General features: G+C 60.5%; 82 protein-coding genes and 1 pseudogene (1 of these 83 only partly in view). 50 read left to right on the forward strand and 33 right to left on the reverse strand.

Translation table 11 applies throughout. The features are described 5' to 3' along the window. Positions 1 to 294 precede the first annotated feature (294 nt). Positions 295 to 1,371 (reverse strand): DUF748 domain-containing protein, encoded by a 1,077-nt coding sequence (locus J3P92_RS07575; protein WP_434610153.1) that lies wholly within the window; start codon positions 1,369 to 1,371, stop codon positions 295 to 297. 126 nt (positions 1,372 to 1,497) lie between these two features. Between J3P92_RS07575 and cysK the strand changes: the two genes are divergently transcribed. The 3 genes from cysK to J3P92_RS07590 all read left to right on the forward strand — a co-directional run bounded on the left by cysK (position 1,498) and on the right by J3P92_RS07590 (position 4,963). Further along, a complete protein-coding gene (gene cysK / locus J3P92_RS07580; RefSeq protein ID WP_434610156.1) occupies positions 1,498 to 2,472 on the forward strand; it encodes a cysteine synthase A in 975 nt (324 codons plus the stop codon). Between the two features lie 354 nt (positions 2,473 to 2,826). After that, on the forward strand, positions 2,827 to 3,765 hold the full coding sequence (locus J3P92_RS07585; RefSeq protein WP_434650237.1) for an aspartyl/asparaginyl beta-hydroxylase domain-containing protein: 939 nt from the start codon (positions 2,827 to 2,829) through the stop codon (positions 3,763 to 3,765). A gap of 334 nt (positions 3,766 to 4,099) precedes the next feature. After that, positions 4,100 to 4,963 (forward strand): DMT family transporter, encoded by an 864-nt coding sequence (locus J3P92_RS07590; RefSeq protein ID WP_434650238.1) that lies wholly within the window; start codon positions 4,100 to 4,102, stop codon positions 4,961 to 4,963. 114 nt (positions 4,964 to 5,077) lie between these two features. Here J3P92_RS07590 and J3P92_RS07595 read toward each other — a convergent pair whose 3' ends face one another. Then, positions 5,078 to 5,986: a DMT family transporter gene (locus J3P92_RS07595; protein ID WP_434650240.1), complete on the reverse strand. Its 909-nt coding sequence runs from the start codon at positions 5,984 to 5,986 to the stop codon at positions 5,078 to 5,080. Between the two features lie 130 nt (positions 5,987 to 6,116). Here J3P92_RS07595 and aceK point away from each other — a divergent pair, with 130 nt between their 5' ends. The 5 genes from aceK (at position 6,117) to J3P92_RS07620 (ending at position 16,271) form a co-directional block, all read left to right on the forward strand. Then, entirely contained in the window at positions 6,117 to 7,838 is a 1,722-nt protein-coding gene (gene aceK, locus J3P92_RS07600) for a bifunctional isocitrate dehydrogenase kinase/phosphatase (protein WP_434650242.1), read from the forward strand. Positions 7,839 to 8,047: 209 nt separating this feature from the next. After that, a complete protein-coding gene (gene hrpA / locus J3P92_RS07605) occupies positions 8,048 to 11,959 on the forward strand; it encodes an ATP-dependent RNA helicase HrpA (protein ID WP_434610162.1) in 3,912 nt (1,303 codons plus the stop codon). A 240-nt stretch (positions 11,960 to 12,199) separates the two neighbouring features. Beyond that, the gene (locus J3P92_RS07610; RefSeq protein WP_434650244.1) at positions 12,200 to 13,321 is read left to right on the forward strand and encodes a beta-ketoacyl-ACP synthase III; all 1,122 of its coding nucleotides are present in this window, start codon (positions 12,200 to 12,202) and stop codon (positions 13,319 to 13,321) included. A 374-nt stretch (positions 13,322 to 13,695) separates the two neighbouring features. Continuing rightward, positions 13,696 to 15,006, forward strand: coding sequence for an OprO/OprP family phosphate-selective porin (locus J3P92_RS07615; RefSeq protein WP_434650245.1), 1,311 nt, complete (start codon positions 13,696 to 13,698; stop codon positions 15,004 to 15,006). 140 nt (positions 15,007 to 15,146) lie between these two features. Next, complete coding sequence (locus J3P92_RS07620) at positions 15,147 to 16,271, forward strand: GNAT family N-acetyltransferase (RefSeq protein WP_434562891.1); 1,125 nt, start codon at positions 15,147 to 15,149, stop codon at positions 16,269 to 16,271. 163 nt (positions 16,272 to 16,434) lie between these two features. Here J3P92_RS07620 and J3P92_RS07625 read toward each other — a convergent pair whose 3' ends face one another. The 4 genes from J3P92_RS07625 to J3P92_RS07640 all read right to left on the reverse strand — a co-directional run bounded on the left by J3P92_RS07625 (position 16,435) and on the right by J3P92_RS07640 (position 20,661). Then, a complete protein-coding gene (locus J3P92_RS07625) occupies positions 16,435 to 18,267 on the reverse strand; it encodes an ABC transporter ATP-binding protein (RefSeq protein ID WP_434562893.1) in 1,833 nt (610 codons plus the stop codon). 84 nt (positions 18,268 to 18,351) lie between these two features. Next, entirely contained in the window at positions 18,352 to 18,915 is a 564-nt protein-coding gene (locus J3P92_RS07630; protein ID WP_434562895.1) for a peptidylprolyl isomerase, read from the reverse strand. Between the two features lie 4 nt (positions 18,916 to 18,919). After that, the gene (locus tag J3P92_RS07635) at positions 18,920 to 19,723 is read right to left on the reverse strand and encodes an alpha/beta fold hydrolase (protein ID WP_434650247.1); all 804 of its coding nucleotides are present in this window, start codon (positions 19,721 to 19,723) and stop codon (positions 18,920 to 18,922) included. A gap of 14 nt (positions 19,724 to 19,737) precedes the next feature. Next, the gene (locus J3P92_RS07640) at positions 19,738 to 20,661 is read right to left on the reverse strand and encodes a LysR family transcriptional regulator (RefSeq protein ID WP_256233402.1); all 924 of its coding nucleotides are present in this window, start codon (positions 20,659 to 20,661) and stop codon (positions 19,738 to 19,740) included. 50 nt (positions 20,662 to 20,711) lie between these two features. Here J3P92_RS07640 and J3P92_RS07645 point away from each other — a divergent pair, with 50 nt between their 5' ends. The 3 genes from J3P92_RS07645 to J3P92_RS07655 all read left to right on the forward strand — a co-directional run bounded on the left by J3P92_RS07645 (position 20,712) and on the right by J3P92_RS07655 (position 22,984). Continuing rightward, positions 20,712 to 21,026 carry a 3-phosphoglycerate kinase gene (locus J3P92_RS07645; protein ID WP_420766660.1) on the forward strand — a complete coding sequence of 105 codons (315 nt, stop codon included), beginning with the start codon at positions 20,712 to 20,714 and terminating at the stop codon, positions 21,024 to 21,026. A gap of 150 nt (positions 21,027 to 21,176) precedes the next feature. After that, entirely contained in the window at positions 21,177 to 21,776 is a 600-nt protein-coding gene (locus J3P92_RS07650; protein WP_434650249.1) for an FMN-dependent NADH-azoreductase, read from the forward strand. Between the two features lie 341 nt (positions 21,777 to 22,117). Then, positions 22,118 to 22,984: a carboxylate/amino acid/amine transporter gene (locus J3P92_RS07655; protein WP_434650251.1), complete on the forward strand. Its 867-nt coding sequence runs from the start codon at positions 22,118 to 22,120 to the stop codon at positions 22,982 to 22,984. 110 nt (positions 22,985 to 23,094) lie between these two features. Here J3P92_RS07655 and J3P92_RS07660 read toward each other — a convergent pair whose 3' ends face one another. Next, positions 23,095 to 24,393: a mechanosensitive ion channel family protein gene (locus J3P92_RS07660; RefSeq protein ID WP_434650252.1), complete on the reverse strand. Its 1,299-nt coding sequence runs from the start codon at positions 24,391 to 24,393 to the stop codon at positions 23,095 to 23,097. Positions 24,394 to 24,585: 192 nt separating this feature from the next. On the opposite strand from J3P92_RS07660, the gene J3P92_RS07665 reads away from it, so the two are divergent. Beyond that, positions 24,586 to 25,932: a DEAD/DEAH box helicase gene (locus J3P92_RS07665; RefSeq protein ID WP_434650253.1), complete on the forward strand. Its 1,347-nt coding sequence runs from the start codon at positions 24,586 to 24,588 to the stop codon at positions 25,930 to 25,932. A 223-nt stretch (positions 25,933 to 26,155) separates the two neighbouring features. Here J3P92_RS07665 and J3P92_RS07670 read toward each other — a convergent pair whose 3' ends face one another. Then, the gene (locus J3P92_RS07670; protein ID WP_434650255.1) at positions 26,156 to 26,431 is read right to left on the reverse strand and encodes a hypothetical protein; all 276 of its coding nucleotides are present in this window, start codon (positions 26,429 to 26,431) and stop codon (positions 26,156 to 26,158) included. Positions 26,432 to 26,676: 245 nt separating this feature from the next. Here J3P92_RS07670 and J3P92_RS07675 point away from each other — a divergent pair. From J3P92_RS07675 to J3P92_RS07710, 8 genes and pseudogenes are all read left to right on the forward strand, one after another. Further along, positions 26,677 to 28,383 (forward strand): annotated as a pseudogene (locus J3P92_RS07675) (ShlB/FhaC/HecB family hemolysin secretion/activation protein). A 22-nt stretch (positions 28,384 to 28,405) separates the two neighbouring features. Then, complete coding sequence (locus tag J3P92_RS07680; RefSeq protein ID WP_434650257.1) at positions 28,406 to 38,884, forward strand: filamentous hemagglutinin N-terminal domain-containing protein; 10,479 nt, start codon at positions 28,406 to 28,408, stop codon at positions 38,882 to 38,884. After that, complete coding sequence (locus tag J3P92_RS07685; protein ID WP_434650258.1) at positions 38,881 to 39,171, forward strand: hypothetical protein; 291 nt, start codon at positions 38,881 to 38,883, stop codon at positions 39,169 to 39,171. Before J3P92_RS07680 ends, J3P92_RS07685 begins: the two co-directional genes overlap by 4 nt. Positions 39,172 to 39,399: 228 nt before the next feature. Continuing rightward, on the forward strand, positions 39,400 to 40,101 hold the full coding sequence (locus J3P92_RS07690; RefSeq protein WP_434650259.1) for a transposase: 702 nt from the start codon (positions 39,400 to 39,402) through the stop codon (positions 40,099 to 40,101). Positions 40,102 to 40,373: 272 nt separating this feature from the next. Further along, positions 40,374 to 40,577 carry a hypothetical protein gene (locus J3P92_RS07695; RefSeq protein ID WP_434650261.1) on the forward strand — a complete coding sequence of 68 codons (204 nt, stop codon included), beginning with the start codon at positions 40,374 to 40,376 and terminating at the stop codon, positions 40,575 to 40,577. Between the two features lie 98 nt (positions 40,578 to 40,675). Further along, positions 40,676 to 41,377, forward strand: a complete 702-nt coding sequence (locus J3P92_RS07700) for a transposase (RefSeq protein ID WP_434650263.1) — start codon at positions 40,676 to 40,678, stop codon at positions 41,375 to 41,377. A gap of 287 nt (positions 41,378 to 41,664) precedes the next feature. Further along, positions 41,665 to 41,943 carry a type II toxin-antitoxin system RelE/ParE family toxin gene (locus J3P92_RS07705; protein ID WP_434651109.1) on the forward strand — a complete coding sequence of 93 codons (279 nt, stop codon included), beginning with the start codon at positions 41,665 to 41,667 and terminating at the stop codon, positions 41,941 to 41,943. Then, positions 41,943 to 42,230: a HigA family addiction module antitoxin gene (locus J3P92_RS07710; protein ID WP_434650264.1), complete on the forward strand. Its 288-nt coding sequence runs from the start codon at positions 41,943 to 41,945 to the stop codon at positions 42,228 to 42,230. The genes J3P92_RS07705 and J3P92_RS07710 overlap by 1 nt, the downstream gene beginning before the upstream one ends. A gap of 229 nt (positions 42,231 to 42,459) precedes the next feature. On the opposite strand, the gene J3P92_RS07715 is transcribed toward J3P92_RS07710, so the two are convergent. Beyond that, positions 42,460 to 43,191 carry a DUF899 domain-containing protein gene (locus J3P92_RS07715; protein ID WP_434650266.1) on the reverse strand — a complete coding sequence of 244 codons (732 nt, stop codon included), beginning with the start codon at positions 43,189 to 43,191 and terminating at the stop codon, positions 42,460 to 42,462. A 189-nt stretch (positions 43,192 to 43,380) separates the two neighbouring features. Here J3P92_RS07715 and J3P92_RS07720 point away from each other — a divergent pair, with 189 nt between their 5' ends. After that, positions 43,381 to 43,773, forward strand: a complete 393-nt coding sequence (locus J3P92_RS07720) for a hypothetical protein (RefSeq protein ID WP_030141150.1) — start codon at positions 43,381 to 43,383, stop codon at positions 43,771 to 43,773. Positions 43,774 to 43,909: 136 nt separating this feature from the next. Here J3P92_RS07720 and J3P92_RS07725 read toward each other — a convergent pair whose 3' ends face one another. The 3 genes from J3P92_RS07725 to J3P92_RS07735 all read right to left on the reverse strand — a co-directional run bounded on the left by J3P92_RS07725 (position 43,910) and on the right by J3P92_RS07735 (position 45,954). Then, positions 43,910 to 44,776 (reverse strand): DUF6279 family lipoprotein, encoded by an 867-nt coding sequence (locus J3P92_RS07725; protein ID WP_434650268.1) that lies wholly within the window; start codon positions 44,774 to 44,776, stop codon positions 43,910 to 43,912. An 81-nt stretch (positions 44,777 to 44,857) separates the two neighbouring features. Next, the gene (locus J3P92_RS07730; protein ID WP_434650270.1) at positions 44,858 to 45,568 is read right to left on the reverse strand and encodes a TorF family putative porin; all 711 of its coding nucleotides are present in this window, start codon (positions 45,566 to 45,568) and stop codon (positions 44,858 to 44,860) included. Between the two features lie 197 nt (positions 45,569 to 45,765). Further along, positions 45,766 to 45,954, reverse strand: coding sequence for a hypothetical protein (locus J3P92_RS07735; RefSeq protein ID WP_018607615.1), 189 nt, complete (start codon positions 45,952 to 45,954; stop codon positions 45,766 to 45,768). A gap of 329 nt (positions 45,955 to 46,283) precedes the next feature. Here J3P92_RS07735 and J3P92_RS07740 point away from each other — a divergent pair, with 329 nt between their 5' ends. Both J3P92_RS07740 and J3P92_RS07745 read left to right on the forward strand, forming a co-directional pair. Further along, on the forward strand, positions 46,284 to 47,120 hold the full coding sequence (locus J3P92_RS07740) for a CvfB family protein (protein ID WP_434610199.1): 837 nt from the start codon (positions 46,284 to 46,286) through the stop codon (positions 47,118 to 47,120). A gap of 406 nt (positions 47,121 to 47,526) precedes the next feature. Beyond that, positions 47,527 to 48,981, forward strand: a complete 1,455-nt coding sequence (locus J3P92_RS07745) for an NCS1 family nucleobase:cation symporter-1 (RefSeq protein ID WP_434650272.1) — start codon at positions 47,527 to 47,529, stop codon at positions 48,979 to 48,981. Here J3P92_RS07745 and J3P92_RS07750 read toward each other — a convergent pair whose 3' ends face one another. Continuing rightward, positions 48,982 to 50,154, reverse strand: coding sequence for an MFS transporter (locus J3P92_RS07750; protein ID WP_434650273.1), 1,173 nt, complete (start codon positions 50,152 to 50,154; stop codon positions 48,982 to 48,984). 103 nt (positions 50,155 to 50,257) lie between these two features. On the opposite strand from J3P92_RS07750, the gene ptrR reads away from it, so the two are divergent. Together ptrR and J3P92_RS07760 are read left to right on the forward strand one after the other, a co-directional pair. Beyond that, the gene (gene ptrR / locus J3P92_RS07755) at positions 50,258 to 51,151 is read left to right on the forward strand and encodes a putrescine utilization regulator PtrR (RefSeq protein WP_434562929.1); all 894 of its coding nucleotides are present in this window, start codon (positions 50,258 to 50,260) and stop codon (positions 51,149 to 51,151) included. Positions 51,152 to 51,289: 138 nt separating this feature from the next. Continuing rightward, positions 51,290 to 51,418, forward strand: a complete 129-nt coding sequence (locus J3P92_RS07760) for a PA1414 family protein (RefSeq protein ID WP_256222727.1) — start codon at positions 51,290 to 51,292, stop codon at positions 51,416 to 51,418. A gap of 208 nt (positions 51,419 to 51,626) precedes the next feature. On the opposite strand, the gene J3P92_RS07765 is transcribed toward J3P92_RS07760, so the two are convergent. From J3P92_RS07765 to speB, 4 genes are all read right to left on the reverse strand, one after another. Beyond that, positions 51,627 to 53,015: a sodium:solute symporter gene (locus J3P92_RS07765; protein ID WP_434650275.1), complete on the reverse strand. Its 1,389-nt coding sequence runs from the start codon at positions 53,013 to 53,015 to the stop codon at positions 51,627 to 51,629. Positions 53,016 to 53,120: 105 nt separating this feature from the next. Beyond that, complete coding sequence (locus tag J3P92_RS07770) at positions 53,121 to 54,656, reverse strand: purine-cytosine permease family protein (RefSeq protein WP_434651111.1); 1,536 nt, start codon at positions 54,654 to 54,656, stop codon at positions 53,121 to 53,123. Between the two features lie 51 nt (positions 54,657 to 54,707). Then, the gene (locus tag J3P92_RS07775; RefSeq protein ID WP_434562935.1) at positions 54,708 to 55,115 is read right to left on the reverse strand and encodes a YybH family protein; all 408 of its coding nucleotides are present in this window, start codon (positions 55,113 to 55,115) and stop codon (positions 54,708 to 54,710) included. Between the two features lie 9 nt (positions 55,116 to 55,124). Further along, positions 55,125 to 56,075 carry an agmatinase gene (gene speB / locus J3P92_RS07780; protein WP_420767428.1) on the reverse strand — a complete coding sequence of 317 codons (951 nt, stop codon included), beginning with the start codon at positions 56,073 to 56,075 and terminating at the stop codon, positions 55,125 to 55,127. Between the two features lie 333 nt (positions 56,076 to 56,408). Here speB and J3P92_RS07785 point away from each other — a divergent pair, with 333 nt between their 5' ends. Together J3P92_RS07785 and J3P92_RS07790 are read left to right on the forward strand one after the other, a co-directional pair. Beyond that, positions 56,409 to 57,302 carry a LysR family transcriptional regulator gene (locus J3P92_RS07785; protein ID WP_420767427.1) on the forward strand — a complete coding sequence of 298 codons (894 nt, stop codon included), beginning with the start codon at positions 56,409 to 56,411 and terminating at the stop codon, positions 57,300 to 57,302. 2 nt (positions 57,303 to 57,304) lie between these two features. Next, positions 57,305 to 57,901, forward strand: coding sequence for a tRNA-uridine aminocarboxypropyltransferase (locus J3P92_RS07790; RefSeq protein ID WP_434650277.1), 597 nt, complete (start codon positions 57,305 to 57,307; stop codon positions 57,899 to 57,901). Between the two features lie 174 nt (positions 57,902 to 58,075). On the opposite strand, the gene J3P92_RS07795 is transcribed toward J3P92_RS07790, so the two are convergent. The 3 genes from J3P92_RS07795 to J3P92_RS07805 form a co-directional block, all read right to left on the reverse strand. Then, on the reverse strand, positions 58,076 to 59,440 hold the full coding sequence (locus J3P92_RS07795; protein ID WP_434650278.1) for an HlyD family type I secretion periplasmic adaptor subunit: 1,365 nt from the start codon (positions 59,438 to 59,440) through the stop codon (positions 58,076 to 58,078). Between the two features lie 222 nt (positions 59,441 to 59,662). Beyond that, positions 59,663 to 61,822 (reverse strand): type I secretion system permease/ATPase, encoded by a 2,160-nt coding sequence (locus J3P92_RS07800; RefSeq protein WP_434610212.1) that lies wholly within the window; start codon positions 61,820 to 61,822, stop codon positions 59,663 to 59,665. A gap of 19 nt (positions 61,823 to 61,841) precedes the next feature. Beyond that, positions 61,842 to 63,200: a TolC family outer membrane protein gene (locus J3P92_RS07805; RefSeq protein ID WP_420767423.1), complete on the reverse strand. Its 1,359-nt coding sequence runs from the start codon at positions 63,198 to 63,200 to the stop codon at positions 61,842 to 61,844. Positions 63,201 to 63,649: 449 nt separating this feature from the next. On the opposite strand from J3P92_RS07805, the gene J3P92_RS07810 reads away from it, so the two are divergent. Then, the gene (locus J3P92_RS07810) at positions 63,650 to 70,015 is read left to right on the forward strand and encodes a retention module-containing protein (RefSeq protein WP_434650280.1); all 6,366 of its coding nucleotides are present in this window, start codon (positions 63,650 to 63,652) and stop codon (positions 70,013 to 70,015) included. A 105-nt stretch (positions 70,016 to 70,120) separates the two neighbouring features. Here the strand turns inward: J3P92_RS07810 and J3P92_RS07815 are convergent, their stop codons facing one another. The 4 genes from J3P92_RS07815 to J3P92_RS07830 all read right to left on the reverse strand — a co-directional run bounded on the left by J3P92_RS07815 (position 70,121) and on the right by J3P92_RS07830 (position 74,017). After that, positions 70,121 to 72,166: a hypothetical protein gene (locus J3P92_RS07815; RefSeq protein WP_434650282.1), complete on the reverse strand. Its 2,046-nt coding sequence runs from the start codon at positions 72,164 to 72,166 to the stop codon at positions 70,121 to 70,123. A gap of 266 nt (positions 72,167 to 72,432) precedes the next feature. Next, positions 72,433 to 72,786, reverse strand: coding sequence for a hypothetical protein (locus J3P92_RS07820; RefSeq protein WP_434650284.1), 354 nt, complete (start codon positions 72,784 to 72,786; stop codon positions 72,433 to 72,435). A gap of 239 nt (positions 72,787 to 73,025) precedes the next feature. After that, positions 73,026 to 73,421 (reverse strand): YbaN family protein, encoded by a 396-nt coding sequence (locus tag J3P92_RS07825; RefSeq protein ID WP_434562943.1) that lies wholly within the window; start codon positions 73,419 to 73,421, stop codon positions 73,026 to 73,028. A gap of 8 nt (positions 73,422 to 73,429) precedes the next feature. Further along, positions 73,430 to 74,017: a UPF0149 family protein gene (locus J3P92_RS07830; RefSeq protein ID WP_434650286.1), complete on the reverse strand. Its 588-nt coding sequence runs from the start codon at positions 74,015 to 74,017 to the stop codon at positions 73,430 to 73,432. Between the two features lie 327 nt (positions 74,018 to 74,344). On the opposite strand from J3P92_RS07830, the gene recQ reads away from it, so the two are divergent. The 3 genes from recQ to J3P92_RS07845 all read left to right on the forward strand — a co-directional run bounded on the left by recQ (position 74,345) and on the right by J3P92_RS07845 (position 79,108). Beyond that, complete coding sequence (gene recQ / locus J3P92_RS07835; protein ID WP_434650288.1) at positions 74,345 to 76,471, forward strand: DNA helicase RecQ; 2,127 nt, start codon at positions 74,345 to 74,347, stop codon at positions 76,469 to 76,471. 117 nt (positions 76,472 to 76,588) lie between these two features. Further along, positions 76,589 to 77,023, forward strand: coding sequence for a MarR family transcriptional regulator (locus tag J3P92_RS07840; protein WP_434650290.1), 435 nt, complete (start codon positions 76,589 to 76,591; stop codon positions 77,021 to 77,023). Between the two features lie 111 nt (positions 77,024 to 77,134). Continuing rightward, complete coding sequence (locus J3P92_RS07845) at positions 77,135 to 79,108, forward strand: FimV/HubP family polar landmark protein (RefSeq protein ID WP_434650291.1); 1,974 nt, start codon at positions 77,135 to 77,137, stop codon at positions 79,106 to 79,108. A gap of 136 nt (positions 79,109 to 79,244) precedes the next feature. Here the strand turns inward: J3P92_RS07845 and J3P92_RS07850 are convergent, their stop codons facing one another. Then, entirely contained in the window at positions 79,245 to 81,446 is a 2,202-nt protein-coding gene (locus tag J3P92_RS07850; RefSeq protein WP_434610226.1) for a patatin-like phospholipase family protein, read from the reverse strand. Positions 81,447 to 81,514: 68 nt separating this feature from the next. Between J3P92_RS07850 and J3P92_RS07855 the strand changes: the two genes are divergently transcribed. Continuing rightward, positions 81,515 to 81,802, forward strand: a complete 288-nt coding sequence (locus J3P92_RS07855) for a SelT/SelW/SelH family protein (RefSeq protein WP_420767414.1) — start codon at positions 81,515 to 81,517, stop codon at positions 81,800 to 81,802. Positions 81,803 to 81,808: 6 nt separating this feature from the next. Here the strand turns inward: J3P92_RS07855 and J3P92_RS07860 are convergent, their stop codons facing one another. Further along, a complete protein-coding gene (locus tag J3P92_RS07860) occupies positions 81,809 to 82,699 on the reverse strand; it encodes a DMT family transporter (protein ID WP_420767413.1) in 891 nt (296 codons plus the stop codon). Between the two features lie 92 nt (positions 82,700 to 82,791). Then, complete coding sequence (locus J3P92_RS07865; protein WP_434650293.1) at positions 82,792 to 83,541, reverse strand: AraC family transcriptional regulator; 750 nt, start codon at positions 83,539 to 83,541, stop codon at positions 82,792 to 82,794. 136 nt (positions 83,542 to 83,677) lie between these two features. Here J3P92_RS07865 and J3P92_RS07870 point away from each other — a divergent pair, with 136 nt between their 5' ends. Next, positions 83,678 to 84,496: a UDP-2,3-diacylglucosamine diphosphatase gene (locus tag J3P92_RS07870; protein WP_434650295.1), complete on the forward strand. Its 819-nt coding sequence runs from the start codon at positions 83,678 to 83,680 to the stop codon at positions 84,494 to 84,496. Between the two features lie 54 nt (positions 84,497 to 84,550). On the opposite strand, the gene J3P92_RS07875 is transcribed toward J3P92_RS07870, so the two are convergent. Beyond that, the gene (locus tag J3P92_RS07875; RefSeq protein ID WP_434650297.1) at positions 84,551 to 85,135 is read right to left on the reverse strand and encodes an HD domain-containing protein; all 585 of its coding nucleotides are present in this window, start codon (positions 85,133 to 85,135) and stop codon (positions 84,551 to 84,553) included. An 11-nt stretch (positions 85,136 to 85,146) separates the two neighbouring features. Next, positions 85,147 to 85,458 carry an Mpo1-like protein gene (locus J3P92_RS07880; protein WP_420767409.1) on the reverse strand — a complete coding sequence of 104 codons (312 nt, stop codon included), beginning with the start codon at positions 85,456 to 85,458 and terminating at the stop codon, positions 85,147 to 85,149. A gap of 199 nt (positions 85,459 to 85,657) precedes the next feature. On the opposite strand from J3P92_RS07880, the gene J3P92_RS07885 reads away from it, so the two are divergent. Continuing rightward, positions 85,658 to 86,713 carry an AraC family transcriptional regulator gene (locus J3P92_RS07885; RefSeq protein ID WP_434650299.1) on the forward strand — a complete coding sequence of 352 codons (1,056 nt, stop codon included), beginning with the start codon at positions 85,658 to 85,660 and terminating at the stop codon, positions 86,711 to 86,713. Here the strand turns inward: J3P92_RS07885 and J3P92_RS07890 are convergent. Next, complete coding sequence (locus J3P92_RS07890) at positions 86,670 to 88,124, reverse strand: TrkH family potassium uptake protein (protein WP_420767407.1); 1,455 nt, start codon at positions 88,122 to 88,124, stop codon at positions 86,670 to 86,672. The two genes, J3P92_RS07885 and J3P92_RS07890, sit on opposite strands and share 44 nt — an antisense overlap. A gap of 154 nt (positions 88,125 to 88,278) precedes the next feature. Between J3P92_RS07890 and J3P92_RS07895 the strand changes: the two genes are divergently transcribed. Then, the gene (locus J3P92_RS07895; RefSeq protein ID WP_434562958.1) at positions 88,279 to 88,842 is read left to right on the forward strand and encodes an NAD(P)H nitroreductase; all 564 of its coding nucleotides are present in this window, start codon (positions 88,279 to 88,281) and stop codon (positions 88,840 to 88,842) included. A gap of 193 nt (positions 88,843 to 89,035) precedes the next feature. On the opposite strand, the gene J3P92_RS07900 is transcribed toward J3P92_RS07895, so the two are convergent. From J3P92_RS07900 to phhA, 3 genes are all read right to left on the reverse strand, one after another. Then, entirely contained in the window at positions 89,036 to 90,229 is a 1,194-nt protein-coding gene (locus J3P92_RS07900) for an amino acid aminotransferase (protein ID WP_434650300.1), read from the reverse strand. Next, positions 90,229 to 90,585: a 4a-hydroxytetrahydrobiopterin dehydratase gene (locus J3P92_RS07905; RefSeq protein WP_420767404.1), complete on the reverse strand. Its 357-nt coding sequence runs from the start codon at positions 90,583 to 90,585 to the stop codon at positions 90,229 to 90,231. The genes J3P92_RS07900 and J3P92_RS07905 overlap by 1 nt, the downstream gene beginning before the upstream one ends. A 99-nt stretch (positions 90,586 to 90,684) precedes the next feature. Then, positions 90,685 to 91,470, reverse strand: a complete 786-nt coding sequence (gene phhA, locus J3P92_RS07910) for a phenylalanine 4-monooxygenase (RefSeq protein ID WP_434650302.1) — start codon at positions 91,468 to 91,470, stop codon at positions 90,685 to 90,687. Between the two features lie 387 nt (positions 91,471 to 91,857). Between phhA and J3P92_RS07915 the strand changes: the two genes are divergently transcribed. The 15 genes from J3P92_RS07915 to rfbC form a co-directional block, all read left to right on the forward strand. After that, a complete protein-coding gene (locus J3P92_RS07915) occupies positions 91,858 to 93,420 on the forward strand; it encodes a sigma-54-dependent transcriptional regulator (protein ID WP_420767403.1) in 1,563 nt (520 codons plus the stop codon). Between the two features lie 336 nt (positions 93,421 to 93,756). Beyond that, positions 93,757 to 94,494: a flagellar basal body rod protein FlgF gene (locus J3P92_RS07920; RefSeq protein WP_003199043.1), complete on the forward strand. Its 738-nt coding sequence runs from the start codon at positions 93,757 to 93,759 to the stop codon at positions 94,492 to 94,494. Positions 94,495 to 94,543: 49 nt separating this feature from the next. Further along, positions 94,544 to 95,329, forward strand: coding sequence for a flagellar basal-body rod protein FlgG (gene flgG / locus J3P92_RS07925; protein WP_186610404.1), 786 nt, complete (start codon positions 94,544 to 94,546; stop codon positions 95,327 to 95,329). 72 nt (positions 95,330 to 95,401) lie between these two features. Beyond that, on the forward strand, positions 95,402 to 96,097 hold the full coding sequence (gene flgH / locus J3P92_RS07930) for a flagellar basal body L-ring protein FlgH (RefSeq protein ID WP_420767402.1): 696 nt from the start codon (positions 95,402 to 95,404) through the stop codon (positions 96,095 to 96,097). A gap of 45 nt (positions 96,098 to 96,142) precedes the next feature. Then, complete coding sequence (locus J3P92_RS07935; protein WP_170847652.1) at positions 96,143 to 97,213, forward strand: flagellar basal body P-ring protein FlgI; 1,071 nt, start codon at positions 96,143 to 96,145, stop codon at positions 97,211 to 97,213. A gap of 14 nt (positions 97,214 to 97,227) precedes the next feature. Beyond that, a complete protein-coding gene (gene flgJ, locus J3P92_RS07940; protein WP_420767430.1) occupies positions 97,228 to 98,526 on the forward strand; it encodes a flagellar assembly peptidoglycan hydrolase FlgJ in 1,299 nt (432 codons plus the stop codon). Positions 98,527 to 98,536: 10 nt separating this feature from the next. Continuing rightward, positions 98,537 to 100,603 (forward strand): flagellar hook-associated protein FlgK, encoded by a 2,067-nt coding sequence (flgK, locus tag J3P92_RS07945; RefSeq protein ID WP_420767401.1) that lies wholly within the window; start codon positions 98,537 to 98,539, stop codon positions 100,601 to 100,603. A gap of 13 nt (positions 100,604 to 100,616) precedes the next feature. Next, positions 100,617 to 102,182, forward strand: coding sequence for a flagellar hook-associated protein 3 (locus J3P92_RS07950; RefSeq protein ID WP_434562966.1), 1,566 nt, complete (start codon positions 100,617 to 100,619; stop codon positions 102,180 to 102,182). Positions 102,183 to 102,276: 94 nt separating this feature from the next. Then, a complete protein-coding gene (locus J3P92_RS07955) occupies positions 102,277 to 105,846 on the forward strand; it encodes a glycosyltransferase (RefSeq protein ID WP_434650304.1) in 3,570 nt (1,189 codons plus the stop codon). Positions 105,847 to 105,995: 149 nt separating this feature from the next. After that, the gene (locus tag J3P92_RS07960) at positions 105,996 to 109,616 is read left to right on the forward strand and encodes a beta strand repeat-containing protein (protein WP_434650306.1); all 3,621 of its coding nucleotides are present in this window, start codon (positions 105,996 to 105,998) and stop codon (positions 109,614 to 109,616) included. A gap of 276 nt (positions 109,617 to 109,892) precedes the next feature. Then, complete coding sequence (locus tag J3P92_RS07965) at positions 109,893 to 111,632, forward strand: type I secretion system permease/ATPase (protein WP_434610245.1); 1,740 nt, start codon at positions 109,893 to 109,895, stop codon at positions 111,630 to 111,632. Then, complete coding sequence (locus J3P92_RS07970) at positions 111,632 to 112,942, forward strand: HlyD family type I secretion periplasmic adaptor subunit (protein WP_434650308.1); 1,311 nt, start codon at positions 111,632 to 111,634, stop codon at positions 112,940 to 112,942. The genes J3P92_RS07965 and J3P92_RS07970 overlap by 1 nt, the downstream gene beginning before the upstream one ends. A gap of 212 nt (positions 112,943 to 113,154) precedes the next feature. Continuing rightward, entirely contained in the window at positions 113,155 to 113,928 is a 774-nt protein-coding gene (gene rfbF / locus J3P92_RS07975; protein ID WP_420767398.1) for a glucose-1-phosphate cytidylyltransferase, read from the forward strand. Continuing rightward, positions 113,910 to 114,992, forward strand: coding sequence for a CDP-glucose 4,6-dehydratase (gene rfbG / locus J3P92_RS07980; RefSeq protein WP_434610249.1), 1,083 nt, complete (start codon positions 113,910 to 113,912; stop codon positions 114,990 to 114,992). Before rfbF ends, rfbG begins: the two co-directional genes overlap by 19 nt. After that, on the forward strand, positions 114,989 to 115,343 hold the 5' portion of the coding sequence (rfbC, locus tag J3P92_RS07985) for a dTDP-4-dehydrorhamnose 3,5-epimerase (RefSeq protein ID WP_434562972.1). 206 nt of this gene lie beyond the right edge of the window; 355 of the gene's 561 nt are visible here — the first part of the coding sequence; it begins with the start codon at positions 114,989 to 114,991; its stop codon lies beyond the right edge, outside the window. Before rfbG ends, rfbC begins: the two co-directional genes overlap by 4 nt.

Below are 115,343 nucleotides of genomic sequence, written 5' to 3' on the forward strand. Positions count from 1 at the left end.
GAACGTGTCGCCGGCCCGGCGAGGCGGGGCGCGCGAAATAAATGTCGTGCCCGACTATACCGCGAGGCCCCGCCGACTGTGAACGCAGACGCTGTATTCAGTCTCTGAATGGAGCGTCACATGTTGACTCAGTCTTGTGCCGAGGGGATTAAGCGAAACGTCACACCGCTCCGCTGGGCTGTGCAGCAGCCCTAAGGCAGTGAACCCGTTTTACCTTGCACACCGAGTTGCCTGGTTTGGGGCCGCTTCGCACCCTGGCGGGGATGTATCCCCTCGCCACCAATAACGCAAGATCTAATCTTTGGAAGGCGGCGGTTGCTCGTACCGGGCATTGAAGGCCTGTACGAAACCGTTGCGCAGGATTTGCAGGAAGGCTTCGAAGGCACTGATGTTCTGCTGATGCACGTTGCCACTCAGCTCCACCCTCGTGGCGAACTGGTTCTTGCTCTGATTTTTCAGGGCCGTTTCGCCCGTGCCGACCAAGGCTTCCCAGACCGAGCGGAAGATGTTCTTTTTCTCGTTCTCCACGTCCTGCTGCCAATCGAACACGTCGACGTCGCGAAGCAGCGGCTTGATGTAGCCGCTGAGCCGAGCATTGTCAGCTTCGGCTTCGACCACCAGATCGCCGTGACCGGCATTGAAGTCGAATTTCCCATAGGCCGCGGCAAAGTCGTTCAGGCGTTTCAACTCGATGTTTCTGGCCCGCAGGCGGAAGTCGAAGTCCTCGAAATTGCTCAAGGGATCGAAGGTCGCTTGCACCTCCAGGGGCGCGTGTTCGGCCACCAGGGCCTTGCCCTCGAACCGGGCGTCGCGCTTGCCTTCGGTGTCGACCACGTTGGTCAGGTTATAGAAGCTGGCGTTGACCTCTGTGGCCCGCAGGTTGACCGGTGGCTTGGAGTTGAAATTGCGAAAGGTGACCTTGCCATCCCGCAGGCGCACTTCGTTGAAGGTGATAGGCAACAGTTTGCTCAACTGCTCGCGCCAGTTGGTGCCCTGGCCGGTCTGGGAGTTCTGCCGGTCGGCCCCGCCGTCGACGAAGTTGACTTCGGGACGGGCAAATTCCACTTCGGCCACCACCGCATGGTCATACCACAGCGAGTGCCAGCTCACGGACAGGTCGACCACCGGAGCATCGACGAATGGCACCGGCACCTTGCCGTCGACCTTGACGATCTTCAAGCCATTGATCCGGTAGGCTCCACGCCAGAGGGCCAGGTCTACATCGACGACCTGGCCGCGGTAATCACCCATGTCCGCCAGTTTGTCGTTGAGGTAGTTGCGCACCAGGTAAGGCAATGCGAAATGCAGGGCCACCAACAGCGCAACGATGGCGACGAAGGCCCACAGTGGCCAGCTGTATCGACGCTTCATGACAGTAGTCTCCGTTGTTAAAGCCATTGACTCTTGTAACAACGGGAACGTTCGGTGCAACTGGACGCCTTTGGGCAACAGGCTTACCTTTAAGCGCTAAATTCCCTCTGCATTAAGGACCCGGTCATGAGTCGTATATACGCTGACAACGCCCATTCCATTGGCAATACGCCACTGGTGCAGATCAATCGCATCGCCCCGCGCGGCGTGACCATCCTGGCCAAGATCGAAGGGCGCAACCCGGGTTATTCGGTCAAGTGCCGGATAGGCGCGAACATGATCTGGGACGCCGAAAGCTCCGGCAAACTCAAGCCTGGCATGACCATCGTCGAACCAACTTCGGGCAACACCGGCATTGGCCTGGCATTCGTGGCCGCCGCCCGTGGCTATAAATTGATGCTGACCATGCCGGCGTCCATGAGCATCGAGCGGCGCAAGGTGCTCAAGGCCCTGGGGGCGGAACTGGTGCTCACCGAGCCGGCCAAGGGCATGAAAGGTGCCATCGAGAAAGCCGCAGAGATCATGGCCAGCGACCCCTCGAAATACTTCATGCCGCAGCAGTTCGAGAATCCGGCCAACCCGGCGATCCACGAGAAAACCACCGGCCCGGAAATCTGGAACGACACCGATGGCGCGGTGGACGTTCTGGTCGCGGGCGTCGGGACGGGCGGAACCATTACCGGTGTCTCGCGGTATATCAAGAATACGTGCGGCAAACCGATCCTGTCGGTGGCGGTAGAGCCCGAGGCTTCCCCGGTGATTACCCAGGTGATGGCGGGGCAGGAAATCAAGCCCAGCCCCCACAAGATCCAGGGTATCGGCGCGGGCTTCGTGCCGAAGAACCTCGATCTGTCGATCGTCGATCAGGTGGAGCGGGTGACCGATGACGAGTCCAAGGCCATGGCCCTGCGCTTGATGCAGGAAGAGGGAATTCTCTGCGGCATCTCATGCGGCGCGGCGATGGCCGTGGCGGCACGCCTGGCGGAAAAGCCGGAAATGCAGGGCAAGACCATCGTGGTAATCCTGCCGGATTCGGGCGAACGATACCTGTCGAGCATGTTGTTCAGTGACTTGTTTACCGAGCAGGAGACCCAGCAGTAAGCCTTTGTGCAATGGCGAAATAGCTTTCTGTGGAGGGGAAGCTTGATCCATGTGGCGAGGGAGCTTGCTCCCGCTGGCGTGCGAAGCGCGCCCCGGCGATCCTTGCGGTTGGAGGCGACTGCTGCGCAGTCGAGCGGGAGCAAGCTCCCTCGCCACGAAAAGGAGTCACGTTTGAGAGTGCGTCAGCCAAGGTTCAGGCGACGCATGGTAACAAAGGCTTTGTTGCATTTCTCTCAACAGTGAATGTCGCCTCCGGCGATGTTTAACCTGGACAGGGATATTTAACATGGCCGGCCGCCGCGTCGGGCAGATGGCGTAGCGCAAGTTGCATTTAAACAAGGAGTTGAAAAAGAAATGACCGTTTCGTTTGTCGCGAAGGCTTCGGTATTGCTGCTGTTTTTGGGCAGCACGCTTTACGTGCATTTACGTGGCAAGGCGCGTTTGCCTGTCCTGCGCCAGTTCGTCAACCACTCGGCATTCTTCGCGCCCTATAACGCCCTGATGTACTTGTTCTCCAACGTGCCGTCCAAACCTTATCTGGATCGCAGCCAGTTCCCAGAGCTGGATGTGCTCAAGGAGAACTGGCAAGTGATCCGCGACGAAGCCATGCGCCTGTTCGACGAGGGTTATATTCGCGCCGCCGAGAAGAACAACGATGCCGGCTTCGGCTCTTTCTTCAAGAAGGGCTGGAAGCGCTTCTATCTCAAGTGGTATGACAAGCCGCTGCCCTCGGCGAAGCAGCTCTGCCCAAGGACCGTTGAGCTGGTCAATCGAATTCCCAACGTTCGGGGCGCGATGTTTGCCCTGCTGCCGGGCGACAGTCACCTGAACCCCCATCGCGATCCGTTCGCTGGGTCCCTGCGCTATCACCTCGGGTTGTCCACGCCCAACTCCGATGATTGCCGGATCTTCGTAGACGGACAAATCTACGCCTGGCGCGACGGTGAAGACGTCATGTTCGACGAAACCTACGTGCACTGGGTCAAGAACGAAACGCCGCAGACCCGCGTTATCCTGTTCTGCGATGTCGAGCGTCCACTTAAAAACCCGCTGATGACTCGTCTCAATCGCGCTATCAGTGCATTCCTTGGCCGCGCTACCGCGCCGCAGAACCTCGACGACGAACGCGTCGGCGGTATCAACCGGGCCTACGCCTGGAGCAAGTCGTTCAGTGACGGCATCAGCGGTAGGGTCAAGCAATTCAAGCGCAAGCACCCCAAGGCGTATCGGGTGATGCGTCCGGTGCTGGCAGTGGCTGTGCTGACGGCGCTCGGCTACTGGTTGTTTGTTTAAACATTGCGTTACATGTCGAGCGCTGGTTATAGTCAGCGCTCGGTTTTCGAACCCACCCTCCAAGAGATCGGCTCATGCCTTCATTCCCAGTCACCGCGGTCGTGGTCCCAGCGTTCAACGCTGGCGTCGTGCCGTGCGGGAAAAGGTCGCCTGAGCAGATCGGTCAATACCCTCCACCTGTCAGTCGCTCACCGGTATACGCCTGCGTATCACCGCCGGGTGTTGGCGTTCAGGGCTGATCGGCAACGGTTGCCGTTCCCTGCGCCCGCCTGAAAAAACGACTGGATTTCAGCTTCGGCTGAGTTGGCTTTTTGCCTGACTACAGGTGGTTTTCATGTTTTCCTTTTCCAGAAACGCCTTATTGGCGACGGCTTCCACGAGCCTGTTCGTTCTGTTGTGGAGCAGCGGGGCGATCTTCTCCAAATTGGGCCTGGCCCACGCGTCACCTTTCGCCTTCCTGCTGATCCGCTTCGCCATCGCGTTGTGCGCATTGGTGCTGTTGATCCCCATGTTGAAGTTCAAGCTGCCCGGCACCGGCAAGCCGATGCTGTACGCGGCGGCGACGGGACTGGTGCTGTTGGGCGCCTATCAGATTTTCTATCTGCTGGCGCTGCAACTGAACGTCACCCCTGGAGTAATGGCGACGCTCATGGGCGTGCAGCCGATCCTTACCGTGGTGCTCATGGAGCGTCAGCGTTCCTGGCAGCGCATGTTCGGCCTGGCGCTGGGGCTGGTGGGGTTGGTGATGGTGGTTTACCAAGGCATTGGCCTGGCCGGTATGTCCCTGGCGGGCATGCTGTGCGGGTTGCTGGCGCTGGTGAGCATGACGGCGGGCTCCATCATGCAGAAGCGCATCACCGACAACCCACTGGGCACGCTGCCGGTGCAGTACCTGGCCGGGCTGGTGTTGTGCTCGGTGTTCGTGCCGTTCCAACCCTTCCACTTCGAGCGCAGCGCTGGTTTCATCGTGCCGGTGTTGTGGATGGGGCTGGTGGTGTCGGTGCTGGCGACGTTGCTGCTGTACCGGCTGATCGCCCGGGGCAATCTGGTCAACGTCACCAGCCTGTTCTACCTGGTGCCGGCGGTGACGGCGATCATGGACTACCTGGTGTTCGGCAACCGGTTGGCGTTGTTGAGCTTGCTGGGGATGGGGTTGATCATCGTGGGGTTGGTGTTTGTGTTTCGTAAAAGTCGCTAGCTGATCGCTGGCAGTTCCACCGCTATCGCGAGCAAGCTCGCTCCCACAAAAGGCTGCGCATAACCCTGTGGGAGCGAGCTTGCTCGCGATGGCCTACTCCGCTACACCGATGAATTACCGGGCAGACGCTCCAACCGGCTTGACCACCCCAGGCTTCAACACCAACCACAACGCCGCCGCAATCAACACCCCGCCATACACATGGGCCATGCCCAGTGGCTCATCCAGCAGCAATGCGCCCCACAGCACGCCGAACGGCGGGATCAGAAAGGTCGTTGTCATGGATTTGACTGGGCCAATGGAGCTGAGCAAGCGGAAATAAAGAATGTACGCCAGCGCCGTACACACCAGGCCCAGGCCCAGCAGCGACAGCCATACGCTCCAGCCGCCCCAGCTGGCCGGTGGTTGGGTGATCACGCTGTAGCCAAACAGCGGCAACAGGAAGATCATGGCGCCGAACATGCTGCCAAGGGCGGACAAGCGGCTGTCCAGCCCGCCTTGATGATCGAGCCAGCGCCGGGTCAGAAAACCGGCAAAGCCATAGCAGGTCGTGGCGAGCAGGCAGGCGAGGGCGCCCATCAACAGTTGCTGGTCGAACGCCACCGGACCTGCGCGGGTGAGGATCGCGACGCCCATCAGGCCGAGAAAAACCCCGCTGACCTTGGCCGCCGTGAGTGGCTCACGGAAAAACAACCCACCGATCAGCACGCCCATCAGCGGCGTCGTCGCGTTGAAGATCGCCGAGTAGCCCGCCGGCAACACTTGGGCCGCCAGGGAGTAGAACGTTGCGGGAATGCCGGAATTGATCAAGCCCAAAACCATCACGGCTTTTAGCTTGCCGCGAAAATTCCAGTCGACACGCATCAGCGCAAGAATGACCAGCAGGCCGACGAAGGCAATGGAGACGCGAAAGAAAGCCGTGGGAATCGTACCGATGACCGGAGCGATAATGCGCATGAACAAGAAGCTCGCGCCCCAGATGGCGGCCAGTGACAGCAAGCGCAGGATATCGACGAGGTTCACGGGTGCATCCTTCCTTGATCGGGTCGCAAGTGTCACCCCGCTAAACACCGATGGCAATGGTTGCGTTGCCCAGGGATTGGCCTCTAAGCTCAGTCGCCAATAACAAGCATGACCCGCCGAGGTTTACCCTATGCCGCAGCCATGGCCCGCGACCGATATCGCCCGTTCGATCCTCGACGGTTTCGACGATTATCGTGAGCATTTCCGGCAGATCACCGACGGCGCTCGCGCCCGGTTCGAGCAGGCGCAATGGTTGGAGGCGCAGGCGGCCTCGGCGGCGCGCATCAATCTGTATGAAGAAAAAGTCTTCGAAACCGTCGCCCGGTTGCGCCAGGCCTTTAGCGCCGAGGCCTTGATGGACGTTGGTTGCTGGCCATTGGTGAAGAGCGCCTATATCAGCCTGATCGACCTGCGCTTCGACGATGAATTGTCGGAGACCTGGTACAACTCGATCTTCTGCGGCCTGTTCAGCCATGATCTGATCAGTGACGGCACCATGTTCATCCACACGACCCGGCCGAGCCTGCGTCGTGCTCGCGCGGCCCAGACCCGCACCTATAAACCCGAAGGGCAACTGGACAAAATGCTCGCGGCGATCTTTGCCGATTATCGCTTCAGTGAAGAGTACGCCGACCTGCCCGGCGACCTGCGACGTCTCGAAAGCCAGCTACGCGAAAACCTGCCGGATTGGGTCTGCAAGGACCCGGAACTGACGGTCGAACTGTTTTCTTCGGTGCTCTATCGCAACAAGGGCGCCTACCTGGTGGGCCGCATCTACACCCGTGACGATCAGTGGCCCCTGGTGATCCCGTTGCTGCACCGCGAAGGCCGGGGTATCCAGATCGACGCGCTGATCACCGACGAGGCGCAGGTGTCGATCATCTTCTCGTTCACCCGTTCGTATTTCATGGTGGACGTGCCGGTGCCGGCGGAATTCATTGGCTTTCTCAAGCGCATCCTGCCGGGCAAGCACATTGCCGAGCTGTACACTTCGATTGGTTTCTACAAGCACGGCAAGTCGGAGTTCTACCGGGCGCTGATCAACCACCTGGCGAACACCGATGACCAGTTCATCATGGCGCCGGGCGTGCGCGGCATGGTCATGAGCGTGTTCACCCTGCCGGGCTTCAACACTGTGTTCAAGATCATCAAGGACCGTTTCTCGCCGTCGAAGAACGTCGACCGGGCCACGGTCATCGAGAAATACCGATTGGTGAAAAGCGTTGACCGGGTCGGGCGCATGGCCGACACCCAGGAGTTCGCCGACTTCCGCTTCCCCCTGAGCAAATTCGAGCCGGCCTGCCTGGAAGAACTGCTGGATGTGGCGCCGTCCACGGTGTCGGTGGAGGGCGACACGGTGTTGATCCGCCACTGCTGGACCGAACGCCGGATGACGCCTCTGAACCTCTACCTGGAAAACGCCAACGAAGCTCAGGTGCGCGAGGCGCTGGAAGATTATGGCCTGGCGATCAAGCAACTGGCGGCCGCCAATATCTTTCCCGGCGACATGCTGCTCAAGAACTTCGGCGTAACCCGCCATGGCCGCGTGGTGTTCTACGATTACGATGAGATCTGCTTTCTCACCGAGGCCAACTTCCGCCATATCCCCCAGCCGCGCACGCCGGAAGATGAGATGGCGTCCGAGCCCTGGTATTCCATCGGCCCGCTGGACGTTTTCCCTGAAGAGTTCCCGCCGTTCCTGTTCGCCGACGCCGGGCAGCGCAAGCTGTTCGACCAGTTGCACGGCGAGTTGTACAACGCTGACTACTGGAAAGGCCTGCAGGACGCGATCCGGGCGGGAAAGGTGATCGATGTGTTCCCGTATCGGCGTAAAGACTTGGACAGCGAATAACCAGCAGGCAAGCAAAAGCCACCTGTGGGAGCGAGCTTGCTCGCGATGACGGTGTGCCAGTTAACATCAACGATTGCTGATCCACCGCTATCGCGAGCAAGCTCGTTCCACAAGGGGACGGTGGTGAGGCCACTTCTGGTGTTCGGCGCAATAGCCGCAAATCTGCGACAATCGCCCCCTCGCTCAAACCGACGAACCCTGCGTACCTGATGACTGACCAAACCCCCGCTATCGACAAACTGCTGAAAAACCTCGATCACGCCATGCTCGCCGACCGGCACCGGTTGCGGCGGCAGTTGCTCGAGCTGCGCAAGAAGCCCGACGAGGCCAAGCTGGCCCAGTGGGTAGCGCGGATGCAAGCGTCGTGCGACCTGGTGCTGGCGCGCAAGGCGAGCGTGCCGTCGATTCGCTACGACGACAACTTGCCGATCGCCGCCAAGCGCGACGAGATCAAGGAGGCGCTGCTCAAGCATCAGGTGCTGATCATCGCCGGCGAAACCGGCTCGGGCAAAACCACCCAGTTGCCGAAGATCTGCCTGGAGATCGGCCGTGGCCAGCAGGGTTTGATCGGTCACACCCAGCCACGCCGCATCGCCGCCCGCAGCGTGGCGAGCCGTGTCGCCGAAGAGCTGGCGACCCCCCTGGGGGCGCTGGTGGGTTATCAGGTGCGTTTCGAGGACCAGAGCGACGCCAACACGCTCATCAAGTTGATGACCGATGGCATCCTGCTGGCGGAAACCCAGAACGACCGCTACCTCGAACGCTACGACACGATCATCGTCGACGAAGCCCACGAGCGCAGCCTGAATATCGACTTCCTGCTGGGCTACCTCAAGACCCTGTTGCCGCGTCGCCCCGATCTGAAAGTCATCATTACGTCTGCGACCATCGACCTGGAGCGTTTCTCCAAGCACTTCGATGACGCCCCCATCGTTGAAGTCTCGGGCCGCACCTTCCCGGTGGAAACCTGGTATCGCCCGCTGACCCTTGAGCAAGACGAGGAGGGTAACCGGGTCGAGGATGACTTGACCGTCGACCAGGCGATTCTCGCCACCCTCGACGAAATCGCTGCCTACGAGCGCAGCGAACGGCGCAGCCCCGGCGACGTGCTGGTGTTCCTGCCGGGCGAGCGGGAGATTCGCGACGCCGCGGAAATGCTGCGCAAGGCCCAACTCAAGCACACCGAGATCCTGCCGCTGTACGCGCGCTTGTCGCCGGCCGAACAACAACGGATCTTCCAGTCCCACCCGGGCCGTCGAGTGGTGCTGGCCACCAACGTCGCCGAAACCTCATTGACCGTGCCGGGTATCCGCTACGTAATCGACAGCGGCACCGCGCGCATCAGCCGCTACAGCTATCGCGCGAAGGTCCAGCGCCTGCCCATCGAAGCCATATCCCAGGCCAGCGCCAACCAGCGCAAAGGCCGTTGCGGGCGGGTCGAGCCGGGGATCTGCGTGCGGTTGTACAGCGAAGAGGATTTCATCAGTCGCCCTGAATTCACCGATCCGGAAATCCTGCGCACCAACCTGGCGGCGGTGATCCTGCAGATGCTGCACCTGCGTCTCGGCGAGATCACCGATTTCCCGTTCATCGAGCCGCCGGACGGCAAGGCCATCAGCGACGGATTCAACCTGCTGCAAGAATTGTCGGCGGTGGACCGTAACAGCCAATTGACGCCGTTGGGTCGGCAATTGGCGCGTTTGCCGGTGGATCCGCGCATGGGCCGCATGCTGTTGGAAGCAGCGAAGCTGGGCAGCCTGCAGGAAGTGCTGATTGTCGCCAGCGCCATGTCGATCCAGGATCCGCGCGAGCGTCCGCCCGAGCGCCAACAGGCCGCCGACCAGGCTCACGCCCAATGGAAGGACGCGGATTCGGACTTCGCCGGCTTGGTCAATCTGTGGCGAGGTTTCGAAGAACAGCGCCAAGCCCTGACCGCCAACCCGCTGCGCAACTGGTGCCGCAAGAACTTCCTCAACTACCTGCGCCTGCGCGAATGGCGTGATTCCCACCGCCAGTTGAGCCTGATCTGCCGCGACATGCAGTTGAGCCTCAACAAAGAGCCGGCCGATTACCCGAAACTGCACAAGGCGGTGCTCTCGGGGCTGTTGAGCCAGATCGGCCAGAAAACCGAAGACGGCGATTACCTCGGCGCTCGCCAGCGGCGCTTCTGGGTCCATCCATCGTCAGGCCTGGGCAAGAAGCGTCCGCAGTGGCTGATGACCGCCGAACTGGTGGAAACCACCAAGTTGTACGCGCGCATGGTGGCGAAGATCGAGCCGGACTGGATCGAACCGCTGGCGGGGCACCTGATCAAGAAAAACCACTTCGAGCCCCATTGGGAGAAGAAGCGCGGGCAAGTGGTGGCTTATGAGCAGATCACCTTGTTCGGGCTGATCGTCGTTGGTCGTCGGCCCGTTCACTACGGGCCGGTGGACCCGGTGGTGTCCCGTGAATTGTTCATCCGCGAGGCGCTGGTGCGTGGCGAGATCCAGTCCAAGGCCAAGTGCCTGAGCGCCAATACGCGGTTGCTTGAACAACTCGACGAGCTCGAAGCCAAGGCCCGTCGCCGCGACATCCTCGCGGACGAGGAAACGCTGTTCGCCTTCTACGACGCGCGCCTGCCTGCCGAAATTCATCAGACCGCGACGTTTGACAGCTGGTATCGGATCAACAGCCAGAAAGATCCGCAGCTGTTGATCATGCGCGAAGAAGACGTGCTGGCCCGGGAGGCCAGCGAGGTGACGGCCAACCAGTACCCCGACACCTTGCGCGTCGGCGACTTGACGTTGCCGTTAAGCTATCACTTCGAGCCCAACCATCCCCGCGACGGCGTCACGTTGCGTGTACCGGCGCCGCTGCTGCCGATGCTGCCACCTGAGCGCCTGGAATGGCTGGTGCCGGGGATGATCGAAGCCAAGTGCATCGCGCTGGTGCGCAACCTGCCCAAGGCCTTGCGCAAGAACTTCGTGCCGGTGCCGGACTTCGTCAAGGCCGCGTTGCAACGCATCACGTTTGCCGAAGGTTCGTTGCCGCAATCCCTGGGGCGCGAATTGCTGCGCATGACCGGTGCGCGGGTCAGCGATGACGCCTGGGCGGAAGCGGCGCAGCAGGTAGAAAGCCATTTGCGCATGAACCTGGAAATCGTCGATGGCCAGGGCAAGTTCCTCGGTGAAGGCCGCGACCTGGCCGAGCTGACGGCGCGTTTTGCCGAGGCCAGCCAGGCCGCCTTGGCCGTGCCGCAAACAGCCAAGAGCCAGGAACCGGTGGAGGCGAAAGTCTTCGCACCGGTGGCCGAGAAAACCCAGCAGAAGATCGCCGGGTTGTCGATGACGGTGTACCCGGCGTTGGTGGAAGAAGGCGGCGTGGTCAAGGAAGGGCGCTTCCCGACCCCGGCCGAAGCCGAGTTCCAGCACCGTCGTGCCTTGCAGCGTTTGCTCATGCAGCAATTGGCCGAAACGGCGAAATTCCTCCGTGGCAAGCTGCCGGGATTGACGGAGTTGGGCCTGCTCTATCGTGAATTGGGGCGCGTCGACGCTCTGGTGGAAGACATCCTGCTGGCGAGCCTCGACAGCTGCATCCTCGAAGGCGAGCCGAGCCTGCCCCGTGACGGTGCCGCGCTGGCGGCCCTGGCCGAACGCAAGCGCGGCGCCTGGACCGAGCACGCCGAACGCCTGGCGAAGCTGACCCTGGACATCCTCAAGCTCTGGCACGGCCTGCAAAAACGCTTCAAGGGCAAGATCGACCTGGCCCAGGCCGTGGCGCTGAACGACATCAAGCAACAGCTCGGCCACTTGGTGTACCCAGGCTTCGTGCGGGAAACCCCCCATCAATGGCTCAAGGAGCTGCCACGCTATCTCAAGGCAATCGAGCAACGTTTCGAGAAGCTGGGCAGCCAGGTCCAGAAGGACCGGGTCTGGAGCGGCGAGCTCTCCAATCTCTGGGCTCAATACCAGGCCCGCGCCAGCAAACACGCCCAGGAAGGCAAGCGCGACCCGCAACTGGAGCTCTACCGTTGGTGGCTGGAGGAATACCGCGTGTCGCTGTTCGCCCAGCAGTTGGGGACCAAGGTGCCGATTTCCGACAAGCGCCTGGGTAAGCAGTGGGGGTTGGTGGAGGGTTGATCAGACCACCACCTATTCCCTGTGGATTCTTGTCTGGTAAAAGGGAACATGGGCCAAAAGCCAGCGTTTATGGCAAACTTCGCGCCTATAAATACCGGTCCCGTGGTTTTGCTCTTCAAGGTCACGGGCGGATCGGAATAAAGCGATGCCAGGGCTGCTTCCCCGGGATGGGAAAAGTCCCTTTGCGTGTTGGTACGTCGGTGCCAATACTTTCTGCCTGAACAGAATAGAGACACGACCATGCATAACGTCGTCATCAGCGGCACCGGCCTGTACACCCCGGCCAACAGCATCTCCAACGAAGAGCTGGTGCAATCCTTCAATACTTACGTCGCGCAGTTCAACGCCGATAACGCCGAGGCCATCGAGCGCGGCGAAGTGCAAGCATTGACCGAATCCAACGCCGCGTTCATCGAGAAGGCGTCGGGCATCAAGAGCCGCTTTGTCATGGACAAGGACGGCATCCTCGACCCACAACGCATGACGCCGCGCCTGCCCGAGCGCTCCAATGACGAGTGGTCGGTGCTCTGCGAAATGGCCGTCGGCGCGGCGAAGCAGGCCCTGGAACGCGCCGGTCGCACCGCCGCCGACATCGACGGCGTGATCGTGGCCTGTTCGAACTTGCAGCGTCCTTACCCGGCCATCGCCATCGAAGTTCAGGAAGCCCTGGGCATCGAAGGTTTCGGTTTCGACATGAACGTGGCCTGTTCTTCGGCGACGTTCGGCATCCAGGCCGCCGCCAACAGCGTTCAACTGGGCCAGGCCCGGGCGATCCTCATGGTCAACCCGGAAGTCTGCACAGGCCACCTGAATTTCCGTGACCGCGACAGCCACTTCATCTTCGGCGACGCGGCCACCGCCGTGATCATCGAGCGGGCGGACCAGGCCACGTCGCCGTATCAGTTCGATGTGGTCAGCACCAAGCTGCTTACCAAGTTCTCCAACAACATCCGCAACAACTTCGGTTTCCTCAACCGTGCGGCGGAAGAGGGCGTTGGCAGCCGGGACAAACTGTTCGTCCAGGAAGGTCGCAAGGTGTTCCGTGACGTCTGCCCGATGGTCGCTGAACTGATCGGCGCCCACCTGGAGGAAAACCAGCTGAACGTCGGCGAAGTGAAGCGATTCTGGCTGCATCAGGCCAACCTGAGCATGAACCAGCTGATCGTGCGCAAGTTGCTGGGACGCGAGGCCAGCGAAGAGGAAGCCCCGGTGATCCTCGACCGCTACGCCAACACCAGCTCGGCCGGCTCGGTGATTTCGTTCCACCTGTATCAGGACGACCTGCCCAGCGGCTCCGTCGCGGTGCTCAGCTCGTTTGGCGCCGGCTATTCGATCGGCAGCGTGATCCTGCGCAAGCGTTGAACTGACCTGCTCGATTAACCTGTGGCGAGGGAGCTTGCTCCCGCTGGGCTGCGCAGCAGCCCCCAGCGTCCTGTCTGATACATCGCAGTGCCAGATAGAGTTGGAGGCTGCTATGCAGCCGAGCGGGAGCAAGCTCCCTCGCCGCAGGAGCAGCTTGGTTTGCTCTTCTGCGTTCTAGCTTGCAGCGCGCGGCTCCTCTCTCGAAACTGCTTTTTTGTTATTCCCTTTCGAAGTAAAAAGTTCCGCTGTCATAAAATCTTTATGTGATAGCAACTTGCCTGACACACCCCATCGCCAAGATCCCCTCCCAACACCAGCGGGCCCAGTTCCGCGTGTTTTCTAACGCATAGACTACCAACTAGGGGAATTCTTCGATGATCCGTAAGCACTTCGCAGGTTTTGCCGCCAGCGCTCTGGCAATGGCAGTAACCGCCCAGGCTTTCGCCGGCACCGTGACCACTGACGGCGCCGATATCGTGGTCAAGACCAAGGGCGGCCTGGAGGTCGCTACCACTGACAAAGAGTTCAGCTTCAAGCTCGGCGGTCGTTTGCAGGCTGACTACAGCCAGTTCGATGGCATCTACACCGACAACGGTGACAAAGCCGATGCCGCTTACATCCGCCGTGGCTTCCTGGAGTTGTCCGGTGTGCTGTACACGGACTGGGCCTACACCATCAACTACGATTTCTCCCACAACAGCGGCGATTCCGATAACGGCTACTTCGACGAAGCTTCCTTGGCCTACAACGGCTTCAAGCCGGTTTCGATCAAGGTCGGCCGTTTCGACCCGGATTTCGGCCTGGAAAAAGCCACCAGCTCCAAATGGGTCACCGCACCTGAGCGTAATGCCGCCTACGACCTGATCGACTGGGCCAACGGCCACCAGAACGGCCTGGGCATCCAGGCTTCCAGCACCTTCGCCGATTCGTTCTACGCCTCGGCTGGTGTGTTCAGCAAAGACACCGACGACACCGACGGCAACAGCATCAAGCAAGCCAATGGTCGTTTCGTGTTCGCCCCGATGCACGAAGCTGGCAACGTGCTGCACTTCGGTTTGAACGTGGCCTCGCGTGACGTTTCGGACACCGCATTCGACGCTCGTTATCGCTCCCGTCTGGGCATGCGTGGCGTTGAAACCCTGGGCGGCAATGACGCCGGCCCTAACGGCAACCGTCCGGTCCTGGGCGGCGCCAACAACTCGCCGGCCGGTTCCTACGACACCGACACTGCCTTCGGTCTGGAAGCCGCTTTCGCCATGGGCCCAGCGTCTATCCAGGGTGAATACATCAGCCGCAAGACCAAGGCTGACAGCGACGCCTTCGAAGACCTAAAAGGTCACGGCTTCTACGTCCAGGGTGCCTACACCCTCACCGGTGAATCCCGTGGCTATAAAGTCGGCAAATTCGACGCCATCAAGCCTCAGAACAAATCCATCGGCGCTTGGGAAGTGTTCTACCGCTTCGACAGCATGACCGTCGAAGACGACAACATCACCACCGCCTCGGCGACCCGCGAAGTGGGCGATGCCGAAGCCAAGGTGCACAACCTGGGTGTGAACTGGTACGCCAACGAAGCGGTGAAAATCACCGGTGCCTACGTCAAGGCCAAGACCGATAAAGTCACCAACGCCAATGGCGATGATGATGGCGACGGTTTCGTAGTCCGTGCCCAGTACGTGTTCTAAGCCATTTTGACCTGATACACCGCTGCACTTTCATCCGTTACAGCTCCTTTGAACCCCGCCTCTGGCGGGGTTTTTTTATCCCCTTGCGATTCGGATCGGCGATACTCGCCCAATCCGTCGTCTGGATATCGGGGAACCGCATGCCGCTTCACGTCTTGGACAGCCTGTCCGCCATCGCGCCACATGAGTGGGACGCGCTGGTGCCCGTCAATCAACCCTTCTTGCGCCACGCTTTTCTCACCGCCCTGGAAGACAGCGCCAGCCTGGGTTCGCATTCCGGGTGGCAGCCCGAGCATCTGCTGCACCTTGAAGAGGGGCGGCTGCTGGCGGCTTTGCCCAGCTATCGCAAGTGGCATTCCTACGGTGAGTACGTGTTCGATCATGGCTGGGCCGACGCTTGTGCCCGGGCCGGCATCGACTATTACCCCAAGCTACTGACGGCGGTGCCATTCAGTCCGGTGAGCGGCCCGCGACTGCTGACGGCGCGTGTTGAGGATGGCTTGGAACTGCTGGGCAGCCTGCCGGGCTATCTGGAGATCGAAGGGCTATCCAGCGCCCACATCAACTTCACCGACGCCTTCACCGACGAGGCATTGGCCAGGCAGGAGGGCTGGTTGCAGCGAATCGGTTGCCAGTACCACTGGCAGAATCGCGGCTATCGGGATTTCCAGGATTTCCTCGACGCGCTCAGTTCCCGCAAGCGCAAGCAGATGCGCAAGGAGCGCGAGCAGGTGGCGGGGCAGGGCATTGATTTCGAATGGCTGGAAGGCCATCAATTGGACGAGGCGCAGTGGGATTTTGTCTACGCCTGTTACGCCAATACCTACGCGGTGCGTCGGCAGGCGCCTTATCTGACCCGTGCTTTTTTCAGCCTGCTGGCCGAGCGCATGCCCGAGGCCATTCGCGTGGTACTGGCCAAGCAAGGTTCACGGCCGGTGGCGATGGCGTTCAGCCTGTTGGCGGGCGACAGTTTTTATGGGCGTTATTGGGGCTGCCTGGCAGAGTTCGATCGGCTGCATTTCGAGACGTGTTTCTACCAAGGCATGGACTACGCGATTGCCAACGGCGTGCAGCGTTTTGACGCCGGGGCCCAGGGTGAGCACAAGTTGATTCGCGGCTTCGAACCGGTGATCACCCGTTCATGGCACTACCTTCGCCATCCGGGCTTGAAAGCGGCGGTGGCGGATTTTCTTGCGCGCGAGCATGAGGGCGTGATGGCGTATGCCGAAGAAGCGAAAACGGCACTGCCTTATCGGCAGTGCTGAGGATGTCTGAGGCTTGGCGGCGAGGGAGCTTGCTCCCGCTGGACTGCGCAGCAGGCCCCTGCGGTGTATCTGACACATCGCAGTGCCAGATACAGTTTGGGGCTGCTACGCAACCCAGCGGGAGCAAGCTCCCTCGCCACGGGGGTTTGTACCTAACCAGGGTTCAGTCGATCCCGACGAACCCACCCGTCTGATGCTGCCACAGCCGCGCGTATAATCCGCCCTGGGCCAGCAACTCGGCATGGCTGCCGGTCTCGGCGATGCGACCCTTCTCCAGCACCACCAGCCGGTCCATCCGGGCGATGGTGGAGAGGCGGTGGGCGATGGCGATCACGGTTTTGCCTTGCATCAGCGTCTCGAGGCTTTCCTGGATGGCCGCCTCGACTTCCGAGTCCAGCGCGGAGGTCGCTTCGTCCATGATCAGGATTGGCGCGTCCTTGAGCAGCACCCGGGCAATAGCGATGCGCTGACGCTGGCCGCCAGAGAGCTTCACGCCGCGCTCGCCCACGTGGGCATCGAAACCGGTGCGGCCCTCAGCGTCTGAGAGCAACGGGATGAATTCATCGGCCCGGGCCTTGTGTACCGCTTCCCAGAGTTGCGCGTCGGTGGCGTCGGGCTTGCCGTAAAGCAGGTTGTCGCGAATCGAACGGTGCAGCAGCGACGTGTCCTGGGTGATCATGCCGATGCGTGCGCGCAGGCTTTCCTGGCCGACGTGGGCGATGTCCTGGCCGTCGATGAGGATGCGCCCGCCCTGCACGTCATAAAGGCGCAGCAGCAGGTTGACCAAGGTCGATTTGCCGGCGCCGGACGGGCCGATCAGGCCGATTTTCTCGCCCGGCTTGATCACCAGGTTGAGGTCGCTGATCACGCCGCTTTTCTTGCCGTAGTGAAAATCCACCTGCTCGAAACGCACTTCGCCCTGGGCCACCGCCAACGGCTTGGCCTGATCTCGGTCGGTGACGCTGACGGGCTGGGAGATGGTCTGCAAGCCGTCCTGGACCATGCCGATATTCTCAAAAATGCCGGTGACCACCCACATGATCCAGCCGGACATGTTGACGATGCGGATCACCAGTCCGGTGGCCAGTGCAATCGCGCCGACGCTGATCAGCGACTGGGTCCACAGCCACAGCGCCAGGGCTGTGGTGCCGACGATCAGCAGCCCGTTCATGCTGGTGATGACCACATCCATGCTGGTCACGACGCGACCGGCGAGCTGGGCTTTTTGAGTCTGCTCTTCGATGGCTTCGCGAGCGTATTGCTGTTCGAAGTTGGTGTGGGCGAACAGCTTCAGGGTGGTGATGTTGGTATAGCCATCGACGATCCGCCCCATGAGCTTTGAACGGGCATCGGAGGACACCACCGAGCGTTCCTTGACCCGGGGGACGAAGTAATAGAGCGCGCCGATGTAGGCGGCGATCCACATCAACAGCGGGATCATCAGGCGCCAATCGGCTTCGGCGAACAGCACCAGCGAGCTGACGGCGTAGATCAGCACGTGCCACAACGCATCCACGGCCTGCACCGCCGAGTCCCGCAGCGAGTTGCCGGTCTGCATGATGCGTTGGGCGATACGCCCGGCAAAATCGTTCTGGAAGAAGTTGAGGCTCTGCTTGAGCACATAGCTGTGGTTTTGCCAGCGGATCAGGCTGGTCATGCTGGGGCTCAGGGTCTGGTGAACCAGCAAGTCATGCAGGGCGACGAAAATCGGCCGAAGAACCAGTGCGACCACCGCCATCCAGGCCAGTTCGAGGCCGTGGAGCTTGAAGAACTCTGCGTTGGGCGTGGCCTGGGTCAGGTCGATGATGCGGCTCAGGTAGCTGAACAGCGCCACTTCGATCAGCGCGCCGATCAGGCCGACCACCAGCAGCACGGCGAAGCTGGGCCAGACCTGTTTCAGGTAATACGTGTAAAAGGGCAGGACGCGGTTCGGCGGGGCCGAAGTCGGGGCGTCGCGGAAGATGTCGATCAGTTTTTCGAAACGGCGATAAACCATGGGGTACCTAGCCCGGGCAGGGCTCTCCTTTTTTGCTGTGGGCGGCGCGGGATCGCCGACGCCGCCCAGGCTTGCCCTGTGGGTTTAGTCGATGCGCTTGGCCGACTTGATGATCACAGGGTCGACCGGCACGTTTTGCATGCCTTGCTTGGTGGTGGTCTGGGAGTTGACGATGATGTCCACCACGTCCATCCCCTTGACCACCTTGGCGAACACCGCGTAACCAGCGTCGCGACCCGGATCCAGGAAGGCGTTGTCGGCCACGTTGATGAAGAACTGGCTGGTGGCCGAATCCGGGTTGGATGTGCGGGCCATCGACAAGGTGCCACGTACGTTGTGCAGGCCATTGCTGGCTTCGTTCTTGATCGGCGCCTTGGTGTCTTTCTGTTGCATCTGTTGGGTGAAACCGCCGCCCTGGGCCATGAAGCCCGGGATCACACGGTGGAAAATCGTGTTGTTGTAGAAGCCGCTGTCAACGTACTCAAGAAAATTCTTGGTACTGATAGGGGCCTTGACCGGGTCCAGTTCGATTTCAATCTGACCGTTGGTGGTGTCCAGCAATACGTGAGGGGCCTTGGCCGGTTGCGCGGCCATCAGGTTGGCAGCAAAGAGGACGGAGCCGGCGGCGAGGGCGATTTTTTTCAGCATGGGTTCAGTGATCCTGAGTAGTGGAATCGATTGCGATCAAGAATTCGAGCAGGGTTTGGTTGAAGCGTTCGGGTTGATCCAGCGGCGTAGCGTGCCGTGAATCGGTGATGACTGCCAGTCGTGCGTCAGGCAAACGCTTTGAATAGGCTTCTTTCAGCGCCACCGGGGTGTAGTCGTGGTCGGCGCAAATGATGAGGGTTGGACAGACAACTTGCGACAGGCGTTCCTGTACGCCCCAGCCGACAATGGCGTCGAAGCTGGCCAGATAAGCACGTTTGTCATTCATTGCCCAGCGCCGGGCCATTTCCAGGCGCAACTCGGTTTGTTCAGGTTTGGGGAACAGCTTGGCACCGAGGGCCTTGCCGATGGTTTCCAGGCTGAGCAGCCGCATCAGGCTCCAGCGCTTGAACCATTGCCAGCAATCGTCGGGCGTGCGGACCTTGACCTCCGGGGCGCTGTTGACGATGCACAGGCTCTTGACCCGCGCGGGTTCGTCCACGGCCAGTTGGAAGCAGATCATGCCGCCCATGGACCAGCCCACCAGATGCACCGCGCCCAGGCCGAGGTAATCGATCAGGGCGCTCAGGTCGTCGCTGAACCCTTCGATGCTGTAGCGCTCACGCGGCTTGTCGGACCGACCGTGTCCGCGCACATCCAACACGATCAGGCGATAGCGGGCGGACAGCACCGGGATCTGCTTTTCCCAATCCCGTGTGCTGGAGCCCAACCCGTGGACCAGCACCAGGGGCGCGCCGTGGCCATATTCCTCATAGTGCAGGTTGCAACCTTCGTGCGCAAAATAGGCCATCGGCGAGTTCCTTGTCAGGCTTGTTCAGGAGCGGCGAACGGCGCATCCAGCGGCGCGGTATCAAAGGTGCGCAGCAGCTCGATGAGGATTTGCGTGGCCGGGCCCAGAGGTTTTTCTTTGTTGGAGAACAGATAGAAAGTCGAGTTGCGGCTGCCTCCTTGCTCCAAGGGTAGACGCTTGAGCAAGCCTTCCTTGAGCTCTCGTTCGATCATGTGCCGCGGCAGCCAGGCGAACCCCAGGCCGCTGCCGACAAACGTCGCGGCGGTGGCCAGGCTGCCTACGGTCCAGCGTTGTTCGGCACCGAGCCAGCCGACGTCCCTGGGCTGCTGGCGACCGGAGTCACGGATGACCACTTGCAGCTGGCTTTCCAGGTCCTGGAAGCTCAGTTCGCGGTTGAGGCGATGCAGGGCATGTTCGGGGTGGGCCACCGCGACGAATTCGACGTCGCTCAACTCCGCGCCCAGGTAACCAGGGATGCTGAAGCCGCTGATGGCCAGGTCGGCCACGCCTTCGAGCAGCACTTCTTCGACGCCCGACAACACTTCTTCACGCAGGCGCACCCGGCAGCCCCGGCTTTGTGGCATGAATGCCGTGAGGGCGCGGACGAGGCGGGCGTTGGGGTAGGCCGCATCCACCACCAGACGCACTTCCGCTTCCCAGCCTTGCTCCATATGGTGGGCCAGGTCTTCCAGTTGGCTGGCCTGCTTCACCAGTTGCCGCGAGCGGCGCAGCAGCACGCCGCCGGCCTCGGTCAGCACCGCCTTGCGTCCATCGATGCGCAGCAGCGGCACGCCGAGCTGGTCTTGCATGCGAGCCACGGTGTAGCTCACCGACGATTGCGAACGGTGCAGCACTTCGGCGGCCTGGGCGAAACCACCGTGGTCCACCACCGCCTGCAACGTTCGCCATTGATCAAGGGTCACGCGGGGCGCTTTCATATTGAGCTCCTCTTGTCCTAAGCTGGCGGTCCCTTGGTGGAGACTGCCGAATGAAAAAAATCTGTTGTGCGGTGCTGGCCCTGCTGCCGCTGACTGCATTTGCCTACCCGATCGATGTGGAAAAACACCTCAACGGCCTGAGCATCGACTACAACGCCTATGACACCGACGCCGACATCGGCTCGATCCAGGTCAACAACTACGGCAGCACCGATGCAACCTGCAAAGTAGTGTTCCGCAACGGCCCGGAGGCGCCGCGCACCCGCAACATCGAAGTCGCCGCCGGCAAGTTCAAGAACGCCACCGCCAAATTCAACCGCAACATCATCAAGCTGCGCATCGAGCTGACCTGCAAGCCGAAATAGCCAGCGGCGGGGCGGCATCACAAAGCTTGCTCCGCTTATAAACGAAAATATCGATGGTTCGCAGCAATTATTTGCGCTTTTTCATCGATATGATCACGCTTAACCTTCACTCCATCGACTGACAACATTCTCAGATGGAGCCTACAAGCCATGTCCCGCGTCCTGATCATCGAAAGCAGCGCCCGCCAGCAAGATTCGGTTTCCCGTCAACTGACCCAAACGTTTATCAGCCAGTGGAAAGCCGCGCACCCGGCCGATGAGATCAGCGTCCGCGACCTGGCAATCAATCCGGTGCCGCACCTGGATGCCAACCTGCTGGGCGGCTGGATGAAGCCTGCCGAGCAACGCAACGACATCGAGAACGCTTCGCTGGAACGCTCCAACGAACTGACTGACGAGCTGCTGGCCGCCGACGTCCTGGTGATGGCGGCGCCGATGTACAACTTCGCCATTCCCAGCACTTTGAAGGCCTGGCTCGACCATGTGCTGCGTGCTGGTGTGACCTTCAAATACACCCCCACCGGTCCTCAAGGCCTGCTGACCGAAAAGCGCGCCTTCGTGCTCACCGCTCGCGGCGGCATCCACGCCGGCGGCGCCACCGATCACCAGGAACCGTACCTGCGCCAAGTGATGGGTTTCATCGGTATCCACGACGTGACCTTCATTCACGCCGAGGGCATGAACCTGGGTGGCGACTTCCAGGAGAAGGGTTTGAACCAGGCCAACGCCAAGCTTTCCCAGGTCGCCTGAGCCGTTAATCCTCGGATAATCGCCGGGTGTTCTAGTGACTCGGCGCTTCCCTTCAAACCGTTTTGCGCATCGAACCTCCCTTCGCACTTTCACAGCTCCTGAGTGCACCCGCCCGATTGAACGCTTAAGCGAGATCGGGCTTTTTTTTGCCTGGGATATTCCATTCGCTGAATGCCCATGTGGGAGCGAGCTTGCTCGCGATAGCGGTGGATCAGCCATGTAGATGTTGGCCGGCCTGCCGCTATCGCGAGCAAGCTCGCTCCCACAGGGTTCAGTGTTCGGAGATTCGCGACAACCACCAAAACCCGCTATCTTCGCCGCCATTCAAAACGAGGGGCGGTATGGGCTATCTACTTTTTGTAACGCTGATCCAGGCGTTTTCCTTCAGCCTGATCGGCGAATACCTGGCGGGGCATGTCGACAGTTATTTCGCGGTGCTGGTGCGGGTCGTGCTGGCGGGGCTGGTGTTCATCCCCCTGACGCGCTGGCGCCAGGTCGAGCCGTCGTTCATGCGCGGCATGCTCTTGATCGGTGCCTTGCAGTTTGGTGTGACCTACGTCTGCCTCTACCTGAGTTTCCGGGTGTTGACGGTGCCGGAAGTGCTGCTGTTCACCATCCTTACACCCCTGCACGTGACCTTGATCGAAGACGCCCTCAATCGGCGCTTCAATCCCTGGGCATTGGTTGCGGCACTGGTGGCCGTGGCCGGTGCGGCGGTGATTCGTTATGACAGGATCAACCCGGACTTCCTCATGGGTTTCCTGCTGCTGCAACTGGCCAACTTCACCTACGCGGCCGGGCAGGTGCTTTACAAGCACTTGGTGGCGCGTCACCCAAGCGATCTGCCGCATTACCGGCGTTTCGGTTATTTCTACCTCGGTGCATTGATGGTGGCGTTGCCGGCGTTCCTGCTGTTCGGCAAAGCCGACTTCTGGCCGCAAGCGCCGTTGCAGTGGGGCGTGCTGGTCTTTCTCGGCCTGGTTTCCACCGCGTTGGGCCTCTACTGGTGGAACAAAGGCGCGTGCCTGGTCAACGGCGGCACGCTGGCGGTGATGAATAACCTGCACGTGCCAGTGGGGTTGCTGGTGAACCTGCTGATCTGGAACCAGCACGAGGCGCTGGGGCGGTTGGTGTTGGGTGGTTCGGTGATACTGGCGGCGGTGTGGATCAGTCGGTTGGGGGTACGCCAACCGCTCGTTACACGCTGACCTCTGTGGGAGCGAGCCTGCTCGCGATGGCGTTGTATCAGTCAGCATCTATGTTTCTGACACACTGCTATCGCGAGCAAGCTCGCTCCCACAGGCGAATGGGGTTGGCTTTAGACCGCCTGCTTCTCCGGCTCCGACAAGTGACTCGCCCGCAGCGCCGCCGGCAGCAATCCCGCCCGCAAATCCGTGCCGCTCGGCTGCTGGTACAAGCTCAGCCCGAACTCCGGCATCACCGCCAGCAGGTAATCGAAAATATCCCCCTGGATGCGCTCGTAGTCGGCCCACACGGTGGTACCCGTGAAGCAGTAGATCTCCAGCGGGATCCCTTGGGCGGTGGTCTGTAGCTGCCGGACCATGCAGGTCATGTTCGGCTGGATCTCGGGGTGGCTTTTCAGATAGGCCAGGGCATAGGCGCGAAAGGTGCCCAGGTTGGTCATGCGCCGACGGTTGGCCGACATCGCCGCGACGTTGCCCTGGGCTTCGTTCCAGGCCTTGAGCTCGGCCTGTTTGCGGCCGATGTAATCAGTCAGCAGGCGAACCTGGGACAGGCGCTGCTCTTCGTCGTCATGCAGGAAGCGCACGCCACTGGCGTCGATGAACAGGCTGCGCTTGATCCGTCGTCCGCCGGATTGCTGCATGCCGCGCCAGTTCTTGAACGACTCGGACATCAACCGCCAGGTGGGGATCGAGACGATGGTCTTGTCGAAGTTCTGCACCTTCACCGTGTGCAGCGTGATGTCCACTACATCACCGTCGGCGCCCACTTGTGGCATTTCGATCCAATCGCCAACCCGCAGCATGTCGTTGCTGGTCAGCTGCACGCTGGCGACGAACGACAGCAGGGTGTCCTTGTAGACCAACAGGATCACCGCCGACATCGCACCCAGGCCCGACAGCAGCAACAGCGGCGAACGATCGATCAGCGTGGCGACAATGATGATCGCGCCAAACACGTACAACACCATTTTCGTTAGCTGCACGTAGCCCTTGATCGAGCGGGTGCGCGCGTGTTCGGTGCGGGCGTAGACGTCCAGCAGGGCGCTGAGCAAGGCGCTGATGGCCAGCAACATGAACAGGATGGTGAAGGACAGCGCGACATTGCCCAGGAAAATCATGCTGGTCTTGCTCAGCCCTGGCACCAGGTGCAAGCCGAACTGAATGATCAGCGACGGCGTTGTCTGCGCCAGGCGATGAAAAACTTTGTTCTGGCGCAGGTCGTTGACCCAGTGCAGCGCCGGCTGGCGGCCGATCAGCTTGGCGCCGTGCAGGATCAAATAGCGCGCCACCCGTCCAAGCACCAGCGCGATCGCCAGCAGCAACACCAGCGCAAGGCTCGAATGCAGGATGGGATGTTGATCAAGGGCGCCCCAGAAATCCTGGAGGTTGAGCCAGAGTTGTTTGATATCCATGGGCGAGACGGTTCTTTTATGAGCGCGAGGGGCGAATTAGAGCATTTTAAGCGGCGGGAAGTGACCGTTGATCGTGAATCCAATCATGACAACACACTGATTTGCGGCCGTTTGCATAAAGAAACTCGGCCTTCGCGCTCGAAACCGTTACCCTATGCAGCTGTTTTTTTGCATTTCTTCGAGGTAGCACCCGTGTTTTCCCAATTCGCCCTGCACGAACGCCTGCTCAAAGCCGTGGCCGAGCTTAAATTTGTCGAGCCAACGCCGGTGCAGGCAGCGGCTATTCCGCTCGCGCTCCAAGGGCGTGACCTGCGGGTGACGGCGCAGACCGGCAGCGGCAAAACGGCCGCGTTCGTGCTGCCGATCCTCAATCGCCTGATCGGCCCGGCCAAGGTCCGTGTCAGCATCAAGACGCTGATCCTGCTGCCAACCCGTGAACTGGCCCAGCAGACCTTGAAGGAAGTGGAGCGCTTCTCGCAGTTCACCTTCATCAAGTCCGGCCTGATCACCGGCGGCGAAGATTTCAAGGTCCAGGCCGCCATGCTGCGCAAGGTTCCGGACATCCTGATTGGCACCCCTGGGCGGATGATCGAGCAGCTGAACGCCGGCAACCTCGACCTCAAGGAAGTCGAAGTGCTGGTGCTCGACGAAGCCGACCGCATGCTCGACATGGGTTTTGCCGAAGACGTGCAACGCCTGGTAGACGAGTGCGTGAACCGCCAGCAGACCATGCTATTCTCCGCCACCACCGGCGGTTCGGGCCTGCGCGAGATGATCGCCAAGGTGCTGAACAACCCCGAGCACCTGCAGCTCAACGCGGTCAGCCAGCTGAACTCCACCACCCGCCAGCAGATCATCACCGCTGACCATAACCAGCACAAAGAACAGATCGTGAACTGGCTGCTGGCCAACGAGACCTACGAAAAGGCCATCATCTTCACCAACACCCGGGCCATGGCCGACCGCATCTACGGCCGCCTCGTTGCCCAGGAATACAAGGCGTTCGTGCTGCACGGCGAGAAGGATCAAAAGGACCGCAAGCTGGCCATCGACCGTCTGAAGCAGGGCGGCGTGAAAATCCTCGTCGCCACCGACGTCGCCGCTCGTGGCCTAGACGTGGAAGGCCTGGACATGGTCATCAACTTCGACATGCCCCGCAGTGGTGATGAATACGTTCACCGCATCGGCCGTACCGGTCGTGCTGGCAACGATGGCTTGGCGATCTCGCTGATTTGCCACGGCGACTGGAACCTGATGTCGAGCATCGAGCGCTACCTGAAGCAGAGCTTCGAGCGCCGCACCATCAAGGAAGTCAAAGGCACCTACAGCGGACCGAAGAAGGTCAAGGCATCGGGCAAGGCCGTTGGCGTGAAGAAGAAAAAGGTCGACGGCAAGGGCGACAAGAAAAAGACCGGCGCCAAGGCCCCGACCAAACGCAAGACCGCCAACCGCCCGAAGACCGACGCGCCGTCTCTGGTCAGCAAGGACGGCATGGCCCCGCTCAAGCGCCGCAAGCCAGAGGCGCCGGCGGCTGAGTGAAATCGCGTTAACGCTGCATAAAAAACCGGACCTTGGGTCCGGTTTTTTATTGAGGGAATTCCACAACCCTGTGGCGAGGGAGCTTGCTCCCGCTGGGGTGCGAAGCAGCCCTAAAACCAGCGACTCGGTGTGCCAGGAGCAAACGGGGGGCTTTTATTGGGGCTGCTGCGCAGCCCAGCGGGAGCAAGCACCCTCGCCACAAAAGCGGGTCGTGCCCGACTCATCACTCCGCCTTCCTCTGCGCCTCTTCCAACTCCTGCAGACGCTTGTCGATCAACTGGCACTTGTCCGGCACGTCCTTGCTGGATGTTTCCATGTTCATGGCCTGCAGTTCTTCGTTCATCTCTTTTGCCTTGGATGGGTCCTGCTCGGTGAGCTTGGCGACTTTGTCCGCCAGTTGCTCGCGTTTGATGGTGGCTTCTTCAGGCGTGCACGTCGCCCAGGCCGGCAGGGCGCAGGCGAGAGTGGCGGCGAGGGTGAGTTTGAGGAAGGTTTTCATGGCTCGGGCCTCGTGTTCCTTTGATGGGCGGATATTCGGTTGAGGCTGGGCTGCGTTGGAAAGTTCATTTGATCGCCATGGCGGCGTACTAGGGCGTGGCGGAACTCGCTTTTTCGGCACCAGCTTGATTACAGATGAACGAACGCCTCGATCAACTCAAAGCACGCACGGTTGGTTGACGTCAAAATGATGGCTCATTAATATCGCGCCACTATTTTGATATTGCTTTTGTCGAGGGATCGAACATGTTCTCACCCGCCTTTTGGGCGAGGTTGTGCGTGGCTTTGCTGTGCCTTTCTCCGCTTTCCCTGGCTCACGCCGCTCCAACTCCCGGTGACACCGACCTGATCCGTGAACGCCAGAATCGCTTGCTCGAAGATCAGCGTCGGCGCCTCGAAGAGCTCAAGGATCTGCCGGGCAAGGAGACCAAGCCTGCCCAGCCGACCGCACCTGCCAACACCCGTTGTTTCCACATCAAAACCATTGAACTCAAGGGCGCCGACAGCCTTTCCTCCAGCGAGCGCGAGCGCCTGCTCAAGCCCTATATCGACCAATGCCTGGGCGTGCCGCAGCTCAACGAACTGCTCAAAGTCATCACCGACTACTACATCGAGAAAGGCCTGGTCACCAGCCGTGCCTATCTGCCTCAGCAGGATTTGTCCGGCGGGCACCTGAGCGTGTTGGTAGTGGAGGGGCGACTGGAAGGCCTGAAGGGCGCCGAGAACAGCCGGTTGTCCGAGCGGGAATTGGCGATGGCGTTTCCCGGCAAGGCCGGCGACCTGGTCAACCTGCGGGAAATCGAGCAATTGGTGGACCAGCTCAATCGCCTCCCTTCGAACCAGGCCAAAATGGAGCTGACCCCTGGCCAGAACGTTGGCGGCAGTGAAGTACGCGTCACCAACGATCCATAAAAGCCTTGGCGCGCCGGCCTCTCTCGCAGCAACGACGGCCAGCGCAGCACCGGCGAACAACAGTGGGGCACTCGTTTCGAGTGGGACAGTCCGCTGGGATTAGCCGATCAATTGATGTTGCGCGGCGGCCACGATGCGATGACCGACCACCAGCACACCTCCAACAACGCCATGCTCTATTACAACTTGCCTTGGGGCTGGTGGAACGTCAGCTACACCTACAGCCAAAGCGAATACCGCTCGCAGATCGCGGCCAACGGTTTCAACTTCAAGCAGACCGGCGACAGCCAGAACCATCAGTTGCGTGTCGAACGGGTGATCCACCGCGATGCGGTGAGCAAAACCGCTCTCAACACTGGCCTGGCCTACCTGCGTACCAACAGCTACATCGAAGACAGCAAACTCGATGTCAGCAGCAATCGCCTCAGCGAAGGCCAGTTCGGCATCAACCACGGTCGCCGGGTCGGCAACGCTTTCGTCAACCTGGACCTGGGTGTGCAGCAAGGCATCGGTGCTTTCGATGCCCAAGGCGACAACGACCCAGGCCCCGGCCAAGCCGACGCCCGCTACCGCAAATACACCGCCACCGTCAGCTATCTGCAACCGTTCAAGGTGTGGGGCGAGTCCTTCAGTTTCAGCAGCTTGATAACGGGCCAGCGCAGCGAAGACGTGTTGTTCAGCCCACAACGCATGAGCCTGGGCGGGCTGTCTTCGATCCGAGGCTACAAGGATCAGTCGTTGTCCGGTGACAGCGGCGGCTACTGGCGCAACGACGTGCGCTGGAGCCGCCCGGTGACGCTGCAATGGTTGCGCCCGGTGTTCGCCGAATACGGCACCAGCCTGGGTTACGACCAGGGCGTGATCCGGGGTGATCGCTACAACGGCAGCGAACACGGGCGCATGTCCAGCAACTCGGTGGAGTTGTTCGCCCGCGGCCAATACCTGAGCGCCAGCGTCACCTTCGCCCATTCCCTGGAGCGCCCGGATGCCCTGACCGAGCGCGAAGCGCCGATCTACTTCCAACTCGACGTATCCATTTAATCAGCTGCAACGAGACCCGATCATGGACGACCGCCAATACGCCTTCCTGACCCGCCAACCCTCTGCAGCCCTGAAAAACCGCGAGCGGTTTCTCGGCATGCCCAAGCGCGGCTTGGCGTTCCTGCTGGCCAACGTCATGTTCTGGCAACCGCTGTGGGCCCAGGCCGACGGCATTGTGGTCAGCGCGCCCGGCACCGGCTTGGACCGGGCGGGCAACGGCGTGCCCATCGTCAACATCGCCAAGCCCAATGGCAGCGGCCTGTCCCACAACAAATTCACCGACTACAACGTCGGCAGCAACGGCATCATTCTCAACAACGCCATATCCCGGACCCAGTCCACGCAACTGGGCGGGATCATCCTCGGCAACCCGAACCTCAACGGCACGGCCGCCACGACCATCCTCAACGAAGTCAACGGCGGCAATCCCAGCCAACTGCGCGGCTACACCGAAGTGGCGGGGCAATCGGCCCACGTCATCGTTGCCAACCCCTACGGCATCACCTGCAACGGCTGCGGCTTCATCAACAGCCCAAAAGTGACCTTAAGCACCGGCAAACCGGTGGTGGAAAACGGTCGGTTGGATCGCTACCAGGTGGACCAGGGCAGCGTCGCCATCGAAGGCGCAGGGCTCAACGCGAACAACGTCGACCATTTCGAAATCATCACTCGCAGCGCCAAGATCAATGCCGAAATCCAGGCCAAGAACCTGACGATCGTGGCCGGTCGCAACGACGTCAACGCCGATACCTTGAATGCCACGGCCCGTGCCGACGATGGCAGCGCCAAGCCGGAACTGGCGATCGACTCCTCGGCCCTCGGCGGGATGTATGCCGGGGCCATCAAGCTGGTCGGCACCGAGGCCGGGGTTGGGGTGAAGCTGGACGGCAAGTTGATTGCCAGTGGCGGGGATATCCAGCTCGATGCCAATGGGCATTTGAGCATGGTCGATACCTCGGCCAGCGGGGCGGTTAACGTCAAGGCTACGAGTCTTGATGCGAAGGGACCGGTTTACGCCGGTACGACGTTGAATGCGCAGGCTCAAGGGGATTTGGTCAACCGGCAAACGTTGGCGGCGCGCGATGGGATTGTTTTGAATGCCGGTGGGCAGTTGAGCAACAACGGCATTATTGAAGCCGGGGTGAATGGGGATAACACGCGGAATGCTTCGGGGGATGTGAGTGTTACGGCTAATACACTCGATAACCACGGCAAGAGCATTGTTGCCAGCCGTAACCTGACGGCGAATGTTGCGCAAACGCTGAACAACCAGGGCGGCACCCTCAGCGCCGGACAAACCACCACGGTAAAAGCCGGGACGCTGGACAACCAGAACAAGGGGCGGGTGCTGAGCAACGGCGCGCTGAGCGTTACCGCTGACAAAGTGCTCAATACCCAAGGCGTGGTGAGCAGCAACGATAGCCTGACGGTTAATGTCGGCCAGTTGAATAACCACGACGGTGAAGTGTCCAGTGCCGCCACCCTTGAAGTTACCGGCACCGCCCTCGACAACAGCAACGGCCTGCTCAGCGCCAAAGGCGCCACCCGTGTGACCACGGGTACATTCGACAATACCGCCGGCGGTTATCTGATCAGTGGCGACACCCTTGACCTCACCGCCACCCAGGTCAACAACGGCGCCGCCAGCCGCATCGCCAGCGACAAGGCGCTGACCGCCAGCATCACCGGCCTGGATCAGCAGGGCGGCGAACTGTTCAGCAAAACAGCCTTGACCCTGGACCTCAACAACGGCCAGTTGAACAACCTCAAGGGCGTGATCAACGCGCCGCTCCTGGTGTTGAAAAACCTCAAGGACGTGGACAACCGTGGCGGCGAAATTTCCAGTGCCCAGGCGTTCACGCTGGCGGCCCGCAACCTCGATAACCGCGACGGCAAGTTGATCAGCAACCAGGCGCTGACCCTGCGTATCGACCAGGCGCTCAATAACATCAAGGGGCTGGTTTCCGCCCAATCCATCGACGCCCACAGCGCCAGCCTGGACAACACCGATGGCCTGATCAGCAGCCGTGGCGTCCTGGTCATGACCGTGGACGGTCAACTGATCAATCGGGACGCCGCGATCATTGCCGACGGTGACCTGCACATCGAGGCCACCCACCTCAACAACGGCGCCGGCCAGATCGCCGGCAAAACCAACGTCACGGCCACTATCGACAGTGTGAACAATCAGGGCGGCCAGATGATCGCCCTCGGCGGATTGACGCTGACCGGCGCCTCGCTGGACAACCGCACGGCAGGGCTGGTCGGGGCGACCGACACGCTGACGCTGAACGTCGGTTCGATCGACAACCGTGGCGGCGAACTGTCTGGCCACGGCGATGTTGCTTTGACCGGCGACGCGCTGGACAACAGCGACGGCGGTCAAGTCATCGCCAACGGCGCATTGGCCCTGACGGTGCAGGACGTGCTCAACCGCACCAAGGGCCTGCTCTCCGGCAAGACCGGCCTGACCTTGACCGGCGAAACGCTGGATAACAGCGGCGGCTCGCTGCTGACCCAAAAGAACCTCACCGCGCACCTCGACGGCGACCTGAACAACGCCAAGGGCGCCTTGAGCGCCGAAGGGGCGCTCGACGTTACCGCCGCCAGCCTCATCAACACCCTGGGCAGCGTTTCTAGTGCTGGGGCACTGGCGCTCACGCTTGATAACGCCGTGCTGAACCAGGGCGGCGGCATCGTCACCGATGCCGGTCTCATCCTCAAAAGCGCAAGCCTGGACAACCGCAACCAAGGCAGCATCAGCGCCAAGCAAGCGGTCACTATTGAAACCGGCGCGTTCGACAACAGCCAGGCCGGACGCCTGAGCAGCGGCGCCAACCTCGAACTCACCACGAAACAGTTGACCAACCAGGACGGCGGACGCATCGCCAGCAGCGGCGCGCTGACCGCCAGCGTCACCGGCCTCGATCAGCAGGGCGGCCAACTCTTCAGCGACACGTCGCTGAGTCTTGATCTGAACCAAGGGCAACTGAACAACCAGAACGGCTTGATCAACGCCCCCTTGCTGATGCTGAAAAACCTCAAGGGCGTCAACAACGCTGGGGGTGAAATCTCCAGCGCCCAGGCGTTCACCCTGGCCGCGCAAAACCTGATCAACGACAACGCCAAGTTGCTGAGCAACCAGGCGATGACCCTGCGCATCGACAACGCGCTGACCAACCTCAAGGGCCTGATCGCCGCCGCCGTGCTGGATGTCGAGGCCGCCAGCCTGGACAACAGCGGCGGCACCCTGACCAGCCGCGCCAACCTCGACCTGAAACTCACAGGTCCGTTGGTCAACCAGAACCAGGGCCTGATCAACGCCACTGACGCCTTGACCATCAGCACCCGCGACTTGAACAACCAGCAAGGTTCGTTGCTGGGTAGCGCCATCGCCATCGACTTCGGTGCCGCCACTGGCGATCTGAACAACGGCGCCGGCCTTATCACCACCGCCGGTGTACTCAGCCTCAAGAACCTGCGGGACCTGGACAACCAGGGCGGCGAAATCTCCAGTAGCCAGAACCTCGACCTGACGGCTCGCGATCTCAATAGCAGCGCCGGCAAACTCATCAGCAACGGTTTGCTGACCGTGAAGGCCCGCGACGTAACCAACCAGGGCGGCCTGATGTCGGGCTTCAAAGGCCTTGACCTGAGCGCCGCGAGCCTGGACAACCGCAACGCCGGCACGCTGTCGAGCCGCGACGAAGACGTGAGCGTGACCTTGAGCGGTGCGCTGCTCAACAGTGCTGACGGCGCATTGGCCGGCAAGAAAAAACTCACCATCACCGCGGCCAGCATCGACAACCGCGGCGGGATTCTGTCCAGCGGCGCCGACCAGACCTTGACCGTCACCGGTGGTTTGCTGAACAACGCCCAAGGTGGCTTGATCGACAGCGCCGCGGCCCTGGTCATGAACGCCATGACCCTGGGCAACGCGGACGGCACCGTCAACGCGCAACAAGCGTTGACCTTCACCGGCACCACCCTGGACAACACCGGCGGCACGCTGATCGGCAATGCCGCCGTGACCCTGGACCTGCTCGGCGCCCTGACCAACACCAACGGCAAGCTTGCCAGCACCGGGCCGCTGCGGGTCGAGCGCGCCACGCAGCTCGACAACCAGGGCGGCCAGATTGCCAGCCAAAGCCTGCTTACCTTGCTCATCGGCGGCCTGGACAACCGCAATCGCGGCACCGTCGCGGCCAATGACGCACTCGTCCTGGCCACCGCCGGCGCGGTTCAGAACAGCGCCGACGGCCTCATCTACAGCCAGAACGGTGCCGTGCAAATCGACGCCGACAGCCTCGCCAACGGCAAGGGCACCGTACAAAGCCAGGGCAACCTGACCCTGGTCGTCGACCAAGACATCGACAACCGGAGCGGCCGCATCCAGGCCAAGACCGGTGAGCTGAGCGTTGAAGCGCGCAACCTCGACAACCGCGGCGGCGTGCTCGCCAGCCTGCAAGGGCTGTTGAAAACCGACCTGACCGGCGTGTTGAAAAACGGCTACGACCTGAACAACAACCGCCAGGGCGGTATCACCCAGGCCCAGCGCCTGAGCCTGATCGCATTGGGTGGCCTGGACAACTACGGCGGACGCATCTCGGCCCAAACCGGCGACGTCGTCATCACCACCGGTAACTTCGACAACCGCAACGGTGGCCTCTACGCCAAAGGCAAAGTCAACGTTACGGCCAACGATTTTGACAACAGCGGCGACAACGACGGCCAGATCGCCGGCAGCCAGATCGACTTGAACCTGACCGGCGCCTTGAACAACCGACTGGGCATCATCGAGAGCGATAGCACCTTGTCGGTCAAGGCTAGGAGCCTGGACAACCAGACCGGAAAGATCCGTGCGTTGGGTACCGGCGGCAAAACCAACTTCCAGATCGGTGGTTTGTTCGATAACCGCAGTGGTGTGCTGGAAAGCGCTAATACCGATTTGAGCTTGGGTGTGGGCGACTTGCTTAATGCCGATGGCAGCGTCCTGCACATCGGCATCGGCACCTTTGGTGTCGCCACCGACAATGTCGTCAATGCCGGCGGTAGCTTCGTTACGCACGGAGCCATGACACTCAACGCTGACAGCTGGACCAACACCAGCGTACTCCAAGCCGGCACCCTGAACGTCAATGTCAACAATTTCACCCAGACCGCGACGGGACAATTGTTGGCGACAACGGCCTTTGTGGGCAGCGGAGGTAACTGGCGCAACGACGGACTGCTGGCCAGTGACGGCACATTGGTGCTGACGCTTGGCGGGACATACTCCGGTAGCGGTCGAATGACCAGTCTCGGCAACCTGACCGCTGACGCCGGGCAGTTGGAGTTGGCTGACGCCGCAAGCATCGCGGGCGGCGCGACAACCGTTATCAAAGTTGGCGGGCAATTGACCAATTACGGGCAGTTGTCATCAGCCAATGATCTAAGCGTGACGGCAGCCAACGTCAGCAACTATGGGGCGATAGCGGCCTCCAGAGATCTGACGGTTACAACCCAGGCCCTGCTTAACGCCCAAGTACCGGATGGCGGTCGTGGGTTCTTGTTCAGCGGGCGGAACATGGAGCTGCGGACGGCGTCCTTTACCAACCGTTACGCCGACGTCTACAGTCTGGGCAATCTGCTGGTCAGCGGAGCCACAGCAGGCACTTCGGCTCAAAACGTGCTCAATAGCTCCGCCAGCATTGAAGCTGGAGGGGATATCACCCTGGCTGCGGACAACATCGTCAACCAGCGCGACAAGTTCAGCATGGCGCAGGAGGTCACCGGCGGCTATATGACCATCCGGTGTGTCCAACATTGCGACGGTCCGGATACCCCGCGAGTGCGTGGCCCGGTGTTTATCTACAACACCGTAGAAAGCGTTGTCAGCGAGGACTCGCCAACCGCGACGCTGCTGGCCGGACGCAACCTGACCGTCAACAGCACAGATTTCCTGAACCAATACAGTGTGGTGTCGGCAGCCAACGACCTGTCCATCACCAGTACCAACATCACCAACAAGGCTGCGCTTTCGGCTTCCGGAACATCCGGCCATGAAGTAGGCGCGGGCACTTGGATCACCGGTGAGTATTTCTATCGACTCATTGATGAGGTCAAGGATTACAACAGGAAACACCCGCGCTCCGGACCGTTCGATCCCGTGGCATTCAACGAACTGGTCGGCAAGTTCGATCCCTCTCTGTTTTACGGCATCAACAGGCCGGTTGCTGTCCAGGCCGATGGGGCATCGGTCGCAGCGGCCATCATTCAAGCCGGTGGCACTGCGAAGCTCACCGCATCCAACGACATCAGCAGCCTGGTCGTCCTGAACACTTCTTCCAGCGTGACGGGCCGCTCCGCCAACACAAGTGTCTACAGCGCGACCCACCCCTCGGTTGTGTTGCTTAACCGTCAGTTACCGGCCGACCTGTCTCAACAGCAAGTCAACCCGGTGAGCCTGCCTGGGTTCAGCTTGCCGACTGGGCAAAATGGCCTGTTTCGCCTGAGCGGGCAGGGTGGCGGTACCTCGGCTGCCAGCGCACCGCAGAACTGGTCTTTAGGTAGCGCAAGCCTGAGCCCGGCCCAGCGCCAGCAAGCGCTGCCTGTAGGTCAAGTGCGGGATCTTGCGCTGGGCAACGTTACGCCACCGTCTGCTAGCAACATGGACCCCATCCATGCCGACACGGCGGGCGGACGAACGACCGACCTCACCGTTAACCGTGTCCAAGGCTTGCCCACGCGCACCGTGACGGCCAACCCGCACAAATACCTGATCGAAACCAATCCGCTGCTCACTGACCTCAAGCAGTTCATGAGTTCGGATTACCTGCTGGAGAACCTCGGCTACGACCCGGACGAAAGCGCCAAACGCCTGGGTGATGGTTTTTATGAACAGAAGCTGATCCAGGAAGCCGTGATCGCTCGCACCGGCCAGCGCTTCATCGACGGACAAACCTCCAACGAGGACATGTTCAAGTACCTGATGAACAACGCCATCGCCAGCAAAACAGAGCTTGATCTGGCTGTGGGTGTCAGCCTCACCTCCGAACAAGTCGCGGCCCTGACCCACGACATCGTCTGGATGGAAAGTGCCGAGGTGAATGGCGAGCAAGTCCTGGTGCCGGTGTTGTACCTGGCCAACGCCAACAACCGCCTCTCGCCGAATGGGGCGTTGATTGAGGGCAACAACCTCAACCTGGTCGCCGGCAAGAACCTGGCTAACGTAGGTACGCTGAAGGCGACCAGTAACCTGTCAGCTTCGGCGGGGGAGAATCTGGTCAACAGCGGCTTGGTGCAAGCAGGTGAGCGTCTCGACCTTTTGGCCGGCAACCATCTCGTCAACAGGGCGGGTGGCATCATCACCGGTCGGGATGTCTCTGCCACGGCGCTGATGGGGGATGTGGTCAACGAGCGCACGGTGACGTCATCGCAAATTGCCTACGGCCAGGTCCAGGATCGCAACGATTTCGCCGACAGCGCGGCGCGCATCGAAGCCGCCAATGACCTGAGCCTCTCGGCGGGCGGCAGCCTCAACAACATCGGCGGTGCCCTGCAAAGTGGGCGCGACATCCGCTTGAATGCCGGAAACGACGTCAACCTCGTCGCTGCGCAGACCGTCGACAACCTGATCCGCGACGTCAACCGCAACAGCAGCACCATCACCCAGTACGGCGCCAGCGTCAGCGCCGGGCGAGATGTATCGGCTACGGCCGGCCGGGACCTCAATGTCGTTGCCAGCCAGATCGACGCCAAGCGCGACGTCGACATGGCCGCGACCGAGAACGTCAACATCAGCTCGGCGGCGGATGAACAGCACTTTCTGTACAAGAGCAAGAAGCTGACGATCCAGGAAGACCATGTCCGGCAGGTCAAGGCCCAAATCACCGCCGGCGGCGATGTTGCCTTGGCGGCGGGCAAGAACCTGATGATGGTCGCCAGCCGGATCACGGCGGGTGACGAGGCCTACCTGGTGGCGGGGGGGAAACTGGGGTTGATCGCGGCGCAGAACAGCGATTACTCACTGTATGACGAGAAGAAAAAGGGGAGTTGGGGGAGCAAGAAGACTCAGCGTGATGAAGTGACTGATGTGAAGAACATTGGGAGTGAGATCACGACGGGGGGCGATCTGGTCATCAAGAGCGGGGATGACCAGCGATATCAGGTGGCGAAGCTTGAAAGTGGCAAGGACATCACGCTGGACAGTGGCGGTTCGATTACCTTCGAAGCCGTGAAGGATTTGCATAAAGAGGACCACGCAAAAAGCAAAAGCAGCATGGCCTGGAGCTCGATGTCGGGCAAAGGCAATACCGACGAAACACTGCGCCAGACGCAGATGGTTGCTGCCGGTGCCATTGCGATCAAAGCTGTCGATGGGTTGAACATCGACATCAAGCAGGTCAATCAAGAAAGCGTCCATCAATCGATCAAAGCCATGGTCGATGCGGACCCGCAACTGGCGTGGTTGGCCGAAGCCGAGAAGCGCGGCGATGTGGATTGGCGCAAGGTCAGGGAAGTCCACGACTCTTATAAATACAGCCACTCCGGCATGGGGCCGGCTGTGCAGATGATCATCGCGATCCTTGTCGTCTATTTCACCGCGGGTGCTGCCAGTGGCTTGATTGGCACTATGGCCGGAAGCACCGCTGCTGCTGGTTCAGGTACAGCCTTTGCAGCAGCCGGAACAGCCACCACATCAGCGGTGGCCGGTGGCGCGGCAGCTGGGTCAACCGTGGCCGCAGGTTGGGCGAACGTGGCGCTCACGGCTGTCGCAACGGGGGCTGCGAGCAACGCCACGGTCAGCTTTATCAATAACGGTGGAAATCTGGGGGCCGTATTCAAGGATGTAACTTCTTCGGATGCCTTGCGCGGTTATGTCGTGTCGGGGGTGACGGCGGGGTTGACGGCCGGCATCTTCGACAAGATGACCAGTACCACCACCTCGCTGGAGGGGGCGTTGCCGAATGCAGGCAAGGTAATTGCCGAAGGCGGCTTAGGAAGTTTGGAAGGCATCGGTCGCTTCGGCGCGAACCAGCTGTTGCAGAACGGTACGTCAACACTATTGGACCGGGCGCTGGGTGGTGACAGTCAGTTCGATAATGCCCTGCGTTCCAGTTTGGCGAATACCTTTGCTGCCGCGGGATTCAATCTCGTTGGGGATCTTGGCAAGAAATTCGATTTGAAAGAAGGGGGGCTGGCCAAGGTTGGCTTGCACGCGGTCATGGGCGGACTGGCCGCTGAGGCGGCCGGCGGTGATTTCAAAACCGGCGCATTGGCTGCGGGTGTCAATGAGTTGCTGATTGATAGCTTGGCCGAGCAGTACACCGAGATGACCTTGGAACAGAAGAATCGGCTTCTGGTGATGAACTCCCAAATAGTAGGCGTGCTTGCAGCCGCCGCGCAGGGAGGGGATGCGAAGAGCCTTCAGACCGGGTCATGGGTAGCGGGCAGTGCGACTTCCTATAACCGGCTGTTGCATTCGTCGGAGAAAAAAGCGCTTGCTGATGAGGCGAAGGCTCTAGAAGAGAAATTGGGCAAGCCCAAGTCAGATATGTCTTGGGAAGAGGTACTGCTCCTCGCGGCCAATGCTCAAGTGGATGCTACCGAAAATGCGCGATTGCAGGCACTGGTAAACAGCTTTCCCCCTGGCAACCCTGAAGGTCAGCATCTTGCGCAAGACTTGTTAAAGGCGACCAGTAGCATTCAAAGCCTAGCTGCTCGGAACACTGCCCTTACATGGAGTGATGGCCGCACAATTGTCGCCAACGGCGCCGAGGTACATGCGTTTCAGGCGACGACGGCTCAGTTTGTTGATCCGGCCTTGTTCAATACCGCCTCCCAATGGTCCAGCAACAACAATTGGGCCAATGAGCCTGAGATCGTTCCCACGGCTTGGAGGGAGCAATTCGGTCGGGACGCCGTCACTTATCTTAGGGAAATCGCTGGAGTTTCCAGTAGCCGGCAAGAGTTCGACGACCTGGTGCAAAGGGTTTCAACTATAGTCGGCGGTGGGATCGAAAGGGTTACCTGGGATTTGGATGCTGCGCTTGCAGTTACGGGGGCGCCTGCGGTATTAAGGGCCTTGCTGGCTAGGCGGCTTGCTGCGGCTGGTGTTGCTGATGCGGTGGTGGTGGGTGCAAAAGGTGCGCTCAACACATCTTTGCTTGATGAGTTAGCTGCTAATGGTGTGAAATTTACGCCAGAGAATGTCATTGCAACGACTCGCAACTCTAGCGGCCAGGTTGTATTCCTAGAGACTGGAAACTCGAAAGCCGGGTTGCAGCACATCATTGAGGAGCATGGTAGCCAATTTTCTCAGATGGGCGTGTCTGAGGCTGAGATTCCGGGTGTGGTAATGAAGGCTGTTTCTGAGGGGAAGCTCGTTGGTTATCAAGGTACTGGAACTGGGCGTCCAATTTATGAGCTAACTATAAATGGGCAGCCGCAGCGAATTGCTGTGACCGTTGGTGACAACGGATTTGTCGTCGGTGCAAATCCAAGGGGGAGCCTCAAGTGAAAAATATAAAGTTGATGCCGGATTATCAATGTCATCCTCTTTGGAATATGTCCCCCGATGAGTATGGGGATATAGCTCCTTGCGAGCTTCCTATTTCCGAAGAGCTTCAGCGGCGTTTATCAAAGTGGGCTGCCATGTACGATGAAACACTCGATTCTGATTATCCGCCAAATTCTGGGTTCAAGAGTGAAGAATTAGAGCGCGAATTCAAACAGGAGGGAGTACTGCTAGCTGAATGCTTGAGGGACGAACTGGGGCCGGATTTCTCTATTTTCCTTAAAGTTTAATTGGTGCAAAAGGAACGACAACTGATGGGGAGCTTGCTGGCGCACCTCCCAAAAAGCCATTGCTTGATGATTCGATTCCGAGAGATGGTGATCGTCTGGTCGTGAACCAAGGCCCAAGAGAAAAGGGGACAGATTTATTTTCTACAAGAGAAAAGCAAGAGAAAAGGAGACAGATTTATTTTCTAAGCCTTTGCTACGCTGGAAGCTTCCACGGAGGAGAGGTCAAATATGCCCAGGATGGGACGTATTGTTTTGCCGAATTACCCACACCATATCGTGCAACGCGGTCACAACCGTCAGGTAGTTTTTGCGGACCCCGAGGATTATCAACGCTACCTGACGGATCTGCGCGAGCTCAAGGACGCGTTTGGGGTCAGGGTCTACGCCTATTGTTTGATGACCAATCATGTTCATCTGTTACTGGCTCCGGGTGAGTCCATCGCTGGATTGGGACAGATGATGAAGGCTTTAGCGGCGCGAGCCACGCGATACCGCAATCGACTCGAAGGGCGCTCCGGTACGCTATGGGAAAGTCGTTACAAATCCAGCGTGGCGCAATCAGATGCCTATCTCCTTGCCTGTTGTCGTTACATTGAATTGAATCCCGTACGCGCTCAAATGGTGGCCGATGTGGCGGACTACCTTTGGTCGAGCTACAGAAGCAGGGTGGGTGATGGGCCTGACAGCGAATGGCTGGATGTCGATCCCTGCTTCGTTGCTCTGGGCGCTACAGCTTTGGAGCGGCGTCGTAGGTATGAGGCTTTCGTGTGCGAGGCCATACCTGCAGAGCAGGTCCGTTTGATCCGTGATGCGTTGCAGCGAGGCCAGTTGACTGGGACGGGACGCTTCGTTGATGAGGTAGAGCGGATAGTTGGTATCCGGGTAGAACAACGAGGTCAGGGGCGGCCAAGGGTGAAGACTGGAAAATAAATCCGTCCCCTTTTTGTCTTATGACGCTCACAACCGATGAGGCCCTATCAGCAGGGCAAAAATATCTCGGTCCTGAGTACAGGGAAATCGGTAAACCCGGCTCTGGGGTGTTTCACAGCGCTGATGGCACCAGAGAGTTTCGTATCGACTCAGGATCTATATGAGGAGCACATGCCCCAGGAGTTCCGCATGTGCATTTTGGAGTTAAAGACCCTATGACTGGCGAATATAATTCCAATAATCATGTTCCTTACGCGGACTAGGATATCGATATGTCTATCGCTCGGAAGGGAGTTGTTGCCACTGGTGAATATTCTGGCTGGGAAATTGTTGTTGCTGACGATCGTGATGGCGACACTGGCGGGTATTATCTCTACTTGAAGAGAAGTGATTTTGAAGGGTTTGACTACTGGTTCGAGCATGAGGCAGGGCTTCAAGCCCAGTTAGTTAATTTTGAGGTGAGATGGATGGATTAGAGTATTTAGTTGACATAGGGAAAAAGGGGGGAAAAGGGGACAGATTTATTTTCTGAGCCTTTGCTACGCTGAAAGCTTCCACGGAGGAGAGATCGAATATGCCCAGGATGGGACGTATCGTTTTGCCGAATTATCCACACCATATCGTGCAGCGCGGTCATAACCGTCAGGTGGTTTTCGCGGTTCCAGAGGATTATCAACGCTACCTGGCAGATCTGCGCGAGCTCAAGGTTGCTTTTGGAGTTAGGGTCTACGCCTATTGTTTGATGACCAATCATGTTCATCTGCTGCTGGCCCCGGGTGAGTCGATCGCTGGGTTGGGGCAGATGATGAAGGCTTTAGCGGCACGTGCCACGCGTTACCGTAATCGGCTGGAAGGGCGCTCCGGTACCCTATGGGAAAGCCGTTATAAATCCAGCGTAGTGCAATCAGACGCTTATCTTCTTGCCTGTTGTCGTTACATAGAATTGAATCCTGTACGCGCTCAAATGGTGGCCGAGGTAGCAGATTACCAATGGTCGAGCTACGGAAGCCGGATGGGGGAGAGGCCTGACAGCGGATGGCTGGATGTCGATCCCTGCTTCGTTGCTCCAGGCGCTACGACTGTGGAGCGGCGTCGTAGGTATAAGGCTTTCGTACATGAGACGATACCTACAGAGCAGGTCCGACTGATCCGTGATGCATTGCAGCGAGGTCAGTTGACCGGGACGGGGCGCTTCGTTGATGAGGTAGAGCGGATTGTCGGTATCCGGGTAGAACAACGAGGTCAGGGGCGGCCAAGGGGGAAGACGGGAAAATAAATCCGTCCCCTTTTTGCGGTCCCTTTTTGCGCTTTTTGTTTGCCTTTTCGTTTCCTATTACGATCTGTTTGCCATCTTGTCTGTCCGTTTCGCAGGAGGTTTCCACCTCTGTCTAGGATCTTTCGTACTTTTTTACGGGATGCGTCTGATTTTAGAAGGACGGTTTCGACAGTAGTCTCCGATAAACAGACACCCCGCGTCGAGTCATCGGCTCGATCAAAGCGTTGATTGGCGGGGTCGTGTCCACCGAACCTTTGTTGCGTGTTGCGCAACATGCTAGGCTTTCCATGATCAAGTCTTTTCAACACAAAGGGCTACGCAAGCTCTTCGAAACGGGCAGTACAGCAGGCGTGCAACCCGCTCACGCCAAGCGGCTACGAATGCAGCTGGCGGCCTTGAATACAGCCATGGCGATTGATGATATGGACATTCCAGGCTTCCGCCTTCACCTGCTAAAAGGCGAAATGCGTGGGCGCTGGTCAGTCATGGTGAGTGGCAACTGGCGGCTGACGTTCGGGTTTCGCGACGGAAACGCTTACGTCCTGGACTACGAGGATTACCACTGATGAACATGCACAACCCTCCTCATCCCGGGGAGTTCATTACCGAGATTTATCTGGAGCCGAACAGTGTCAGTGGTCGTGAGCTGGCAGAAAAGCTCGGTGTAGCCCCCTCGACACTGAGCCGGGTCTTGAAGGGCTCTAGCCGCGTGTCGCCCGAAATGGCATTGCGGTTGTCTGTAGCGCTTGGCCGTTCGCCGGAGAGTTGGTTAGCCATGCAGGATGCTTACGATCTGTCGGTGGCTCGTCAGCATGTTGATTTGTTGCAGGTGAGAAAGCTCGCTTTCGCCTGAGTTGTCCCCAGACGTCGCCGGAGTTGGGGACTTGAGGTGGACTCGTCGAGATCGGCCTGTCTTTTTACTCGTGGTCTGGTCCGGTTCTCGTATGGAAGCAGGACCCTCAGTTCTCATCCTTCCATTGCCGCTGTTTATGCTGGCAGGCACAGAAAGCAACTGCCGCTCAGTCGAGCGGGAGCAAGCTCCCTCGCCACGGGTACCGCGCTCGACTGGACGGGCTGATGCATCAACTGTGGCAGCAACCACGCGGCTTGGCCTCTTCATACTTATCATGATGCCTCACCCAATCCATGATCTCGTCTTCATTGCGGCCCTTGGGCGTGAGGTCGAGGTAGTTGTAGGTGCCGACGAGGATGTCGAGGCCGCGGGCGTAGGTGGAGTAGGTGTGGAAGATGTCGCCGGCTTCGTTGCGATAGAAGACGCTCAGGCCGGGGAGTTCGCCTTCGGTGGTGTCGGTTTTTTCGTAGTTGTAGGTGGCCTTTCCGGCGGCGGTGTCTTCGGTTTTGAAGCTGACGGCGAAGTCGTAGTTGAAGTCGCAGCCTTGCGACGAGACCCAATCGAAGGCCCAGCCCATGCGGCGTTTGAAGGGTTGGAATTCGGTGAAGGGCGCGCGGGAGACGGCTACGACGGCGACGTCGTGGTGGGCCAGGTGTTGGTTGGCGCCGTCGATGTGGTCGGACAGGAACGAGCAGCCTTGGCAGCCTTCGGTCCAGCCGGGGCCGAACATGAAGTGGTAGATGATCAGTTGGCTGCGGCCGCCGAACAGGTCGGCGAGGCTCAGTTCGCCGTGGGGGCCTTGGAAGCGGTAGGGTTTGTCGATTTTTACCCAGGGCAGGGCGCGGCGTTCGGCGCTGAGTTTGTCTCGTTCACAGGTGAAGGCTTTTTCGTGGGCCAGGTGTTCGCGGCGGGCGGCGAGCCATTCTTCACGCGAGACGACCGGAGGGTGCTCGATGTTCATGGGGCTTATCCTCAGGGATTCAATTATCGACGTTTGCAATGCCTAGTCGTTTGGCCGGCCACGGTTTCGACACACCGTTGGTCGGCTGGCTGGTGGAACCGTTGGAAAACCAAGCTGAACGGCGCTGAACCGCCTCGGTCACACCTTAAGTAGGCATCTCACTCTTTAAGCATTAGAGGATGGACCAGGATGACGACTTATAACTGGGACTTGATCGAACGGTTGCTGCACGAAGTGCAGAACGGCGCCGGCCACAGTTTTACCCCTCGGCCCTACGCGGAGCAGCACGCGGCGGAAAAGGCGGCTCAGGGCGAGGAAATCGAGAACCTTGATCATCTGAAAGCGGTCGCCGGAGAGTACGAAAAATTACTGCTGGAGCGTGGGTATATCGAGCCTCGGCCGGAGGAAGAGGGCGGCAATGGCGAAAACTTCGTGCTGACGCCTCGCGGCTCGCGGTTGTTGAGCCTGATCGACAGCAGCATTCCGGGCAATGATCATCCGCGTCAGGTGCTGGATGAACAGGAAGATGCGCTGGATGAGTTTACCTTTGATGATTTGGCTTCGAAGGCGCAGATTGCCTGAAAGGCTGGCACTGAACCGTGTGGGAGCGAGCTTGCTCGCGATGGCCATTAAACAGGCAAAACACCTGTTGAATGTCAGGCCGCTATCGCGAGCAAGCTCGCTCCCACATTGGTTCTTCCACATGGATCTCAGTGGTTTATGATCGTGCTGCCTTCAAGCATTTCAGATCACTGAAATCCTTCTTCACTCCATCAATCTTCTGCAACAACCGTTCACGCTGCGCCGGGGTGCTGTCGGCCATCAGGTCCACCAACAGGCTGCGGGCCTGGGCTTCGGTTTTGTTGTAGGCCTCGCGATAAGCGGGCGTCCACAGGCTCTCGCGGTTTACCAGCAGTTGCTCGATACGTTTCGGGAAGTCGGGGCTGTGGCGTTGGGCGACGGCCTCGCTGAACTGGTTTTGCCAGTGGGCGCGGTTGGCGATCCATTGCTGGTTTTGATCGCCAAGAGCGTTAGACCAAGCCATCACACGCCGGCGCTGGGCATCGTTGAGCGGGCCGATCCAGTCGTTGAGCCGTTTCTCCATGCGCTCGGCACGTTCCTGGATCTGCTGCTGCAACGTCGGCTTGAGGTATTCGCGCTGACGCTTTTGTTGATCCTTGACGAACGCGGCGTCCATGTCGGCGACTTGTTCGTCGCTCAGGCCTTGCAGCAGTTCGATGGCCGACGGGGTGATTGCCCGGGCGGTTTCGGCGATGGCGGCCTTGGCTTCGCGGGTGCGTTGCTGCAGGGCTTCGTCGGTTACCGCGTTGGTTTGCACCATGGTCTTCAGGCGGTCCAGCCAATCGAGGTAGCCTGGCAGTTGCGTGGTGCAGTGCCAGCTCAGGTGCTCCTTGAGGCGATCGTCGAACCAGTCCTTTTGCTCGCCGTTGATCTCCAGGTAATCGTTGAGGGTCCAGGGAATGATCAGGTCGAGGTTGCGGTAGGCCAGGCCGACACGGCTGCAAGCGGTGAGTGTCAGCAGCAGGGCGATGAACATGGCGGTGCGTGTTAACCAGCGCGACATGAGCGGGTCCTTGCGAAGGCGGAGGTGATTTGTTTGAGCATGGCAGGCGCGCGGCAGTTCAGCCGAACGAATAAGTAACGCTTAGTAAAAAGGATGGGCCATCTTCAGGGTCAGCAGGCTGTCGCATTCGCTGTTGTGCCCGGAATAGGCCGAGCAACTGCTGCCGCTGAGGCTTGAGTCGCTGTAGATCAGGTCCAGGTCGATGCCTTTCCAGGGACGGGATATTTTCAACGACCAGTCGCTGAAACTGCCTACGTAACCATTCTCCACCGAGACCGGGGTATTAAGCTGGTGGGTGGTGTACTTGGCGCTGATGCCGATGCCGAAGGGCACGTTACCACCGAGGTCGGCGAACAGGGTGCTGTTCTGTTTGTCCGGGTCGTTGCTCAAGGCCGCACCGAAGCGGCTGCCTAGAATGGTCAGGCCGCCATAAAATTCCTGGCTGTCGAGGGTATCGACGGTGGGGTAGCTGTAGTGGATCAGGCCGACTTCGTAACCCAAGGTCTGGTCGAAGGGTTGTTTGAAACCCATGTAGGAATCGACTTCCAGGTCAGCGGAGAAGCCGGCGCTGGGTGACCATTGTCCGACGTACCAGCCGCTGTCATGGCTCAGGTCCAGGCCGCCATGGAACGAGCCGGTGCTCGACGGCGTGACGAGGCCCTGGGCCATGCTGCGGCTGGGTGTGGTGCCGAGTTTAAGGTCGAAGTCACCGAGCTCACGCTGAAACACCTGCCCATAAGAAGCAGGGCAAGGGAGCAGACTGAACGCCAGCAGGACAACAGGAATGCGCAATGCTTCACTCCATGAATAGCGAGGAGCAGGGAACCGTAACCAAGCTGAAACGCTTGAGCTAGAGAGGTGCAAGCATACCGGCGAATGCTCGACCGAGATGGCCGTTCGTCGATTTTTGCGGGGAAGGGGGCTGAGAGAGGGGTTCCAGTCCAAGCGCTTCGAGATTCAAAGCGCTTTGGGACCAGGTGACGCGGGGATTACTTCTTGCCCAGGCTGATCTGCTTGGACGGGCCGAATGTCTGGCCGCTGACACCTTTGGCAATCTGCTGGATTTCACCGCCGGACTTGAGGAACGCAGCGATCTGGTCGTTGATCGACTCGCTGGTTTCAACGGCTGGAGCTGGCTTTGCTTTGCTGTTGGATGCTTTTACGCGCATGACGGCCATTAACCTATGGATAATTAATTGGGCCAGGCATCGTACAGGAAATACTTGACAATTGCTTGGCAAATATCCCCCTGAATTATTTGCAGCAGGGCTGGAATATCGACCGACTCATGCCTGTGTATTGACCTAAGCCACTGTTTTAAATAACAACCTGTCTTGAAAATTAAAACGTAAGCGGGGCGATTCAAACCCAGTGTCTTCTGACGAATGGCCGCCTGCGGGCCAAAAAGCCAGAAAAATCAAGGGGCGCACGCCGATCGATGCTGGCGGCGACGAATCGCACGCCAAAACCGGGTAGAATGCCGCCCACGTAACGAGGGTATTTGGAAATGGCTTTAGTCGGGCGCTACAACAGTTTGCAAGTGGTTAAACATACTAACTTCGGTTTATATCTGGACGGCGGCGCGGACGGTGAAATCCTGCTGCCCAACCGTTATATCCCCAAGGATATTCCCAGCGAAGATGAAGACTGGCTCAATGTTTTCATTTATCTGGACAGCGACGACAAACTGATCGCTACGACAGAAAAACCAAAAGTCCAGGTGGGCGAATTCGCCAGTCTGAAAGTGGTTGAAGTCAACAGCATCGGCGTGTTCCTGGACTGGGGCCTGCCCAAGGATTTGCTGTTGCCGTATTCCGAAGAGAAACGCCAGCTGACCGCCGGCGAGTACTGCGTGGTCCATGTCTATCTGGACAAGCACACCCGCCGCATCACCGCGACGGCACGCCTGGATCGTTATCTGGACAAGACCCCGGCCAACTACACGCCTGGTCAGGAAGTGGATTTGCTGGTCGCCGAAGCCACCGACATGGGCTTCAAGGCAATCATCAATAACAAGCACTGGGGCTTGATCCACAAGAACGAAATCTTCAAGTTCATGCGCGCCGGCAAACAGGAAAAGGGCTTTATCAAGGAAGTCCGTCCGGACGGCAAGATCAGCCTGAGCTTGCAGCCGGTGGGCCAGGAAGCGGCGACCAGCCTCAACGCCAAGATTCTTGCCAAGTTGCGTGAGAACAACGGCACGCTCGCGGTGAGCGACAAGAGCGATCCTGCGCTGATCACCAGTCTGTTTGGCGTCAGCAAGGGCAACTTCAAGAAAGCCATTGGTGCGCTGTACAAGAATGGCCAGATTATCATTCATGCTGATCGTATTGAGCTGACTTGATCGTTAGGCCGAGCAAACCACCGTTGGCTAGGTCATCCTGTGGCGAGGGGATTTATCCCCGCTGGGCTGCGAAGCAGCCCTGATTCGAACGCCTCGGTGTACCTGCCAGATTGAGTGGTTATTCTTGGGGCTGCTCCGCAGCCCAGCGGGGATAAATCCCCTCGCCACAAATCTTCGCTGTATACAAAAATCCTTGCACCTTAACCATGCACCCGCGCCCCGTTCGTGGGCGTTCTGTTGTGTTCGTTCGGTTTTTACCTGCGCTGAAAAGCGCGGTTTGTCTCGTATCCACCATCCATGGCACGCATTCTGCGTAGGAACCCGTATACAAACCACGCCGGCTCCCGTGCGCAGTGTGGTGGACAATCAAACGCGGGAGCACGGCGGCCACCCAAGGAGCCCCGCAATGTCCGAGCAATTGCCCAACGGCTACAGCCCCCGCCTCTATAACGAAGACCTGGGCCCGCTGCCGCAGAAATGGAATTGGTACAACATCTTCGCGTTCTGGATGAGTGATGTGCACAGCGTCGGCGGTTATGTGTTTGCTGCCAGCCTGTTCGCCTTGGGCCTGGCGAGTTGGCAGGTGCTGATTGCCTTGCTCGGCGGGATTTGTATCGTGCAGTTGATCGCCAACCTGGTCGCCAAGCCGAGCCAGCAAGCGGCGGTGCCTTATCCGGTCATTTGCAGGCTGGCGTTCGGCGTGTTCGGGGCGAACATCCCGGCGGTCATTCGTGGGCTGATCGCCGTGGCTTGGTATGGGATCCAGACGTACCTGGCGTCCAGCGCTCTGATCATCGTGGTCCTGCGGTTCTTTCCTTCGATGGAAGTCTACGCGACGCCACATTTTGCAGGTTTGTCCTACCTCGGCTGGTTCGGTTTCCTTGGGCTGTGGTTTGTCCAGGCGCTGGTGTTCTGGACGGGCATGGAGTCGATCCGTCGCTTCATCGACTGGGCCGGGCCGGTGGTGTATGCCGTGATGTTCCTGCTGGCCGGCTGGATCGTCTGGAAGGCCGGCTGGAGCAACATCAGTTTTACCTTGGCGGAAAAATCGCTGTCCGGCTGGCAGGCATTCGGCCAAGTGATCGTGGCAACGGCCCTGGTTGTGTCGTACTTTTCCGGCCCTACCTTGAATTTCGGTGATTTCAGCCGGTACTGCCGGAGCATGTCCGACGTACGTCGCGGCAATTTCTGGGGGCTACCGGTGAATTTCCTGGCCTTTTCCCTGGTGACCGTGGTGATCGTTTCCGGGACGTTGCCAGTGTTCGGCGAGATGCTCCACGACCCGATCGCCACCGTGGCACGCATCGACAACGACGTGGCCGTCTTGCTGGGAGCCTTTGCGTTCGTCACCGCAACCATTGGCATCAACATCGTCGCCAACTTCGTGTCCCCGGCTTTTGATTTCGCCAACGTCGCGCCGAGCAAGATCAGCTGGCGCGCCGGCGGCATGATCGCGGCAGTGGCCTCGATTTTCATCACGCCTTGGAACCTGTTCAATAACCCTGAAGTGATCCACTACACCCTGGACGTGCTAGCGGCGTTTATTGGCCCGCTTTTCGGGATCCTGCTGGTGGATTACTACCTGATCAAGAAGCAGCAGATCGACGTTGATTCGCTATTCAATGACGGCCCGAGCGGGCGCTATTACTACAGCGGAGGCATTAACTGGACAGCAGTCAAAGCGTTGATCCCGGCGACGCTGATGGGCGTGGCGATCACTTTCACACCGTTCCTCCAACCAATGGCCAACTTTGCCTGGTTCACCGGTTGCTTCCTTGGAGGCGTGTTGTATTTCGCCTTGGCCCGACGCCAACCCTTCCTACACCTGAACCCGTCGTTAAACCCGGTCGGCCCGGCTTGATCAGCGCAGGGCGGTCTGGGCGCAAGGTTTCACCGCGCTCGCATTGGTGGGCCGCAGCAACAGGCCGCCCGCAAGCACTAGGCCGCTGCCGGCAACGATCAATGCCGGTTGCAAGCCGCCGCTGAAGTGACTGCTCAGAGCCGCCAATAGGGGGCCGCTGAGTTGGCCGACGGCGAAGCATGCGGTCAACAAACCGATGTTGCGCTGAGTGGCGTGGGGCGCCAGTTCCCGGGCGCACATCACCATCAGTTGCATGCAGGCCAGGAACGGGGCGCCACACAGGATCACGCCCAGCGCCAGGCCCGCGCCACTGGCCAGCAGGCAGGCAAACACGCCCGCGGCTTGCAGCCATAAAGTGGCCATCAACCAGCGGGCAGTGGTGTCCGGGTTCGGCCGGCGCAGACTCACCAACAGCACGCCCGTGGCGGCCGCCAGGCCGAAACAAGGCCAGAACAGATCCGCCTGCCATTGCCCGTGGAACTGCGCCGAAGCCATCTGCGACAGGAACGTCGCCGGTATGATGTAGCCCACGCCATAGAAGGCGTAGACCACGCAAAGCCGGGCGATGCCGCGATTGCTGGATGCAACGACGGATGCTGCAGGGGCGGCTGCCGACGTGGGTTTCGGCAGGGCCGGCAGGATCACCAGCAACATCAACAGTGCCGCGCCGGCATATACCAGCCACAAGACATCGGAGGTCTGGCCCAGCAGGTTCGAGCCAAGGGCCAACAAGCCTGTCAGAAAAATCCCCAGCCCCGGTCCGGCGAATACCAGTGCACCAAGGCGTGGCCGTCCCGCCGCCGCAGCCAAGGGTTGGCTGAGGGCGGTGATCATCACCATCACCCAAGCGCTCGCCACGCCTGTGCCGAAGCGCAGCGCCAAGTGCGGCCAGAAGCCCCAGGCCCAGAACGACGCCAGCGTCAGCAGCACGCACAACCACAGGCCGCCCAATAAACGCCGCTGTACCTGTTCGGCGCGACGAGCAAACATGGCGTCCAGCGCCCCGAGAAAATAACCCAGGTAGTTGGCGGCAGCGATCAGACCGGCGGCGGTCAAGTCCACCTGGCCTTCGCCGATCAAATGAGGTAACTGCGGTGTAAGGGCGAAGCGGCCGATGCCCATGGCCATCATCAGGGCTATGAAACTGGCGAGCAGGCGAATCAAGGGCGACATGGTCGTACTCCAGCGCTGAGGCGAATGACCGTCAGGCTAGGACTGATTGACTTTCATTAAAAATGAATAATAGTGAGTAACTTGTTCTTTTCTGGAGAAGGTCATGGAGTTCAGCCAACTTAGAATTTTCCAGGCCGTGGCCGAGGAAGGTTCGATCACCCGGGCTGCCGAGCGCTTGCATCGGGTGCCGTCGAACTTGTCGACGCGGCTCAAACAGCTCGAAGAGCAGTTGGGCGTGGATCTTTTCCTAAGAGAGCGTCAGCGTTTGCAATTGTCGCCTGCGGGAAAAGTCCTGTTGGACTATGCGACCAAGCTGTTTGCCCTGCATGACGAAGCCCACGCGGCGGTGCAGGGCGGTCAGCCGGCCGGGGATTTCCTGCTCGGCACCATGTACAGCACGGCAGCGACGCATTTGCCTGATCTGCTGGCGGCTTATCACCGGGCCTACCCGGCGGTGAACCTGCAAGTGCAATCGGGGCCGAGTGGCGAATTGCTTGAAGGCCTGCTCACCAATCGCCTCGACGCGGCGCTGGTGGACGGCCCGCTGGAACTGGCGGGGCTCGATGGCGTGCCGTTGTGCGACGAGCGGCTGGTGCTGATCACCGAGGCTGACCACGCACCGGTACGCAGTGCGCTGGACGTGCAAGGCCGCGCAGTGTTCACCTTTCGCCGGGGCTGTTCGTACCGGATGCGCCTGGAGGCCTGGTTTGCCCATGATCATGCAACCATGGGGCGGGCGATGGAGATCGAGTCGTACCAGGGAATGCTGGCGTGTGTCATCGCCGGGTCCGGGGTGGCGCTGATGTCCGAGTCGATGCTCGCCAGCCTGCCGGGGCGCGAGCGTGTGATGGTCCATCCACTGGCCGAGCCATTTGCGAGTGCGACAACGTGGTTGATGTGGCGTAAAGGCATGGTCGGAGCCAACCTGAACGCCTGGATCGAGATGCAACAACAAGCGTGGCCGCGGGCGCCAATGATGACGGCGCAATCGGCTTGAACTCACAGCCTGGGATTCGGATCAATTCAGTAACAGATCATTGCAATCTGTAACGAGCATTGCGTAGGACTTCGGACTATTATCAGTGCGAAGGGGCCACAGAAATCTGCCGCTCGCACCACCTGAGGGGGCACCACGATGAAAGAGAAAATCCAGAACTGGCTTCACGACTTGGGTGTCGCGCTCGGCCTGATCGAGCCGCCCATGCAGCCGATACCGATCCGCACTGACGATGAGCAACGCCGCCGCCAGCCGCGCCGCCGGTAAACACCGCCGAATTTGGAGAGATCGCAGCTGCGGACCATTTCAGTCGAGATGGCCCGCAGCTGCGATCTTTTTATTTCTGAAAGACAGAACCTGTGGGAGGGAGCTTGCTCGCGATAGCGGTGACCGGCATGCATCCATGTTGAATGTACCGCCGTCATCGCGAGCAAGCTCGCTCACACAGGAATCTCTTCTTGCCGAGAGTTGACGATCAAGCCGCCTTTGGCACCACATTCGACCGTGGCGAAAGCAGGCTGACCACCACGAAACTCACCAATGCCACGCTCAGGCTGTAATAGATCGGCGTATTCGCGTCCAGGCCATCCTTGACCATGAAGAACAGCGCGGTCACGAAGCCCAGCGACATGCTGGTAATCGCGCCGGCCGTGGTAGCGCGTTTCCAGTAGATGGCGCCGATCAGCGGGACCAGCATGCCGCCCACCAGCAGGTTGTAGGCCAGGGTCAGGGCGCTGATCACGTCGCTCACCACCAGGGCGATCGCCAGGACCACGGCGCCCAGTAGCAGGGTTGCGATGCGGTTTTCATGGACGTCGCCGTTGCCGCTTTCACGACCCTGGCGCAGACGCGGCAGCAGGTCCTGGACCACGGTGGTGGAGGCCGCCAACAGACCCGCCGCCGCAGTGGACATCAGCGCCGCGAGGGCCGCGGCGATCACCAGACCGCGTATCCCGTTGGGCAAGCTGTGTTGCACCACGCTGGCGAAGGCGTTGTTGACGTTTTCCAGGTCCGGCAGCAGCACCTTGGCGGCCATGCCGATCAGCGCACCGGCCAGGCCGTAGAGCACGCAATACAGGCCGGCGGCGGTGCCGGCGACTTTTGCCACGCCTTCGCTGCGGGCGGTGAACACCCGCTGCCAGATGTCCTGGCCGATGAAGATGCCAAAGAAGTAGATCAGGAAGTACGTGATGATGGTGTCCCAGCCAATGGCGGTGAAATCGAAATAGCGCGCCGGCAAGGCCGCCACCATCGCGTCCCAGCCACCGGCGTCACTGATGGACAGGGGCATCAGCAGGAACACCAGGCCGATGGTCATGATCAGGAATTGCACGATGTCGGTCAGGGTCAGCGACCACATCCCGCCAATGGTTGAATACAGCACCACCACGCCGCCGCCCACCAGGATCGAAACCCAGAAGGGCAGGCCGAACAGCACCTGCATGACCGTGCCGATGGCGATGGTCGAGGTGGCGCCGATCATCAGCGCGTAGACCAGCATGATCAATGCGCTGGCATGGCGTGCGGCCGGGTTGTAACGGCGCTCTAGCACTTGGGTCACGGTATAGATCTTGAGCTTGAGCAACGGCTTGGCGAGAAACAGGCTCAGCCCGACGATGCCCAGGCCGATGGCGCCGCACAGCCAGAATCCGGAAATGCCATGGACATAGCCCAAGCGCACGGTGCCGATGGTCGATGCGCCGCCGAGCACGGTGGCGGCCATGGTGCCCAGGTAGAAGCCCGGGCCGAGGTTGCGTCCGGCGACGAGGTAGTCGTCACGGGTCTTGGCGCGGCGCATGCCGTACCAGCCGAGGGCGATCATGCCGGTGGCGTAGATGAGAACGACGATTAAATCCAAGGCCATGATGGCGTGTCTCCGATTGTCTTTTTTATAGTGAAGTCGGGTGATTGATGCCTTTGTGGCGAGGGGATTTATCCCCGCTGGGCTGCGAAGCAGCCCCAAACACAGTCAACTCAATCTGTCTGGCACACCGAGGCGCCTGGTATTAGGGCCGCTTCGCAGCCCAGCGGGGATAAATCCCCTCGCCACCCCCCCCGGCCCATACACCGCCGCCGGTTCCGGAAACAGCCCCAGCAATGCCAGGTACACCACCGAGGCCAGCCCCAGGGTCACCGGCAGGCTGATGTCGATCCCGCCGGCCAATTCACCCAGCGGCCCGACGAACTGTCCCGGCAAGTTGACGAAGCACAGCCCGACCAATGCACTGGGAATCCACGCTCCCAGACCGCGCCAGTTCCAGCCGTGGCTGAACCAGTAGCGTCCGCCGGTCTCGCCTCGGGTGAACACTTGCAGGTCATCCGGGCAGTAGAAGCCGCGGCGCACCAGCAGCCCGATGATCATGATCACCATCCACGGCGTGGTGCAGGTGATGATCAGCACGGCGAAGGTCGAGACGCTCTGCACAAGGTTTGCCGCGAAGCGGCCGATGAAGATGAAGGCAATCGACATGACGCCGATCAGCAGCGTCGCCTTGACCCGCGACAGCACCCGTGGGAATACGCTGGACATGTCCAATCCCGTGCCATACAGCGATGTGGTGCCGGTGGACATGCCACCGATCACCGCTATCAGGCACACCGGCAGGAAGAACCATCCCGGCGAAACCGCCAGCAGCCCGCCCACGTAGTTGTTTGCCGCGATGTAGTCCGGCGCCTTGGTCGCCACGATGGTGGCGGTGGCGAGGCCGAACAGGAACGGGATCAGCGTTGCCAACTGAGCGGCAATCACCGCCAGCATGATGTGTCGCTTGGGGGTATTTCGCGGAATGTAGCGCGACCAGTCACCCAGGAAGGCGCCGAAAGAAATCGGGTTGCTCATGGCCACCAGTGCCGCGCCGATGAAGGCGGCATAGAAGCCTGTTTGGCCGAGGGCGACCGTGCCGGCGAACTGGCTGTCGAAACTCGGCGCGAAGGCGAAGATGCCCAGCAGGAACAACAGGCTCGCGGCCCACACGGCGATGCGATTGACCCACAGCATGAAGCGGAAGCCGTAGATGCACACCGTCAGCACCAGCAGGGCGAACAGGCCGTAGGCCAGGCCCAGACTCAAGTCGGTTTCCGGCACACCGACCAGCCGCTTGGCGCCGCCGATCAGCGCGTCCCCCGAACTCCATACCGACAGGGAGAAGAATGCGATAGCGGTCAGCAGCGACAGGAACGAGCCGACGATCCGGCCGTGAACACCGAAATGCGCGCCGGACGAAACCGCGTTGTTGGTGCCGTTGAGCGGGCCGAACAGGCCCATCGGCGCGAGGATGATCGAACCGACCAACACCCCCAGCACGATCGCCCAGACCCCGGCCTGGAACGAAAGGCCGAACAACACCGGGAAACTGCCGAGCACGGCGGTGGCAAAGGTATTGGCGCCGCCGAAGATCAGTCGAAACAGATCACCCGGGCCGGCGGTTCGTTCATGGTCCGGGATCTGCTCGACCCCGTTGGTTTCAATCTGCGTAAGGCTTTTATCGTTATTGTTATTCATGATCTGCTCCGATCATCAAGGCGCGTTCATCGTGCGTGAACGTCGCCTGCTTGGCTAAGGGGGTGGCAGCCCTTCCGGCATTGCGGACAAATGTTCATGACAGGCCAGCCATAGGCCTTGTTGTTCTTGGCGAAACACGATGGTTTCGCGCTCCTGGCTAAAGTGAAGCTCCCCTTGCATGCGCAGCTCGGTGGCCACGTCATGGATGAAAATCGCCACGTTCCCTTGCAGGCTGACGAAGGCGTTGCTCGAGGTGCAGCTCAGCACCTCGAAGCCATCCTCGGACCGCCAGCGATCCCACAACGCCTGGTAGGCATCGCGCGACAGCAGCGGCTGTTCGAGGGTGTAGAACACGAAGCTCGCATCGGTGCTGAACGCACCGAAGTAAGCCTCGCGATCGTTGCGGGCGAAGGCCGACACCAGATCGGCGGCGGCTTCGAGGACTTGATCTCGATCGTTCATGGCCGCGCCTCAGCGATGAACCACGCCGGGCAGTACGCAGAGCATCTCGTACAGCAGGTTGGCGCCCAGCAGCGAGGTATTGCCGGTGGTGTCGTACGGCGGCGAAACTTCTACCAGATCGCAACCGACCAGGTCGAGGCCCTGGCAGCCGCGGACGATTTCGATTGCCTGGATGGTGGTCAGGCCGCCGATTTCCGGGGTGCCGGTACCTGGCGCCCAGGCCGGGTCGATGCCGTCGATGTCGAAGCTCAGGTACACCGGTCCGCCGCCGACTTTCTCGCGCACTTCGGCCATCAGCGGTGCCAGGGATTTATGCCAGCACTCTTCGGCCTGGACCACGCGGAAACCCTGGTTGCGGCTCCAATTGAAATCCTCAGCGGTATAGCCCTGGGCCCGCAGGCCGATCTGCACCACGCGGTCGCAATCGAGCAGGCCTTCTTCCACGGCGCGGCGGAAGGTGGTGCCGTGGGCGATTTTCTCGCCGAACATGTGGTCGTTCACGTCGGCGTGGGCGTCGATGTGCACGAGGCCGACCTTGCCGTGTTTTTTGTGGATCGCCCGCAAAATCGGCAGGGTAATGGTGTGGTCACCGCCCAGGGTCAGGGGGATGACGTTGTGTTCGAGGATCTTGTGGTACGACTCCTCAATGATTCGCACGGCATCGAGCAGGTTGAAGGTATTGATCGCCACGTCGCCAATGTCCGCCACCGACAAGGAGTCGAACGGCGCGGCACCGGTGGCCATGTTATAGGGGCGGATCATCACGGATTCGGCGCGGATTTCGCGCGGCCCGAAACGGGTGCCGGCGCGCAGGGACGTGCCGATGTCCAGCGGCACGCCGACAAAGGCAGCGTCCAGGCCGGCGGCGGTGGGCACGTGGGGAAGTCGCATCATGGTGGCGATGCCGCCGAAGCGCGGCATTTCGTTGCCGCCCAGTGGTTGGTGAAGAATCTTGTCCACGGGTAGGGCCTCATCGTTTGTTTTATTTATCAGGGGCCGATTCTGCGAAAAGCCTGTGCCGTGAAGAATCGCTGGCGGCAAATACTTAGTTCAGATTTTTCTAAACTAATGGCGGGCGGGGCGATAGACTCCGCAGCGGCGCAATCCTGGGGCAAATGACGCCCCCTGTGGCGAGGGGATTTATCCCCGCTGGGGCGCGAAGCGGCCCTAAACCCTGATATCCCGGTGTATCAGGCGGATTGAGTTGACTGTCTTGGGGCCGCTTCGCAGCCCAGCGGGGATAAATCCCCTCGCCACAAATGTGCATTGACCTGCTTGTATGGAGACACCCCCATGGCCAACGCTCTACCCGACCTGAAACTGCTGCGCATCTTCGTCAGCGTGGTCCGGCACCAGGGGTTTGCCAACGCGCAGCACGAGCTCAACCTCTCCACATCCGCCATCAGTACCTACATGAGCCAACTCGAATCGGCCCTGGGCCTGGTGCTCTGTCATCGCGGGCGGGGTGGGTTCAGCCTGACCAGCAAGGGCGAGTTGTTCCATCAGGAAACCTTGCGGCTGCTCGGCGAACTCGAAGGCTTCGAGCAATATGCTGCGGCCCTCAAGGGCGAGTTGCGCGGCACCCTGAACCTGGGGGTGATCGATTCCACGGTGAGCGACAAAGCCTTGCCGTTCGCCGAAGCCATCGGCGCGTACAGTCAGGAACACCCGGCGGTGCATCTGCACCTGTCGGTCCTGAGCCCTTACGAATTGCAACTCGGCGTCCAGGACAACCGCCTGGACCTGGCCATCGGCGCGTTTTCCACGCGCATGAGTGGGCTGGTCTACATGCCGCTGTACCGCGAGCAGCACTGGTTGTATTGCAGCAGTCGCCACCCGTTGTTCGGTGAACGACGTATCCCGGAGCAACTCATCACCCAGCAGCGCATGGTCGGACGCGGTTACTGGAGCCAGGCCGAGCTGGCCCGCCATGGCTTCAAGCACAGCGCGGCGACAGTGGAAAGCATGGAGGCCCAGTTGATCCTGGTACTGTCGGGCGCCTACATCGGTTATCTGCCCGAACATTACGCTCAGGCCTGGGTCGACAAGGGCGATTTACGCGTGCTGCTGCCGGCGACGTTTGGTTATCAGGCGCCGTTCTCGATGATCGTTCGCCGTGGCCGCAGCCGCGAGCCGCTGATCCAGACCTTCCGTGATCTACTCAAAGCTCAACTGAACCAGGCCTGACCATGTCCAGAATCCACTGCCCACGTTGCCTCAGGCCGCAAAGCCATTGCCTGTGCCCTTTGATCCCCAGCCTCGACAGCCGCACCCGCGTGTTGCTGTTACAGCATCCCAGCGAGGTGAACCATGCCCTGAACACCGCACGGCTGGCGGCGTTGGGGCTCAACAATGCCGAATTGATCGTGGGCGAGGTGTTCGAGGATCTGTCACGGCTGCTCGATCAACCGGGTTACCGGGCGCGGTTGTTGTTTCCCGCCGACGATGCGCAGCCGCTGCAAGCCTACGCCCCCTGCGATGAACCGCTGCTGTTGGTCGTTCCTGACGGCACCTGGCGCAAGGCCCGCAAGTTACTGCACCTCAACCCGCTGCTGGCGGCACTGCCAAGGGTGACCTTGGCCGACGGCGGCGTGTCCCGCTATCGTTTGCGCAAGGCGCCAGGGCCAGGGGCGTTGTCGACGGTGGAGGCGATCGCCCAGGCGTTGCAGACGCTTGAGACACCGGTGAGTTTCGAGCCGTTGTTGCGGCCGTTCGAGGCGTTGATCGAGGGGCAGATTGCGGCGATGGGGGAGGAGACTTACCAGAAGAACCATGGAGGGGTATAGAGACCCCTGTGGCGAGGGAGCTTGCTCCCGCTCGGCCGGTCCGACGCCTCGGGCGCAGCCGCCGTAAAACCTGCTGGCGCGGTCTGCCTGACACAACGAGGTGAATGGTCTTGGGGCTGCTGCGCAGCCCAGCGGGAGCAAGCTCCCTCGCCACGAGATCGGCGTAGATTCGGATTACCGCTCGCGCATCGCCTCGGTCCGCGCCTTCAACACCGGCTTGAGCAGGTAGTCCAACACACTTTTCTCCCCGGTAATGATGTCCACCGTCGCCACCATTCCCGGAATGATCAGCAACGGTTTCGCGTCCCCACCCAAGTGGTTCTTATCGGTGCGCACCTGGATCAAATAGAAACTGTTGCCCTTGTCGTCGGTGATGGTGTCGGCGCCGATCAGCTCGAGCTTAGCGCTCAGCCCACCATAGATCGTGTAGTCGTAGGCGCTGAACTTCACCATGGCTTTCTGGCCTGGGTGCAGGAAGGCGACGTCCTGTGGGCGGACCTTGGCTTCGATCAGCAGGTTGTCTTCCAGGGGCACGACTTCGATCATGTCGCTGCCCGGCTGGACCACGCCGCCGATGGTGTTGACCTTCATTTGCTTGATTACCCCATGCACCGGCGAGACTACGGTGGTGCGGGTCACGCGGTCATCGATGGCGATGCTGGAGGCGGTGATTTTCGACAGTTCCGTGCGTTTCTCGTTGAGCTCCTTGGCCGCGTCGGAGCGGAAGGTCTGTTCCGACTCGTCGATCTTGCTCTTAATCTCATTGATGGCCGACTCGGCCCGAGGGATCGCCAGGGTGGTGGCGTTGAGCGAGCCGCGGATTTCCACCGCGCTGCGCTTGAGCCGCAGAATCTCCACCGGCGACACCGCCCCGGTACGCACCAACGGTGCCGACATGTTCATCTCTTCTTGCAGCAACGCCAGTGCCGAGCTGAATTGACCTTGCTTAGAGCGAAACTCCGCCAGTTCCTGGGTTTTCTGCCGCAATTGTTCGGTCAAGGTCCGTTGCTCGCTGGCCAGGCGACGCTGGCGCTGCTCATGGAGCGCACGCTCGTCCTCGGCCACTTGTGGCGCCTTGCCGGTCACTTCGCTGGATAACTGCAATGGCCGTCCTTCGGCCTCCGCCGACAAGCGTTCGACCTGGGCCATCAACGCATAACGGTCGGCCTCGCTCTCGCCCTTGTTCGACAGGAAGCGCGTGTCATCCAGGCGCAGCAAGGTGTCGCCCTTGTTCACCATCTGGCCTTCGCGCACGAAAATCTCGGTGACGATGCCGCCCTCCAGGTTCTGGATCACCTGGATCTTGCTCGATGGAATCGCCTTGCCTTCGCCGGTGGTGACTTCCTCCAGGACCGCCAGTTTCGCCCAGACCAGCCCAGTGACAATCAGCCCGGCCGCCAGCCAGACAGTGACCCGCGAGCGACGGGGCGAGTCCTGCAGCGTGGCACCGGCGATTTCCGGCATGAACTCGCTTTCAGCGCTTTTGCTGAAGCTGCCGAAGTAGCTTCGGGCGGCTGAATCGGATGTTTGAGCAGACATGGGCGGTACCCGTTGGTTAAATGAAATAGAGCTGGATGCTGCTTCTTGTGGCGAGGGAGCTTGCTCCCGCTCGATGGCGCAGCCATCGCAAAACCAGTCGATGCGGTCTGTCAGATACACCGAGGTGAATGGTCCTGGGGCTGCTTCACAGCCCAGCGGGAGCAAGCTCCCTCGCCACAGTGTTAACCCTGTCCCCGGACCAAACAGATTATGTGTTGGCTTCTACACCGCAGCAGAGCCCACCCGTCCCTTGCGCAGCGCATCGATCACCGCGTCCTTCGGTCCGTCCGCCACGATCCGCCCGTTATCCAGCACCACCAACCGGTCAACCAGGCTCAACATCGAGGTACGGTGGGTGACCAGCAGCACGGTCTTGCCTTGCACATGGGTATGAAGCTTCTGGCGCAGAGTGTCTTCGCTGCTGTTGTCCATGGCGCTGGTGGGTTCGTCCAGCAGCAGGATCGGCGGATCGAGCAACAAAGCCCGGGCCAGTAGCACGGCCTGGCGTTGGCCGCCGGACAGCAGTTGCCCGCGTTCGCCCACCGGGCGGTCGAAGCCTTGGGGATGTTGACGGGCCAATTCGGTAACGCCGGTCAGTTCCGCCACTTCCAGCATGCGCCCGTCGCTGATGTAGCGCGCGCCGAGGGTGAGGTTGTCCCGCAGGCTGCCGGCCAGCAGCGGCAAGTCATGGGCGACATAGCCGATCTGCTGACGCAAGTCGGCAACGTCCAGTTGCCGCAAGTCCAGGCCGTCCAACAGCAACTGGCCTTGCTCCGGCGCATAAAACCCCATCACCAGCCGCGCCAGGGTGCTTTTGCCCGAGCCGCTGCGGCCGATGATCCCGACCCGTTCGCCGGGCTTGAGGCTGAAGCTGACATCGGCCAGCGCCGGAGCGTCCTGGCCGTTGTAATGGAAGGTGATGCCGCTGATGTCCAGGGCACCTTGCAATTGGGTTCGGTCCAGCGGGCGCTGCTTGGCGTCGCGCTCCTGGGGCAAGGCCATCAGGGCATCGGTGCTGCGCATGGTGAGCTGCGCTTGCTGGTAGCGGGTGATCAACCCGGCGATCTGCCCGAGCGGGGCCAGCACGCGGCTGCCGAGCATGTAAGTCGCCACCAGTGCGCCGACGCTGAGGTTGCCAGCGATGATGCTGTAGACCCCGGCGACGATGGTCGCCATGCCCGCCAGTTGTTGCAGGAACAACGTGCCGTTGGTCGCCAGAGCCGAAAGATTGCGCGCATGGCTGTCGAGGCGGGTGAGGGCGCCGTGGGTGCTTTCCCACTGATGCTGGCGTTCGCTTTCGGCGCTGCAGGCCTTGAGGGTTTCCAGGCCGCCGAGGGTTTCGATCAGCAGGGCTTGGCGCTGGGCGCCCAGGGCCAGGCTTTTTTGCACGGTGTCGCGCAGGCGCGCCTGGATGATCATCGCGAATACCACGGTGATGGGAAACGCCACCACCGGAATCACCACCAGCCAACCGCCCAGCAGCCCAATCACCACCAGCATCAGCAGGGCGAAGGGTAGGTCGATCAGGCTGGTAAGGGTCACGGCGGTAAGAAACTCCCGCAGCCCTTGGAAGTCATGGATGCTTTGGGCGAATCCGCCGATGGTCACCGGCTTGGCTTTCATGGCCATGCCGGTGATGCGCTCGAACAGGGTGGCGGAAAGAATCACGTCGGTTTTCTTGCCGGCGGTGTCCAGCAGATGAGCACGCACCACCCGCAACACGAGCTCGAAACCGGTGCCGATCAACAGCCCGACGGCCAGCACCCACAACGTGGAGGTGGCCTGGTTCGGCACCACGCGGTCGTAGGTCTGCATGACGAACAGTGGCACCATCAAGCCCAGCAGATTGATCAGGAAACTGGCCAGGATTGCGTCGCTGTACAGCCAGCGGGACAGTTTCAAGGTGTCGCGAAACCACGCTTCGACCCGTGGCACCAGGGGCGCGCGCAGGTCTTCAAGCTCATGGCGCGGCCGGGCGAAGAGCGCCTGGCCGCTGTAATCGGTGGTCAGTTCCTCGCGGCTGACCCATTGTTCACCGCCATCGGCCTCGCTGGGCAGGATCAGCGCGCGACCGTCCTCGCCCCAGCGCCGCAATATCGCGCAGCGGCCCCCGGCGAGGATCAGCATCACTGGCAAATTCAGCGCCGATATATCCCCCAGCTCGCGGCGCAACAGCCGCGCCTGCAAACTGGCCCGGGCCGCTGCGCGAGGCAGCAGGTCCAGGCTCAGACGTTGGTGCGCCATAGGAAGCCCGGCGCTGAGGCTGGCGCGGCTGACGGTCGCGCCATGGAGTTTGCAGAGGATCAACAAGCCGTCCAGCAAGGGATCATCGAAGTTCAAGCGCGGGTCGGTGCCGGGAATTGCCGGTTCCATGCGGGTCATGCTGATCACTCCCACTGGATTACTTCAGTTCCGGCAGCCGTGCCTGGTTCTTGACTTCGGTCTGCGCGACCGCATCGGCCGGCAGCACGATCCGTTGTTTCTGCAGCAGCAGGCCCATGTTCGCCAACACCCGGTACATCGAGTATTCCTCGGTGTAGCGCACCTCGGTGTAACGGCGGTTGGCGTTATACAGCTCGTTTTCACTGTCGAGCAGGTCAAGCAGTGTGCGTTGGCCGAGGCCGAACTGATCTTGATAAGCCGCGCGCACACGAGAAGTGGTGTCGGCGTATTCCCGGGCGGTCGGGGTCTGTTTGCGGGCGTTGAGCATTGCGTTCCAGGCCAGGCGGGTGTCTTCGTTGAGCTGGCGCAGTGCGTTGTTGCGGATGTCCATCGCCTGGTTGATCTGGTGGGCGTTGGACGCCAGCCGCGCCTTGTCGCTGCCGCCGCGGAACAGGTTGTAGTTCATCACCACGCCCAGCCGCCAGTTGTTGTCGTGGCCTTCCTCGCCACCCAGGTTGTTGTTGGCGCCCACGGCTGCTTCGGCGTCGAAGCGCGGATAAAACGGTGATTTCGCCACCTCGTATTGGCTTTCGGCGGACTGGATGTCGGCCTGGGCCGATTTCAGGTACGGGTTGTTATCCACCATGCTTTGCTGGGCTTCGCGCAGGTCCACGGGGATCTCGCCTTTGGTGGACGGTGGGGTTTCCAGCTCATCGGGCATGCGCCCGACCACGCTGTAGAAATTTGCTTCCGCGTCCGCCAGGTCGACCTGGGCGGTGTCGTAGTTGTTTTCCGCCAGGGCCCGACGTGCATTGGACTGATCGGAGTCGGCGGTACTGCCCACGCCGCGCTCGGTGCGCAGGCCGATCTGGTCATTGACGCGCAGGTGCGCTTGCAGGTTGTTCTTGGCCAAGGTCACCAGTTCGCGACGCTTGAGCACTTCCAGGTAGACCTCGATGGTCCGCAGCGCCAGATCCTGCGCGGTGCCCTGGGCGTAATAGGCCCGGGAATTGACCACGCCCTGGGTACGTTCCACTTCATTGGCGGTATTAAAACCGTCGAAGATCATCTGCCGCAGGCGCAGTTCCGACTGGGTGTAGGTCAGGATGTTGGTGTGATGGTTGCCCAGTGCCCGGGTATTGGTGTTGTCGCTGTAGCCACGGCCATAACCGGCGTTCAAATCCACCGACGGAAAGAAGCCTCCTCTGGCGACCTTGACGTCCTCGTTGGCCGACAGACGGCTGTCTACCCGTTGCGCCAGTTCCGGGTGAGTCGCGATGGTGCTCTGGATCGCCTCGGTCAGGGACATCGCCTGAACCTGAGAGGAGCAGGCCATGGCCAGTAGAACCGCGCTGCAGAGGGGGGTAAGAACGCGCATGGGGTGCTTCTCCTGAGGTCTGTTGTACTTCGTTGTCGCCAGAATATTGACGTTTAAAAGATCAAAACCGTTTCAACCTTGTAACAACACAGCTAAGAACATCCTAGGAAAAACCTAAGAAGAATTTCTCATAACAGTTATTCCAAAAAAAACTTATGAGCTTGGAAAAATCCAGCACATTGTTCAAAGCGAAAGCCTCGCCGAATAAGGGTTGCGTCGGTTTGTAGGCGTCAATAAAAAGTTCCACATAATTTTTGAAACGATGTGAAGAGGTGCTGAAGGGTTCAAAAGTGAGACAGTTTTGAGTGACGTTTTTTTGTCGTTATGGCAATTTGACTGTCCCTCGTACGGTCTCGAAAGCTGGCAGATTTTCCAAATTCTGGCGGCTACCCAGCACCGATCTTCACCCAGACAGGTGCCGACTGTGGTTGGCAGCGGAGGGAATGCACATGGCAGCGCTCATCGGTACCGTCAGCAAGGTGGTAGGGCAGGTTTTCGCACAGGACGTCGGCGGGCTGCGGCGTCCTCTGGTCGAAGGTGACCGGCTGTATGCCGGCGAGCACCTGGTCACCGGGGCCGAAGGCGCTGTCGCGGTGCAGTTGCAGAACGGCCATGAGCTGACCCTGGGTCGCGGCAGCGACTTGACCTTGACCCCACAATTGCTCGCCGATCAGCAGGCGCCGCGGGTGGACACGCCGCAAACGCCGACGCCCAGCGAGGCCCAACTGACCGATGTGCAGAAGCTGCAGCAAGCCATCGCGGCCGGCGCCGACCCGACCCAGACTGGCGAGGCCACGGCCGCCGGGGCCGAGGGCGGCAACCCCGGCGCAGTGGGCGGCGGGCACAGTTTTGTGTTGCTGGAAGAAGTCGGTGGACAGGTCGATCCACTGATCGGCTTCCCCACCGCAGGCTTCAATGGCATACCCGAATTTCCGCTGCTGGAGGTGGCGGCTGACCCGGATGGCGACGACGCAGCCGTTGCGCCGGTCATTCCTGAAACCCCAGACAACCCCGTCACCCTCGATGGCCTGACCGTGGACGGTGGCGAATTGACCGCCAACGAGGCCAACCTCGCCGACGGCACCGCCAGTAATGCTGGTGCATTGGTGCAAAATGGCACCTTTACCATCTCGGCTCCCGACGGCCTGAGCAGCTTGAGCATCGGCGGCATCAGCGTCATCACCGGTGGCGTGCCCGCAAGTTTCCCGCAGTCCATCACTTCGGCCCTGGGCAACACGCTGACGATTACCGGATACGACCCCGCCACTGGCGTCGTCACCTACAGCTACACCTTGACCGACAACGAAGCGCATCCGGCGGGCGGTGGTGCCAACACCATCAGCGAGCAATTCCCGGTGGTGGCAATCGACACCGACGGTGATACCGCGAACGGGAGCCTGGACGTCAACATCACCGACGACGTGCCCCAGGCGATCGACGACAGCCACGCCAGTACCGCGTCGGAAACCCTCGTGAGCCTGACCGGCAACGTTTTACCCAACGATCACCAAGGTGCGGACCGCATTCCCACCGGCCCTGACAGCGGGCCGATCATTGGCGGCACATTTACCGGCACCTACGGTACTTTGGTTCTCAATCCCAATGGCACCTACACCTACACGCTGAACACCAGCGATCCGCAGTTTGTCGCGTTACACGGCGGCGGCAGCGGCACGGAAACCTTCACCTACACCCTGACCGACGCCGATGGCGACACCAGCACCGCGAACCTGGTGCTGCAAGTCCACAACAACGACGACCCGGTGATCATCACCGGCCTGGATACCGATGGCGGCGAGCTCACGGTCCAGGAAAACAACCTCGACGACGGCAGCAGCCCGGACACGTCGGCGCTGACGCAAAACGGCACCTTCACCGTGACCGCGCTGGACGGCGTGCAGAGCCTGAGCGTCGGCGGCATCACCGTGGTCAGCGGTGGCGTGGCCGCCGGTTTTCCACAATCGATCACCACGGCGCTGGGCAATACCCTGACCGTGACCGGCTTCAACGCCGCCACGGGCGTGGTCAGCTATAGCTACACCTTGCTCGACAACGAAGCCCATCCCAACGCCAGCGGCGCCAACAGCCTTGGCGAGCAATTTACCGTGGTGGTCACGGACGATAACGGGACCACGGCCACCGGCAACCTGGACGTGAATATCATCGATGACGTGCCCAACGCCGTGGACGACAGCAACACCGGCACCGCGTCGGAAAGCAACCTGACCCTCACCGGCAGCGTGCTGCCCAACGACACCCAAGGCGCCGATCAGGTGGCGTCCGATCCGATCACGCCCGGAACGTTCACCGGCACCTATGGCACCCTCGTCCTGAACGCCGATGGGTCCTACACCTACACGCTCAATGCGTCCGATACCGATTTCAAAGGCCTGAGTGGTGGCGGCAGCGGCACGGAAACCTTCACCTACACCCTGACCGACGCCGATGGCGACACCAGCACCGCGAACCTGGTGCTGCAAGTCCACAACAACGACGACCCGGTGATCATCACCGGCCTGGATACCGATGGCGGCGAGCTCACGGTCCAGGAAAACAACCTCGACGACGGCAGCAGCCCGGACACGTCGGCGCTGACGCAAAACGGCACCTTCACCGTGACCGCGCTGGACGGCGTGCAGAGCCTGAGCGTCGGCGGCATCACCGTGGTCAGCGGTGGCGTGGCCGCCGGTTTTCCACAATCGATCACCACGGCGCTGGGCAATACCCTGACCGTGACCGGCTTCAACGCCGCTACGGGCGTGGTCAGCTACAGCTACACCTTGCTCGACAACGAAGCCCATCCCAACGCCAGCGGCGCCAACAGCCTTGGCGAGCAATTTACCGTGGTGGTCACGGACGATAACGGGACCACGGCCACCGGCAACCTGGACGTGAACATTGTCGATGACTTGCCTACCGCTCATGCCGACTCCGCCTCGGTGGATGAGGGCGGGACGGTCAGCGGCAACGTTCTCAACAACGATGAGGGCGGTGCCGATGGGCCTGCGGCAAGCGGCGCGGTGATCGGCGTTCGCGCTGGCAGCGATACCTCGACCTCGGCCGTTGGCGGCCTCAATACCCAGATCAACGGCAGCTATGGTTACCTGACCCTGGACGCCAATGGCAACGCTGTGTACCACAGCAATCCGAATGCCGTCAGCGCACCGGGTGCCACCGACGTGTTCACCTACACCGTGCGCGACGCCGACGGTGACGAAAGCACCACCACCATCACCATCGACGTGCATAACAGCTGCCTCGTCGCCGCACCGGATGATGAAGTCAGCGTGCGTGAAAGCGCGCTCGACCTGAACCAGGACGGCCAGGACCTGGCCCCCGGCACCGTCACCGGTAGCCTGCCGAACGCCACCAGCGAAACCGCCAGCGGCAGCCTGCTGGACTCGGTGACCGGTGCCGTTGGCGCCGTCACGTTCGCCCTGGTCGGCAATGCCACCGGCGCCCACGGTCAACTATTGCTCAACCCGGACGGTTCCTACACCTACACCCTGACGTCGCCCGCCACGACAACGCCCGCCGCCAACGATGGCCCGAATGAACTGAGTGAAAGCTTTACCTATCAGGCCACGGATTCACTCGGCAACACCGTCACCAGCACCATCGTCATCAATATTGTCGACGATGTGCCCAAGGCGCATTGCGATACCGCCGCGGTGGTGGAGGGCGGGACGGTCAGCGGCAACGTTTTGCACAACGACGTGCTTGGTGCCGACGGTGGCACGGTGGTTGGCGTGCGCGCTGGCAACGACACCTCAAGCCCCGCCAACGGCGGCCTCAATACGCAGATCAATGGCGCTTATGGCTACCTGACGCTGGATGCCAACGGCAATGCGGTCTATCACAGCAATCCGGACTCCGTCGGCGCGCCAGGTGCAACTGATGTGTTCACCTACACCGTGCGCGACGGTGACGGCGATGAAAGCACCACAACCATCACCATCGATGTGCACAACAGTTGCCTGGTTGCCGAGACCGACCATGACATCACCGTCTACGAAAAGGCCCTGGACCTGAAACAGGACGGCCAGGACCTGGCGCCCGGCACCACGACCGGCAGCGAGCCAGGTTCCACCAGCGAAACCGCGACTGGCTCCCTGGTAGGCTCGGTCACTGGCGCAACCGGAGCCGTCACGTTCGCCCTGGTGGGTGATGCCAACGGCGCCCACGGCCAATTGTCGCTCAACCCCAATGGTTCCTACACCTATACGCTGACGTCTGCGGCGGCAACGTCGCCCAATGCCAACAATGGCCCGAACGTATTGACCGAGAACTTCACCTATCAGGCTACTGACGCCCTGGGCAACAGCACCACCGGCAACCTGGTGGTCAGCATCGTCGATGACGTACCCAAGGCTGTCGCGTCCGAGCGTTCGGTCACGGCGACCGAGATCGACTCGAACCTGCTGATCGTGCTCGACGTCTCCGGCAGCATGAAAGATGCCTCCGGTGTCCCGGGGCTTTCGCGAATGGACCTGGCCAAGCAGGCGGTCAGCGCCTTGCTCGACAAATACGACGACATGGGCGACGTGAAAGTCCAACTGGTGACCTTCAGCGGCAGCGCCACCGACCAGAGTGCCGTCTGGGTGGACGTTGCAACCGCCAAAACGCTGATCGCCGCGCTGAAAGCGCACGGTGACACCAATTACGACGCGGCAGTGGCCACGGCCCAGACTGCGTTCGCAACCTCCGGCAAACTGGCTGGCGCACAAAACGTTGGCTACTTCTTTTCAGACGGCAAGCCGACCTTGGGCGAAATCGGCTCGGCGGACGAGGTCGCGTGGAAAGCCTTTCTCGATGCCAATGGCATCAAGAACTACGCCATCGGACTGGGCAGCGGCGCGAGAAACATCAATCTCGATCCGCTGGCCCACGACGGCAGCACCCACACCGACACAAACGCGGTCGTGGTCACCGACCTGAACCAGCTCAACTCGGTGCTTTCCGGCACCGTGCAGGGCGTGCCGGTCACCGGCAGCCTGCTCGGGGAGGGCGGTTCGTTCGGCGCCGACGGCGGATTTGTCAAAAGCCTCCTGGTGGACGGCACGACCTACAACTACAACCCGGACGCCAACGGTGGCCAGGGAGCACTGACTGCCAGCGGTGGCACCAATCATGGGGTCTTCAATACGGCGACCAACACGGTCAGCATCGCCACCGGCCACGACGGCACTCTGGTGGTGAACCTCGACACCGGGGCGTTCAGCTACACCTCCCAGACCACCACCGGTACGTTGATCACCGAGAACATCGGCTACACCCTCAGTGATAACGATGGCGACCTGGCCAGCTCCAACCTGGTCATCAAGGTCCAACCCAACAGCCCGCCGGTGGCGATCGATGACAACGTCATAACCAACGTGCTGTCGGGCAATATCGTAGTCCCCGGTGAGCTGTTGCTGGGCAACGACAGCGACGCCAATGGCGACCCGCTTACCGCGTCGCCGACCAGTTTCAACACAGGCTGGGTTGCCAAGGGCGCGGACTTCACCGGCAGTACCGGCACCGCAAGCTTCGCCGGCAACAACGTCCAGTCGATCAACCTGAACCGCAGCGCCTTCGTCGCCAATGCCGCGAGCATGACAGCGGTGCTGGTGGTCAGTGGCGCGCTGGGGGCGGTGTCGAACAGCAACGCCAACGATGAAGACCGGCTCAACATCAGCCTGAAGCAGGGCGAAACCCTCAAACTGGATCACAACCTGGCCGCGGGCCGCATCGCCATGGAGTACTCCTTGAATGGCGGGCCCTTCATCGCGATCAGCGACGGTGCCTCGTTCACGGCGGCGGCGACTGGCAACTACCAGATCCATGTGACCAACATTCCCAATCCTGGCAATGGCAATGGCTCGGAAAACTACCAGCTGACCCTGACGGTCAACTACGCGGGCGCTCAAAACAGCACGCCGGATTTCCATGGCACCTACACCGCCAGCGACAACCACGGTGGCAGCGATAGCGCCGGGGTAGGCATCAGCTATCAAGCCGGTCACACCCTGACGGGGACGGCGGGCGACGACGTGCTGCTGGCCGGCAATGGCGACAACGTGCTGAACGCCGGCGGTGGCGATGATGTTCTCAGCGCGGGCACTGGCAATAACGCCATGCACGGTGGGGCAGGGGATGATGTGCTCTACAGCGGCGTCGGCAACGACCTGCTCGACGGCGGCACCGGCAACGATACCGCCAGCTATGCCCATGCCACGGCAGGCGTCACCGTGAACCTCGGCCTGCTGGCCGCGCAAAACACCCTCGGGGCCGGGACCGACACCCTGGCCGGCATCGAAAACCTCGTTGGCTCGAATTTCAACGACACCCTCACGGGTGACGGCTCGGGCAATCGCATCGATGGCGGCCTTGGCCATGACGTGCTCAACGGCGGGGGCGGCGACGACATTTTGATTGGCGGCCTGGGCAATAACATCCTCAGCGGCGGCAGCGGTGCGGACACCTTTCAATGGCAGGCTGGCAACAGCGGCCACGACGTCATCACCGACTTCACCCCGGGCCTGGACAAACTCGACCTGTCCCAACTGCTACTGGGCGAAAACGGCAGCGCGGCGTCCCTGGACGACTACCTGCACTTAACCGTTACCGGAACCGGCGCATCGGTCGTGACCAGCATCGACGTCAGCAGCACCGCGGGCGCCACGCCGAACCAGACCATCGATCTGGCCGGCATCGATCTTGCCAGCCATTACGGGGTGACGCCGGGATCGGGTGGAATGATTGGCGGGGCTGATACGGCGACGATCATCAACGGAATGCTCAATGATCATTCGTTGAAGGTGGACACGGTTTGAGCTGAAACGAAGTGGGCAGCACCCGGCGAAGCGCCGGGTGCTGCCTGGCGCTTTGGACTCAAGCATGACGAACCCTGTCAGGCCTCGTTCAGCGTTTCCTGCCGGTCAAGCGTCCACCACGCTGTCCTGGAGGATGACCTGGTACCGATACGTCCCCGACGCATCGAGCCAGGTGGCGAGAATGGCGTTGGGATTAGAGGCTACGGTCAGGGTGTCGTCTTCCGGAGCGGGATCCTCGCCAAATACTGTTTCGGCATCCGTCTGCTGCAGGATTACTTTCCATTGATAGACCGAACCCTCGCGCCAGGTCACGAGTGTGGCGGTAGCCCCCTCGACCTGGTGATGTCCATCAGGAATAGGGATCTGAGAATCGCCTTGATCGTCGCCGATGGCGCCGGGCTGACGCACTTGCAACGTTGCCTCATCGACCAACTGGCCGATGCCGTCGAAGACTTGGCCGGAGGTCGCCAACTGCCGGGCCAGTGTCTTGCTGTTCGGCAGGGCTTCTTTGTTCAGCCAGGTCAGCGCGATGTATTGATAAGCGCCAACGGTTCGAGAACTGGCCGTCGATATGATGTAGCCGACGCCTCGATAGAGTGGGAGCTGGTTAGTCGTGTCCCAGGTACCGTACCAAGTTAATCGATAGTAACGATCTGGCCCGGCGACGGCACCGTAATAAACCGCGGAACGCCAATCAGCGGGGAACACATAACGGGCGTCGAGGGCTGTGAACTGAGTGCCCGGCGAAGGGGCTATCGCCCCGGAAACACTTCGCCGCCACCTTTCTGCGTTATCACCGCTAATACGGTGCGTGGAAAAAACCCACACCCAAGCCTGGTTGATGGTCACGGTGTAGGCAAGGCTGGCTCCGGTGCTGTCGGTGACGCGGATATCGGTGGTCCCTGCGCGTGCGATAAAGACTCGGCCATCAGCGGCGTTCACCGAAGCGACACTGGGATTGCTGGAGGTGTAGCTGTACGGAGGACTCCCATTGGAGGCTTGCCGCTGCACGTCCGAGAAATCCGGCCTGAACGGATGCGCTTCGGATGCGGTAGTCACGTGCACCGGTTGGGTGAATCTTACCGGGCTGGTATCGATCGTCAGGGCCACAGCCACCGTAAGGTGGCGTACATTCGAGTACACATTTATGGGGTGGTAAAGGGATTTGGCATAAAGACGACGTCTTCCTGCGGGGACGGTGATGGCCAAGGTCCAAAGGCCGGTTGCTGCATCTGCGGTTGCAGTCCCCTTGGAAACGGCGCTGGACCCACTACCGTCGTATACCTCGATTTGCTTTCCTTTGCTTGCCTGCCCCGAGAGCGTCAAGGCGGTGCTGGTGGTGCTGCCTTCGTCGGGAATGTCCTGGCCGGCGGGGTCTTTTACGCTGTCGAGGGTAGGGGTGATCAACGCAACTTCAAGATGAATATCCAGGCGCCTGGTCTTCGACTCGTTGGCATTGCCCAATTGGTCGGTGACGGTGAATCGCAGCGGCGTGGCGGGGTTGTCCCCCGCCTGCCTGAACGTGTCGGTGAACAACGTATGCGCAACCGGCTGGGGAACATCCGCCACGTCGAATGGGACGGTCACGTTGCCCACAAAAAAATCGATATGGTCGTAGTTTCGGCGGTTGGTATAAGTGAATCCGAACTCCACCCCTTGCTCCGCCTTATCGAAGCTGACGCCGTCGCTAATAACGTCAAGTGGAATGACTAGATCCGCGCTGAGTGATGGGTCACCCGGCGATTGCAGGTGATAGAGAACGTTCAGCGGTCGAGAGAGCTCTTCGTTGTTCCCAACGCGGGTGACTTTATAGTGCAGTTTGTTCACCCCTTCATTCAATCTCCCAGGAGTGACATGCAATGGGATGCGTTCTTGCTCCTGCCCTGGCAGAACGGTATGGCCATCAACGGGGGTCGGCCCGTCATTGACGTATAAATCGACTCGATCAAACGCGGCCATTGTCCAGGAACGACCGATGAGTTCGGCCCATGGGTCAACCACGCATAGCAGTCCGTCGGACGATGACTCGTAAAGCTTCTTGGGCACTCCGCCATTTGCGATGCCTGCTGGTTTCACCGGACTTATCCAACCTGGAATGACCACAGGATATAGTTCAAACAGCTGGTTTAAGGCAGGGGATCGGATATCCATGGCGATTTTCCCAAGAGCAGAACGGGCGAATGCCCATTGACGTATGGGCTATCAAACTCCCAGCCGACAGCGCCGGCTACTGTCAGAGTCGACAGGTATGGGCAGGTTTTGGATGAGCGGTTGGGCGCTGGGAGGGGTGACGTTTTTCGCAGGCTTGGTGGGCGAAGTTTGAAGCTGGACACGGTTTAAGCTGAGCCGAATAGACAACACCCGGCGAAATGTCGGGTGTGGTCTATTCAGCCACGGGAGGGCTCTGCTGGAACGGGTCATGCTATGAGTTCACGCACCAACAAGTTGAGCACCGATGAGTATTCATATTCCCGCGTGCCTGCGCGCCACAAGGTATAGCTCACCCTGACACGTCGGCCCATGTTCGGCATGACAAATTCTGTCCCCACCGCGAACCGCACCGGACGGCCTTCGAAGACGTCGGAGACGGTCAATTTGCTGCTGGTACACCCCAACGAATCTTCCCCAAGCCAATAGCACCTAAGAATGTCGTTGCGAGCCATTTGCGGATATTCGATCAGCACGTGAACGACTTCGAACTCTTTGCCAGGGTCGAACACATCCGGCGGGGAGGCCTCTTCCAACCTGGGGCAGGGCAACGTGGCACGCACGGTAGGGGGCAGCCGTTTGGCTGCATGGCGGGCGCGAGGCGATACTTGATTGGCGTAGGAACCGAGTGGGAAGGAAATGTCATGACCACGCTCCTTGGGGCGACGCTATGGTTGAAGCATGACGAAATGATGACATTGAGCCTCGACCGTGGCGCGCTGGCTACTGTCAAGGTTGACAGGTCGGCAGCGATTCGCGACGAAAGGTGCAGGACCTTTGCGACGCTACGCGACCTTCTGCATCAGGGCCGGCGCAGCGTTTTTTGCCGGAGTATGTAAACCGTCACCAGCACCGCGCTGGTCAGCATGAAGACCCGCGCCCACGGCAATGGCACCAGGTAGCACGAGAGCAGGATGCTTACCCACATCAAGCCGATGGCGTAGACCTTGCCCTTGAGCGGGATGCCGTTGCCGCTGAGGTAGTCGCCGATCCACGGGCCGAGGCGGGGATGTTCCACCAGCCATTGGTAGAAGCGCGGCGAACTGCGAGCGAAACAGGCAGCGGCCAGGAGGAGGAAGGGGGTGGTGGGGAGAACGGGAATGAAGATGCCGATGACCCCCAGCACCACGCTCAGCCAGCCGACGGCCAGCAGAGCGTAACGCAGGATCAGCGGGCGCTTGCCGATAGGGGCGCGCACCCGGTGACTCAGTGGTGGCGAGGCTTGAGAATCGCCGGCTTCTCGTCCGGTGCGTTGCATAGCAGATACAGGGCCGTCAGCGCTTCCGGAATCTGCACGATCATGTCGTCCATCAGGTTCGCGTCCTTGGCAATGTCTTCGAACTCCGGTTGCTCGTCGAACAGGCCGGAACCGACCATGATCGGCAGCAGCATTTCGCTGACTTCTTCCTCGGCGGTTTCGAACCAGGCGGCTTCGCGCAGGAACACGCCTTCCATGAAACCGATGCACCAGCCGCGCAGTTCCGAATCGTCCGGGTCGTCGCCCAGGTCCAGCTCGCACGGCAACTCGAATTCCTCATCGGAAGCCAGTTGACGCGCGATGTGGGCCTTGAGGCCCACCAGCGTGGCTTCGATTTCAACGCGCTGGGCTTCGTCGGCGTAGTGCGGTTCTTCGGCGAACAGGGCGTCGATCCACTCACGATCGGGCACCGATTCCGCGCAGATCGACAGGGCAGTCAGATAGCCATGAGCGGCCACGTAATCCAGCGCCTCTTCGTGCAGCTCATCGGCGTCGAGGAAGACTTGCAGGCGGGTCAGTTGCTCAGCGAAGGACATTACGGGCTACCTTGGGGAATAAACAATGCGGGAATTCTAGGCCTTCTTGAGCGCTCAGGCCAGCCGCGTGGTGGATTTGCCTCTTCGTTGGCCGGGCATGACTCAATGTCAGGGCGATCTGTGGCAGGTCTGGGCCTGGTCCAACACTCGCCGCTAGCGCCTCTTGTCAGCAACCCCCTTCGCAACGAAGCCCTCGGGTATACTGCCGCGTTTTGTGATGCCCTGCGGCGTCCCGCCGGTTCGAAACGCCCACTTACGATTTGTCGGTGCAGTCTTTTGGATTCTGAACCAGCCTTGCAGGGATGTTTTGGTGATTTTGGAGTTTCTATGCTCGAACAGGCTCAACGCGTTCTCAAGGACATCTTCGGCTACGACAGTTTCCGTGGCCGCCAGGGTGCCATTATTGAGCGCGTGGCCAGCGGTGGCGATGCCCTGGTGCTCATGCCCACCGGCGGTGGCAAGTCCTTGTGTTTCCAGGTGCCCGCGCTGCTGCGCAATGGTCTGGCGGTGGTGGTTTCGCCGCTGATCGCTTTGATGGATGACCAGGTCGCCACGCTTGAAGAGCTGGGTGTCGCCGCCGCATCGCTCAATTCCACCTTGAGCGCCGAGCAGCAGCGGGACCTGGCGGCGCGCATCAAGCGTGGCGAGGTGAAAATGCTGTACCTGGCGCCGGAGCGCCTCGTGCAGCCACGCATGCTGGCTTTTCTACAGGGCTTGGAAATAGCCCTGTTCGCCATCGACGAAGCCCACTGCGTGTCCCAATGGGGTCATGATTTCCGTCGCGAATACCTGCAGTTGGGGCAACTGGCGGAGCTGTTTCCCGATGTACCGCGGATCGCGTTGACGGCCACCGCCGACAAGCGTACCCGTGAAGAAATCATTGAGCGGCTGCATCTACAAGACGCCGAGCGATTCCTCTCCAGTTTCGACCGCCCGAATATTTTCTATCGCATCGTGCCCAAGGAGCAGCCGCGCAAGCAGTTGCTGGCGTTCCTCGCGGAGCGGCGCAGCGACGCGGGCATTGTCTATTGCCTGTCGCGCAAGAAAGTCGAGGAGGTGGCGGCGTTCCTCAGCGAACAAGGTTTCCCGGCATTGCCCTATCATGCGGGGCTACCCAATGACTTGCGGGCCTATCACCAGAAGCGCTTTCTCAACGAAGAAGGCTTGATCATGGTCGCCACCGTGGCGTTCGGCATGGGCATCGACAAGCCCAACGTGCGTTTCGTCGCTCATCTTGACTTGCCCAAGTCCCTCGAGGCCTATTACCAGGAAACCGGGCGTGCCGGTCGTGACGGCTTGCCGGCGGATGCCTGGATGGCCTACGGCCTGCAAGACGTGGTGATGCTCAAGCAGATGCTGCAGAACTCGGAGGGCGATGAACGTCACAAGCGGTTGGAGCAGCACAAGCTCGACGCGATGCTTTCACTGTGCGAAGAAACCCGCTGCCGACGCCAGACCCTGCTCGCCTATTTCGACGAAGACATGCCCCAGCCTTGCGGGCACTGTGACAACTGCGTCGATGGAGTGGAGACCTGGGACGCCACCGAGCCTGCCCGCCAGGCACTCTCGACGATCTATCGCACGGGCCAGCGTTATGGCGTGGGGCATCTGGTCGATGTGCTGCTGGGCAAGGACAACGAGAAGGTCCGTGGCTTCGGTCATCAGCACTTGTCAGTGTTTGGCGTGGGCAAGGCCCGCAGCGAAAGCGAATGGCGGTCATTGTTCCGGCAACTGGTGGCCCGCGGGCTGGTGGACATCGACCTGGAAGGCTACGGCGGCTTACGCCTGAGCCCGAGTTGCCGCCCCTTGCTCAAGGGTGAGGTCACCCTGGAGCTGCGCCGCGACCTCAAGCCCGCGACAGCGGTCAAGAGCAGCAAGAGCCAGGCCAGCCAACTGGTGCGCGGCGAAGAGCGCGATCAGTGGGAAGCCTTGCGCGCCCTGCGTCGCAAGCTGGCCGAGGAACACGGTGTACCGCCGTATGTCATCTTTCCCGATTCCACTTTGCTGGAAATGCTCCGCAGCCAACCGACTTCCCTGGCGGAAATGGCCCGGGTCAGTGGTGTCGGCGCGCGCAAGCTGGAGCGTTATGGCGAGGCCTTCCTCCAGGTGTTGGGCGGCGAAGCCGAGACACCGCCAGCGGTGGCCGATGTACGCCACGAACTCATCACCTTGGCTCGAGCCGGCATGACCCCGCTGCAGATTGCCGGACAGTTGCAATGCTCGGAAAAGAACGTCTACACGATGCTGGCCGAGGCCATTGGCGAGCAACAACTGTCCCTGGAGCAGGCGCTGGATCTGCCTGAAGAATTGATGGGCGAGGTTCAGGATGCGTTCCTCGATGGGGAGGGCGAGTTGCCTCCCGTATCGGAAGTTGCCGCATTGTTTGTAGGACGTGTCCCAGAAGGAGTTTTGTATTGCGTCAGGGCTGCATTGCAATCGGAATTTGAAGTCTGATCAGCCAGTTACATTCCTTTAACGATTCACTACAGTGCGAGCCTTGCCTGAACCTCAAGCTCATGCTTAGCTGACTAATAATTAGTTTTTCTCTATTTCAGATTTGATGAGTTTTTTATGCCTTTGACCGATCAACACCGTTTTGGCATGCAGTTGGCGCAAATGTCCCGAGGCTGGCGCGCCGAACTGGATCGTCGTCTCGCCGGGCTGGGCCTGTCCCAGGCGCGCTGGCTGGTGCTGCTGCACCTGGCCCGTTTCGAGCAGGCGCCGACCCAACGCGAGTTGGCCCAGAGCGTCGCCGTCGAAGGCCCGACCCTGGCCCGCTTGCTCGATAGCCTGGAAACCCAGGGGCTGGTGCAACGCCAAGCCGTGGCCGAAGACCGTCGGGCCAAGAAAATCGTGCTGTGCGCCCCGGCGTTACCGCTGATCGAACAAATCGAAACCATTGCCACGCAGTTGCGCCGGGAGTTGTTCGAGGGCGTCGATGAAGCGGACGTGCGGGTTTGCATGCGGGTTCACGGCACGATCCTGGCCAACCTTGAAAAATCCTGAGGCATATCCCTGGCATCCGACTTTTGAGATTCGACGGTTAGCGAACTATAACCAGTACTAAGCGATCGTATTGGAAGCGTTTCGCATAGGTCGTTGATCAAAGGGATACCCATGCTTGAAAGTTTGCAGTCCACGTTGCGCAGTTGGATCAACGTGTCGGTCGTCGTGGGTGTCCTGGGATTTCCAGCCCTGGCGTCGGCGCTGGGGCTGGGTGAGATCACGCTCCATTCCGCCCTGAACCAGCCGTTGCGCGCCGATATCGCCTTGGTTGACGCGGCGGGCCTCAGCGAGGGCGACCTGTCCGCCAGCCTGGCGGGGGCGGAGGATTTCAGTCGTGCGGGCGTGGAGCGGGTATTCTTCCTCAATAATTTGCGCTTTACCCCCGTGCTGCGTGGCGGGCGCAGTTTCATTCGGGTGACGTCCAGCAAACCGGTTGAGGAGCCGTTTCTCAACTTTCTGGTGCAGCTCAATCAGCCCAACGGGCGTTTGTTGCGCGAATACACCGTGTTGATCGATCCACCGGGCGCGCCCGGCATAGCTCCGTCTGTTGATGAGCCTTCCGCCCCGGCCGAGACAAAGGCAGCCATCAAGCCGCCTCCGGCCACACAGGGCAAACGCTACACCGTGGTGCAGGGCGACAACCCTTGGATCATCGCCAAGCGCCTGCACGATGCGGGCAGCAATGCATCGGTCAATGAACTGATGCAGGGGATTCAGGCCTTGAACCCCGGCAGCGAGCGACTTTCCATCGGCCAACGCTTGTTGCTTCCCGATTCGGCCATCTTGCCTGCTCCAGCCCAAAGTCCTGTCAGCCCGGCTCCCGCCGCGCCCGACAACAATGCCGAGCAATTGGCAGCCAGTGTGCTGCAAGGCCAGCAGCAACAGCAGACTATCGAACAACTGCAAGCCAGGATCCAGGCTCAGGACCAGGAAATCGCCGCTCAACGCCAGCAGATCAGCGATCTCCAGGCGCAACTGACCCAGGCATCGTCACCTGAGATCACCTCGGAACTTGCTCCGGAACCTGCCGAATCAACCGAACCCGCCGAAGCCTTGCCGATGGACGAGACAGCACCAGCGACGCAAACCGAAGGCGTCGACTGGTTGTGGGTAGGGGGATTGGTGGGGCTGGTTGGGTTGCTTGCGCTTTTGCTGTTCCTTCGTCACCGTCAACAACGGGAAGTGACAAGGCCTGTGCCATTGGCCGAGCGTCCGGACCTGGCCCTGGATGACGACACCGAAACCTATGCCGAGAGTGCCGACAAAGAGCATCCCGAGGTCGCCTCGTCGTTCAACAATGGCGATGCGCCTTTGGGAGACGTGCTCGAGGGCGTTGGGATCTACCTGACGTATGGCCGTTTCACTGAAGCCGCGGGGCTGCTGCGCGCGGCACTGCTGGCCGAGCCGGACCGTACCGACCTGGGCCTCAAGTTGCTGGATGTATTGGGCAAGCAGGGCGATGTGATCGGCTTCCAGGCCCAGGAGAGCCATTTATCGGCCCAGGGCGTCGATCGCCAGGCACTGGAAGACGTCCGCAAGCGTTACCCCAGGGTGACCCTCGTTAATGCTGCGACGCAAACGCCGACAGAACCCCAGGCACCAGTGCCCGCGCCGAAACCTGTGGCCGCGCCCAGCGATGAGTTCGAGTTGAACCTGGATGGACTTTCCCTGGAGAACAGCTGGGACCTGGCCGATGACCAACGGGCATCCCCAGAGCCCCCAAAACCGCCGGCCGCTGCCGCCGATACGCTGACCCTATCGGGCTTCGATGAGACGGACCTGCAATGGGGCGCGCCGTTGGAAACGGAGTCGTTGGACGATGATTTCCTCGATGGGTTTGCCGATGAGGAGCAAGCGCTGGAGTTGGAGCCAGCGCCCGTTGAACCCGAATTCGAATCCCTCTCCCTCGAACCTGTCTCCTTCGAACCGCACACATCGGAGCACTCGGAGAAACTCGAAGAAGCCCAGAATTGCATCGACGAGGGCGATCTGAAGAGCGCCATCACGTTGCTGGAAGAGCTGCTGCAAGAGGGCGATGAACCGCTCAGGGAAACCGCCCGGGTTTTGCTCGCCGGGATTCGCTGAGACGATTGCAAGACCGACGGGAATCCTGTGTGGGGGCGAGCCTGCTCGGGATGACAGTTGTGTATTCACAACCTGTGCTAGCCGGTCTACCGCATTCGGGAGCAGGCTCGCTCCCACAAGGTAGGGGCTGTGTACTTTAGAACGTCTGCCCCAGGTTCAAATACACCGCCTGCTCATCGTCGTCATTTACGCCATAGCTGAAGTTCAAGGGGCCCAGCGGCGTGTCGAAGCCTAAGAAGACACTGGCGGCATTGATGTAGCCGCTGTCGAACTCGTTGTCGTTGTTCCAGGCCCGACCACGCTCCAGCGAGCCGCCGATATACAGCGGGAAATCCAACGGCAGGTAGGCCCGAGGCGTGAGCCTGCGGTAATACACGGCGCGCATCAGGCTCATGTTCTGGCCGGATATCCCGTCCTCGCGAAAGCCTGATAATTGCCGAGCGCCGCCGAGGACAAAACTGGAGGTCACTACTTCGGCGGTATCGAGGGTGCGGCCGTAGCGACCGCCCAGGATGAACGTATCCGGGCCGCTGCTCAGGGCCTTGTCCAGTTTGAATTCCCATTGGCGGTAGCGCTGGTCCGAGCCCAGGCCCGGTTCGTACTGACGCCAGGACAAACCGATGTCTTCGCCTTCGTGGGGGAAGTACACGTTGTCCAGGGAGTCGAAGGAATACTTGAGCTCGTAAAAGCCCTCATTGAAATTCTCGCTGGGCTGGTCGTGGTCGCCGATGCGCACGTCGGCCTTGCCCCAGGCCTGGCCGACACCGAAGCGGATCTCCCCGCTGTTGCCGATCTGGCGACCCAGGTTCAGACCAAAGCCATAGCGCTCGACCCTGTACTGGGCCACCGGATCGTTGTCGAGGATCGAATCGACGTTGCGCGATTCGAACCGTCCATAGGGCGCGACGAAGTAGCGCGAGCCGACATCCAGCGGTTGGTAGAACTCGCTGTACAGCTCCTGTTTGTCGCCGATCTGCGCCCGGGTCAGCCATTCCGCACCCAGTCGATTGATGCCGTTGACCCGATAGCTGGCGCCAAGGTTGAAGGCGCTGTCGCCGCGCATGTCGTCCGACAGGCTCAGGCCCACGCGCAGGTAATCGGTGCCGGTGCGTCTGCCCCGGGCATTGATCACCAGCGTGTTGTCCGCGCCCTTGTGTACGACGCGGTATTGCACCTGCTCGAAATAATCCAGGCCGTACAGCGTGCCCATGTCGGTTTGCAGGCGCCCCAGGTCCAGCGGCTCGCCGATCTTCTGGCGAATGTAATAGCGGATCACGTCGTCACCGACTTTCGAATCGTTTTCCACCCGGATCGCGGTGATGACCGGGGTGCGCTCGCTCGGGGTGCGCGCCGCCAGCAGTTCGGCGTCGGCCGGCTCGGCGGGACGCAAGTGCGCCAGGCGGGTTTGGAGTATCCGTGTGGCGCGGTAACCGGCATCGACTATTTCCTGCGCTCGTCCGAAGTCGGTGGAACCGAAGCTTGCCAGGGCCGGTTGGATCAACACGTCATCTTTCCCCAACGTGGCCAATTGCTCTTCGGAGTTGCGCCGGGTCATCAGCGTCGTTGACTGATTCAACACGTCCACCACCGTGACCAGTTGCTTGCGGGTGCGCAGTGGGGTGCCGATATCAACGACGATGGCCACGTCCACCCCCATTTCCCGAGCGACATCCAAAGGGATGTTGTCGGTCATGCCACCGTCCACCAGAAGGCGGCCGTCCAGCTCCACCGGCGCAAACACGGCCGGGATCGACATGCTGGCGCGGATGACCTTGGGCAGGTGGCCCTTGCGAAACACGACTTTTTCACCGGTGGCAATGTCGGTCGCCACGGCGCGGAAGGGGATTGGCAGTTTGTCGAAGTCCCGGGTATCACTGGCGTGGGCCAGGAGGCTTTCGAGCAGCAGGGCCAGGTTCTGTCCCTGGATCACTCCCAGCGGCAGGCCGAGGCTGCCGTCGTCGCGAAAACTCAGTTTCTGCTTGACCAGGAAATCCCGGTCATCCTGCTTGCGCCTGAAGGGTACGTCCTTGCGCGGCGGGGCATCGGACAGGGCTTGTTGCCAATCAATGCCCAGGGCGAGTTTTTCCAGCTCGTCGATCTTGTAGCCCGAGGCATAGAGGCCGCCGATCACCGCGCCCATGCTGGTGCCGGCGATGGCGTCGATCTTGATGCCTTGTTCCTCCAGGGCCTTGAGCACGCCGATGTGGGCCAGGCCACGGGCCGCGCCGCCGGACAGTACCAGGCCGATCTTCGGGCGCGATGTTTCGACGGCGGGCTCGTTGGCCTGGCCGAGCAGGGGCAATAGCAAAAGTAGCAGGCAAGGCAGCAGGCGGCGCATCGTCAATTCCGGGTAGGCAATCAAAGGCGAGTAGTATAACGACGCCTTTGCAACCAGGAGTTGATCCCATGACCGCGCAGAAACCGGAAATCGTCATCACTTATTGCACACAGTGCCAATGGCTGCTGCGTGCCGCCTGGTTGGCCCAGGAACTGCTAAGCACGTTCGGCGACGACCTCGGCAAGGTGTCCCTGGTGCCAGGCACCGGTGGGGTTTTCCACATTGGCTGCGATGGTACCCAGATCTGGGAGCGCAAGGCGGATGGAGGTTTTCCCGAGGCCAAGGTGCTCAAGCAGCGGGTCCGCGACCAGATCGACCCGGAGCGCGACCTGGGGCACAACGACAGAATCCAGTGACCGGGCTCAGTGAGACGGGGCCTGGGCGCCGGCGCTGGATTTCTTTGTGCCGTCCAGCTGGCTCGACACCACGATCGCAACGATGATCAGCGCGCCACCGAGCAACATGCGCAGGGTCGGGTCTTCGTCGAACAGCAGCCAGGCGATGGTGATGCCGTAGACCGGCTCCATGGCGAACACCACCGCGGCGGTGCGGGCCTTGATCACCGCGAGGCTGGCGACGAACAGGCTATGGGCCAGGCCGGTGCAGAACACCCCGAGCAGGCCGATCCACAACCAGTCGAGCGGACGAACGTCGGCCAATTGCGGCGCGGCCATTGGCAACAGGCAGAGTCCGACCACGACGTTCTGGCACAGCGCGGCCTGCACCGGGGGCACGTGTCCTGAACCGGCGCGATTGGTCAGTGATAACAACGAGAACAACAGCCCCGAGGCCACCGCCCAGAGCAGCCCGGTGGTAGCGCCGCTCGCCAGGTCGAAGGTTGGCGTGACCAACACCAGGCCGACGCTCACCAGCACCACCAAGAGGATTTCGTTGGCGCGGATGCGCTCGCGGAAAATCAGCCCTTCAAGCAGCACCGTAAAAGCCGGAAAACTGGCGAATCCCAGGGTGGCGATCGCAACGCCGGCGACTTTCACCGAAATGAAAAAACTCACCCAGTGCCCGGTGAGCAACAGCCCGCCGAGCAGCAACCTGCGCAGGTCCCGGCCCCGCAGCTTTTCCCAGCGGGTAGGGCTGGCGAACCGGGCAAACGCCGCCAGCGCCAGCACGGCGAACACCGCGCGACCAAACACGATGACGGCCGGCGAGGCTGCGGCGAGCTTACCGAACACGCCGGTGAGGCCGAACATGAGTGCGCCGATGTGCAGGGCGCCGAGGGCGGTACGGGGTGTCATTGCAATCCTTGTTCAACGGTGGGACGTTCGGCTATTAAGCCCGCTGCCAAGCGCTTTCGTCTGTCGCGATCCTAGCGATTTTTAGCGCGAGACTAGCGCGGTTGCCGGAGCTTGCCCGGCGGGACGCCGAATTCGCGCTGCACGGCTGCGGCAAAAGCGCTTTGCGAGCTGTAGCCAACGCGATGGGCGATCTCGCCGATCGCCAACTGCGAGTCACGCAGCAGCTCAAGTGCCTTGTGCAAGCGGCGGCTGCGGATGTATTCCATCGGTGTCTGGCCGCATTCGGCGACGAAACGGGCATGCAGGCGAGCACTGGAAAGCCCTGCGACTTGCGCCAGGTCCGCTACCTGTAGCGGATAAGCGGCATATTGGTCGATGTGAGCGTTGAGCGCCGCGTAGGGCAGGCGCCGGCCACCGGTGGTTTCCAAACGCCCGCCGTTGAGGCTGGCCAGCAACAGTACCGCGCCTTGCTGTGCAATCACCGGGTCGTCCACCGGGCTGCCCGCCAACCAACTGACCAGTTGGCTTTGCCCCGCATCCAGGGGCAGGCGGGTGTTGTTGTCGAGTAATCGGCGGCTGGCATCGGCATGGTCGCCCAGGCATTGCCCGATCCATTCATCATCCGGCACGTCCAGCACCAGGCAACGGCTGCCCCGTGGGCTGCCGCACGCATGATGAGCACCGGCCGGTACCACCACGAAACTCTGCTGCACCACCTGGCTGCCACGCCCTTCGACTTCGAAGTCCAGCGCGCCAAACAACCCGAACACCAGTTGCGCGTGGTCGTGGCTGTGGACAATCAGATCGTGGCTGTAGTGGCGTAGCGTGAGGATCGGTCTCATCGCAGTCTCCCTTGTCAGGCGGCCAGTCTACACCGAGGGCGCGGCGCCCCGCGCTGTCATGTAATCGACTTATTGCTGTCACGGAGCATTAACCGCTCGGGTGCACTGTGGTGAAAACGATCAGAGGGTTGCCCCCATGACCAGCGCCGAGCTCGCCAGGCCCAGCCGCAAGCAACGTGTACGCACCCTGTGGATTTCCGATGTGCACCTGGGCACTCGGGATTGCCAGGCCGAACACCTGTCGCACTTCCTCAAGGGTTACCACGCCGACAAGGTCTATCTGGTGGGCGATATCATCGACGGCTGGAAACTGCGCAGCGGCATGTATTGGCCCCAGGCCCATACCAATGTCATTCGCCGCCTGCTGACCATGAGCAAGCGCGGCACCGAGGTGATCTATGTCACCGGCAACCATGACGAATTCCTGCGGCGTTATTCGAAGCTGATACTGGGCAATATCCAGTTGGTGGACGAAGCGGTGCACGTCACCGCCGACGGCCGGCACCTGCTGGTGATCCATGGCGATCAGTTCGATGTCATCACCCGTTACCACCGTTGGTTGGCGTTCCTTGGGGATTGGGCCTACGAATTCACCCTGACGCTGAACCGTTGGCTCAACCATTGGCGGGCCCGTTACGGCTACGGCTATTGGTCGCTGTCGGCGTACCTCAAGCACAAGGTCAAGACCGCCGTCAGTTTTATCAGCGATTTCGAAGAAGCCATCGCCCATGAATGCGTGAAGCGTGAATTGCACGGGGTGGTCTGCGGGCACATCCACCATGCCGAGATTCGCAAGGTGGGCGAGGTGGAATACCTTAACTGCGGCGACTGGGTCGAATCCTGCACGGCGCTGATCGAACATTGGGATGGGACGATCGAGCTGTATCGGTTGGCGGACGCCCAGGCGCGGGAGGCGCTGCTCACGGCTGAGTTGAAAGTGGCTGAGCCTGCTTAGAGCGCCGGCCTGTCTATCCACCCACTTAGAACCTGTGGCTGCGTCTGCAAGAATTCAGAGCTGTTCGGCCATCGCCGCCTTGTAGATGGATTGCTTCGGCGCGGCGAACACCCTTTCCAGCATCGGCTCGAAGAAGCTCAACGGCAGCGTGTCGTATTCGGGATCGAACGCCGCGGCGTCGTATTTCGCACAGAAGTCGATGGTCGCCTGGTACTGAGGATGTTCGCAAAATTGCTCGCGCAAATGCCGGTCCATGCCCAAGTGATGGAAAAAGTAGTAGCCCTGGAAAATCCCGTGTTTTTCCACCATCCACAGGTTTTCGGCGCTGACGAACGGCTTGAGGATCGCCGCGGCGATGTCCGGATGATTGTAGGTGCCCAACGTATCGCCGATGTCATGAAGCAGGGCGCAGACCACGTACTCCTCGTCCCGCCCGTCGCGGTAGGCGCGCGTGGCGGTTTGCAGGGAATGGGTCATGCGATCCACCGGGAACCCGCCAAAATCGCCGTCGAGCAATTTCAAATGAGCGAGAACCCGACTCGGCAGCTGCCGCGCATAGGCGCTGAAGTCGGCCGCGATGATCGCCCAGTCTTCCTGGGTCCCGTCCTGCATGTGGGTGAAGCGTGCGTGAGAATTCATCGACAGCCCTCCTAGAACGCGACTTTGCCCAGCAGCATGTCGCGGTACATGACAAAGTCACCGAGCAGGCTGTAAAGGGGATGTTGGAAAGTGGCAGGACGGTTTTTCTCGAAGAAAAAATGCCCGACCCAGGCGAAACCGTAGCCCGCCACCGGCAGGGCGACCCACAGCCACCAGGCACCGACCACCAGCGCCGTGGCGAAAACCAGCAGGACCAGGGAGGTACCGATGAAGTGCAAGCGTCGGCAGGTGCTGTTGCGGTGTTCGCTGAGGTAGTACGGATAAAACTCGGCGAAGGTGTTGAATCGTTTAGTGTTTTCCAAGACTGCGGGCTCTTTGGTTATTGTTCTGGCGACCGGTGTTTCATGGCTCATGACCAAGTCTAGAGCGGCCGTTCGCAACGGCCAGTGACAATCAGCGCCACTCTAGTGTCCTGTCTTACAAATACTGTTCGTATGACAGGACACTGATATCCTCCGCAAATCCAGCCGTACCCTGCGGCTCGTCATGCAAGTAAACGTCATGAGCGAACGAACCACTTCTTCAAGCTGGGCGATGGGGATTGTCAAGGCGTTGGAAATGGACGGCCTGGACTGTCGGGCGCTGTTCAAGCAACTGGGGCTGGATTTCGAGGCGCTGGACGATCCGGATGCGCGCTTTCCCCAGGATTCGATGACACGGCTCTGGCAGCTTGCGGTGGAGCAGTCGGGCAATCCGGCCATCGGCTTGAACATGGGCAAGGTGGTGCGCCCGGCATCGTTCCATGTGGTCGGTTACGCGTTGATGTCCAGTCGGACGCTGGCCGAAGGGTTCCGCCGGTTGGTGCGTTATCAACGAATCATTGCCGAAAGCGCCGACTTGAGCTTCCGCCATTTGGATGAAGGGTATGGTCTGATCCTGACGGTACACGGCGACCACCTTCCGCCCACCCGGCAAAGTGCCGAAGCGTCCCTGGCTTGCGCGCTGGCCTTGTGCAGTTGGCTGACCGGGCGCACTTTGCATCCGGTGAAAGTGCTGTTCCAAGGCAACGAACCCGTTGACGTTGCACCTTATCGACAGGCCTTCGGCGCGCCGCTGGTTTTTGACGCACCCTACGATGCGCTGATTTTCCAGCAGGACGACATGGAAACACCACTGCCCACGGCCAACGAGGCCATGGCGCTGTTGCACGACCGGTTCGCGGGGGAATACCTGGCGCGGTTTTCAGGCAGCCGCGTGACTCACCAGGCGCGGCAAGTGCTGTGCCGGTTGCTGCCCCAGGGCGAGCCCAAGCGTGACGTGGTGGCGCAGACGCTGCACTTGTCCCAGCGCACCTTGCAGCGGCGCTTGCAGGAAGAGGGCACCAGTTTCCAGAGTTTGCTGGACGACACCCGACGCGAACTGGCCGAGCAATACCTGGCGCAACCCAGCATGACCTTGCTGGAAGTCGCCTACTTGCTCGGGTTTGCCGATCCGAGCAATTTTTTCCGGGCCTTCCGCCGTTGGTTCGGTACCACGCCCGGCGACTATCGGGCGCGGGGCGTGGCCAAGCCGGTCAGTGACGCCAGAACGCAGGAATACACAACACGAACACCGTGATGATCTCCAGCCGGCCCAGCAACATGCCGCCCGAGAGGATCCACTTGGCCGCGTCCGGCAGCGGCGCGAAGTTGCCGGCCGGGCCGATTGTCTCGCCGAGCCCAGGGCCGACGCCGGACACGGTACTGGCCGCGCCGGTCAACGCTGTCATCCATTCCACGCCCAACAGCGACAACAGCAGGGCGATCACGCAGATGGTGATGGCGAAGAAGAACGAGAAGGTCAGGATCGAGCGCACGATTTCTTCATCGAGGCGATGGCCGTTGTATTTCTGCTTGATCACCGCACGCGGGTGGATCAGTTGGTTAAGGTTGGCCCGAAGCAGGATGTAGGCGACCTGGAAGCGGAAAATCTTGATTCCGCCGGCGGTCGAGCCCGAGCAGCCGCCGACGAAACCCAGGTAGAAGAACAGCATCAGTGAGAAATTGCCCCAGAGGCTGTAGTCGCCCAGGGCGAAACCGGTGGTGGTGACGATGGACGTCACGTTCAGCGCCACATGCCGCAGCGCGTCGAGCCAATGCAGGTCGGTGGTCGCCCAATACCAGGTGCCAAGCACCAGCCAGGTGACCAGCAGCACGCCGATAAGCCCCTGGACTTGCTGGTCCTTGATCAGCGCCCGGCGATTGCCTCGCAGCGTCGAGACATACAAGGCGAACGGCAGGCTGCCGAGGATCATGATCACAATAGTGACCCAATGCACCGCTGGCTGGGTCCATTTGGCCAGGGACAGGTCCGAGGTGGAAAAACCACCGGTGGAAATCGCCGACATCGAATGGTTGATCGCATCGAACAGGCTCATCCCGGCCCACCAGAGCGCCAGCGTGCCGAGAACCGTAATGCCCACATAGGACGCCACGATCAGCCGCGCCACCATGTGCGAGCGGGGCATGACCTTTTCCGAGCGGTCGGACGACTCGGTCTGGAACAGCCGCATGCCGCCGATGCGCAACAGCGGCAGGATCGCCACGGCCATGCCGATAAAGCCGATGCCGCCAAGCCAGTGCAACAGCGATCGCCACATCAGGATTCCGGGCGACATCGTGTCCAGGCCGCTCAACACCGTCGCGCCGGTGGCGGTAATGCCTGACATGCTTTCGAAGAACGAATCGGTGTAGCTGATGTGCTGGGTCAACAGGAAGGGGAGCGCGGCAAACACACACACCACCAGCCAACTGCTGACGGTCAAAAGGTACATGTCCCGGGGCCGAAGATGGACGTGCTCGGGGCGTCCGGGAAGAATCAGTGCCAGGCCGGCGACAAAAGTAATCATGCTTGACCAGAGGAACGATGGCAGGTCGCCGGTGCGCTCGTAGACCAGCAACGTGGCCATCGGCACGACCATGAAGATCGCCAGGGTGATCAGGAAGATGCCGATGATGAAACCAATGATCCGCAGGGTCGGCAACGCCATGAAGTCCGCTCGGTCTGAAAGAGGAAAGGGCGCCATTCTACCTGCGACAAGCGGCGTGTAAACCGGCGTCCGGCGTTGCCTGTCTCTGAATTCGGGCTAACGGATTGACGGAACAGCCACTAGAATAGCCGAACATTTTTCCAGGAGGTCGCCGATGCAGGCTTTAGATGCTTTGCTCAACCGTGTTTCCGTGCCACGCCTGGTTGACCCGGCGCCCACGCCGCAACAGCGCGAAGTCATGTTCGCGGCCGCGATGCGCGCGCCCGACCATGGCCAGTTGCGCCCGTGGCGGTTCCTGACGGTGGAGGGGCAGGCACGCCATCGCATGGGCGAGCTGTTGGCCGAAGCAGCGCGCTTCAATGATCCGCTGGTGCCCGAAGCCGTCGTGGAGAAAGCCCTCAACGGCCCGCTACGGGCGCCGCTGGTGGTGGTAGTGATTGCGCGGTTGCAAGACCATTTCAAGATTCCAAAGCCTGAACAATTGCTGGCGGCAGGCTGCGCGGCACACGGCATTCTGCTGGCCGCTTATGCACAAGGGATAGGCGGCGTGTGGCGTACGGGTGAGCTGGCTTACTCGCCGCATGTGGCCCGGGGCCTGGGGCTTGAAGACGGCGAGGAGGTGATTGGTTTCCTTTACCTTGGGACGCCGCAGAAAGAGGCGCGCACGGCACCACAGGAAGATATCGGGCGGTTTGTCCGGGCCTGGACGGGGGAATAACTTCTCAAGGGCGGCGGATGACTCGAGGCTGTTTGGATCCATCGTGGCGAGGGAGCTTGCTCCCGCTGGGCGGCGAAGCCGCCCCAAAGTGTCGAGCAGAGACAGCCTGACAATCTTAAGCTTCTACTTTAGGGCTGCTGCGCAGCCCAGCGGGAGCAAGCTCCCTCGCCACGAGACCAGCGGCGACAGAAAGCTACCTGCAAACATCCGCAATCGCCACCGCCAGGGCATCCAGGCGCGTCGCATCGATGCCGGCCACGTTGGCCCGGCCGGTGCCGACCATGTAGACGCTATGGCGCTCGCGCAGGTGCTTGACCTGTTCCGGCGTCAGGCCGGTGTAGGAAAACATCCCGCGCTGCACCCCCATATGGGCAAAGCGCTCACGCAAGCCGTGGGGTTCGAGTGCTTCCAGCAGACCGCCGCGCAGTTGAGCGATGCGCAGGCGCATGGCTTCCACTTCGTCGACCCACAGGCCCTTGAGTTCCGGATTGCCTAGGATCGTCGCCACCACCGCCGCGCCATGATCCGGCGGCGTCGACCAAAGGTTGCGGGCGATGTTGGCCAGTTGGCTGCGAATGTCCGTCAATTTTTCCCCATCGCGAGCACAGACAATCAGCGCACCGGTGCGGTCGCGGTAAAGGCCAAAATTCTTCGAGCATGAACTGGTGACCAGCACCTCGGGCAACGCTTCGGCAAACAACCGCACGGCCCAGGCGTCCTGCTCCAGCCCGTCGCCAAAGCCTTGGTAGGCGAAGTCGATCAACGGCAGCAGGTCGCGGTTGCGCACCACATCCAGCACTTGGCGCCATTGGTCGTGGGACAGGTCGAAGCCGGTCGGGTTGTGGCAGCACGCATGCAACAGCACCACATCGCCCTTCGGCACTTGGCCCAGCGTTGCCAGCATGGCCTCGAAATCCAGGCGATTGTCAGTGCCCACATAAGGGTAATGACTGGCCTTGACCCCCGCGGTGGCGAAGATGGTTTCATGGATCGGCCAGGTCGGGTTGCTCAACCACACGCCACGGCCCGGCAGGCATTGGGCAATGAAATCGGCACTCAAGCGCAGGGCGCCGGTGCCGCCTGGGGTCTGGGTGGCACCGGCGCGTTTGCCGGCGATCAACGGTGAATCGGCGCCCAGCACCAGCGCATTCATCAATTGGCCGAACGCGGCGTCGCCATGACCGCCGATGTAAGTCTTGGTGACCTGGCGATCCACCAGCCGCTGCTCGGCCTGTTTCACCGACTGCAGAATTGGCGTCAGGCCCTGGGCATCCTTATAGACGCCTACGCCCAGGTCGAACTTGCCAGGATTGCTGTCCGCCCCGTAGGCCTCCATCAGGCCGAGGATCGGGTCGCCGGGCACCCGGCCGATGGCATCGAAATGCATTACTTGCGGCCCTCGGCGGTCTTGGCCACTTCGTCGGTGCGAGCGGCCATGATGAAGTCGTTGCGGTGCAAGCCCTTGATGGAGTGGCTCCACCAGGTGACGGTGACTTTGCCCCACTCGGTAAGCAGGCCTGGGTGATGCCCCTCGGCCTCGGAGATCTCGCCGACGGCGTTGGTGAACGCTAGGGCGTGCTTGAAATTCTTGAACAGGAAGACCTTTTCCAGCTGCATCACGCCGTCGCGCACTTCGATGTTCCAGTCGGGGATCTGCTTGATCAGTACTGGAAGTTCTTCGTCGCTGACCTGTGGGGCATCGGCGCGGCAGGCTTCGCAATGGGCTTGGTTCAAAGTGGTCATGGTGGGTTCCCGGATCGGATATTTGGAAAACGTCGATGCAGCCACGCTAAAGCAAAGTCGCGAGGCGCAACAGACTCAATTGGAATCAAAACCAGCGGTTCACGCGGCTTTCGGTGGAAATTTCGGTGCGTGCAGGCCCAGTTCCCGCCCGCGCTTGACCATGCCCATGATGTCCTCGTGGGCCAGGTCGAACAGGCGCTTGAGCTCGGGCAGCACGAAATACACTGGCTGCAGGATGTCGATGCGATAAGGCGTACGCATGGCTTCCAGCGGGTCGAAGGCTTGATGCTCCGGCTCGTCTGACAGGCAGTACACGGTTTCCTTGGGCGACGAGAGAATGCCGCCGCCGTAGATGCGCCGGCCTTGCGGCGTCTGCACCAGGCCGAATTCGATGGTCATCCAATACAGACGCGCCAGGTAGACGCGTTCTTCCTTGGAGGCCTGTAGGCCGAGTTTGCCGTAGGTGTGGGTAAATTCAGCAAACCAGGGATTGGTCAGCAGAGGGCAGTGACCAAAGATCTCGTGGAAAATGTCCGGCTCTTGCAAGTAGTCCAGTTCTTCACGGGTACGAATAAAGGTCGCCACCGGAAACTGCTTGCTGGCGAGCAACTCGAAAAAGGTCTGGAAAGGGATTAGCGCGGGCACCCGGGCGACCTGCCAGCCCGTGGTCTCGCCCAGCACTTTGTTGACTTCCTCCAGCTGCGGGATGCGGTCATGGGGCAACCCCAGCTTGTCGATACCGTCCAGGTACTCCTGGCACGCACGGCCTTCGATGACTTTCAGCTGGCGGGTGATCAGCGTGTTCCACACTGCGTGTTCTTCAGCGGTGTAGTGGATAAAACCTTGCGCATCGGGCTCGCGGGCCACGTATTGCGTCTGCTTCATGCTGCTCTCCTGCTGATATCCCTCAAGGGGAAAATTTGTTTTGTTGTTATCTCCAGCGATGCATAAGGGATAACCCAAACCAGGGGCAGGCGCAGCAGGGCTAGCTGGCCGAACAACGACCAGTCATGCACAAAATGTAAAGTTTCCGTTACGTATTCTGGCGAGTCTCGGTGTTGCAGGTATTTTCGGCTGGGAAAGGTCCTCAAACTGTCACATAATCTTGACGGCTATTTGCGCCGCAGCGCAAAAAACCGTGGCGAGGGAGCTAGCTCCCGCTGGGCTGCGCAGCAGCCCCAAAAAAACAGGGCCGCTTCGCGCCCCAGCGGGAGCAAGCTCCCTCGCCACAATGAATCAAACAAACCTTAAGTGAACAGCATCGGGCCTCTCATGCGTATCAAAGTCCATTGCCAGAACCGCATCGGCATCCTGCGGGACATTCTCAATCTGCTGGTGGAATACGGCATCAACGTCGCCCGAGGCGAGGTCGGTGGCGAGCATGGCAATGCGATCTACCTGCACTGCCCGAACCTGATCAACATCCAGTTCCAGGCGTTGCGTCCGAAGTTCGAAGGCATCGCCGGGGTGTTCGGCGTCAAGCGCGTAGGGCTGATGCCGAGCGAGCGTCGGCACATGGAACTCAATGCCTTGCTTGGCGCCTTGGAGTTTCCGGTGTTGTCCATCGACATGGGCGGCTCCATCGTCGCGGCCAACCGGGCGGCGGCGCAGTTGCTCGGGGTGCGGGTGGATGAGGTGCCGGGGATTCCCTTGTCCCGCTACGCCGAGGACTTCGACCTGCCGGAACTGGTGCGCGCCAACCAATCGCGGATCAATGGCCTGCGGGTCAAGGTCAAGGGCGATGTGTTCCTGGCGGACATCGCGCCGCTGCAATCGGAGCACGACGACAGCGAGGCGATGGCCGGCGCGGTGCTGACCTTGCACCGCGCCGACCGGGTGGGCGAGCGCATCTATAACGTGCGCAAGCAGGAACTGCGCGGCTTCGACAGTATTTTCCAGAGTTCGAAGGTAATGGCGGCGGTGGTCCGCGAGGCCCGGCGCATGGCGCCGCTGGACGCGCCGCTATTGATAGAAGGCGAAACCGGAACCGGCAAGGAATTGCTGGCCCGTGCCTGTCACCTGGCAAGCCCACGGGGGCAATCGCCGTTGATGGCGCTCAACTGCGCCGGATTACCGGAGTCCATGGCCGAGACTGAACTGTTCGGCTACGGGCCCGGCGCCTTCGAAGGGGCGCGGGCCGAAGGCAAGCTCGGGCTGCTGGAGCTGACGGCGGGCGGTACGCTGTTTCTCGATGGCGTCGGAGAAATGAGTCCGCGCCTGCAGGTGAAACTGCTGCGCTTCCTACAGGACGGTTGCTTCCGCCGCGTAGGCAGTGACGAAGAGGTCTACCTGGATGTCAGGGTGATCTGCGCGACCCAGGTCGATTTGTCCGAACTCTGTGCCCGGGGAGAATTCCGTCAAGATTTGTACCATCGCCTGAATGTGCTTTCTCTGCACATCCCGCCGCTGCGCGAATGCCTCGACGGGCTGGCCCCGCTGGTCGAGCATTTCCTCGACCAGGCCAGTCGCCAGATCGGCTGCCCACTGCCAAGACTGGCCCCAGCGGCGATGGACCGGCTCAGTCACTACCACTGGCCAGGCAATGTCCGGCAACTGGAAAACGTGCTGTTCCAGGCCGTTTCCCTATGCGACGGCGGGAAGGTCAAGGCCGAACACATTCGCCTGCCGGACTACGGCGTGCGCCAACCCCTCGGTGACTTTTCCCTCGACGGAGGGCTGGACGAGATCGTCGGCCGTTTCGAGAAGGCCGTGCTCGAGCGCCTGTATTCCGAACACCCGAGCAGCCGGCAACTGGGCAAGCGGTTGGGGGTTTCCCATACGACGATTGCCAATAAGTTGCGTGAGTATGAGGTGGGCAAAGAACCCGGCGTGTGATGATAGACGCTTCGTGGCGAGGGAGCTGCTCCCGCTCGGTTGCGTAGCAATCGCCAAAAGTGTGGAGCCGCTACGCCCGAGGCGTCGGACCGGCCCAGCGGGAGCAAGCTCCCTCGCCACGGGGCGTCTATTTGATCAGGTTAGGCGGACACTTGCCGTAAGCGGCACGACACCGCCGGTTTTTCGTCTTCGATACGTTTCCATAATCCCTTTCAATTCCGCCAAGTCCTTTATTTACCGGCCCCACCAGCGTCAGAAATAAGTTGGTCTGCAATTTGCTTAAGGCTGTGCAACACAGCAGTGGGCGGCAAACGTCCGGCATGCAGAGGAACGACAGTGGACAAGTACCTTTATGTGGCAATGACCGGCGCCAGCCAGAACGCACTGGCGCAACGGGCCCATGCCAACAACCTGGCGAACATCTCCACCAATGGTTTTCAGAAAGACCTGGAGCAGGCACGTTCGATGCCGGTGTTCGGCGACAGCTTTCCGGCGCGGGCGTTTGCCATGTCCGAACGGCCTGCCACTGACTTTACCCCGGGAGCGCTGGTTGAAACCGGTCGCGACCTGGACGTGGCGGTCAGCGGGCCGGGCTGGATGGCCGTGCAGAATCCCGACGGCGGTGAAAGCTACGTGCGTACCGGCAGCCTCAACGTTGACGCCTTGGGTGTGCTGCGGGCCGGCAACGGCATGCCGGTAATGGGCAATGGCGGTCCGATCGCCGTGCCACCAGAGCAGAAAATCGAAATCGGCCAGGACGGCACCATCAGCATTCGCGCCATGGGCGAAGGCCCGCGGGTGATGGCTGAGGTGGACCGAATCAAACTGGTCAACCCTGACCTCAAGAACATGACCAAGGGCCTCGACGGCTCGATCCGTACCAAGGACGGCCAGCCCGCGCCCATCGATGCCAACGTACAACTGGTGTCGGGCTTCCAGGAAGCGAGCAACGTCAATGCCGTGGATGAAATGACTTCGGTGCTGGCCTTGGCCAAGCAGTTCGAGCTTCACGTCAAGATGATGAACACCGCCAAAGAAGGCGATGAGGCCATGGCTCGGGTCTTGCAGATCTAATCACTAATTACAGCGCTGCGCCGAAAAACAGGCGTGAGAGGAGAATCGAATGCTTCCGGCTCTTTGGGTTGCCAAAACAGGTCTGTCCGCCCAGGACACAAACCTGTCCACCATTTCCAACAACCTGGCGAACGTCTCGACCACGGGTTTCAAACGTGATCGCGCCGAGTTCCAGGACCTGCTCTACCAGGTAAAACGCCAGCCAGGCGCCCAGTCGACCCAGGACAGCGAATTGCCGTCGGGCCTGCAAGTGGGTACTGGTGTGCGCATCGTCGGCACCCAGAAAAACTTCAACGCCGGCAGCCTGCAGACCACCGAGCAGCCGCTGGACATGGCCATCGACGGTCGCGGTTTCTTCCAGATCCTGCAGCCGGACGGCACCACGTCCTACACTCGCGACGGTACCTTCCACCTCGATTCCAATGGCCAGATCGTCAACGCCAGTGGTTTCGCCCTGGAACCGGCCATCATCATCCCGAACGATGCCCAGACCTTCACCGTGGGCCGCGACGGCACCGTGTCCATCACCGTGGCGGGCAACCCGGCCTCCCAGGTGATCGGCAACCTGCAGACCGCCGACTTCATCAACCCGGCCGGCCTGCAAGCGGTGGGTAACAACCTGTTCATGGAAACCGCTGCCAGCGGCGCGCCACAAGTCGGCACGCCTGGCCTGAACGGCTTCGGCACCACGCTGCAGAACACCCTGGAAACGTCGAACGTGAGCACCGTTGAGGAGATGGTCAACATGATCACCACCCAGCGCGCCTACGAGATGAACTCCAAAGTCATCTCCACCGCCGACCAGATGCTCTCGTTCGTCACGCAGAACCTGTAATCGCGTCGCAACATTCGTCATCACGTAGACAGGGCGGCTCCAGGGTCGCCTGCAACACCAAGAGGTAGGGTCATGAATCGCTTCGTATCTGTTCTGGCATTGAGTGGGATCACCGCATTGGCGGGCTGTGTCGCGCCAACGCCAAGGCCCAATGACCCGTACTACGCTCCGGTGTTGCCGCGCACACCGTTGCCGGCGGCGGCCAATAACGGTTCGATCTACCAGGCCGGTTTCGAGCAGAACCTGTACAGCGATCGCAAGGCTTTCCGGGTCGGTGACATCATCACCATCACCCTGAACGAGCGGACCCAGGCCAGCAAGAACGCCAACTCGCAGATCGACAAGACCAGCGAGACCAGCGTCGGCCTGACATCGCTGTTCGGCTCGGGCCTGACCACCAACAATCCGATCGGCAGCAACGATCTCAGCCTCAACGCCGGCTATGGCGCCGACCGTGCCACCAAGGGCGACAGCAAGTCGGGACAGAGCAACAGCCTGACCGGTTCGATCACCGTGACGGTGGCCGACGTCCTGCCCAACGGCATCATCGTCGTACGGGGTGAAAAGTGGCTGACGCTCAACACCGGTGACGAACTGGTACGCATCGCCGGCATGGTTCGGGCCGATGACATCGCCACCGATAACACCGTTTCGTCCACTCGCGTGGCCGATGCGCGCATCACCTATTCGGGCACTGGTGCCTTTGCCGATGCGAGTCAGCCAGGTTGGTTCGACCGCTTCTTCCTCAGCCCGAAGTTCCCTTTCTAGGTGATCAAGTTGAATCTTAAACAGCTGTTGATCGGTGCCCTGGTGATGTCGGCAGCCTTCAGCGCTCAAGCCGAGCGCCTGAAGGACATCGCCAGTATTTCCGGCGTGCGTTCCAACCAGTTGATCGGCTACGGCCTGGTCGTTGGCCTCAATGGCACCGGTGACCAGACCACACAGACACCGTTTACCCTGCAGACCTTCAACAACATGCTGTCGCAGTTCGGCATCAAGGTGCCGGCGGGCTCCGGCAACGTGCAGTTGAAAAACGTTGCGGCGGTGTCGGTCAGTGCCGATCTGCCGGCCTTCGCCAAGCCCGGCCAGCAGGTGGACATCACCGTTTCGTCCATCGGTAACTCCAAGAGCTTGCGCGGCGGCACCTTGTTGCTGACCCCGCTCAAGGGTATCGACGGCAACGTCTACGCCATCGCCCAGGGCAACCTGGTGGTGGGCGGTTTCGATGCCGAAGGGCGCGACGGTTCGAAGATCACCGTCAACGTTCCGTCGGCCGGGCGCATCCCTGGCGGCGCGTCGGTTGAACGTGCGGTGCCGAGCGGTTTCAACCAGGGCAACAGCCTGACGCTGAACCTCAATCGTTCCGACTTCACCACGGCCAAGCGCATCGTCGACAAGATCAATGACATGCTCGGCCCAGGCGTGGCCCAGGCAATCGACGGCGGTTCGATCCGCGTCACCGCGCCACTGGATCCGAGCCAGCGGGTCGACTACCTGTCGATCCTGGAAAACCTCGAAGTCGACCCGGGCCAGGCGGTGGCGAAAGTCATCATCAACTCGCGCACCGGCACCATCGTGATTGGCCAGAACGTCAAGGTTTCGCCAGCCGCCGTGACCCACGGCAGCCTGACCGTGACCATCACCGAAGACCCGATCGTCAGCCAGCCGGGCCCATTGTCCAACGGCCAGACCGCCGTGGTCCCGCGTTCACGGGTCAATGCCGAGCAGGAAGCCAAGCCGATGTTCAAGTTCGGTCCGGGCACGACCCTGGATGAAATCGTCCGGGCGGTGAACCAGGTCGGCGCGGCACCGGGCGACCTGATGGCGATTCTCGAAGCCTTGAAGCAGGCCGGCGCGTTGCAAGCCGACCTGATCGTGATTTAAGGAAAGCGGTCATGGTGGATATGCGCAAAGGCGCCTTGATCAGTGGGGATTCAGCGTCCTATTCGGACCTCAATCGCCTCAATCAGCTCAAGGTCGGCGACAAGAACAGCGAAGGCAACCTGCGCAAAGTGGCGCAGGAGTTCGAGTCGCTGTTCCTCGGCGAAATGCTCAAGTCCATGCGTTCGGCCACCGAGGCCCTGGGCAAGGACAATCCAATGAACACGCCGGAAGCCAAGCAATACCAGGAAATGTACGACCAGCAGTTGGCCGTTTCCATGTCCCGCGAGGGCGGCGGTATTGGCCTGGCTGACGTGCTGCTGCGCCAGATGTCGAAGAACAAACCGCTGGCCTCGGGCGAGGCGGCCACCTTATCGGCCGCCAAGCAGCAAGAGGCGCTGGACAAGGCCAAGGCGCCAGTACCCACGCCTGTGGCGGCCGGAACGCTGCCCGACGGGCCGTTGTCGCGCAGCAACGGCCAGCGCCCACTCTGGGCGTCGCGTGCCGTGAGCGCGCCGCAAGGTGCCGAGGGCATTCACCGTAACGACATGGAATTGATCAACCAGCGCCGCCTGGCCCTGCCACCGAAACTCGCCGACCGCTTGCTCGCGGGGTTGGTGCCTTCGGCATCGGTCAAGCCTGAAGCGATGGCGCAGAACGTCTTGCCTGATCGCGCCATTGCCGCCGTCAAGCCGGCTTCCGGTGAGCTGGCCAACGGTGACTGGCTGGCCGCGCTCAAGGCTGCCGAGCCCAAAGGCGACATGCAAGTCTATGGCCGCGCCGTGGCCCAGCCACCGCTGGCGCCGGCGCGCAAGGCCTTCCGCGATGCCGATGAATTCGTCAACGCCATGCTGCCAATGGCCAAGGAAGCAGCGGACCGTATCGGCGTCGACCCTCGTTACCTGGTGGCCCAGGCTGCTCTCGAAACCGGTTGGGGCAAATCGGTGATGCGCCAGCCCGATGGCAGCAGCAGCCACAACCTGTTCGGCATCAAGGCCAGCGCGAACTGGAAGGGCGATTCGGCGCGGGCGATCACCAGCGAATTCCGCAATGGCGAGATGGTCAAGGAGACGGCCGAGTTCCGTTCCTACGCCTCGTACCGTGACAGTTTCCATGACCTGGTCAATCTGCTGCAAAGCAACAGTCGCTATCAAGCTGTGCTGAAGTCGGCCGATAACCCGGAACAGTTTGTACGCGAGTTGCAGAAGGCCGGTTACGCCACCGACCCGAACTACGCCAGCAAGATTTCGAACATAGCCCGGCAGATGACGAGTTACCAAAACTACGCTTCGGCTGGTGCCACCACGACTTTATAAGGTCTGAACCATGAGTTTGCTCAATATCGGGATGTCGGGTCTGTCCGCAAGCCAGACCGCACTGGTGACCACGGGTAACAACATCGCCAACGTCGATACCGCAGGGTATTCGCGTCAGCAGACCGTGCAGACCACCAAGGCGTCGAACCAGTACGGCAACGTGTTCATCGGCTCCGGCACGACCCTGGCGGACGTACGCCGGGTCTACAACTCCTATCTCGAAGCGCAACTGAAGACCACCACCTCGCTCAACAGCGATGCGGCGGCCTACCAGGGGCAGATCACACCGCTTGATTCCCTGCTGTCGGACAGCGGCACTGGCCTCAACGGCGCGCTGACCAAGTTCTTCGCCTCGGTGCAGAACGTCAACGCCAAGCCGGGCGACGACGCCTCTCGCCAGTTGCTGCTCAGCGATGCACAGGCCTTGAGCAACCGTTTCAATTCGGTAGCCAGCCAGTTGACGGCGCAGAGCGAGAACATCAACGGCAACCTGTCGAACATGGTCGAGCAGATCAACAGCCTGGCCACCACCGTCGCCCAGTTGAACAAGAAAATCGCCGAAGTCTCCAACGCCGGCGGCGCGCCGAACGACCTGCTCGATGCCCGCAGCGAGACCATTCGCCAGCTGTCCACCTTCACCGGCACTCAGGTCGTGGAGAACGGCAGCAGCCTGGACATCTACCTGGGATCCGGCCAGCCACTGGTCATGGGCAATATCACCAATAAACTGGAAGCGGTGCCGGACAAGAACGACCCCGGTCGCATTGGCATCCAGCTCAACAGCGGCTCCAGCGTCATGGACATCACCCAGGTGATGACCGGCGGTGAAATCGGTGGCCTGATGCGCTACCGCAGCACCGTCCTCGACCCGGCCATGAACGAGCTGGGCCGTGTGGCGCTGGTCGTCGCCGACCAGATGAACAGCATCCAGGCCTCGGGTATCGACAAGAACGGCGCATTCGGTTCCAACCTGTTCAGCAGCATCAACAGCGCGGCCCAGATGAGCCAGCGCAGCGTTGCCTCGCTGGGCAACAGCGCCGGGTCCGGCAACTTCAACGTGTCGATCGAAGACACGGGCAAGCTGACCACCAACGACTACAAGATCACCTTCACCAGCGCCACCGACTACACCGTCCAGCGTCTGCCCGATAACACGCCGATGGGTGCGTTCAACACCGCGACCACGCCGGCACCGGTGGTCGATGGTTTCTCGCTGACCTTCGCCAACGGCACCGCGGCCGTCGGTGACTCGTTCAAGATCACCCCGACCCGCAACGCCGCGGGCAGCATCAAGACCGAGATGACCGACTCCAAGCGGCTGGCGATTGCCGCGCCGCTGGGCGCCGCCATCACGCCGGGCGGCAGCGGCACGCTGACCATTCCGGCCAGCGGCCAGCCGACCATGACCACCAAGCTGGACATCTACGACGAAGCCACTACCAGCATCATCCAGAACGGCATCAAGAATTCGATGCCGGTCAAAGTGGTGTTCGGGGCGACGTCGGCCGGTGGCACCAGCCAGGCTTATCAGTTGCTCGATGCCAAGGGCGGCGTGATCAGCAGTGGCACCATCAAACCCGGTCAGAGCAACACCCTGAGCCTGAGCGTTCCGCTCAAGGACGCCACCGGCGCCCCGATCATGGATTCGTCCGTACCGCCGGTGCAGCGTACCGTCACGTTCGATATGTCCATCGCCGGCGCGCCGTCCGACGGTGCCGGCATCGATATAAGCCTCAGTCAGCCTGGTAGCCTTGATAACCGTAACGGTACCGTGCTCGCTGGCTTGCAGACCGCCAAAACCGTGGATACCGGTTCGGCCAGCAAGGGCATTTCCTTGAACGATGCCTACGGAAAACTGGTGGAAGGCGTCGGTGCCAAGGCCGCCCAAGGCAAGCTGGACAGCGCCGCCACCGGCGCGATCCTGGACAACGCCAAGAATGCCCGCGACTCGCTATCGGGCGTCGACCTGGATGAAGAGACCGGCAACCTGGTCAAGTTCCAGCAGTACTACACCGCGTCTTCGCAGATCATCAAGGCTGCGCAGGAAATCTTCAGCACATTGATCAACAGTCTTTAAGGAGCCGTAGCCCATGCGCATTTCTACTTCTCAGTTTTACGAAAGCACGGCTGCGAACTACCAGAAGAACTTCGCCAACGTGGTCAAGACCAGCGAAGAGGCCAGCAGCCTGGTGCGCGTGAACACCGCCGCCGATGATCCGGTGGGCGCTTCGCGTCTGCTGCAATTGGGTACCCAGGCTTCGATGCTGGCCCAGTACGAAACCAACGCCAACACCATCAAGGCCACCCTGGGTACCACCGAAGCGGTGATGACCAGCATCGGCAACGTGCTGCAGCGCGCCAAGGAACTGGCTGTCGGTGCCGGTAACGCCGGTTACACCGACGCTGACCGTCAGGCCAACGCTTCGGAGCTGGCGCAGATCGAAGAACAGTTGCTGAGCCTGATGAACAGCAAGGACGAAAACGGGAAGTACATCTTCTCCGGTTCCAAGGGTGACACCGTCCCGTTCACCCGCAACACCGATGGTAGCTACAGCTACAACGGCGACCAGGTGACGCTCGACCTGCCGGTCGGTGACACCATGTCGATGGCCACCAACAGCACCGGCTGGGAAGTGTTCCAGCAAGCCGTCAACACCAGCCGCAGCCAGGTCACTCGGACCGCGCCGCCGGTGGATGACGGGCGCGTGGTCTTGTCCGACGGCCAGGTTTCCTCCAGCGTTAGCTATAACAGCAAGTTCCGCAGCGGCGAGCCGTACACCGTGGAGTTCACCAGCGGCACGCAACTGAGAATCACCGACTCGCTCGGCAATGACGTGACCGCCGAAGCGAGCCAGGGCGGCGCGTTCGACCCTAACAGCAAGAGCGGGCAGGCGGTCCAGTTCCGTGGTGTGGAGCTGACCCTGAACATCAATCTGCAAACGGGCGATGTCCCTGGCACGGTGTTGCCAGGCCATACCTTCACCCTGGCTGCCAAGCCGGACACCTTTGTTCCGATGCGCAGTCCTGGCAACCCGACCGCGGTGCAAGTCACCGGCAGCGAAATCACCGATCCGGTGGCCTACCACGCTAGTTTCCCTACGGGGGCGGCCGTGTTGAAGTTCACCAGCGCCACCGATTTCGACCTTTACGCAGCGCCGCTGACCGCTAACAGCCAACCCGTGTCCAGCGGCACCCTGGCCGGTAACGTAGCCACCGCTTCAGGCGTGAGCTTCACCCTGGACGGCACGCCAGCCGCAGACGATCAGTTCAGCATCGCGGTCAACACCCACGAAACCCAGAACATCCTGGACACCGTGAATCAGCTGAAAACCGCGTTGAACACACCGACCAACAACGATCCGATAGCGTTGCAGAAACTGCAGGCTTCGCTCGCGTCCGGCATCGGCAACCTGGCAAGCGGCACCGATCAATTGTCCAGCGCCCTGAGTTCCGTGGGTGGTCGTGGTGCCGCTCTGGACACCCAGAGCGACACCAACCAGAGCTTGATGCTGGCCAATAAACAGACCCAATCGTCGATCCGTGACTCCGATTCGGCCGAGGTATTAACCCGCCTGACATTGCAACAGACCATGCTGCAAGCCTCGCAACTGGCGTTCAGCAAGATCGCCCAGTTGGGTCTGTTCAACAAGATCTGAGCCGGTATCGACCGAGCCGCCAACCGTCTTTTTTTAAGCGGTTCCGGGGCTCCGGCCTGAAAAGGCCGGGGCCCGCCGCTCGAGAGTTTAAACCGTGAAGTCACTTCCCCTCGTCAGCATCGTCATCCCCGCATACAACCCTCGGTTCTTTGACCAGGCATTGCTCAGTGCGTTGGCCCAGACCTACGAAAACGTTGAAATCATCGTTTGCGACGATTCGCCTGACGATGAGATTCGCAACATAGTCGCGTCATTCAAACAGCCGGCCCATCCGGTCCGCTATCTGAAAAATCCTCAACGGCTAGGACTGCCGGGCAACCTGTTGCGTTGTGTCGATGAGGCGCAGGGCGAGTTCATCAAGGTCTTGTGCGATGACGATCGTCTATTCGCACCGAGCATTGCGATGCAGGCCCAGGCGTTGATGGATCATGCTGACGTGAGCGTGGTGTTCGCGCTGCGGCTGTTGTGCGACGCAGGCAACTTCATCTTGCCGCCCCGGGTGGATAACTGCCGCTTCTCGCCAAATGACGCCTTGCTCAAAGGCGACGACATGCTGGCAATTTTCGAGAGCACGCCAACCAACTTCATCGGCAATTTCAGTTCCACCCTGATGCGCCGGGCCGATGTGCTGGAATTGCTGCCCGCGCTGATTCAGGACGGTGCCGGTTTTGTTGCGGTGCTCGATTTTGCTTTGTTTGTCTGCCTGATGCGACGCGGCAATCTGATTGCCTTGAATACCGTGTTGAGTATCGAGCGCCTCTACCCGGAGCGTTTGAGCAAGACCCCGGAAATGCTCAAGGCAGCAAAGACAGAGTGGGAATGGCTGGCGCAGATGCTTGTCGCGCGCAGCGGTGAAGCGGCGCCGGCTTCTGGTTGGGTGCGCTGCATTGATCTGGACAAGATCACCGATGAACCTCACGCCTGGCAGGAGCTCTGCGTAACCCGCGTATTGGGCAACCGCAATACCGTCGTGAATGGTCGAGTCGGGGCGCAAAGCGATAGTTATGCCGACTTCTATCGGGAATGGCTGGCCGTCCGCCGGTTCAGTGAGGTAGAACGACGCGTCATGCCCGCGCGCATCGATAGTTGGCCGTTTCGGCCGAACATCGTGCCTTTGGTCATCGACGCGCTCGGCGATGCGGAGTCGCTTGAGGCGACGCTACGCAGCATCAAGGGCCAGCTGTATTCAGCCCAGGCCGTAGTGGTGCTTTCCGATGCTCCTTGCGAAGCGGATGAACGGGTTCTGCAGTTGCCTTACCAGGCGGATTGGCCGAGTCAGCTTAATGCCATCGTTCCACAGCTGGAAGGCGCCCATTGGTTCTACGTGCTGCGCGCGGGCGACGTGCTGCGCGATTCAGCGTTGTTGATCCTGGCCGAGCGCGTTGCCGGGAGGCCGGGCATCCTTTGCGTTTACAGCGATGAAGGCGCTTTGGTGGACGGCGAGTCCTTCGAGCCAGTGTTCAAGCCGGATTTCAACCTAGACCTGATGCGTGCCTATCCCTATGTCGGTCGGACCTTGGCTTTCGAGCGTGAACGATTCATGGCCCTCGGTGGTTTTGAACCGGATCACGGTGAACTGGCGCCCCACGATCTGCTCTGGCGCCTGGTGGAAGAGGCTGGCCCTCAGACCATCGAACACATCGCGGAAATCCAGGTTGAGTCGGTCCTGAGCTTCGCCCAATGGTTGTCGCTGCCCGAGGTGATCGAGGGCAACGCCCGGTTGGTTGGCGCGCATCTGGAGCGTATCGGCATCGATCATGAGATTTCCCCGGACACCTTGCCGTTGATCAATCGCATCAGCTACCGACACGGCGAGCGCCCGCTGGTATCGATCATCATGCGTACCGGTGACTCGCTCGCCGCCTTGCAGCGTTGCGCCGAGAGCCTGATCGAACGTACGGCCTACACCCATTATGAAATTCTGATTGTTGACAGCGGCGTCCGGGACCCGGCAATGCTCGACTGGCTGGAGAACATGTCGCAGTTAGGTGCGAGCATGTTGCGCGTATTGCGATACGCCGGTGATGACAGCGATGCAGCGGTGCGCAATTTTGCTGCAGGTCAGGCCCGGGGCGACTATTTGCTGTTGCTCAGTCCGCAAACGGTCATTTGTGAAAATGACTGGTTGGACGAGATGGTCAATCATGCCCAGCGTCCTGAGGTAGCGGTGGTCGGTGCGAGAATACTCAGTCCTCAAGGCACGGTTGTCGGCGGCGGGCAAGTTCTTGGGTTGGCTGGGCCGGTGGGCACGCCGTTCTACGGTGAATCCGCGGCTTCGCGCGGCTACATGCAGCGTTTGCATACGACGCAGAACTGGAGTTCGGTAAGCAGCGATTGCTTGATGGTGCGCAAGCAGGTATTCGATGAACTCGGCTGCCTGGATGCGTCCTTAACCTTCGGCCTCAGCGATGTCGATCTGTGCCTGCGCGCAGGAAAAATTGGCTACCTGGTTGTCTGGACGCCCTACGCCACGGTCATGAAAGTCGACCTGCCGTCGACCGCTGTCCAGCCTGAAGAAACCACGTTGGTGGAGCGCGAGCGCGAAATCTTCTATCGCAAATGGCTGCCGCAGATCGCCCAGGATCCAGGCTACAACCCTGCGCTGAGCCTCGGGGCGTCCAGCTTCAGCCTGGAACCTTCGCTGCGCAACAATTGGAACCCGTTCTGCCGCCGCGCCCTGCCATTGATACTTGGCTTGCCGGTCAACGCCACCGCGGTTGGGCATTATCGCGTCACGGCCCCGTTGGCCGAATTGGAGGCCGCCGGGCGGGTAATCGCTCGGGTCGCCTACGAGTCGCCTCCTACCGTCGAGATTGAGCGCCTGTCGCCGGATACGATCGTATTGCAGGGGCGCTACAGCGAAGGGGCCGCCGGCGATATTCTCAGAATGAAAAAATACTCCGGTGCCTTGCGGATTTTCGAACTCGACGATTACGTCATCCAGGCACCCAAGAAAAACACGCATGCGCGCAACAAGCCGGCCAATATCGAACAGATGCTGCGCGAAGGAATCGGGCTGTGTGATCGTGTGGTGGTGACGACACCTTCGCTCGCTGATGCCTTGTCCAGCATGCACAATGAAATTCGTATCGTGCCTAACATGTTGCCACCTGAGCCGTGGGCGAAGCTGACCAGCCGGCGCGGAACGTCCTCCAAGCCTCGGGTGGGTTGGGGGGGAGGAACCAGCCACAGCGGTGATCTGGAAATCATTTCGGACGTGGTTCGCGAGTTGGCAAACGAAGTGGAATGGGTGTTCTTCGGTATGTGCCCGGATGCACTGCGTCCGTATATTCATGAGTTCCACAGCTCGGTCGGCTTGAACACCTACCCATTCAAGCTGGCCCGCCTGAATCTCGACTTGGCACTGGCTCCCCTGGAGTTCCACATTTTCAACGACTGCAAGAGCAACCTGCGCTTGCTGGAATACGGTGCCTGTGGCTACCCGGTCATCTGCACCGACACCAAGGCCTACGACGGTTTTCTGCCCTGCACCAAAGTGCGCAGCAACAGCACTGAGGAGTGGGTTGAAGCGATCCGCATGCACCTGGCCGATCCGGACGCGAGTTACCGCATGGGTGACGAACTGCGCGAAGCGGTGCTGCGGGACTACATGCTCAACGGCAAGAACCTGCAGCATTGGTTGTGGGGGTGGTTGCCGGATTGATTCCGAGGGATAGGCGACTTCAGTCGCCTTTTTTATGACCTGTCGCTCCAACTATAGACGGGTTACCGGAAATACTTTTCGATCAAAAGTGGCGTTCCTCTGCCGCTTGGACGATACCCGCTTTTCACAACGGAGCAAGGACGAAGCAAATGGCAGTGATTAATGGGACAAGCGGCGTAGATACGCTGGCCGGAAGCAGCGGGGATGATGAGATTTTTGGTTTAGGTTCGAATGATATTCTCTGGGGCAGTGCTGGGGCGGACAAACTGGATGGGGGAACGGGCGTTGATACGGTGGATTATTCCGCATCGACGGCTGCCATTAACATTGATCTTCGTAACGGTGTCGGCAGGGCTGGCATCGGTGGCGATGCGGAAGGCGATACGTTATTGGCGGTGGAAAAAGTGATCGGGACGGCTTTCGACGACACTTTCACCAGCGCGATCGGTAACGTGACATTTGAAGGGGGTAATGGGAACGATATCTACAACGTTGCCACCACCGGCGTGAAGATCATCGAGCAGGACAATGGCGGCTTCGACGAACTGCTTACTAGCGCCGCAACGACCACCATGGACGTGTTCGTAGAAAAAATGGTGTACACGGGCACGGGCTCTTTTACCGGTTACGGCAGCGCCAGTGACAACATCATTATCGGCGGTGCAAACAACGACGTGTTGTTTGGTGGTGATGGCGCAGATCAGTTTTTCGGTGGCGCGGGGCTTGATGTGGTTGGTTATATTGACAGCAAAGTTGCCGTGAACATCAACCTCAAGACTGGCATCCATTCTGGGATTGCCGCGGGCGATACCTTCACCGATATTGAAGTCATTCGTGGTACAGGCGCTGCTGACACCGTGGTAGCGGATGACCGGGCAATTGGCTTTGACGGTGGCGCGGGTATCGACACCATGGACTACTCTGGATCTTCTGCTGCCATTGACGTCGACATCCGCAACGGTGTTGGCAGGGCTGGCATCGGTGGTGACGCGGAAGGCGACACGTTAGCGGCGGTGGAAAAAGTCATCGGCACGGCTTTCAATGACACTTTCACCAGCGCGATCGGTAATGTGACATTTGACGGGGGCGCAGGAAACGATATCTACAACGTTGCTACCAGCGGCGTGAAGATCATCGAGCAGGACAATGGCGGCTTCGACGAACTGCGTACTAGCGCCGCAACGACCACCATGGATGTGTTCGTCGAAAAAATGGTGTACACGGGCACGGGCTCTTTTACCGGTTACGGTAGCGCCAGTGACAACATCATTATCGGCGGTGCAAACAACGACGTGTTGTTTGGTGGTGATGGCGCAGATCAGTTTTTCGGTGGCGCGGGGCTTGACGTGGTTGGTTATATTGACAGCAAAGTTGCCGTGAACATCAACCTCAAGACTGGCATCCATTCTGGGATTGCCGCGGGCGATACCTTCACCGACATTGAAGTCATTCGTGGTACAGGCGCTGCTGACACCGTGGTGGCGGATGACCGGGCAATTGGCTTTGACGGTGGCGCGGGTATCGACACGATGGACTACTCTGGATCTTCTGCTGCCATTGACGTCGACATCCGCAACGGTGTTGGCAGGGCTGGCATCGGTGGTGACGCGGAAGGCGACACGTTAGCGGCGGTGGAAAAAGTCATCGGGACGGCTTTCGATGACACTTTCACCAGCGCGATCACCAACGTGACTTTTGAAGGCGGTTCCGGCAACGATATCTACAACATTGCTACCACCAATGTGAAGATCATTGAGCAGGACAATGGCGGCTTCGACGAACTGCGTACTAGCGCCGCAACGACCACCATGGATGTGTTCGTCGAAAAAATGGTGTACACGGGCACGGGCTCTTTTACCGGTTACGGTAGCGCCAGTGACAACATCATTATCGGCGGTGCAAACAACGACGTGTTGTTTGGTGGTGATGGCGCAGATCAGTTTTTCGGTGGCGCGGGGCTTGACGTGGTTGGTTATATTGACAGCAAAGTTGCCGTGAACATCAACCTCAAGACTGGCATCCATTCTGGGATTGCGGCGGGCGATACCTTCACCGACATTGAAGTCATTCGTGGTACAGGCGCTGCTGACACCGTGGTGGCGGATGACCGGGCAATTGGCTTTGACGGTGGCGCGGGTATCGACACCATGGACTACTCTGGATCTTCTGCTGCCATTGACGTCGACATCCGCAACGGTGTTGGCAGGGCTGGCATCGGTGGTGACGCGGAAGGGGACACGTTAGCGGCGGTGGAAAAAGTCATCGGGACGGCTTTCGATGACACTTTCACCAGCGCGATCACCAACGTGACTTTTGAAGGCGGTTCCGGCAACGATATCTACAACATTGCTACCACCAATGTGAAGATCATTGAGCAGGACAATGGCGGCTTCGACGAACTGCGTACTAGCGCCGCAACGACCACCATGGATGTGTTCGTCGAAAAAATGGTGTACACGGGCACGGGCTCTTTTACCGGTTACGGTAGCGCCAGTGACAACATCATTATCGGCGGTGCAAACAACGACGTGTTGTTTGGTGGTGATGGCGCAGATCAGTTTTTCGGTGGCGCGGGGCTTGATGTGGTTGGTTATATTGACAGCAAAGTTGCCGTGAACATCAACCTCAAGACTGGCATCCATTCTGGGATTGCCGCGGGTGATACCTTCACCGACATTGAAGTCATTCGTGGTACAGGCGCTGCTGACACCTTTATCGGTGGCTCGCAAGCGATGGGCCTTGATGGAGCGCTGGGTACAGACTTGGCCAGCTATGAACAGTCCTCCAGCGCGGTGACCATCGATTTGACAACCAATGTGAATGCCGGCGATGCGGCTGGCGATACGTTTACCGCGATCGAAATCTATCAGGGATCGGGCTTCGATGACACCCTGCTGGGCTCTGCTAAAGCCGACATTTTTATTGGTGGTGCGGGCGCCGACGTCATCAATGGTCGCGATGGTGTGGACCAAGCGTGGTACATCAACAGTGCTGCCGCTGTGGATATCAACCTTCAGACGGGCATTCACCAGGGAGGCGACGCCCAGGGCGATGTGCTGACTAACATCGAGCGGGTCATGGGCAGCCAGTTCAATGACTCCATGACAGGAGACAGCCTGGCTAACTGGCTGGAGGGCGGGTTGGGCAGCGACATCATCTACGGGGGCGATGGCGCCGATTACATCTATGGCGGCTTGTACACGGCTACAGGCCCGATGCTTCCCGGTAGCTCTACCAACGTTGCCCAGGCCGATCAGCTCTATGGTGGCCTCGGCAATGATTCGATCACCACGGCCAGCCTGGACACCGGCACAGTGGCTTATGGCGAGGCTGGCAGCGACGGTATCGCGGTGTTCAGCGGCACTGCTGACGGTGGGGCCGGCAACGATGTTCTGTTGGGCAAAGGGTATGGTTTCCGCTTATTGGGCGGGGCAGGCGATGACACTTTGACTGTCGCTGAAGGTGGTCAAGGGTTCGTCAATGGGGGCCAGGATGACGATACCTACGTCATTGATACCTACGGTCAAGTCTCGATCAAGGATGACGGCGCAGGAGGATTTGATCGGGTGATGCTGAATGGAATGGAGTCGATGGACACGATAACGACCGTACGAAGTGGCAATGATGCCTATATCTTCAACACCTCCAGCTACCATTCTGGCCAACCTCTTTCGGACATGGGCGTGAAGCTGCAGGACTGGTATGCGGGCTTTAACACCATCGAACAGTTCCATACGGCCAATGGGGATGTCTTTACGATCCCCGCATAACACCTGCGTGAGCTCCTTCTAGCCTGGGGAGCTTGATCAAGAACAGGGCTACAGGAGCGCCTTTGGGTCTTATTGACCCAGAGGCGTTTTTATTTTGCCCGCAGCTTGGGCGCAATCTTACGCAGCCGAGTCCTGCCGTAGGCGGACTGTCTGGTGCGGAACTTGCAGTCCAGCGCAAAGCGCTCGAAGAGCGTCAAGTTTCCATACGACCTCTGTCATCCAGTCAGTATTGACTGGGGACATGGATGTCATGAAAAACCAAGGGATGGATAACAGTTGAAACCCCCTAACGCTGTCAGCGCGCCTGTTGTCGCGCCTCCATTGAAATCGGCACTGCGCCGGGGGCTGATAGGCGCCGCGCTGTTTTCCGGGGTGATTAATATCCTGGCGCTGATTGGCCCGGTGTTCATGCTGGAAGTGTATGACCGGGTGATTCCCAGCCAAAGCGTCCCGACCCTGGTCGCCCTGGGGCTGCTGGCGCTGGGGGTTTATGCGCTTTCAGGCCTGCTGGACATAATTCGCTCCCGAGTCATGGTGCGAATTGCTTCCTCGCTGGATCTGACGCTCTCTTCGAGAGTCTTCAACATGATTGCCGGCGCTTCGCTGAAAACGCCGATTACCGGAGACGCTTTGAAACCGGCCCAGGAGCTAGACCAGATCCGCAGTTTTATTGGTGGTCCGGGACTTATGGCATTTTTCGATTTGCCGTGGATGCCGGTTTACCTCGCGATCTGCTTTTATATTCACCCGCTCTTTGGTTTTTTGACCGTCGGCCTGATGATTATCCTCATCGGTCTGACCCTGATCACTGACCGGCAAACCCGCAAACTGATGCTAGCGTCGGCCGAGGCGTTGAACAAGCGCAATCATCTGGGCCAGCAAGCTCACCAGAACGCCGAAGCACTGATGGCCATGGGCATGTTGGCCAATACGTCGACCATCTGGCAGAAGAATCACAGCACCTTCATCACCCTACAACGACGCTCGATCGACATCGGCGGCTTTTACGGTGGCATTTCTAAAACCCTGCGCCAGGTCGTTCAGTCGGCCGCCCTGGCCTTGGGGGCGTGGCTGGTGATCCAAGGCGACTTGAGCGGCGGCACAATGATCGCGGCCTCGATCATCGTGGCGCGGACCCTGGCGCCAGCGGAGCAGGTCATTGCCACGTGGCGTAGCCTGTTGGGTGCCCAGATCGCCTGGAAGAAGCTGTTGGAAGTGTTCTCTCTGTTTCCGGATGCACAGAGCAAGACCGAATTGCCCGCTGCCTATCGCAGTTTGCAGGTCGAAAATGTTTTTGCCGCGCCGCCCGGCGTGCAAAGCCTGACCTTGCAAAATATCCACTTCATGGTCGCCGCGGGCACTGCCGTTGGTGTGGTAGGGCCGAGCGCATCGGGCAAGTCGTCATTGGCGCGGGTGCTGGTCAACGCCTGGGCGCCGGCTCGCGGACATGTCCGGCTCGACGGCGCGCCGCTGGAGCTGCTGACCGAACAGGCGCGAGGCAAGTTGATCGGTTATCTGCCGCAATGCGTTGGGCTGTTTACCGGAACTGTCGCCCAGAACATCGCTCGGCTAGACCCTTCGGCACCGGACAGTGCGATCGTCAGCGCAGCGCAATTGGCTGGGGTCCATGAGTTGATTCTGCAACTGCCCCAAGGCTATGAAACCCAAGTGGGGGAAGGTGGGGTCAACCTCTCGGCCGGTCAGCGACAACGGGTGGCACTGGCCAGGGCTCTATTTGGTGATCCGTTCCTGGTGGTGCTGGACGAGCCAAATTCAAACCTCGATGCCGAAGGTGAACAGGCGCTTGCCAAGGCCATCCTGGCACTCAAGGCCCGTGGCGCAATCGTGGTGGTGATTGCCCATCGCACCAGTATCTTGTCGGTGATTGACCATGTGTTGATTCTCGAAAACGGCATGCAGGCAGCTTTTGGTCCCAAGGATGTCGTCCTTAAAAGGCCGCCTGCGCCAGCTCCCCGGCCCACCACCAATGTCGCGGAATTGGGAGTGTCCAACTGATGCAGACCGATCAAGAAGCCAATCTGACCGATTCTTTATCCAGTCATCTGCGTTGGGGGGCAGTGTCATTGGTGCTGCTGCTCGGCGGAAGCCTGGCTTGGGCGATGCTGACCAACCTGTCTAGTGCAGTCGTTGCTTCGGGGGTGGTGGCCGTGGAGGGCAGCGTTAAGACGATCCAGCATCCTACTGGAGGTGTGGTGGCCGAATTGCTGATCAAGGAAGGGCAGGCAGTCGCGGCAGGGGACGTGTTGTTGCGTCTAGATGCCACCTTGCCAGCCGCCAGCCAGGCCATCGTAAGCAAGTCTTTGAATCAGGCCTGGGCCCGTCTGGCTCGCCTGGAGGCCGAGCGGGACAATGCCAGCGAAGTGATGGTGCCGAAAGAGCTACTGAGTCGTATGAGCTTGGAAGAGGCCAAGACAGTCATGGCCAGCGAGCAGCAACTGTTCATCGACCGCCGCGCTTCCCGGGAAGGGCAGAAGAAGCAACTGCGCGAGCGTGTCCAGCAACTCAACGAAACCATTGCCGGCCACGACCTCCAGCAAAAAACCAAGCTTGAGGAAATCGAACTGATTGATAGCGAATACCAAGCCGTCAAAAAGCTGTTCGACAAAGGAATGATGACCCTCGACCGAGTTAATGCCCTGGCTCGAGGTATTGCCCGCTTGCGCGGAGAGCGGGGACAGTTGATGGCGTCCATTGCCGAGGCGCGGGGCAAGATCGCCGAAACCGAGTTGCAACGACTTCAGGTTGACCAGACTTTCCGCAGTGAAGTGTCCCAGGAACTGAGGGATTTGCTGGCCCGTCAGGGCGAGTTGATCGAGCGGGAAATCACTGCCAGTGATCAGCTCAAACGCATCGACATCACCTCGCCGATTGCTGGGCGCGTGCAGCAATTGGCCGTGCACACAATCGGTGGCGTCATCTCACCGGCCGAGGGGCTCATGCAGATCGTACCCGCCGACGATGAACTGCTGGTGGAGGCGAAAATCAGTGCCCAGGACATCGACCAACTAACGGTTGGACAATCTGCGACCTTGCGCTTGAGTGCGTTCAACCGCAGCACCACCCCGGAACTGACCGGCACCGTGGTGCGGCTGTCAGCGGATCTGATTCAGGATGAGCGCACCGGGGTGGGGTTTTATCGGGCGGGCATCAAGATTCCTCAAAGTGAACTGGCAAAATTGCAAGGGCTAGCCTTAGTGCCGGGAATGCCGGTTGAGTCGATGATTCAGACCGGCTCCAGAAACGTCATGTCTTACCTGCTTAAACCGATCAGCGACCATGCCCAACGAGCATTCAGAGAGGGCTAGTTCTTACGCCGAATGTCTTGGTGAGGTTATAAACGTTATAGTTTAGATACCAGCATTTGCTGGCGCGTTTCCTGCAAGCCCCCCTCATATCGCCATAAAACGAGCGCTCGCGGCCTTTCGCAGCGCCGAAATCGGCATTGAAGGTGTAATCCCCGCGTCCGCAAAGCGAAACAACGCTTGGTCGAGCCCGGTGATGAACAAGAGGGGAGACGATGAAGGCAGTTATCTTGGCAGGTGGTCTCGGCACGCGGATCAGCGAGGAGTCGCACCTCAAGCCCAAGCCGATGATCGAGATCGGTGGCAAGCCAATTCTTTGGCACATCATGAAGCAGTATTCCGCCCATGGAATCCACGACTTCGTGATCTGCCTGGGCTACAAGGGCTATGCCATCAAGGATTTCTTCGCCAACTACTTCCTGCACACCTCCGACGTTACCTTCGACATGTGCAACAACCGCATGGACGTTCACCAGAACTACAGTGAACCGTGGCGTGTGACCTTGATCGACACTGGTGATGACACCATGACCGGTGGGCGACTGCGTCGGGCGGCGCGTTACCTGGAGAATGAAGAGGCGTTCTGCTTCACCTATGGCGACGGTGTGTCGGATCTCAATATTGGCGCGCTGGTGGATTTTCATTTGTCCCACGGCAAGCTTGCCACGGTGACAGCCGTCCAGCCGCCTGGACGTTACGGTGCGCTGGAGCGCAACGGCGATTCTGTCCTCGGGTTTACCGAAAAACCGCGAGGCGATGGCGGTTGGATCAATGGCGGATTCTTCGTGCTTTCGCCCAAGGTGTTGCCTTATATCGCTGACGATCAGACCTCATGGGAAGCCGAACCGCTGGCGACGCTGGCAGCGCAGGAGCAACTCAACGCTTTCCAGCACGACGGTTTCTGGCATCCGATGGACACCTTGCGGGACAAGAACCACCTCGAAGCCCTGTGGCAAAGCGGCGAGGCCCCATGGAAGCAATGGTCTTGAACCCTGAGTTCTGGCGTGGCAAGCGCGTACTGGTCACAGGCCATACCGGCTTCAAGGGCAGTTGGCTGACGCTGTGGCTGCAAAGCCTCGGGGCCAAGGTCAGTGGTTTTTCCCTCGACCCCGCCACCCAGCCGAACCTGTTCGAGTTGGCCCGCGTGAGCGAGGGCATCGATGACCGGCGCGGTGACTTGCGCGACCTCGGCGCCTTGCTGGAACTGCTGGCCGACGTGCAGCCGGAGATCGTCCTGCACCTCGCCGCTCAGCCGCTGGTGCGCGAAGGTTACCGGGACCCATTGGGCACGTATTCCAGCAACGTCATGGGCACTCTCAACCTGCTGGAAGCGGTTCGCCAGGTGGGTGGCGTCAAGGCATGTGTACTGGTTACCACCGACAAGGTCTACGCCAACCAGGAATGGTTATGGCCCTACCGCGAAAACGAGCCTTTGGGCGGTCATGATCCTTATAGCAGCAGCAAGGCCTGCTGCGAATTGCTGGCGCAGTCTTATGCCGCCTCATTCTTTTCGGCTGAGCGCTATGCCGAGCATGGCCTTGCTCTGGCCACGGCGCGGGCCGGCAATGTGCTGGGCGGCGGTGATTTCGCTCCCGAGCGCCTGATTCCCGACGTGCTTAAAGCCTGGTCGGCAGACGAGCCGGTGACGCTGCGTTATCCACAGGCCGTTCGTCCGTGGCAGCACGCCCTGGAACCGTTGGCCGGATACCTATTATTGGCTGAGTGCCTTTATCAGCAGGGACCAGAGTTCGCCGGTGCCTGGAACTTCGGCCCGGGTGAAACCGACATGTGCAGCGTCGGCGAGGTCGTCCAGCTGTTGGCCGAGCGCTGGCCGCAAGCGCCCGGCCTGCGCATCGAGCCGAGCGACTTACATGAGGCCGGCCTGTTGCGCCTGGACAGCAGTCGCGCCCGGCAGCTGCTTGGCTGGCAGCCGCGCTGGTCGTTGCAACAATGCCTGGCCCAGACCCTGGATTGGCACTTGGCATGGCAGGACGGCGATGATATGCGTCAAGTCAGCCTCGGCCAACTGAACCTGTATCGAGGGGCGTTGTGAGCGAGTTTTCCTTGATGGCGTTGCCGCTGGCCGGTCTGTTCAGCGTTCAGCACAAACGCTTCGAAGATCAGCGCGGGCATTTCGCCCGGCTGTTCTGCGAAGGTAGCCTGAGCGCATTTGGCCAGCCATTTCATATCCGCCAGATCAACCATTCCTGCACTCGTGAGCGCGGTAGCGTGCGTGGGTTGCATTATCAGAACGCGGCGCAGCCGGAAGCCAAGTTGATCACCTGCCTGCGTGGCGAAGTCTGGGATGTAGCCGTGGATCTGCGTCCCGATTCCGAGACGTTTTTGCATTGGCATGCCGAGCACTTGAAGGCTGGCGATGGCCGCAGCCTGTTGATCCCGGCCG

It is taken from the genome of Pseudomonas sp. D3-27 (assembly GCF_051132165.1).
Lineage (GTDB): Bacteria > Pseudomonadota > Gammaproteobacteria > Pseudomonadales > Pseudomonadaceae > Aquipseudomonas.

Coding starts and splice junctions, on each gene's coding strand:
- J3P92_RS07620 (WP_434562891.1), top strand. CDS start 15,147: ATGCCGCTTCACGTCTTGGACAGCCTGTCCGCCATCGCGCCACATGAG.
- J3P92_RS07650 (WP_434650249.1), top strand. CDS start 21,177: ATGTCCCGCGTCCTGATCATCGAAAGCAGCGCCCGCCAGCAAGATTCG.
- J3P92_RS07950 (WP_434562966.1), top strand. CDS start 100,617: ATGCGCATTTCTACTTCTCAGTTTTACGAAAGCACGGCTGCGAACTAC.
- J3P92_RS07870 (WP_434650295.1), top strand. CDS start 83,678: ATGACCAGCGCCGAGCTCGCCAGGCCCAGCCGCAAGCAACGTGTACGC.
- J3P92_RS07875 (WP_434650297.1), bottom strand. CDS start 85,135: ATGAATTCTCACGCACGCTTCACCCACATGCAGGACGGGACCCAGGAA.
- J3P92_RS07715 (WP_434650266.1), bottom strand. CDS start 43,191: ATGAACATCGAGCACCCTCCGGTCGTCTCGCGTGAAGAATGGCTCGCC.
- flgG (WP_186610404.1), top strand. CDS start 94,544: ATGCTTCCGGCTCTTTGGGTTGCCAAAACAGGTCTGTCCGCCCAGGAC.
- rfbF (WP_420767398.1), top strand. CDS start 113,155: ATGAAGGCAGTTATCTTGGCAGGTGGTCTCGGCACGCGGATCAGCGAG.
- ptrR (WP_434562929.1), top strand. CDS start 50,258: ATGGAGTTCAGCCAACTTAGAATTTTCCAGGCCGTGGCCGAGGAAGGT.
- J3P92_RS07735 (WP_018607615.1), bottom strand. CDS start 45,954: ATGGCCGTCATGCGCGTAAAAGCATCCAACAGCAAAGCAAAGCCAGCT.
- J3P92_RS07695 (WP_434650261.1), top strand. CDS start 40,374: ATGTCTATCGCTCGGAAGGGAGTTGTTGCCACTGGTGAATATTCTGGC.
- J3P92_RS07745 (WP_434650272.1), top strand. CDS start 47,527: ATGTCCGAGCAATTGCCCAACGGCTACAGCCCCCGCCTCTATAACGAA.
- J3P92_RS07900 (WP_434650300.1), bottom strand. CDS start 90,229: ATGCATTTCGATGCCATCGGCCGGGTGCCCGGCGACCCGATCCTCGGC.
- J3P92_RS07610 (WP_434650244.1), top strand. CDS start 12,200: ATGCATAACGTCGTCATCAGCGGCACCGGCCTGTACACCCCGGCCAAC.
- J3P92_RS07635 (WP_434650247.1), bottom strand. CDS start 19,723: ATGGCCTATTTTGCGCACGAAGGTTGCAACCTGCACTATGAGGAATAT.
- J3P92_RS07655 (WP_434650251.1), top strand. CDS start 22,118: ATGGGCTATCTACTTTTTGTAACGCTGATCCAGGCGTTTTCCTTCAGC.
- J3P92_RS07850 (WP_434610226.1), bottom strand. CDS start 81,446: ATGCGCCGCCTGCTGCCTTGCCTGCTACTTTTGCTATTGCCCCTGCTC.
- J3P92_RS07575 (WP_434610153.1), bottom strand. CDS start 1,371: ATGAAGCGTCGATACAGCTGGCCACTGTGGGCCTTCGTCGCCATCGTT.
- J3P92_RS07760 (WP_256222727.1), top strand. CDS start 51,290: ATGAAAGAGAAAATCCAGAACTGGCTTCACGACTTGGGTGTCGCGCTC.
- recQ (WP_434650288.1), top strand. CDS start 74,345: ATGCTCGAACAGGCTCAACGCGTTCTCAAGGACATCTTCGGCTACGAC.
- J3P92_RS07790 (WP_434650277.1), top strand. CDS start 57,305: ATGTCCAGAATCCACTGCCCACGTTGCCTCAGGCCGCAAAGCCATTGC.
- J3P92_RS07710 (WP_434650264.1), top strand. CDS start 41,943: ATGAACATGCACAACCCTCCTCATCCCGGGGAGTTCATTACCGAGATT.
- J3P92_RS07725 (WP_434650268.1), bottom strand. CDS start 44,776: ATGTCGCGCTGGTTAACACGCACCGCCATGTTCATCGCCCTGCTGCTG.
- J3P92_RS07860 (WP_420767413.1), bottom strand. CDS start 82,699: ATGACACCCCGTACCGCCCTCGGCGCCCTGCACATCGGCGCACTCATG.
- J3P92_RS07960 (WP_434650306.1), top strand. CDS start 105,996: ATGGCAGTGATTAATGGGACAAGCGGCGTAGATACGCTGGCCGGAAGC.
- aceK (WP_434650242.1), top strand. CDS start 6,117: ATGCCGCAGCCATGGCCCGCGACCGATATCGCCCGTTCGATCCTCGAC.
- cysK (WP_434610156.1), top strand. CDS start 1,498: ATGAGTCGTATATACGCTGACAACGCCCATTCCATTGGCAATACGCCA.
- J3P92_RS07805 (WP_420767423.1), bottom strand. CDS start 63,200: ATGCGCGTTCTTACCCCCCTCTGCAGCGCGGTTCTACTGGCCATGGCC.
- J3P92_RS07865 (WP_434650293.1), bottom strand. CDS start 83,541: ATGAGACCGATCCTCACGCTACGCCACTACAGCCACGATCTGATTGTC.
- J3P92_RS07740 (WP_434610199.1), top strand. CDS start 46,284: ATGGCTTTAGTCGGGCGCTACAACAGTTTGCAAGTGGTTAAACATACT.
- J3P92_RS07700 (WP_434650263.1), top strand. CDS start 40,676: ATGCCCAGGATGGGACGTATCGTTTTGCCGAATTATCCACACCATATC.
- J3P92_RS07660 (WP_434650252.1), bottom strand. CDS start 24,393: ATGGATATCAAACAACTCTGGCTCAACCTCCAGGATTTCTGGGGCGCC.
- flgK (WP_420767401.1), top strand. CDS start 98,537: ATGAGTTTGCTCAATATCGGGATGTCGGGTCTGTCCGCAAGCCAGACC.
- J3P92_RS07705 (WP_434651109.1), top strand. CDS start 41,665: ATGATCAAGTCTTTTCAACACAAAGGGCTACGCAAGCTCTTCGAAACG.
- J3P92_RS07690 (WP_434650259.1), top strand. CDS start 39,400: ATGCCCAGGATGGGACGTATTGTTTTGCCGAATTACCCACACCATATC.
- J3P92_RS07795 (WP_434650278.1), bottom strand. CDS start 59,440: ATGTCTGCTCAAACATCCGATTCAGCCGCCCGAAGCTACTTCGGCAGC.
- J3P92_RS07775 (WP_434562935.1), bottom strand. CDS start 55,115: ATGAACGATCGAGATCAAGTCCTCGAAGCCGCCGCCGATCTGGTGTCG.
- hrpA (WP_434610162.1), top strand. CDS start 8,048: ATGACTGACCAAACCCCCGCTATCGACAAACTGCTGAAAAACCTCGAT.
- J3P92_RS07810 (WP_434650280.1), top strand. CDS start 63,650: ATGGCAGCGCTCATCGGTACCGTCAGCAAGGTGGTAGGGCAGGTTTTC.
- J3P92_RS07585 (WP_434650237.1), top strand. CDS start 2,827: ATGACCGTTTCGTTTGTCGCGAAGGCTTCGGTATTGCTGCTGTTTTTG.
- J3P92_RS07890 (WP_420767407.1), bottom strand. CDS start 88,124: ATGGCGTTGCCGACCCTGCGGATCATTGGTTTCATCATCGGCATCTTC.
- J3P92_RS07895 (WP_434562958.1), top strand. CDS start 88,279: ATGCAGGCTTTAGATGCTTTGCTCAACCGTGTTTCCGTGCCACGCCTG.
- J3P92_RS07970 (WP_434650308.1), top strand. CDS start 111,632: ATGCAGACCGATCAAGAAGCCAATCTGACCGATTCTTTATCCAGTCAT.
- J3P92_RS07590 (WP_434650238.1), top strand. CDS start 4,100: ATGTTTTCCTTTTCCAGAAACGCCTTATTGGCGACGGCTTCCACGAGC.
- J3P92_RS07935 (WP_170847652.1), top strand. CDS start 96,143: ATGTCGGCAGCCTTCAGCGCTCAAGCCGAGCGCCTGAAGGACATCGCC.
- flgH (WP_420767402.1), top strand. CDS start 95,402: ATGAATCGCTTCGTATCTGTTCTGGCATTGAGTGGGATCACCGCATTG.
- J3P92_RS07625 (WP_434562893.1), bottom strand. CDS start 18,267: ATGGTTTATCGCCGTTTCGAAAAACTGATCGACATCTTCCGCGACGCC.
- J3P92_RS07905 (WP_420767404.1), bottom strand. CDS start 90,585: ATGACCACTTTGAACCAAGCCCATTGCGAAGCCTGCCGCGCCGATGCC.
- J3P92_RS07915 (WP_420767403.1), top strand. CDS start 91,858: ATGCGTATCAAAGTCCATTGCCAGAACCGCATCGGCATCCTGCGGGAC.
- J3P92_RS07615 (WP_434650245.1), top strand. CDS start 13,696: ATGATCCGTAAGCACTTCGCAGGTTTTGCCGCCAGCGCTCTGGCAATG.
- J3P92_RS07750 (WP_434650273.1), bottom strand. CDS start 50,154: ATGTCGCCCTTGATTCGCCTGCTCGCCAGTTTCATAGCCCTGATGATG.
- J3P92_RS07800 (WP_434610212.1), bottom strand. CDS start 61,822: ATGACCCGCATGGAACCGGCAATTCCCGGCACCGACCCGCGCTTGAAC.
- J3P92_RS07815 (WP_434650282.1), bottom strand. CDS start 72,166: ATGGATATCCGATCCCCTGCCTTAAACCAGCTGTTTGAACTATATCCT.
- J3P92_RS07630 (WP_434562895.1), bottom strand. CDS start 18,915: ATGCTGAAAAAAATCGCCCTCGCCGCCGGCTCCGTCCTCTTTGCTGCC.
- J3P92_RS07645 (WP_420766660.1), top strand. CDS start 20,712: ATGAAAAAAATCTGTTGTGCGGTGCTGGCCCTGCTGCCGCTGACTGCA.
- J3P92_RS07720 (WP_030141150.1), top strand. CDS start 43,381: ATGACGACTTATAACTGGGACTTGATCGAACGGTTGCTGCACGAAGTG.
- J3P92_RS07845 (WP_434650291.1), top strand. CDS start 77,135: ATGCTTGAAAGTTTGCAGTCCACGTTGCGCAGTTGGATCAACGTGTCG.
- J3P92_RS07785 (WP_420767427.1), top strand. CDS start 56,409: ATGGCCAACGCTCTACCCGACCTGAAACTGCTGCGCATCTTCGTCAGC.
- J3P92_RS07840 (WP_434650290.1), top strand. CDS start 76,589: ATGCCTTTGACCGATCAACACCGTTTTGGCATGCAGTTGGCGCAAATG.
- J3P92_RS07640 (WP_256233402.1), bottom strand. CDS start 20,661: ATGAAAGCGCCCCGCGTGACCCTTGATCAATGGCGAACGTTGCAGGCG.
- J3P92_RS07855 (WP_420767414.1), top strand. CDS start 81,515: ATGACCGCGCAGAAACCGGAAATCGTCATCACTTATTGCACACAGTGC.
- phhA (WP_434650302.1), bottom strand. CDS start 91,470: ATGAAGCAGACGCAATACGTGGCCCGCGAGCCCGATGCGCAAGGTTTT.
- J3P92_RS07680 (WP_434650257.1), top strand. CDS start 28,406: ATGGACGACCGCCAATACGCCTTCCTGACCCGCCAACCCTCTGCAGCC.
- J3P92_RS07830 (WP_434650286.1), bottom strand. CDS start 74,017: ATGTCCTTCGCTGAGCAACTGACCCGCCTGCAAGTCTTCCTCGACGCC.
- J3P92_RS07885 (WP_434650299.1), top strand. CDS start 85,658: ATGAGCGAACGAACCACTTCTTCAAGCTGGGCGATGGGGATTGTCAAG.
- rfbG (WP_434610249.1), top strand. CDS start 113,910: ATGGAAGCAATGGTCTTGAACCCTGAGTTCTGGCGTGGCAAGCGCGTA.
- J3P92_RS07670 (WP_434650255.1), bottom strand. CDS start 26,431: ATGAAAACCTTCCTCAAACTCACCCTCGCCGCCACTCTCGCCTGCGCC.
- J3P92_RS07765 (WP_434650275.1), bottom strand. CDS start 53,015: ATGGCCTTGGATTTAATCGTCGTTCTCATCTACGCCACCGGCATGATC.